At 73.9% G+C, this 111434-nt stretch carries 106 protein-coding genes, 1 tRNA gene and 2 pseudogenes (2 of these 109 running past the window's edge); 51 read left to right on the forward strand and 58 right to left on the reverse strand.

Annotated elements, in window-relative coordinates; translation table 11 throughout:
• The 3 genes in view from GA0070614_RS09865 to GA0070614_RS09875 are tightly spaced (at most 14 nt apart) and all read right to left on the reverse strand, a layout consistent with a single transcriptional unit that may run on beyond the window.
• A protein-coding gene (locus GA0070614_RS09865) for an FAD-dependent oxidoreductase (protein ID WP_088975674.1) crosses the window boundary here: on the reverse strand, nt 1-469 show its start. It extends 866 nt beyond the left edge of the window; the window shows 469 of its 1335 coding nt (coding positions 1-469); its start codon is at nt 467-469; the stop codon falls past the left edge of the window.
• A complete protein-coding gene (kynU, locus tag GA0070614_RS09870) occupies nt 466-1743 on the reverse strand; it encodes a kynureninase (RefSeq protein ID WP_088975675.1) in 1278 nt (425 codons plus the stop codon). Before kynU ends, GA0070614_RS09865 begins: the two co-directional genes overlap by 4 nt.
• A gap of 14 nt (nt 1744-1757) precedes the next feature.
• Nucleotides 1758-2660 carry a tryptophan 2,3-dioxygenase gene (locus GA0070614_RS09875; protein WP_088975676.1) on the reverse strand — a complete coding sequence of 301 codons (903 nt, stop codon included), beginning with the start codon at nt 2658-2660 and terminating at the stop codon, nt 1758-1760.
• Between the two features lie 146 nt (nt 2661-2806).
• Here GA0070614_RS09875 and GA0070614_RS09880 point away from each other — a divergent pair, with 146 nt between their 5' ends.
• From GA0070614_RS09880 to GA0070614_RS09890, 3 genes are all read left to right on the forward strand, one after another.
• Nucleotides 2807-3283 (forward strand): Lrp/AsnC family transcriptional regulator, encoded by a 477-nt coding sequence (locus tag GA0070614_RS09880; protein ID WP_088975677.1) that lies wholly within the window; start codon nt 2807-2809, stop codon nt 3281-3283.
• A gap of 214 nt (nt 3284-3497) precedes the next feature.
• On the forward strand, nt 3498-3974 hold the full coding sequence (locus GA0070614_RS09885) for a hypothetical protein (protein WP_088975678.1): 477 nt from the start codon (nt 3498-3500) through the stop codon (nt 3972-3974).
• Nucleotides 3975-3986: 12 nt separating this feature from the next.
• Entirely contained in the window at nt 3987-4802 is an 816-nt protein-coding gene (locus GA0070614_RS09890; RefSeq protein WP_088975679.1) for a class F sortase, read from the forward strand.
• A gap of 10 nt (nt 4803-4812) precedes the next feature.
• Here the strand turns inward: GA0070614_RS09890 and GA0070614_RS09895 are convergent, their stop codons facing one another.
• Nucleotides 4813-5358: an HNH endonuclease gene (locus tag GA0070614_RS09895; RefSeq protein WP_088979342.1), complete on the reverse strand. Its 546-nt coding sequence runs from the start codon at nt 5356-5358 to the stop codon at nt 4813-4815.
• 363 nt (nt 5359-5721) lie between these two features.
• Here GA0070614_RS09895 and GA0070614_RS09900 point away from each other — a divergent pair, with 363 nt between their 5' ends.
• The 3 genes from GA0070614_RS09900 to GA0070614_RS09910 all read left to right on the forward strand — a co-directional run bounded on the left by GA0070614_RS09900 (nt 5722) and on the right by GA0070614_RS09910 (nt 8907).
• Nucleotides 5722-6741, forward strand: coding sequence for a mechanosensitive ion channel family protein (locus GA0070614_RS09900; protein WP_408630765.1), 1020 nt, complete (start codon nt 5722-5724; stop codon nt 6739-6741).
• A gap of 279 nt (nt 6742-7020) precedes the next feature.
• Complete coding sequence (locus GA0070614_RS09905) at nt 7021-8421, forward strand: MFS transporter (RefSeq protein WP_088975680.1); 1401 nt, start codon at nt 7021-7023, stop codon at nt 8419-8421.
• A 63-nt stretch (nt 8422-8484) separates the two neighbouring features.
• The gene (locus tag GA0070614_RS09910; protein ID WP_408630743.1) at nt 8485-8907 is read left to right on the forward strand and encodes a globin; all 423 of its coding nucleotides are present in this window, start codon (nt 8485-8487) and stop codon (nt 8905-8907) included.
• Nucleotides 8908-8950: 43 nt separating this feature from the next.
• On the opposite strand, the gene GA0070614_RS09915 is transcribed toward GA0070614_RS09910, so the two are convergent.
• The 4 genes from GA0070614_RS09915 to ettA all read right to left on the reverse strand — a co-directional run bounded on the left by GA0070614_RS09915 (nt 8951) and on the right by ettA (nt 12492).
• Entirely contained in the window at nt 8951-9535 is a 585-nt protein-coding gene (locus GA0070614_RS09915) for a type III secretion system chaperone family protein (RefSeq protein WP_088975682.1), read from the reverse strand.
• 131 nt (nt 9536-9666) lie between these two features.
• Nucleotides 9667-10341 carry a hypothetical protein gene (locus tag GA0070614_RS09920; protein ID WP_088979343.1) on the reverse strand — a complete coding sequence of 225 codons (675 nt, stop codon included), beginning with the start codon at nt 10339-10341 and terminating at the stop codon, nt 9667-9669.
• 14 nt (nt 10342-10355) lie between these two features.
• Nucleotides 10356-10802, reverse strand: a complete 447-nt coding sequence (locus GA0070614_RS09925) for an acyl-CoA thioesterase (protein WP_088975683.1) — start codon at nt 10800-10802, stop codon at nt 10356-10358.
• A 13-nt stretch (nt 10803-10815) separates the two neighbouring features.
• Complete coding sequence (ettA, locus tag GA0070614_RS09930; RefSeq protein WP_088975684.1) at nt 10816-12492, reverse strand: energy-dependent translational throttle protein EttA; 1677 nt, start codon at nt 12490-12492, stop codon at nt 10816-10818.
• A gap of 318 nt (nt 12493-12810) precedes the next feature.
• Here ettA and GA0070614_RS09935 point away from each other — a divergent pair, with 318 nt between their 5' ends.
• Entirely contained in the window at nt 12811-14208 is a 1398-nt protein-coding gene (locus GA0070614_RS09935; protein WP_088975685.1) for an alpha,alpha-trehalose-phosphate synthase (UDP-forming), read from the forward strand.
• 41 nt (nt 14209-14249) lie between these two features.
• Nucleotides 14250-16811 carry a trehalose-phosphatase gene (otsB, locus tag GA0070614_RS09940; RefSeq protein ID WP_088979344.1) on the forward strand — a complete coding sequence of 854 codons (2562 nt, stop codon included), beginning with the start codon at nt 14250-14252 and terminating at the stop codon, nt 16809-16811.
• A gap of 140 nt (nt 16812-16951) precedes the next feature.
• Here otsB and cobA read toward each other — a convergent pair whose 3' ends face one another.
• From cobA to cobC, 3 genes are read right to left on the reverse strand one after another with little or no spacing between them, the layout of a single operon-like run.
• A complete protein-coding gene (cobA, locus tag GA0070614_RS09945; RefSeq protein ID WP_088975686.1) occupies nt 16952-18175 on the reverse strand; it encodes a uroporphyrinogen-III C-methyltransferase in 1224 nt (407 codons plus the stop codon).
• Complete coding sequence (gene cobT / locus GA0070614_RS09950) at nt 18172-19242, reverse strand: nicotinate-nucleotide--dimethylbenzimidazole phosphoribosyltransferase (RefSeq protein ID WP_088975687.1); 1071 nt, start codon at nt 19240-19242, stop codon at nt 18172-18174. Before cobT ends, cobA begins: the two co-directional genes overlap by 4 nt.
• Entirely contained in the window at nt 19242-20450 is a 1209-nt protein-coding gene (gene cobC / locus GA0070614_RS09955) for an Rv2231c family pyridoxal phosphate-dependent protein CobC (RefSeq protein WP_088975688.1), read from the reverse strand. The genes cobT and cobC overlap by 1 nt, the downstream gene beginning before the upstream one ends.
• A gap of 133 nt (nt 20451-20583) precedes the next feature.
• Here cobC and GA0070614_RS09960 point away from each other — a divergent pair, with 133 nt between their 5' ends.
• Nucleotides 20584-22716, forward strand: a complete 2133-nt coding sequence (locus tag GA0070614_RS09960; protein ID WP_088975689.1) for a transglycosylase domain-containing protein — start codon at nt 20584-20586, stop codon at nt 22714-22716.
• Nucleotides 22717-22795: 79 nt separating this feature from the next.
• On the opposite strand, the gene GA0070614_RS09965 is transcribed toward GA0070614_RS09960, so the two are convergent.
• Nucleotides 22796-23353, reverse strand: a complete 558-nt coding sequence (locus GA0070614_RS09965) for a GNAT family N-acetyltransferase (RefSeq protein ID WP_231933600.1) — start codon at nt 23351-23353, stop codon at nt 22796-22798.
• 8 nt (nt 23354-23361) lie between these two features.
• Nucleotides 23362-24738 carry a cobyrinate a,c-diamide synthase gene (locus GA0070614_RS09970; protein ID WP_088975691.1) on the reverse strand — a complete coding sequence of 459 codons (1377 nt, stop codon included), beginning with the start codon at nt 24736-24738 and terminating at the stop codon, nt 23362-23364.
• A gap of 166 nt (nt 24739-24904) precedes the next feature.
• On the opposite strand from GA0070614_RS09970, the gene GA0070614_RS09975 reads away from it, so the two are divergent.
• Nucleotides 24905-25729, forward strand: coding sequence for an SURF1 family cytochrome oxidase biogenesis protein (locus GA0070614_RS09975; protein ID WP_172892401.1), 825 nt, complete (start codon nt 24905-24907; stop codon nt 25727-25729).
• A 70-nt stretch (nt 25730-25799) separates the two neighbouring features.
• Here GA0070614_RS09975 and GA0070614_RS09980 read toward each other — a convergent pair whose 3' ends face one another.
• From GA0070614_RS09980 to GA0070614_RS09995, 4 genes and pseudogenes are all read right to left on the reverse strand, one after another.
• A complete protein-coding gene (locus GA0070614_RS09980; protein ID WP_172892402.1) occupies nt 25800-27392 on the reverse strand; it encodes an ATP-dependent DNA ligase in 1593 nt (530 codons plus the stop codon).
• Nucleotides 27393-27498: 106 nt separating this feature from the next.
• Complete coding sequence (locus GA0070614_RS09985) at nt 27499-27705, reverse strand: hypothetical protein (RefSeq protein ID WP_088975693.1); 207 nt, start codon at nt 27703-27705, stop codon at nt 27499-27501.
• Between the two features lie 146 nt (nt 27706-27851).
• Entirely contained in the window at nt 27852-29204 is a 1353-nt protein-coding gene (locus tag GA0070614_RS09990) for a dipeptidase (RefSeq protein WP_172892585.1), read from the reverse strand.
• A pseudogene (locus GA0070614_RS09995) lies at nt 29197-30042 on the reverse strand (uridine kinase family protein); the annotation flags it as partial. The gene GA0070614_RS09990 and the pseudogene GA0070614_RS09995, both read right to left, overlap by 8 nt.
• On the opposite strand from GA0070614_RS09995, the gene GA0070614_RS10000 reads away from it, so the two are divergent.
• Nucleotides 30010-30411, forward strand: a complete 402-nt coding sequence (locus GA0070614_RS10000; protein WP_088975695.1) for a rhodanese-like domain-containing protein — start codon at nt 30010-30012, stop codon at nt 30409-30411. The pseudogene GA0070614_RS09995 and the gene GA0070614_RS10000 sit on opposite strands and share 33 nt — an antisense overlap.
• A 23-nt stretch (nt 30412-30434) precedes the next feature.
• Here the strand turns inward: GA0070614_RS10000 and GA0070614_RS10005 are convergent, their stop codons facing one another.
• From GA0070614_RS10005 to ssb, 3 genes are all read right to left on the reverse strand, one after another.
• Nucleotides 30435-31979, reverse strand: a complete 1545-nt coding sequence (locus GA0070614_RS10005) for a cobyric acid synthase (RefSeq protein ID WP_088975696.1) — start codon at nt 31977-31979, stop codon at nt 30435-30437.
• Complete coding sequence (locus GA0070614_RS10010; RefSeq protein ID WP_088975697.1) at nt 31976-33010, reverse strand: cobalamin biosynthesis protein; 1035 nt, start codon at nt 33008-33010, stop codon at nt 31976-31978. The genes GA0070614_RS10005 and GA0070614_RS10010 overlap by 4 nt, the downstream gene beginning before the upstream one ends.
• 144 nt (nt 33011-33154) lie before the next feature.
• Nucleotides 33155-33988, reverse strand: a complete 834-nt coding sequence (gene ssb, locus GA0070614_RS10015) for a single-stranded DNA-binding protein (protein WP_088975698.1) — start codon at nt 33986-33988, stop codon at nt 33155-33157.
• A 392-nt stretch (nt 33989-34380) separates the two neighbouring features.
• On the opposite strand from ssb, the gene GA0070614_RS10020 reads away from it, so the two are divergent.
• Nucleotides 34381-34803 carry an HPF/RaiA family ribosome-associated protein gene (locus GA0070614_RS10020; RefSeq protein WP_088975699.1) on the forward strand — a complete coding sequence of 141 codons (423 nt, stop codon included), beginning with the start codon at nt 34381-34383 and terminating at the stop codon, nt 34801-34803.
• A 95-nt stretch (nt 34804-34898) separates the two neighbouring features.
• A complete protein-coding gene (locus tag GA0070614_RS10025; RefSeq protein ID WP_172892403.1) occupies nt 34899-35942 on the forward strand; it encodes an alpha/beta hydrolase in 1044 nt (347 codons plus the stop codon).
• 1 nt (nt 35943) lies between these two features.
• On the opposite strand, the gene GA0070614_RS10030 is transcribed toward GA0070614_RS10025, so the two are convergent.
• Nucleotides 35944-36609, reverse strand: a complete 666-nt coding sequence (locus GA0070614_RS10030; protein ID WP_088979348.1) for a hypothetical protein — start codon at nt 36607-36609, stop codon at nt 35944-35946.
• Nucleotides 36610-36796: 187 nt separating this feature from the next.
• Here GA0070614_RS10030 and GA0070614_RS10035 point away from each other — a divergent pair.
• The 3 genes from GA0070614_RS10035 (at nt 36797) to GA0070614_RS10045 (ending at nt 38386) form a co-directional block, all read left to right on the forward strand.
• A tRNA-Arg gene (locus GA0070614_RS10035) sits at nt 36797-36869 on the forward strand.
• A gap of 79 nt (nt 36870-36948) precedes the next feature.
• Complete coding sequence (locus GA0070614_RS10040) at nt 36949-37488, forward strand: DUF4240 domain-containing protein (RefSeq protein WP_231933601.1); 540 nt, start codon at nt 36949-36951, stop codon at nt 37486-37488.
• Nucleotides 37489-37543: 55 nt separating this feature from the next.
• A complete protein-coding gene (locus tag GA0070614_RS10045; RefSeq protein WP_088975701.1) occupies nt 37544-38386 on the forward strand; it encodes an alpha/beta fold hydrolase in 843 nt (280 codons plus the stop codon).
• A gap of 187 nt (nt 38387-38573) precedes the next feature.
• Here the strand turns inward: GA0070614_RS10045 and GA0070614_RS10050 are convergent, their stop codons facing one another.
• Nucleotides 38574-39101 carry a hypothetical protein gene (locus GA0070614_RS10050; protein ID WP_088975702.1) on the reverse strand — a complete coding sequence of 176 codons (528 nt, stop codon included), beginning with the start codon at nt 39099-39101 and terminating at the stop codon, nt 38574-38576.
• A gap of 285 nt (nt 39102-39386) precedes the next feature.
• Here GA0070614_RS10050 and GA0070614_RS10055 point away from each other — a divergent pair, with 285 nt between their 5' ends.
• The 4 genes from GA0070614_RS10055 (at nt 39387) to GA0070614_RS10070 (ending at nt 43203) form a co-directional block, all read left to right on the forward strand.
• Nucleotides 39387-40565: a sensor histidine kinase gene (locus GA0070614_RS10055; RefSeq protein WP_088975703.1), complete on the forward strand. Its 1179-nt coding sequence runs from the start codon at nt 39387-39389 to the stop codon at nt 40563-40565.
• Nucleotides 40555-41736, forward strand: a complete 1182-nt coding sequence (locus GA0070614_RS10060) for a hypothetical protein (protein WP_231933602.1) — start codon at nt 40555-40557, stop codon at nt 41734-41736. The genes GA0070614_RS10055 and GA0070614_RS10060 overlap by 11 nt, the downstream gene beginning before the upstream one ends.
• Nucleotides 41706-42422 (forward strand): response regulator transcription factor, encoded by a 717-nt coding sequence (locus GA0070614_RS10065; protein WP_088975704.1) that lies wholly within the window; start codon nt 41706-41708, stop codon nt 42420-42422. Before GA0070614_RS10060 ends, GA0070614_RS10065 begins: the two co-directional genes overlap by 31 nt.
• Nucleotides 42423-42495: 73 nt before the next feature.
• Nucleotides 42496-43203 carry a hypothetical protein gene (locus tag GA0070614_RS10070; protein ID WP_157744977.1) on the forward strand — a complete coding sequence of 236 codons (708 nt, stop codon included), beginning with the start codon at nt 42496-42498 and terminating at the stop codon, nt 43201-43203.
• Here GA0070614_RS10070 and GA0070614_RS10075 read toward each other — a convergent pair.
• The 3 genes from GA0070614_RS10075 to GA0070614_RS10085 all read right to left on the reverse strand — a co-directional run bounded on the left by GA0070614_RS10075 (nt 43158) and on the right by GA0070614_RS10085 (nt 45603).
• Nucleotides 43158-44105: a GlxA family transcriptional regulator gene (locus GA0070614_RS10075; protein ID WP_088975706.1), complete on the reverse strand. Its 948-nt coding sequence runs from the start codon at nt 44103-44105 to the stop codon at nt 43158-43160. The genes GA0070614_RS10070 and GA0070614_RS10075 overlap by 46 nt on opposite strands.
• Before the next feature lie 5 nt (nt 44106-44110).
• Nucleotides 44111-44719 carry an isochorismatase family protein gene (locus GA0070614_RS10080; protein ID WP_088975707.1) on the reverse strand — a complete coding sequence of 203 codons (609 nt, stop codon included), beginning with the start codon at nt 44717-44719 and terminating at the stop codon, nt 44111-44113.
• Between the two features lie 134 nt (nt 44720-44853).
• Entirely contained in the window at nt 44854-45603 is a 750-nt protein-coding gene (locus tag GA0070614_RS10085) for a lysophospholipid acyltransferase family protein (RefSeq protein WP_088975708.1), read from the reverse strand.
• A gap of 84 nt (nt 45604-45687) precedes the next feature.
• Between GA0070614_RS10085 and GA0070614_RS10090 the strand changes: the two genes are divergently transcribed.
• Nucleotides 45688-46062, forward strand: coding sequence for a VOC family protein (locus GA0070614_RS10090; RefSeq protein WP_088975709.1), 375 nt, complete (start codon nt 45688-45690; stop codon nt 46060-46062).
• 63 nt (nt 46063-46125) lie between these two features.
• Here the strand turns inward: GA0070614_RS10090 and GA0070614_RS10095 are convergent, their stop codons facing one another.
• Complete coding sequence (locus GA0070614_RS10095) at nt 46126-48186, reverse strand: amylo-alpha-1,6-glucosidase (protein ID WP_088975710.1); 2061 nt, start codon at nt 48184-48186, stop codon at nt 46126-46128.
• The gene (locus GA0070614_RS10100; protein WP_088975711.1) at nt 48186-48557 is read right to left on the reverse strand and encodes an SCP2 sterol-binding domain-containing protein; all 372 of its coding nucleotides are present in this window, start codon (nt 48555-48557) and stop codon (nt 48186-48188) included. Before GA0070614_RS10100 ends, GA0070614_RS10095 begins: the two co-directional genes overlap by 1 nt.
• 147 nt (nt 48558-48704) lie before the next feature.
• Here GA0070614_RS10100 and GA0070614_RS10105 point away from each other — a divergent pair, with 147 nt between their 5' ends.
• Complete coding sequence (locus tag GA0070614_RS10105; RefSeq protein ID WP_088975712.1) at nt 48705-49799, forward strand: DNA glycosylase AlkZ-like family protein; 1095 nt, start codon at nt 48705-48707, stop codon at nt 49797-49799.
• 60 nt (nt 49800-49859) lie between these two features.
• Here GA0070614_RS10105 and GA0070614_RS10110 read toward each other — a convergent pair whose 3' ends face one another.
• The 5 genes from GA0070614_RS10110 to GA0070614_RS10130 all read right to left on the reverse strand — a co-directional run bounded on the left by GA0070614_RS10110 (nt 49860) and on the right by GA0070614_RS10130 (nt 54955).
• Complete coding sequence (locus GA0070614_RS10110; protein WP_088975713.1) at nt 49860-50276, reverse strand: CBS domain-containing protein; 417 nt, start codon at nt 50274-50276, stop codon at nt 49860-49862.
• A gap of 62 nt (nt 50277-50338) precedes the next feature.
• Nucleotides 50339-50779: a PPOX class F420-dependent oxidoreductase gene (locus GA0070614_RS10115; RefSeq protein WP_088979349.1), complete on the reverse strand. Its 441-nt coding sequence runs from the start codon at nt 50777-50779 to the stop codon at nt 50339-50341.
• Nucleotides 50780-50909: 130 nt separating this feature from the next.
• A complete protein-coding gene (locus GA0070614_RS10120) occupies nt 50910-51935 on the reverse strand; it encodes an aspartate-semialdehyde dehydrogenase (RefSeq protein ID WP_088975714.1) in 1026 nt (341 codons plus the stop codon).
• Nucleotides 51936-52319: 384 nt separating this feature from the next.
• Nucleotides 52320-53663, reverse strand: a complete 1344-nt coding sequence (locus GA0070614_RS10125; RefSeq protein ID WP_088975715.1) for a M16 family metallopeptidase — start codon at nt 53661-53663, stop codon at nt 52320-52322.
• Nucleotides 53660-54955: a M16 family metallopeptidase gene (locus GA0070614_RS10130; protein WP_088975716.1), complete on the reverse strand. Its 1296-nt coding sequence runs from the start codon at nt 54953-54955 to the stop codon at nt 53660-53662. Before GA0070614_RS10130 ends, GA0070614_RS10125 begins: the two co-directional genes overlap by 4 nt.
• A 108-nt stretch (nt 54956-55063) precedes the next feature.
• Here GA0070614_RS10130 and GA0070614_RS10135 point away from each other — a divergent pair, with 108 nt between their 5' ends.
• A complete protein-coding gene (locus GA0070614_RS10135) occupies nt 55064-55768 on the forward strand; it encodes a phosphodiesterase (protein WP_088975717.1) in 705 nt (234 codons plus the stop codon).
• Here the strand turns inward: GA0070614_RS10135 and GA0070614_RS10140 are convergent.
• Together GA0070614_RS10140 and GA0070614_RS10145 are read right to left on the reverse strand one after the other, a co-directional pair.
• Nucleotides 55765-55980, reverse strand: coding sequence for a hypothetical protein (locus GA0070614_RS10140; RefSeq protein WP_088975718.1), 216 nt, complete (start codon nt 55978-55980; stop codon nt 55765-55767). The genes GA0070614_RS10135 and GA0070614_RS10140 overlap by 4 nt on opposite strands.
• 86 nt (nt 55981-56066) lie before the next feature.
• On the reverse strand, nt 56067-57221 hold the full coding sequence (locus GA0070614_RS10145) for an alkaline phosphatase PhoX (RefSeq protein WP_088975719.1): 1155 nt from the start codon (nt 57219-57221) through the stop codon (nt 56067-56069).
• Between the two features lie 302 nt (nt 57222-57523).
• Between GA0070614_RS10145 and GA0070614_RS10150 the strand changes: the two genes are divergently transcribed.
• From GA0070614_RS10150 to GA0070614_RS10160, 3 genes are all read left to right on the forward strand, one after another.
• Nucleotides 57524-58624 carry a 3-deoxy-7-phosphoheptulonate synthase gene (locus GA0070614_RS10150; protein ID WP_088975720.1) on the forward strand — a complete coding sequence of 367 codons (1101 nt, stop codon included), beginning with the start codon at nt 57524-57526 and terminating at the stop codon, nt 58622-58624.
• A gap of 186 nt (nt 58625-58810) precedes the next feature.
• Nucleotides 58811-59062: a hypothetical protein gene (locus tag GA0070614_RS10155; RefSeq protein WP_088975721.1), complete on the forward strand. Its 252-nt coding sequence runs from the start codon at nt 58811-58813 to the stop codon at nt 59060-59062.
• A 32-nt stretch (nt 59063-59094) separates the two neighbouring features.
• On the forward strand, nt 59095-59298 hold the full coding sequence (locus GA0070614_RS10160) for a hypothetical protein (protein WP_088975722.1): 204 nt from the start codon (nt 59095-59097) through the stop codon (nt 59296-59298).
• Nucleotides 59299-59359: 61 nt separating this feature from the next.
• On the opposite strand, the gene GA0070614_RS10165 is transcribed toward GA0070614_RS10160, so the two are convergent.
• The 3 genes from GA0070614_RS10165 to GA0070614_RS10175 are packed head-to-tail and all read right to left on the reverse strand — an operon-like array spanning nt 59360 to nt 60570.
• Nucleotides 59360-59902 carry a DUF1360 domain-containing protein gene (locus GA0070614_RS10165; RefSeq protein ID WP_088975723.1) on the reverse strand — a complete coding sequence of 181 codons (543 nt, stop codon included), beginning with the start codon at nt 59900-59902 and terminating at the stop codon, nt 59360-59362.
• 30 nt (nt 59903-59932) lie between these two features.
• A complete protein-coding gene (locus GA0070614_RS10170) occupies nt 59933-60259 on the reverse strand; it encodes an SRPBCC family protein (RefSeq protein WP_088975724.1) in 327 nt (108 codons plus the stop codon).
• Nucleotides 60259-60570 (reverse strand): DUF6158 family protein, encoded by a 312-nt coding sequence (locus tag GA0070614_RS10175; RefSeq protein WP_088975725.1) that lies wholly within the window; start codon nt 60568-60570, stop codon nt 60259-60261. The genes GA0070614_RS10170 and GA0070614_RS10175 overlap by 1 nt, the downstream gene beginning before the upstream one ends.
• Before the next feature lie 117 nt (nt 60571-60687).
• On the opposite strand from GA0070614_RS10175, the gene GA0070614_RS10180 reads away from it, so the two are divergent.
• On the forward strand, nt 60688-61116 hold the full coding sequence (locus tag GA0070614_RS10180) for a hypothetical protein (protein ID WP_197701434.1): 429 nt from the start codon (nt 60688-60690) through the stop codon (nt 61114-61116).
• Nucleotides 61117-61141: 25 nt separating this feature from the next.
• On the forward strand, nt 61142-61474 hold the full coding sequence (locus GA0070614_RS10185; protein WP_088975727.1) for a DUF3817 domain-containing protein: 333 nt from the start codon (nt 61142-61144) through the stop codon (nt 61472-61474).
• A gap of 7 nt (nt 61475-61481) precedes the next feature.
• Here the strand turns inward: GA0070614_RS10185 and GA0070614_RS10190 are convergent, their stop codons facing one another.
• A complete protein-coding gene (locus tag GA0070614_RS10190; RefSeq protein WP_088975728.1) occupies nt 61482-61994 on the reverse strand; it encodes a DUF6232 family protein in 513 nt (170 codons plus the stop codon).
• A gap of 496 nt (nt 61995-62490) precedes the next feature.
• On the opposite strand from GA0070614_RS10190, the gene GA0070614_RS10195 reads away from it, so the two are divergent.
• The gene (locus tag GA0070614_RS10195) at nt 62491-63468 is read left to right on the forward strand and encodes a C40 family peptidase (RefSeq protein ID WP_088975729.1); all 978 of its coding nucleotides are present in this window, start codon (nt 62491-62493) and stop codon (nt 63466-63468) included.
• A gap of 73 nt (nt 63469-63541) precedes the next feature.
• On the opposite strand, the gene GA0070614_RS10200 is transcribed toward GA0070614_RS10195, so the two are convergent.
• The 3 genes from GA0070614_RS10200 to GA0070614_RS10210 form a co-directional block, all read right to left on the reverse strand.
• A complete protein-coding gene (locus GA0070614_RS10200; RefSeq protein WP_172892404.1) occupies nt 63542-64531 on the reverse strand; it encodes a sigma-70 family RNA polymerase sigma factor in 990 nt (329 codons plus the stop codon).
• 435 nt (nt 64532-64966) lie between these two features.
• On the reverse strand, nt 64967-65914 hold the full coding sequence (gene murQ, locus GA0070614_RS10205) for an N-acetylmuramic acid 6-phosphate etherase (RefSeq protein ID WP_088975731.1): 948 nt from the start codon (nt 65912-65914) through the stop codon (nt 64967-64969).
• On the reverse strand, nt 65911-66825 hold the full coding sequence (locus tag GA0070614_RS10210; protein ID WP_088975732.1) for a MurR/RpiR family transcriptional regulator: 915 nt from the start codon (nt 66823-66825) through the stop codon (nt 65911-65913). Before GA0070614_RS10210 ends, murQ begins: the two co-directional genes overlap by 4 nt.
• 157 nt (nt 66826-66982) lie before the next feature.
• Here GA0070614_RS10210 and GA0070614_RS10215 point away from each other — a divergent pair, with 157 nt between their 5' ends.
• Complete coding sequence (locus GA0070614_RS10215) at nt 66983-67675, forward strand: SDR family NAD(P)-dependent oxidoreductase (RefSeq protein ID WP_088975733.1); 693 nt, start codon at nt 66983-66985, stop codon at nt 67673-67675.
• On the opposite strand, the gene GA0070614_RS10220 is transcribed toward GA0070614_RS10215, so the two are convergent.
• Nucleotides 67660-68421, reverse strand: a complete 762-nt coding sequence (locus tag GA0070614_RS10220) for a dTMP kinase (protein WP_088975734.1) — start codon at nt 68419-68421, stop codon at nt 67660-67662. The two genes, GA0070614_RS10215 and GA0070614_RS10220, sit on opposite strands and share 16 nt — an antisense overlap.
• Before the next feature lie 114 nt (nt 68422-68535).
• On the opposite strand from GA0070614_RS10220, the gene GA0070614_RS10225 reads away from it, so the two are divergent.
• The 5 genes and pseudogenes from GA0070614_RS10225 to GA0070614_RS10240 all read left to right on the forward strand — a co-directional run bounded on the left by GA0070614_RS10225 (nt 68536) and on the right by GA0070614_RS10240 (nt 71014).
• The gene (locus GA0070614_RS10225) at nt 68536-69192 is read left to right on the forward strand and encodes a nucleotidyltransferase (RefSeq protein ID WP_331715102.1); all 657 of its coding nucleotides are present in this window, start codon (nt 68536-68538) and stop codon (nt 69190-69192) included.
• A gap of 53 nt (nt 69193-69245) precedes the next feature.
• A complete protein-coding gene (locus GA0070614_RS10230) occupies nt 69246-69455 on the forward strand; it encodes a hypothetical protein (RefSeq protein ID WP_231933675.1) in 210 nt (69 codons plus the stop codon).
• A 13-nt stretch (nt 69456-69468) separates the two neighbouring features.
• Nucleotides 69469-70243, forward strand: a pseudogene (locus tag GA0070614_RS10235) (metallophosphoesterase family protein).
• The gene (locus tag GA0070614_RS30545; RefSeq protein WP_018786997.1) at nt 70234-70377 is read left to right on the forward strand and encodes a GPGG-motif small membrane protein; all 144 of its coding nucleotides are present in this window, start codon (nt 70234-70236) and stop codon (nt 70375-70377) included. Before GA0070614_RS10235 ends, GA0070614_RS30545 begins: the two are co-directional and overlap by 10 nt.
• Nucleotides 70378-70519: 142 nt before the next feature.
• Nucleotides 70520-71014, forward strand: coding sequence for a TspO/MBR family protein (locus GA0070614_RS10240; protein ID WP_088975738.1), 495 nt, complete (start codon nt 70520-70522; stop codon nt 71012-71014).
• A 48-nt stretch (nt 71015-71062) separates the two neighbouring features.
• Here the strand turns inward: GA0070614_RS10240 and GA0070614_RS10245 are convergent, their stop codons facing one another.
• Nucleotides 71063-71839 carry a M23 family metallopeptidase gene (locus GA0070614_RS10245; RefSeq protein ID WP_088975739.1) on the reverse strand — a complete coding sequence of 259 codons (777 nt, stop codon included), beginning with the start codon at nt 71837-71839 and terminating at the stop codon, nt 71063-71065.
• 279 nt (nt 71840-72118) lie between these two features.
• Here GA0070614_RS10245 and GA0070614_RS10250 point away from each other — a divergent pair, with 279 nt between their 5' ends.
• From GA0070614_RS10250 to GA0070614_RS10270, 5 genes are all read left to right on the forward strand, one after another.
• Complete coding sequence (locus tag GA0070614_RS10250) at nt 72119-73459, forward strand: ABC transporter substrate-binding protein (RefSeq protein WP_088975740.1); 1341 nt, start codon at nt 72119-72121, stop codon at nt 73457-73459.
• Between the two features lie 71 nt (nt 73460-73530).
• Nucleotides 73531-74580 (forward strand): carbohydrate ABC transporter permease, encoded by a 1050-nt coding sequence (locus GA0070614_RS10255; RefSeq protein WP_088975741.1) that lies wholly within the window; start codon nt 73531-73533, stop codon nt 74578-74580.
• Between the two features lies 1 nt (nt 74581).
• On the forward strand, nt 74582-75544 hold the full coding sequence (locus GA0070614_RS10260; RefSeq protein ID WP_088975742.1) for a carbohydrate ABC transporter permease: 963 nt from the start codon (nt 74582-74584) through the stop codon (nt 75542-75544).
• Between the two features lie 63 nt (nt 75545-75607).
• Nucleotides 75608-76681 carry a LacI family DNA-binding transcriptional regulator gene (locus GA0070614_RS10265; RefSeq protein ID WP_088979350.1) on the forward strand — a complete coding sequence of 358 codons (1074 nt, stop codon included), beginning with the start codon at nt 75608-75610 and terminating at the stop codon, nt 76679-76681.
• Nucleotides 76682-76716: 35 nt separating this feature from the next.
• On the forward strand, nt 76717-78387 hold the full coding sequence (locus GA0070614_RS10270; protein ID WP_088975743.1) for a glycoside hydrolase family 13 protein: 1671 nt from the start codon (nt 76717-76719) through the stop codon (nt 78385-78387).
• Between the two features lie 151 nt (nt 78388-78538).
• Here GA0070614_RS10270 and GA0070614_RS10275 read toward each other — a convergent pair whose 3' ends face one another.
• From GA0070614_RS10275 to xylA, 4 genes are all read right to left on the reverse strand, one after another.
• Nucleotides 78539-79951 carry an MFS transporter gene (locus tag GA0070614_RS10275; RefSeq protein ID WP_088979351.1) on the reverse strand — a complete coding sequence of 471 codons (1413 nt, stop codon included), beginning with the start codon at nt 79949-79951 and terminating at the stop codon, nt 78539-78541.
• A gap of 62 nt (nt 79952-80013) precedes the next feature.
• A complete protein-coding gene (locus tag GA0070614_RS10280) occupies nt 80014-81123 on the reverse strand; it encodes a DUF5925 domain-containing protein (protein ID WP_088975744.1) in 1110 nt (369 codons plus the stop codon).
• Between the two features lie 102 nt (nt 81124-81225).
• Nucleotides 81226-82734 carry a xylulokinase gene (gene xylB, locus GA0070614_RS10285; protein WP_088975745.1) on the reverse strand — a complete coding sequence of 503 codons (1509 nt, stop codon included), beginning with the start codon at nt 82732-82734 and terminating at the stop codon, nt 81226-81228.
• An 11-nt stretch (nt 82735-82745) separates the two neighbouring features.
• Entirely contained in the window at nt 82746-83933 is a 1188-nt protein-coding gene (xylA, locus tag GA0070614_RS10290; RefSeq protein WP_088975746.1) for a xylose isomerase, read from the reverse strand.
• A gap of 49 nt (nt 83934-83982) precedes the next feature.
• Between xylA and GA0070614_RS10295 the strand changes: the two genes are divergently transcribed.
• The 3 genes from GA0070614_RS10295 (at nt 83983) to GA0070614_RS10305 (ending at nt 88065) form a co-directional block, all read left to right on the forward strand.
• Entirely contained in the window at nt 83983-85239 is a 1257-nt protein-coding gene (locus tag GA0070614_RS10295; protein ID WP_088975747.1) for an ROK family protein, read from the forward strand.
• Between the two features lie 184 nt (nt 85240-85423).
• Entirely contained in the window at nt 85424-87046 is a 1623-nt protein-coding gene (locus GA0070614_RS10300; RefSeq protein ID WP_231933603.1) for a PP2C family protein-serine/threonine phosphatase, read from the forward strand.
• The gene (locus tag GA0070614_RS10305; protein WP_231933604.1) at nt 87043-88065 is read left to right on the forward strand and encodes a cobalamin B12-binding domain-containing protein; all 1023 of its coding nucleotides are present in this window, start codon (nt 87043-87045) and stop codon (nt 88063-88065) included. Before GA0070614_RS10300 ends, GA0070614_RS10305 begins: the two co-directional genes overlap by 4 nt.
• Before the next feature lie 7 nt (nt 88066-88072).
• On the opposite strand, the gene GA0070614_RS10310 is transcribed toward GA0070614_RS10305, so the two are convergent.
• Nucleotides 88073-88576: a MarR family winged helix-turn-helix transcriptional regulator gene (locus GA0070614_RS10310; protein WP_088975749.1), complete on the reverse strand. Its 504-nt coding sequence runs from the start codon at nt 88574-88576 to the stop codon at nt 88073-88075.
• Between the two features lie 97 nt (nt 88577-88673).
• On the opposite strand from GA0070614_RS10310, the gene GA0070614_RS10315 reads away from it, so the two are divergent.
• Nucleotides 88674-89804, forward strand: a complete 1131-nt coding sequence (locus GA0070614_RS10315) for a PP2C family protein-serine/threonine phosphatase (protein WP_088975750.1) — start codon at nt 88674-88676, stop codon at nt 89802-89804.
• Nucleotides 89805-89818: 14 nt separating this feature from the next.
• On the opposite strand, the gene GA0070614_RS10320 is transcribed toward GA0070614_RS10315, so the two are convergent.
• From GA0070614_RS10320 to GA0070614_RS31645, 8 genes are all read right to left on the reverse strand, one after another.
• A complete protein-coding gene (locus GA0070614_RS10320) occupies nt 89819-91303 on the reverse strand; it encodes a sugar transferase (RefSeq protein WP_331715103.1) in 1485 nt (494 codons plus the stop codon).
• A 203-nt stretch (nt 91304-91506) separates the two neighbouring features.
• Nucleotides 91507-93246, reverse strand: a complete 1740-nt coding sequence (locus tag GA0070614_RS10325) for a substrate-binding domain-containing protein (RefSeq protein ID WP_088975752.1) — start codon at nt 93244-93246, stop codon at nt 91507-91509.
• Between the two features lie 164 nt (nt 93247-93410).
• On the reverse strand, nt 93411-94442 hold the full coding sequence (locus tag GA0070614_RS10330; protein WP_088975753.1) for a lactonase family protein: 1032 nt from the start codon (nt 94440-94442) through the stop codon (nt 93411-93413).
• Between the two features lie 183 nt (nt 94443-94625).
• Entirely contained in the window at nt 94626-95228 is a 603-nt protein-coding gene (locus GA0070614_RS10335; RefSeq protein WP_088975754.1) for a GTP-binding protein, read from the reverse strand.
• Nucleotides 95209-95595, reverse strand: a complete 387-nt coding sequence (locus tag GA0070614_RS10340; protein ID WP_088975755.1) for a DUF742 domain-containing protein — start codon at nt 95593-95595, stop codon at nt 95209-95211. Before GA0070614_RS10340 ends, GA0070614_RS10335 begins: the two co-directional genes overlap by 20 nt.
• Nucleotides 95585-96007 (reverse strand): roadblock/LC7 domain-containing protein, encoded by a 423-nt coding sequence (locus GA0070614_RS10345; RefSeq protein WP_088975756.1) that lies wholly within the window; start codon nt 96005-96007, stop codon nt 95585-95587. The genes GA0070614_RS10340 and GA0070614_RS10345 overlap by 11 nt, the downstream gene beginning before the upstream one ends.
• The gene (locus GA0070614_RS10350) at nt 96007-98352 is read right to left on the reverse strand and encodes a sensor histidine kinase (protein WP_088975757.1); all 2346 of its coding nucleotides are present in this window, start codon (nt 98350-98352) and stop codon (nt 96007-96009) included. Before GA0070614_RS10350 ends, GA0070614_RS10345 begins: the two co-directional genes overlap by 1 nt.
• Before the next feature lie 117 nt (nt 98353-98469).
• Nucleotides 98470-98886, reverse strand: a complete 417-nt coding sequence (locus GA0070614_RS31645; protein WP_408630744.1) for a catalase — start codon at nt 98884-98886, stop codon at nt 98470-98472.
• Nucleotides 98887-99039: 153 nt separating this feature from the next.
• On the opposite strand from GA0070614_RS31645, the gene GA0070614_RS10355 reads away from it, so the two are divergent.
• From GA0070614_RS10355 to GA0070614_RS10375, 5 genes are all read left to right on the forward strand, one after another.
• A complete protein-coding gene (locus GA0070614_RS10355) occupies nt 99040-99633 on the forward strand; it encodes a hypothetical protein (protein ID WP_088975758.1) in 594 nt (197 codons plus the stop codon).
• 11 nt (nt 99634-99644) lie between these two features.
• Nucleotides 99645-100589: a hypothetical protein gene (locus GA0070614_RS10360; protein WP_088975759.1), complete on the forward strand. Its 945-nt coding sequence runs from the start codon at nt 99645-99647 to the stop codon at nt 100587-100589.
• 127 nt (nt 100590-100716) lie between these two features.
• Complete coding sequence (locus GA0070614_RS10365) at nt 100717-102375, forward strand: sodium:solute symporter family protein (protein ID WP_088975760.1); 1659 nt, start codon at nt 100717-100719, stop codon at nt 102373-102375.
• A gap of 32 nt (nt 102376-102407) precedes the next feature.
• Nucleotides 102408-102716: a hypothetical protein gene (locus tag GA0070614_RS10370; RefSeq protein WP_088975761.1), complete on the forward strand. Its 309-nt coding sequence runs from the start codon at nt 102408-102410 to the stop codon at nt 102714-102716.
• A gap of 67 nt (nt 102717-102783) precedes the next feature.
• A complete protein-coding gene (locus GA0070614_RS10375) occupies nt 102784-103164 on the forward strand; it encodes a hypothetical protein (protein ID WP_088975762.1) in 381 nt (126 codons plus the stop codon).
• A gap of 132 nt (nt 103165-103296) precedes the next feature.
• Here the strand turns inward: GA0070614_RS10375 and GA0070614_RS10380 are convergent, their stop codons facing one another.
• Nucleotides 103297-105099 carry a glycoside hydrolase family 6 protein gene (locus GA0070614_RS10380; protein WP_088975763.1) on the reverse strand — a complete coding sequence of 601 codons (1803 nt, stop codon included), beginning with the start codon at nt 105097-105099 and terminating at the stop codon, nt 103297-103299.
• A 557-nt stretch (nt 105100-105656) separates the two neighbouring features.
• Here GA0070614_RS10380 and GA0070614_RS10385 point away from each other — a divergent pair.
• Together GA0070614_RS10385 and GA0070614_RS10390 are read left to right on the forward strand one after the other, a co-directional pair.
• Nucleotides 105657-106931: a hypothetical protein gene (locus tag GA0070614_RS10385; RefSeq protein ID WP_088979353.1), complete on the forward strand. Its 1275-nt coding sequence runs from the start codon at nt 105657-105659 to the stop codon at nt 106929-106931.
• Complete coding sequence (locus tag GA0070614_RS10390) at nt 106918-107610, forward strand: class F sortase (protein WP_088975764.1); 693 nt, start codon at nt 106918-106920, stop codon at nt 107608-107610. Before GA0070614_RS10385 ends, GA0070614_RS10390 begins: the two co-directional genes overlap by 14 nt.
• Before the next feature lie 63 nt (nt 107611-107673).
• On the opposite strand, the gene GA0070614_RS10395 is transcribed toward GA0070614_RS10390, so the two are convergent.
• On the reverse strand, nt 107674-111434 hold the 3' portion of the coding sequence (locus tag GA0070614_RS10395; protein WP_088975765.1) for an NAD-glutamate dehydrogenase. It continues 1288 nt past the right edge of the window; 3761 of the gene's 5049 nt are visible here — the last part of the coding sequence; its start codon lies beyond the right edge, outside the window — the gene reads right to left on this strand; its stop codon occupies nt 107674-107676.

The raw sequence follows: 111434 nt of genomic DNA on the forward strand, positions 1-111434 counted from the left end.
ACGCGGTGGTGGTGACCTTGCCCTGCGGGGTCTCGAAGGTCATCTCGCCGCCGGCCGGGTCGAGCCCGACCAGCCGGTGGTCGAAGGCGATCCGCACCCCCGGCAGCGCGTCGGCGGCGGTGAGCAGGGCGTTGTTCAGCGCGCCCCGGCTGATCGAGTTGATCGCCCGGTCCCCGGCGACGCTGTACGGCTGGAACTGCGGCTCCCCGGCGACCGGGTGGATCATCCGGCCGCGCATCGGCAGCGCGTCCGCCATCACCTGATCGGCCAGCCCGATGCGGCGCAGCGCGTCGAGGCCCCGCTCGGAGAGCGCCAGGTTGATCGAGCGGCCCCGCTCGACCTGCCCGGTACGCGGATCCGGCCGTCGCTCGTAGAGCGCCACCGGGTAGCCGCGCCGGGCCAGGAAGCAGGCCAGCAGGCAGCCGGCCAGCCCGGCCCCGACCACCGCGATCTCGTCCCGTTCGCTCATCGGTCCTGCTCCACCGTCGTGGCCAGCGCGTCGGCGACCCGCCAGCAGTCGTGGTACGTCGAGTACAGCGGCACCGGGGCGAACCGGACGACGTCCGGCTCCCGGGCGTCGGCGATCACCCCGTGCTCGTGGCGCAGCCGCTTGGTCAGCTCGGCGGCGCTGCCCGCGCCGATCCGCACCGAGAGTTGGCAGCCACGCCTGGCCGGGTCGCGCGGGGTGACCACGGTCAACGGCCGATCGACGGTGACCTCGTCGAGCAGCCGCTCCAGGAAGCCGGTGAGCCGGACGCTGCGCTCGCGCAGCGCCGGCATGCCGACGGAGTCGAACAGCTCCAGCGAGGTGCGTACCGGACCCATCGCGAAGATCGGCGGGTTGGAGATCTGCCACGCCTCGACCGTCGCCGGTGGCCGGGAGACCGGGGTCATCTCGAAGCGGGTGGTCGCCTCGGTGCTCCACCAGCCCTCGAACCGGGGCAGGTCCGGGTTGCCGAGGTGGCGCTGGTGGACGAAGACGCCGGCCAGCGCGCCCGGCCCCGAGTTGAGGTACTTGTACGAGCACCAGGCGGCGAAGTCGACGTCCCAGTCGTGCAGCGCCAGTGGGACGTTGCCGACGGCGTGCGCCAGGTCCCAGCCGACCACCGCGCCGGCCGCCCGGCCGGCGGCGGTGATGGCCGCGATGTCCATCAGCTCGCCGGTGAGGTAGTTGACCCCGCCGAGCAGCACCAGCGCGATCGTGTCGCCCTCGGCGGCGAGGAAGTCGGTGACGTCCTCGGTGCGCAGGGTCTCCTCACCGGGGCGCGGCTTCAGTCGGATGACGGTGGTGTCGGGGTCGAGGCCGTGGAACCGGGCCTGGCTGCGCACCGCGTAGGAGTCCGAGGGGAAGGCGGCGTCCTCGACGACGATCCTGCTCCGCCGTCCCGCCGGCCGGTAGAAGCTCACCATCAGCAGGTGCAGGTTGACCGTGAGGGAGTTCATCACCACGGTCTCCTCCGGCAACGCGCCGACCAGCCGCGCGGCGGGCCCGGTCAACAGCTCGTGGTACGGCAGCCACGGCCGCTCGGCCTCCAGGTGCCCCTCGACGCCGAGCCGGCTCCACGCCTCCAGGTCGGCGAGGAGTTCCGCGCGGGTGGCCCGGGGCTGCAGGCCGAGCGAGTTGCCGGCCAGGTAGGCGGCCTCCGGGTAGCGGCCCCCGTCGGCGGGCGGCACGTGGAAGAGGTGGCGGTGGCCGGGGTCGGCCTTGTCGAGGCGGTGGGCCTCCTGCTCCGGGATGCGCATCTCCGTCCTCCGGGTCACATCGCGGTCCGGGCCGACCACAGCTCCGGGAAGACCACCCGGGCCATGCTCCGTTGCAGCCAGGCCAGGCCGGCGGAGCCGCCGCTGCCGACCTTGGCGCCCATGGTGCGCTGGACGGCCTTGACGTGGTTCCACCGCCAGTCGCCGAACTGCTCGGCCACCTCGGCGAGCGCCTCACCGAGCAGGCGCAGGTGGTTGTCCGGGCCGCCGTCGTCGTAGATCGCCACCCAGGCCGCCTCGACCGCCGGGTGCGGCTGGTGCTCGGCGGCGACGTCCCGGTCGAGCAGGTCGGCGGGGAGGTCGTGGCCGTGCCGGGCGAGCAGGGCGAGCACGTCGTCCCAGAGGCTCGGGGCGGCGAGGGTGGCGCGCAGCTCGTCGTACACCTGCGGCTGGCGGCGGAACGGGCGGATCAGGGCCGGGTCGCGCAGGCCGAGCAGGAACTCCAGGTGCCGGTACATCGCGGACTGGAAACCGGAGCCCTCGCCGAGCAGGTTGCGGAACCGGTTGAAGTCGGCCGGGGTCATCCAGCGCAGCCCCCGCCAGGCGGCGTTGAGCCCTTCGAGGTGCAGCGCGGCCCGGCGCAGCGGGGCCAGGGCGTCCCAGATCCGGTCGGCGCGCAGGTCCCGCTGGGCCTGGCGCAGCTCGTGGCAGGTCAGTCCGAAGTAGAGCTCCATGATCTGGCTGACCATGAGGAAGGACATCTCGCCGGGGTCGTCGCTGAGCGGCTGCTGCAACCGGTGCAGGGTGCTGGCGTGCACGTACGCGTCGTACGGCACCCGGTCGGCGAACTCGAGCGTGGGCTCGCCGCCGTTGCGGGCCGCCCGGGCGGCCCGTTGCTGGGGGGTGGCCGGGCGCACCGCCGCGGTCAGGGTGGGCGCCCGCAGGTCCGTCTGCTCCACCTTCTCGTCTCCTCCCTCAGCCGGATACGACATGATCCCGCGGTCGGATCGGCGGATGGAATGCCGATTCGACGGTCGTCACGGGTGATCACCTTCGGTCCGCAAGGCGCTGGGCGGGTATCGCTTACGGAAGGTAAAGTCTCGGCGTGGACGACATGGACTGGGCTCTGCTGCGGGAACTCCAGGCCGACGCGCGCCTGTCGTACAGCGAGTTGTCCCGGCGGGTGCACCTGTCCCCGCCGGCGGTGGCCGAGCGGGTCCGCCGGTTGGAGGAGGCCGGGGTGATCACCGGCTACCACGCCCACGTCGACCTGACCCGGGCCGGCCGCAGCGTGCTCGCGCTGATCCGGATGTCCTGCTACGGGCCGCGCTGCATCCTGCACGACCCGGAGGTGGCCGGCTGGCCGGAGATCCGGGAGATCCACCGGATCACCGGCGACGCGTGCAGCATGCTCAAGGTCGCCGCCGGGTCGATGGAGGGGTTCGAGGCGGTCATCGACCGACTCGCCCCGTACGGCCAGCCGTCGAGCACCATGGTGCTCTCCACCCCGCTGGACTGGCACCCGGTCGGCCCGCTGCCGCCGCACGCGGACCCGCCGTCCCCGCCCGCCCGACGGCGCTGAGCCCGGCCCCCCGGCTCGACCGACGGCGCTGCGATCACGCAGAGCGACGACACCCCGCATGTCACCGTCAGTCACGCCATCCTCTGGTTTGGCACCGGGCCAGCGGGAATGCAGGCCCGAACACCCGTCGCAGGATTCCGGCGATCGTGCCGGGAAGGGGAGAATCATGCGGGGGCTCATCGGGCACCGTCGTGCCTTTTCCGCCGTACTGGCGATGTTCACACTGGTCGCGGCCTTCGTGCTGGGGACAGCCACACCGGCCCGGGCGGGGGAGAACACCTTCGTCGAGGTCACCCCGAACACCGCGCAGGCCGGGACCCGGGTGAACATCCGGGCCAGTTGCGACACCGCCAACAACCAACAGGCCAGCGTGCAGTCCGACGCCTTCGGGCGGGTCGTCGTCCGGCCGGACAACGGCTTCCTGACCGGGGCGGTCACCATCCCGGGCGGCAAGGAGCCGGGCGACTACCCGGTCAACCTGCGCTGTCCCGACGGCAACACCGCCCAGACCACGCTGACCGTGCTGAACATGGCCCAGCCGAGCAAGGGTCCGGCGACCGGTGGCGGCGGCACCGCCGGTGACCGGGGAGCCGGATCGCTGCTGCTCGTCGGCGGCCTGGCCGTGGTCGCCGTGGTGGCCGGCCTCGGAGTGTTCGGCGGGAGCCGTCGTCGGGCCGGGACCCGGTCCTGACCCCACGCCGCCATGGCCCGCGCACGCTCGCGTACGCCACGGTCGGGTCGGATCCGGGCCGCCGCCCGGCTCGCGGTCCGCGCGGCCGGCCGCCTCCGCCGGGTGGCCGGCCAGGCCGTCTCCGCCAGCGTGACCACCGCCGACCCGGTCGCCCACGCCGCTCCGGTACGACCGGCGCCCCGTGGCCCGGCCCGGGCGGGCCGCTACCGGAGCCGGAGTCCGGGGCTGCCGGTCATGGTGGTCGCCGGCCTGATGGCGCTGATCGTCGCCATGCTCGGCGTGGAACAGGTCACCGGCCTCAGCGTGCTGCCGGACCGGTTCATCGCCGGCCTGCGTCCACCGCCGAAGAAGTTCCCGGTGCTGCCCGGCAGCCCGCCGACCGGGATCGCGATCGACCGGATCGACCTGCGGGCGTCGGTGCACCACGTCGGCATCGCCCCGGACGGCAGCATCGGGGTGCCGGACGCCGCCCGCGCCCACGAGGCGGCCTGGTACGACCAGGGCCCGACCCCCGGCCAGTACGGCCCGGCGGTGATCGTCGGGCACGTCGACACCACCACCGGACCGGCCGTCTTCCACGGCCTGCCGGAGCTGCGCGACGGCGACGAGGTCGAGGTGACCCGCGAGGACGGGAAGGTGGCCGTCTTCGAGGTCGACCAAGTGCAGCGGCACGGCAAGGAGAAGCTGCCGGTGACCGAGATCTACGGCGACTTCAGCCGTCCCAACCTGCGCCTGATCACCTGCGGTGGCCGCTGGGTCGGCGGCGACACCGGCTACGCCGACAACGTGGTGGTGTACGCCTCACTGGTCCGGGCCCGCGAGGGCTGAGCGCAGCGGCTCAGGCGGCCTCGGCCTCCCGCAGCGGCTCGCGCAGGTCGAGCCAGTCGGCCCAGCGCGGGTCGGGGGCTCGGTGCCCGAGCACCCGCCAGGCCGTCCCCTTCGGGGCGGCGGGGTGGTTGTGCAGCCGCCAGCCCAGCTCGGCCGGGGTCTTGTCGCCCTTGGTGTGGTTGCACCGGGCACACGCGGCGACCACGTTCTCCCAGGCGTGTCGGCCGCCCCGGCTGCGCGGGAAGACGTGGTCGATGGTCTCCGCCGGCCCCCGGCAGTAGGCGCACCGCCAGCCGTCGCGGGCGAACACGGCCCGCCGGGAGAGCCCGACGTGGGTCCGGTACGGCACCCGGACGAAGCGGGTCAGCCGCACCACGGAGGGGACGGGGAGGGCGTTGCGGGCACTGTGCAGCACACCGTCGCCGTCGGCGACACACACCGCCTTGGCGGAGAGCACGAGGATGGCGGCGCGACGCACCGACACGACACACAGCGGCTCGTAGGTGGCGTTGAGAACCAGCGCGCCGGAGCCCACCGTGGGTCGTATGTCAGGCATCGTGCTCACCCTCCCGGTCCAGCCGCTCCCACCGCGGGCCGCGCCGGCCGTGCCCCGGGCAAGGGGGTGACCACGACCGACGCCGGCGGGATCACCGACGTCCGTTGCGCCAATCGTCCCTGATAAGACCCCGGATTGCACGTACTAATCCGGGGTACCCCGGCAAGCTTCTGCCCCTCGTGTGAAGATGACCGGTTCGGCGCCGGGTGATCATGGCGTCCGGCGAGGCCCGGCGGTCGGTGGGTCGGCGGCCGACGGCCGGGACGGTTGCGGTACGAAGACAGGGTGAGCGCCACCGATCTGACGATCCTCGCCGAGCCGATCATCGACCCGTCGCCGTCGCAGGACTGCCTCAACGACACCCTGTGCAAGGGCGTGCTGGAGGTGACCGGCTCCACCTGGTTCGCCGAGGGCAGCTACTGGATCCTGCTCAAGCCGCTGCGGGTGGTCCTGATCCTGCTGCTCGCGTTCGTCGCCCGCTGGGCGCTGCACCGGACGATCAACCGGCTGGTCCGCACCACCAGCGAGGGCGCGGTGCCGACGATGCTGCGGCCGCTGCGCGAGCGGATCCCGTCCGCGGCGGTCGACCCGGAGGAGTTCGTCCCGGAGCGCCGCCGGCAGCGGGCCGAGGCGATCGGCTCGGTGCTGCGCAGCATGGTCACCGCGTTCGTCTTCGGCATCGCGCTGCTGATGGTCCTCAAGGAGTTCAGCTTCGACCTGGCTCCGCTGCTGGCCAGCGCCGGCATCGCCGGCGTCGCGCTCGGCTTCGGCGCGCAGAGCCTGGTCAAGGACCTGATCGCCGGCCTGTTCATGCTCATCGAGGACCAGTACGGGGTGGGCGACACGGTGGACCTGGGCGAGGCGACCGGCGTGGTGGAGTCGGTGGGCCTGCGGGTCACCACGGTCCGGGACGCGCGCGGGGTGCTCTGGTACATCCGCAACGGCGAGATCATCCGGGTCGGCAACAAGAGCCAGGGCTGGGCCCTGGTGGTGGTGGACCTGCCGATCGGGTTCGCCAGCACCGAGGAGGCCACCGCCGTGCTGCGTACCGCCGCGGCCTCGGTGGCGATGGACCCGGAGTTGGCCCCGGAGATCGTCGAGGAGCCGGAGGTGCTCGGCGTCGAGCAGATGACGGTGGACGGGGCGGTGATCCGGACGGTGGTCAAGACGACCGCCGACGGCCAGTTCTCGGTCGGCCGGGAGCTGCGCCGCCGGCTGGCCGAGGCGCTGGAGAACTCGGGCATCACCGCGAAGATCGCCGCTGCCCGGCTCTACCCGGGGCTGCCGCAGGTGATGCCGGGCGGCGCCGCCCCCACCGTCGCTCCGGGCGGCGCGCCCGGCGCCGGCGGCCCACCTCCCACGGGCCAGGGCGGGGCGACCTGACCGTGGGTGAGCGGTCGGCCCCGACCGCCGTACCGGCACCGTGACCTGGTCGGCTGCGGCGACCGAAATCCGGGGCTTCCCGACCGCGCGAGCCCTCGGGTATCGTCCGTTCGTTCAGTCGGAGATGCGACGATCCATCCGTTCACCCTAGCCAGTTCTCAGACGATCGGGCAGAATCCGGTGCACGCGCTCCCCGGAGCGTGATCATGTCCTCGCTGATCCGTAGATCTGACGACAGGGCCCCGGCAAGGCCGTCACGAGTGGCCGTCGGCGGGCTCGATGGAGGCGACGGTGTCCGACGAGCGACCCTCTCCGGACGGGCCGGCAACCTTCCGTGAGGTGTTCGGCCAGCCCGAGTACCGGGCGGTCCTCACCGCGAGCCTCCTCTCCTGGGTCGGCGACTACGTGGCCAAGGCCGCGGTCACCGTCCTCGTCTACCGGGAGAGCGAGTCGATCGCGCTCTCCGCCGCCGCGTTCGCGGTCAGCTACCTGCCCTGGCTGGTCGGTGGGCCGCTGCTCGCCGCCCTCGCCGAGCGGTACCCGTACCGGCGGGTGATGGTGGTCTGCGACCTGGTCCGGATGGCGCTGATGACGCTGATCGCCGTGCCGGGCATGCCGGTCTGGGCGATCCTGGCCCTGCTCTTCGCCACCACGCTGGCCAACCCGCCGAGCCAGGCCGCCCGGTCGGCGCTCATGCCGGCCATCCTCAGCGGCGACCGGCTGGTCGTCGGGCTGTCGCTGAACGCCAGCTTCGGCCAGGCCGCCCAGGTGGTCGGCTATCTGCTCGGCGCGGCCGTGGCCGCCTGGAACACCACCGCCGCGTTGCTGATCAACGCGGCGACGTTCGCCGTGTCGGCCGCACTGCTGCGCTGGGGCGTCCGCGAGCGGGCATCGGCGATGACCGCCGCGCACCGCACCCATCTGCTCCGGGAGACCGGCGAGGGATTCCGGATCGTGTTCGGCAACCCCGTCCTGCGGGCGATCGCCGTGCTGGTCTTCAGCGCCATGCTCTTCTCCATCGTCCCCGAGGGGCTCGCCGCGGCCTGGGCCGGCGAGCGCGCCGACGCCGGGATGGACACCGGCATGGCGCAGGCCGTGATCATGGCGGCCAACCCGGTCGGCTTCATCCTCGGTGGACTCCTGGTCGGCCGGGCCGTCGCGCCGGCCCGCCGGCTCACCCTGATGCGCCCGCTGGCGGTGGCCGCGCCGCTGGCGCTGGTGCCGGCGCTGCTCGACCCGCCGCCGCTGGTGGTGGCCCTGCTCGCGGCGACCTGCGGCTTCGCCGTCGCCGGCCTGCTGCCGACCGCCAACGGCCTCTTCGTCCGCGCCCTGCCGAACGGCTTCCGGGCCCGCGCCTTCGGCGTGATGGCCACCGGCATGCAGGTCATCCAGGGGGCGGCGGTGCTGATCACCGGGCTCATCGCCGACCACTTCCCGATCTCGACGGTGGTCGGCCTGTGGAGCGCCGGCGGCGTGCTGCTCATGCTGTTCACCGCGCTGCGCTGGCCGGACCGGCGGACCGTCGAGGCGGCCGTCGAGGCGGCCGACCGGGCCAACTCCGAGGACCCGCCGGCCGGTGGCCGAGCACACTCCCCCGCCGCCCCACGCTGCCGCGACGGGCAGCCGGCCGTGGAGGGCCGCACCGGCGAGCGGGGCCACCGCAGCCACGCTGTGACGTGATCGGCAGCCGCCCCGGCCGGTACGCGGCGACCGGCGGCCCGGGGCACCTGGCAGGATGGAACGGTGAATCCCGCAGGTGAATCCGACCGCACCGAGCCGTCGATGACCCTCTTCGAGGCGGTCGGCGGCGAGCCCACCTTCCGCAAGCTGGTCGACGAGTTCTACGCCGGCGTCGCCACCGACCCGCTGCTGCGGCCGATGTACCCGGAGGAGGACCTCGGGCCGGCCGCCGACCGCCTGACGCTCTTCCTGATGCAGTACTGGGGTGGGCCGCACACCTACTCGGCCCAGCGCGGGCACCCGAGGCTGCGGATGCGGCACGCGTCGTTCCGGATCGGCGCCGCCGAGCGGGACGCCTGGCTGCACCACATGCGGCGGGCCGTCGACCGGTTGGACCTGCCGCCGGAGATCGCCGGTGCGCTCTGGGACTACCTGGAGCGCGCGGCCTACTTCATGGTGAACGTCATGGAGGACCCGGCCGGGTAGGCGTCACCCCGGCGGGTGGCCCGCACCGGCCCCCGGGGGCGGCTCAGAGCAGCGCGCCCTCGTCGTGCAGCCAGTCGACGAAGGTGGTCGCCACGGCCGCGCCGCAGTCGAGCATCTCGACCAGGAGCGCGTCGTGGGTGCCGGCGCCGAGCGGCACCTGGAGTTCGGCGTAGATGGGCAACTGACCGCGCTCGGTCGGGTCGCCGATGTACGCCTTGCAGAACCGGCGGGTGTGGTTCCACTCGTTGACCACCCGGTAGGCCCGGTCCGCCCAGTCCGGCGGGACCGTCGCGTGCGGACGCGCCCGCATCACCAGGATCTCGTCCTCGGGACCCTCCAGAGTGACCAGCACCGCGTGCCGCTCCCACATGGCCAACAGGTTCCCGTCACCGTCGGCCAGGTAGCGCACGTCGAGCAGGTCGAGGGCGTCGCAGACCCGACGCAGGGTGACCGGGGCCACCGTGACCGGCATGTCGGCGGTCACCGACCGGTCGGTGGCCTTGCACTCGTCTCCCGGCTGCCGGGGGGACGGTGGTCCGACCCGGACGGTGCTGTCCACTGTGGTCCCGCTTCGAGTTTCCGGGTCGCCGCCACTGGCAGGACCAGGGCGCCATGACCACCACGGCATCGCTCGCGCACCTCACTCCCCAGCGGATCCGGACGCCTACGGTGCGTTGGATCCGAGGATGGACGGTACCCGGACAGCCGGGCGGAAGCACCCCCCCAACGCCAGCCCCAGCCCAGAAGAATGAGCGCGGGTCATCCTTTCGGATGATCTCGGACGGGTCGAACGGCAAGATCGGAAACCTTCCGCAACCACGCCGCTCCGTACGGTCCGACCAGGCCGACCCATCGACCGACCACCCGGACCTGTACCTCGCCGGGGGCGTCGACCACCGGCCCGAGGAAGCCCATCCGGACCAGACCCTGGACCAGCCGCTGGCTCACCTCCACCGGCTCCGTCGGCGCGTCGTCCGGGGTCACCGTCACCGCGACGTGGTCGAGCAGCGCGTCGCGCAGCATCCGCTGCCCGACCGCGCGCCCGCCCACCCCGTGGGTGGCCGCGCTGCGCAGGGTGCCCGCCGCCGCCTCGGCGATCCGGCGCAGCTCACCGGCGGGCAGCAGCTCCACCTGCCGGCTGGCCGCCGGCGGCAGGGGCCAGCGCCACCGCTCGTCCCGGCGGGTCGGCAGCCCGCCGTCGGCGGACTCCAGCCGGGCCAGCAGGTCCGCGGCGGCGACCGTCACGTCGCCCGGCGCCCGGCCGGCCACCGTACGGGTCACCAGCACGTCCCAGGGCAGCCGGGCCCACAGGGCGGTACGCCCGGCCCCGTCGACCGGCCGGAGCCGGACCACGGTGGCCGGGTCGAAGCGGACCAGCCGGGCCAGGAAGGCCCCCGCGTCGGCGACGCCGTCCAGCCCGTGCCCCGGCGTCACGGCCGGCGCCCCGCTCACGCCGCCCCGCCGGAGGGGGCGTACGACAGCAGGAAGGTCCGCTCGTCGTCGGTGATCCGCCGGGGCCGCTTGGCGGTCAGGTCGAACGGCACCAGCACCGACCGGGCGGTGCTGGCGAGCACGTCACCGTCGTACAGCTCGTAGGCCACGGTGAACCGGGAGGCCCGGATCTCCTCCACCCACAGCTCGATGCGGACGCTCGGGGCCGCCTCCGCGGTGGCCCGGCCCAGCGCGTAGTCCACCGGGCGCAGGTAGTCGACCTCGTGCCGGCGGATGACCACTCCGTCGGAGAACGAGTCGACGCCCCACGCCCGGCCGCCGGCGAACATCATCGCGACCCGGGCCTCCTCGTAGAGGGTGAGGAAGCGGGCGTTGTTGACGTGGCCGTACGCGTCCAGGTCGGACCACCGCAGCGTGCAGTGGTAGACAAACCGGTCAGCCACAGCTCAGCACCGGTCAGTCACGGGTGAGCTTGCGGTAGGTCACCCGGTGCGGGCGGGCCGCCTCGGCGCCGAGCCGGTCGATCTTGTTCTTCTCGTACGCCTCGAAGTTGCCCTCGAACCAGAACCACTTGGCCGAGTTCTCGTCGTCGCCCTCCCAGGCCAGGATGTGCGTGGCGACCCGGTCCAGGAACATCCGGTCGTGGGAGATGACCACGGCGCAGCCGGGGAACTCCAGCAGCGCGTTCTCCAGGCTGGAGAGGGTCTCCACGTCCAGGTCGTTGGTCGGCTCGTCGAGCAGGATCACGTTGCCGCCGATCTTCAGGGTCAGCGCCAGGTTGAGCCGGTTGCGCTCGCCGCCGGAGAGCACCTTGGTCGGCTTCTGCTGGTCCGGCCCCTTGAAGCCGAAGGCGGCGATGTACGCCCGCGACGGCATCTCGACCTTGCCGACCATGAGATGGTCCAGCCCGTCGGAGACGACCTCCCAGACGGTCTTGTCCCCGTCGAGGCCCTGCCGGTTCTGGTCGACGTACGACAGCGAGACGGTGGGACCGACCTTGACCTCGCCACCGGTCGGCTGCTCCAGCCCGACGATGGTCTTGAACAGGGTGGTCTTGCCGACGCCGTTCGGGCCGATGATGCCGACGATGCCGTTGCGCGGCAGCGAGAAGGACAGGTCGTCGATCAGCAGGCGGTCGCCGAAGCCCTTGCTGAGGTGGTGCGCCTCGATGACCGTGCTGCCCAGGCGCGGGCCCGGCGGGATCTGGATCTCCTCGAAGTCCAGCTTGCGGGTCTTCTCCGCCTCGGCGGCCATCTCGTCGTACCGGTCGAGGCGGGCCTTGGACTTGGTCTGCCGCGCCTTGGCGTTGGAGCGCACCCACTCCAGTTCCTCGGAGAGGCGCTTCTTCATCTTGGCGTCGCGGCGACCCTCGACGGCCAGCCGGGCGGCCTTCTTCTCCAGGTAGGTGGAGTAGTTGCCCTCGTACGGGTAGGCGCGGCCCCGGTCCAGCTCCAGGATCCAGTTGGCCACGTTGTCGAGGAAGTACCGGTCGTGGGTGATGGCGACGACGGTGCCGGCGTACTTGGCCAGGTGCTGCTCCAGCCACTGCACGCTCTCCGCGTCCAGGTGGTTGGTGGGCTCGTCGAGCAGCAGCAGGTCGGGGGCTTCCAGCAGCAGCTTGCACAGCGCCACCCGGCGTCGCTCACCACCGGAGAGCTGGGTCACGTCGGCGTCCGGCGGCGGGCAGCGCAGCGCGTCCATGGCCAGTTCGAGCTTGGAGTCGATGTCCCAGGCGTCGGCGTGGTCCAGCTCCTCCTGGAGCCGGCCCATCTCCTCCATCAGCTCGTCGGAGTAGTCGGTCGCCATCTGCTCGGCGATCTTGTTGAACCGCTCCAGCTTGGCCTTGGTCTCGGCGACCGCCTCCTCGACGTTGCCGAGGACGGTCTTGGCGTCGTTGAGCGGGGGCTCCTGGGCGAGCATGCCGACGGTGAAGCCGGGCATGAGCCGGGCCTCGCCGTTGCTCGGCCGGTCCCACCCTGCCATGATCTTGAGGAGGCTGGACTTACCGGCGCCGTTCGGACCGACCACACCGATCTTGGCCCCCGGCAGGAAGTTCAGCGTCACGTTGTCGAGCACGACCTTGTCGCCGTGCGCCTTGCGCGCCTTTTCCAGGACGTAGATGAACTGGGCCACGGTGCGGGCTACCTCCGTCGGTTGCGATCGCGAGCTTGCGGGCGCGGGCGCGGGCGGTGACTCCGCCCGCCGCCGCCGGCCCGGGGCCGGCCGCGCGCACGCCGTCGTCAATCCTGACAGGTACGCTCCGCTGCGCCCACATCACCCCGCCCGGCGTCGCGTCACGTGCCACCGCCGCCCGCGGGTGTCGTCAAGATCACGAACCGGGTTGAGCGGTCGTGGGACGGGTAGGTGACTCCGGCACGGGGCACCAGACGCCGCAGCTACGCTCAGTACGCTCATCGCGGTGGACCCGTCAGCACCCGGAGGTGGCCGATCGTGACCGTCCGTAGCTCCTTTGTCGTAGTGGCGAACCGACTGCCGGTCGACGAGGTGAGCACACCTGAGGGACGGCAGTGGCGACGCAGCCCGGGCGGGCTGGTCACCGCGCTGCATCCCGTCCTCGCCGAGCACCGGGGCACCTGGGTGGGCTGGGCCGGCGGCACGGGCGCCGCCCCGGAGCCGTTCGACCTGGAGGGCATCCGCCTGCACCCGGTGCCGCTGAGCGCCGAGGAGCTGGAGCGCTACTACGAGGGCCAGTCCAACGCCACCATCTGGCCGCTCTACCACGACGCGGTCGAGACGCCCGCCTACAAGCGCCGCTGGCGCGAGGCGTACCGGCTGGTCAACGCCCGGTTCGCGGAGGCCGCGGCGGAGGTCGCGGCCGAGGGCGCGACGGTCTGGGTGCAGGACTACCAGCTCCAGCTGGTCCCGGCGATGCTGCGCGAGCTGCGTCCCGACCTGAAGATCGGCTTCTTCCTGCACATCCCGTTCCCGCCGATCGAGCTGTTCATGCAGATGCCGTTCCGCACCGAGATCCTGCGCGGCCTGCTCGGCGCGGACCTGGTCGGCTTCCAGCAGCGGCTGGCGGCGCAGAACTTCGTCCGGCTGGCCCGGCACCTGCTCGGCCTGCGCTACGAGGGGCAGATGATCCAGGTGGACGGCCGGCAGGTGAAGGCCGGCGCGTTCCCGATCTCGATCGACACCCGGGAGATGGAGCGGCTGGCCGAGGACGCGGCGATCCAGGCCCGGGCGAAGCAGATCCGCGAGGAGCTGGGCAACCCGAAGACGATCATCCTGGGCGTCGACCGGCTGGACTACACCAAGGGCATCGAGCTCCGGCTCAAGGCCTTCCGCGAACTTCTCGCTGACGGAAAGTTGACAGTTCCGGATGCGGTTATGGTGCAGGTCGCCACCCCCAGCCGTGAGCGCGTGGAGCACTACCAGGCACTTCGCGTCAAGGTGGAACGCGAGGTTGGTCGGATTAACGGCGAATTCGGACGGGTCGGCGTGCCGGCGGTGCATTATCTGCATCAGTCGTACAGTCGCTCCGAACTGGCCGCGATGTACGTCGCGGCCGACGTGATGATGGTGACCCCGCTGCGAGACGGAATGAATCTGGTGGCCAAGGAGTACGTGGCATCGCGCGCCGACCAGGGCGGCGCGCTCGTGCTCAGTGAGTTCGCCGGCGCCGCCACCGAGCTGCGTCAGGCGTTCCTGTGCAACCCGCACGACCCGGACGCCGTCAAGGACGCTCTCCTGCGGGCGGTACACGTGGAGAAGCCGGAGGCCCGTCGACGCATGCGGATCATGCAACGTCATCTGCGCACCCACGACGTGGGGCACTGGGCGAAATCGTTCCTCACCGAGCTCGGGACCGGGGTGGAGGCCGCGTGAACGCCCCCACCACCGACATCGTGACCCCGCCCGCGGGGACGATGGACCCCGAGCTGCGCGCGGCCATCGGGCGGATCGCCCGGGTGCCGCAGCTCCTGGTCGCCTGCGACTACGACGGCACGCTCGCCCCGATCGTCGAGGACCCGAGCAAGGCCGTGCCGCTGCCGGAGTCGGTGGCCGCGGTCCGCGCGCTGGCCGCGCTGCCGCAGACCACCGTCGCGGTGGTCTCCGGTCGCGCGCTGCGCGACCTGGCGGCGCTGTCCCGGCTGCCCAGCGAGGTCCACCTGGTCGGCAGCCACGGCTCCGAGTTCGACATCGGGTTCGTGGAGCGACTCTCCCCCGAGCTGGTCGCCGTGCGCACCCGGCTGCGCGACGCGCTGCGCGAGATCGCCACCGCCCACCCGGGCGTACGGCTGGAGCGCAAGCCGGCCAGCGTCGCGGTGCACACCCGCGGGGTCGACCCGCAGGTCGCCGCCGCCGCCATCGAGGCGGTCCGCAGTGGCCCCGCCACCTGGGAGGACGTCACCGTCACCCAGGGCAAGGAGGTCATCGAACTGTCGGTGGTCGCCACCCACAAGGGCACCGCCGTCGACCAGCTGCGCACCCAGCTCTCGGCCAGCGCGGTGCTCTTCATCGGCGACGACGTCACCGACGAGAACGCCTTCGGCAACCTGCACGGCCCGGACGTCGGCATCAAGATCGGCCCCGGCGACACCCAGGCCCACTACCGGGTCGCCGAGCCGATCGAGGCCGCCCGCGCGCTCGGGCTGCTGCTGGAGACCCGCCGGCACTGGCTCTTCGGCGAGCGGGCCGTCCCGATCGAGCGGCACTCGATGCTGGCCAACGGCCGGACCGTCGCGCTGCTCACCCCCGAGGCCAAGGTCAGCTGGCTCTGCCACCCCAAGCCCGACTCGGCGGCGATCTTCGCCGACCTGGTCGGCGGCAGCCCGGCCGGCCACTTCACCGTCGGCCCGGAGCGCGGCGGCATCCCGCTGGGGCAGCGCTACCGCAACGGCACGATGACCGTGGAGACCCGCTGGTCCGGCCTGACCGTCACCGACTGGCTCGACCTGCCCGCCCGGGAGACCACCCCGGACGGCCCGGCGATCATCACCGGCGACTCGACCCTGGTACGGGTGCTCACCGGCTCCGGCAAGGCCCGGATCGAGTTCGCCCCGCGGCCCGAGTTCGGCCAGGTCGCCACGCAGCTCCAGCCGATGGACGACGGCCTGCTGGTGCTCGGCTCCAACGAGCCGGCCGCGCTCTACGCCCCCGGCGTGGAGTGGGAGATCAGCAACGACGGCGGCTACGAGACCGCCAAGGCGGTGGTGGACCTGCGCGCGGCCGGCGGGCAGGTCGTGCTGGAGCTGCGCTTCGGCACGCACAGCCTGGAGCACCACACCGACTCGATCCACGACCGGCAGGCCGCCGCCGAGCAGCCCTGGAAGGACTGGGTGGCCTCGCTGCGGCTGCCGACCACCGCCCGGGACCTGGTCGCCCGCAGCGCGCTCACGCTGCGCGGGCTCTGTCACGAGGCGACCGGCTCGATCCTGGCGGCGGCGACCACCTCGCTGCCGGAGGAGCTGGGCGGCGTCCGGAACTGGGACTACCGGTACTGCTGGCTGCGCGACGCGGCGATGACCGCGCGGGCGCTGGTCGACCTCGGCTCGATCGAAGAGGCCGAGGCGCTGCTGCGCTGGGTGGACGGCTGCATCGAGCGCACCGGCGGGCACCCGGAACGGCTGCACCCGCTCTACACCGTGGACGGCTACGAGCTGGGCGCCGAGGCGGTCATCGACACCCTGCCCGGGTACGCCGGCTCCCGGCCGGTCCGGGTCGGCAACCTCGCCAACCACCAGCTCCAGCTCGACGTCTTCGGCCCGATCGCCGACCTGATCGCCGCCGTGGCCGACGCCCGGGGCTCGGTCCGCGAGGACGAGTGGCGGGTGCTGGAGAACATGGTCGAGGCGGTGCGCCGCCGCTGGCACGAGCCCGACCACGGCATCTGGGAGGCCCGCCTGCCTCCCCGGCACCACATCTTCTCCAAGGTGATGTGCTGGATGACCGTGGACCGGGCGCTGCACGTGATGCGTCAGCACGGCGGCGAGGACCGGCCCGAGTGGGTCGAGCTGCGCGACCGGATCGGCGCGAACGTGCTGGAGAACGGCTGGCACGAGGAGGTCGAGGCGTACAGCGTCGCGTACGGCGACGAGGACATGGACGCCTCCTCGCTCTGGATCGGCCTGTCCGGGCTGCTCCCGGGCGACGACCCGCGCTTCCTCTCCACGGTGCTGCGGATCGAGGCGGACCTGCGCAGCGGCCCGGTCGTCTACCGGTACCACTGGGACGACGGCCTGCCCGGCCGGGAGGGCGGCTTCCACATCTGCACGGCGTGGCTGATCGAGGCGTACCTGCGCACCGGTCGCCGCACCGACGCCGAGGAGCTGTTCGCCCAGATGGTCGACACCGCCGGCCCCACCGGCCTGCTCCCCGAGCAGTACGACCCGCTCGCCGAGCGCGGGCTGGGCAACCACCCGCAGGCGTACAGCCACCTCGGCCTGATCCGCTGCGCCCTGCTCCTGGACAACATGCTCAAGCAGTGAGCCGACCGACGACGGCGGCCCCGGACCTCCCGGTCCGGGGCCGCCGTCGCACCCGGGTAGATCCACTCCGTTTGCGGCGTGTCGCGGTGACCTGACGCGCGGAGACCGCGGCCCGCCGCAAACGGCGGAGGGTGGACGGGTCAGGTGTCGAGCGCCCCCACGACGGAGCCGATCACCACGATGGCGGGTGGACGCAGACCGGCGGCGGCCACGTCCGCCGCCACCGTGCCGAGCGTCGAGCGCAGGGTCCGCTGGGCGCCGGTGGTGCCCTCCTGGATCACCGCGACCGGGGTGGCCGGGTCCTTGCCGTGCCCGGTCAGGGTGTCGGCGATGGCGGCGAGGTTCTTCAGCCCCATCAGCACCACCAGGGTGCCGCGCAGGCCGGCGAGGGCCGGCCACCGCACCAGCGAGGCCGGCGAGTCCGGCGCGACGTGCCCGGAGACGACGGTGAACTCGTGCGCCACCGCGCGGTGGGTGACCGGGACACCGGCCACCGCCGGCACGGCGATCGCGCTGGTCACCCCCGGGACGACGGTCACCGGCACCCCCGCCTCGGCGCAGGCGAGCAGTTCCTCGCCGCCGCGGCCGAAGACGTACGGGTCGCCGCCCTTGAGGCGTACCACGAAGTTGCCGGCCAGCGCCCGCTCGACCAGGATCCGGTTGATCTCCTCCTGGGCCCGGGACGGCCCGTACGGGATCTTGGAGGCGTCGACCAGCTCCACGTCGGGGCGCAGCTCGTCCAGGAGCAGCCCGGGGACGAGGCGGTCGGCGACCACCACGTCCGCCTCGGTGAGCAACCGCCAGCCCTTGACGGTGATCAGCTCCGGGTCGCCCGGGCCGGCACCGACCAGCGCCACCCGACCGGGGGCGGCCCCGGTGGGCGCCTGCGGGGCCGTCGCGGCGAGACCGGTGCGGACGTTGAGCAGGTCGCGTACCGCGTCGCGCACGCTCATCGCCCGGCGCGGGTCCCCGCCGCCGAGCACCGCGACGGTGACCGGGCCGTGCCGGGTGACCGCCGGGGTCCAGGCGGTGGCGGCGGCGCGGTCGTCGGCCCGGACGCAGAAGATCTTCCGCTCGGCGGCGGCGGCGCTGACCGACGCGGCGGCGAGCGGGTCGTCGACGGCTACCTGCACCAGCCAGGCCCCGTCGAGGTCGTCCGGGACGAACCGGCGCCGCGCCCAGTGCACCCGCCCGGCGTCGACGTGCCCGTGCAGGGCGGGGGTCAGCTCCGGGGCGACGAGGAAGACGTCCGCGCCCGCGTCGAGCAGCGCCGGCACCCGGCGGGTGGCGACCGCTCCCCCGCCCACCACGACCACCCGCCGGCCGGCCAACCGCAGGCCGAGGGGGTAGGGATTGACCGTCACTTCTCCGAGACCCCCGCCGAGTCGAAGGTGGCGACCTCGTGCAGCACCCGCACCGCGCCGGTGACCACCGGCAGCGCCAGCAGCGCCCCGGTCCCCTCGCCCAGGCGCAGCCCGAGGTCGATCAGCGGGTCCAGCCCGAGGTGCCGCAGCGCGACGGTGGCGCCCGGCTCGGCCGAGCGGTGCCCGGCGACCATCGCGCCGACCGCGTCCGGCGCCAGGGCCGCCGCGACGAGCGCGGCGCTCGCCGCGATCACCCCGTCCAGCAGCACCGGCACGCGGCGCGCGGCGGCGCCGAGGACCAGGCCGGCCAGCGCCGCGTGCTCCAGGCCGCCGACGGCGGCCAGCACGCCCAGCGGGTCGGCCGGGTCGGGCTCGTGGCGGCGCAGCGCGGCCCGCACCACGCCGACCTTGCGCCGGTACGTCTCGTCGTCCACCCCGGTGCCGCGTCCGGTCGCCTCGGCCGGGTCGACCCCGGTGAGGGCGGCGATCAACGCGGCCGACGGGGTGGTGTTGGCGATGCCCATGTCGCCGGTGAGCAGGATCCCCGCCCCGGCGTCGACCAGCTCACCGGCGATGCGGATGCCGGTCTCGACCGCCGCGCGGGCCTCGTCGCGGGTGAGGGCGGCGGTGACGGTCATGTCCCGGGTGCCCCGGCGGACGTTGGCCTCGACCAGCCGGGGACCGTCCCGCTCGGCGTCGGGGTCGACCGGGAGCGCGGTGGCGACGCCGACGTCGACCACGGTGACCGACGCGCCGGCCTGCCGGGCGAACGCGTTGACCACCGCGCCACCGGCCAGGAAGTTGCCGATCATCTGGGCGGTGACCTCCTGCGGCCAGGGGGTCACCCCCTGGGCGTGCACGCCGTGGTCCCCGGCGAAGATCGCCACCGCGGCCGGCTCGGGCAGCGGCGGCGGGCAGGTCCCGGCCAGCCCGGCCAGGCGTACGGAGAGCTCCTCCAGGGCGCCGAGGGAGCCGGCGGGCTTGGTCAGCCGCCCCTGGAGGTCCCGGGCGGCGGCCATCGCCGGTTCGTCGGGCGGTCGGATCGCCGCGATGGTGGTCTCCAGCATCATGCCTCCAGGATCTCGGCCAGTACCTCGGTGAACGCGTCGGAGGTGGCCGGGTCGCGCACGGCCACCCGCAGCCAGTCCGGGCCCAGGCCGGGGAAGGTGTCCCCGCGCCGGACCGCCCAGCCGCGCTCGCGCAGCGTCTCGCGCACCCGGTCCGCGCCGGCCAGGTGGATCAGAACGAAGGCGCTGGCCGGGCGGCCCGCCACGCGTACCCCGGGCAGGGCCGACAGGCGGGCGACCAGGTGGTCGCGGTCGGCGGCGAGCCGGGCGGCGATCGCGCGCTCGGCGGCGACGGCGGCCGGCGCGGCGATGGCCGTGGCGGCGGCGAGCGCCGGAGTGGAGACCGCCCAGAGCGGCTGGCCGGCGGCGAACCGCGCCAGCAGGGCGGGCTCACCGAGCAGGTAGCCGATCCGCAGGCCGGCCAGGCCCCAGGTCTTGGTGAGGCTGCGGACCACGACCAGGCCGGGCAGGTCGCGCCGGCCGGCGAGGGACTCCGGCTCGCCCTCGACGCCCGGGGCGAGCGTGGTGTCGGCGAACGCCTCGTCCACCACGAGCACCCGGCCGGGCCGGGCCAGCGCGGCCAGGTCGGCGGCGGGGTGCAGCACCGAGGTGGGGTTGGTCGGGTTGCCGATCATGACGAGGTCGGCGTCGTCGGGCACCCGCGCGGGGTCGAGGCGGAAGCCGTCGGCCGGGTCGAGCAGCACCCGCTCGACGGAGTGCCCGGCGGCCCGCAGCGCGGCCTCCGGCTCGGTGAACTGCGGGTGCACCACCACCGGGCGGCGTACCCCGGCCAGGGCGCGGGCGATCAGCACGAAGCCCTCGGCGGCGCCGGCGGTGAGCAGCACCTCCTCCGGGGGGCGGCCGTGCCGGGCCGCCACGGCCGCCCGGGCGGGGCGCGGGTCCGGGTACGCGGTCAGGTCGGCCAGCGAGGCGGTGAGCGGGTCGGCCAGCCAGTCCGGCATCTCGTCGCGGCGGACGTTGACGGCCAGGTCGACCAGGCCGGGGGTCGCCTCGGCGTCCCCGTGGTGGCCGAGGTCCGGTTCGTCCCCGGGCGTCCGGTCCGGCCCGACAGCGGCCGGTGCGGCGGACGGCTCGTCCGGCCCGACGGCGGCCCGTGCGGCGGACGGCTCGTCCGGCCCGACGGTGGCCGGGCCGGGGGCCGGCGCTCCTCCGGCGGCCGGCGCCGCCCCGATCAGTTGCCCACGCATGTCCGCGATCCTGCCGGGAAGCCGCCGTACGGGACAGCGGATCCCGGCGTGGGACGCGTCACCACCGCCGAACCCTCCGGCCCGTTTATGAATTCTTCTCATTTCCGAATCGGAAATGTCATAACTTGACCCCGTGAGCAACCGACCCCTTGCTGCCGCTGGTCGTTCCGTTCCGCTCCTGCGTGCCGGCCTGATCGCCGGCCTCGTCGTGGCCGCCCTCGCCTACCCGCTGGCCGCCGTCACCGGCATCGGCGCGAAGGCCACCGCGCACGCCATGGAACAGAAGACGGACATCCTGCGCACCGCGATGCCGGCCGAGACGTCGTACCTCTACGCCCCCGACGGCAAGACGATCCTGACCATGTTCTACGAGGAGTACCGGCAGTACACGAAGCTGTCGGACATGTCGCCGCACATCCAGCAGGCGATCGTCGCCGCCGAGGACAACCGCTTCTACCAGCACCACGGCGTCGACCCGAAGGGCGTCGCCCGCGCCTTCGTGGCCAACGCCCGCTCCAGCGGCGTCTCCCAGGGCGCCTCCACGCTGACCATGCAGTACGTGCGGATGGCGCTGCGCGACAGCGCCAAAACCCCGAAGGAGGTCCAGGAGGCCACCCAGCAGACCAGCCTGCGCAAGGTCAAGGAGATGCGGATGGCACTGGACATCGAGAAGGAGCTCACCAAGGAACAGATCATGGAGCGCTACCTCAACTCGGCGTACTTCGGGCACCGGGCGTACGGCATCTACGCCGCCGCGCAGATCTTCTTCTCCAAGACCCCGGCCACCCTCACCCCGGTCGAGGCGGCCACCCTCGCCGGCCTGGTCAAGTCCCCCTCCGCGTACGACCCGATCAGCTCCGACCAGAAGGAGGCCACCGGACGGCGCAACTACGTGCTCGACCGGATGGCCCAGCTCGGCTACCTGTCCCCGGACGCCGCCGCGGCGGCCCGCGCCGAACCGATCCGTACCCGGGTGACCACCCCGGCCAACGACTGCGCCTCGATCGACAAGCGCTACCAGAGCTGGGGCTTCGCCTGCGACTACGTGAAGAACTGGTGGAGCGCGCAACCCGCCTTCGGCGAGAACCGGCTGGAGCGGATGGACAAGCTGCGCCGGGGCGGCTACCGCATCGTGCTCAGCCTCGACCCGAAGGTCCAGGCGGCGGCCGAGAAGAACGTCGGCGCCAAGGAGAACACCGGCAGCCCCTTCGCCAACGGCATCGTGGTCGCCGAACCGGGCACCGGCCGGGTCAAGGCGATGGCCGTCAACCGCAACTACTCGCTGGACCTCAGCGAGAACGGGCCCAGCTCCAACCCGGAGGCCAGCCCCAACATCAAGGCCAACTACCCGAACACGGTGGCGCCCCTGCTCGGCGGCGGCAGCCTCCCCGGCTACCAGGCCGGATCCACGTTCAAGATGTTCCCGATGCTGGCCGCGCTCGACGCCGGGATGCCGCTGTCCACCGCGTTCGACTCGCCCCACCGGTACACCTCGCAGGTGTACGACGGCTGGTCGCCGTCCAACGCCAGCGGGGCGATGAGCGGACGGCAGACCATGTGGTCCGGCTTCGGCAAGTCGGTGAACACCTACTTCGTCTGGCTGGAGGAGCAGGTCGGCGCGGACCGGGCGGTGCACATGGCCGAGCAGCTCGGGCTGCGCTGGCGTACCGACGTGGACCGGGAGCACGCCTCCCCGGCCAAGGCCAAGAAGTGGGGCGCGTTCACCCTGGGCGTCTCCGACGCCACCCCACTGGAGATGGCCAACGCCTACGCCGCGGTCGCCGCCGACGGGCGCTACTGCGAGGCCATCCCGGTCAACTCGATCACCAACCGGGACGGCACGCCGGCCACGTACCGGACCGCGAGCGGCATCGAGCGGGAGGTGGCCAAGCCCCGCTGCCGGCAGGTGGTCAGCGCCGACGCGGCCCGCGCCGCCACCGACGCCGCCCGCTGCCCCACCGGCGACACCCCGGCCAAGGGCAGCTGCGGCGGCTGGTCGACGGCGGACAGCGTCCGGGGCACGGTGGGCCGTCCGGTGGCCGGCAAGACCGGCACCACGGACAGCACCCGGTCGGCCTGGTTCGTCGGCTACACCCCGGAACTCGCGGCGGCCAGCTTCATCTCCGACCCGGACAACCCGTTCAACGCGGTCGGCGACGGGCAGTCCCAGATCCCCATCCAGGCGGTGGCCAACACGCTCAAGGAGGCGTTGAAGGGCAAGCCCGTCCGCCAGTTCACCCCGCCGTCGGACGCGATCGTCGGCTGACCGCCGGCCCGCGCCCGGGTGGTCACGGACTCTGCGTCAGGAACGGTGCGGTTCCTGACGCAGAACCCTGTCCGGTCGATCAGCGGAGATCGGCGGTGACCAGGGACCACATCTCCAGGTCGACCCGGGCGCCCCGGACGAAGCCGGCGTTGCGCAGCAGGCCCTCGTAGCTGAAGCCGGCCTTCTCGGCCACCCGGCGCGACGCGGTGTTCCCCGGCGCGACCCGCAGCTCCACCCGCTGGAAGCCGTGCTCCAGGATCAGCGCGATGGCCAGCGCGTCCACCGCCTCGGCGGCCAGGCCGTAGCCGCGCGCGTGCGGGGCGATCGCGTACGACACCTCGGTGAGCCGGGCGCCCCAGTCGGTACGCCGGGTCCAGAGACAGCCGACCACCCGGTCGTCCTCCCGGCGCAGCACCGCGTAGTGGTCGCCGTCACCGCTGTCCCGACGCTGCCGGGCCAGGTCGGTGCACCAGGCCAGCCCCTCGATCTGCCCGGCCGACTCGGCCAGCGGCAGCCAGCGCTGGGTCTGCCGGTCGGCGAAGACCTCGTCCACCGCCTTCGCGTCCGCGGCCCGCAGCGGGCGCACCTCCGTACGCGGGGTGGAGACCGTCAGCTCCGGGAAGCGGCGGACCGCCACCTGCCCGATCACACCGGCGCCCCGACGCCCTCGGCCACCCCGGCGGCGGCCACCAGCCGGGTCGCGATCGCCGGATCCGCCGCCCAGTGCAGGCCGAGCTGCGACGCGTGCACGCCCCGCCAGACGAAACCCTCGGGGCTGCCGCCCTCCCAGCTCCACGCCGGGTGCTCGCCCGCCCGGGGACTGAGCACCGCGGCGTGCTGCTTGTAGCCGACCACGCTCGCCCCGGCATCGGCGACCACGCTGGCCGTCCGGGCCGTCGCCTCCCGGTAGCCGACGACCATGCCGTCCCGGCTCGTCCCGACCGCGTCCAGCACCCCGCACATCGGCGCGCCGTCCAGCTCACGGGCCAGCCAGAGCAGCCCGGCCCCCTCGGCGAGCAGCGGACGGCCGGTGCGGGCCAGCTCGGCCACCGCGATGCAGAGCCGGCGGTTGGCGGAGAGTTCCCGGGCGTACGACTCGGGCAGGCCGGCGCCGACGACCAGCGCGCGGGTGCCGGCGGGCAGGGCCTCGTCGCGCAGCGGGTCGACGGCGACCACCTCGGCCCCGGCGGCGTGCAGCAGCTCGGCCGTCTCGGCGTAGCTGTAGCTGCCGCCCGGCCCACCGGCCAGCGCCACCAGCGGTGGCCGCGCACCCCCCGGCTCCGCCGGCGCGACGGCCGGCGACCAGGGCTGCACCGGCAGGGCCGGGGCGGAACGGGCCAGCGCGAGCAGCCGGTCCAGCTCGACCGTGCCGGCCACCGCCTCACCGAGCCGGCGCACCGCCCGGGTCGCCTCCGCGTCGCCGCGCAGGACCGGCAGCACCCCGTGCCGCCGCGCGGGCAGCACCGGGGGCAGCTCGTGGCGGCGCAGGACCCCGTAGACGGGGACGTCGATGTCGTCGAGCGCCTCGCGCAGCATCGTCTCGTGCCGGGGGGAGGCGACCTGGGTGAGGATCACGCCGCCGAGCCAGAGCTGCTCGTCGTACGACCGGAAGCCGTGCACCAGGGCGGCCACCGACTGCCCCATCGCGGTCACGTCCACCACCAGCACCACCGGGCTGCGCAGCGCGGTGGCGACGGCGGCCGTCGACTCCGCCTCGGGACGGCCGGAGACCGAGTCGTAGAGACCCATGGTGCCCTGGACCACCGCCAGCCCGGCGCCCGCGGCGCCGTGCGCGAAGAGCGGACCGATCCGGTCGGCCCCGACCAGCCGGGCGTCCAGGTTCCGCCCCGGCCGGCCGGCCGCCAGGCCGAGGTACGCGGCGTCCACGAGGTCCGGCCCGACCTTGAAGCCGGCGACCTGGACGCCACGGTCGGCGAGAGCGGCGAGCAGGCCGATGGCCAGGGCGTTCGTGCCGTGTCCGGAGGACGGCGCGCTGAGCACGAGGCGCGGCACCGCGGTCATCATCGACTCCTCGCAGGAGGCAGGGGGTGGCGCACGGACGGCCGGGAGGAACTCGGACGGCGATCCGCTCGCGTGACCATACCCGTCCGGACCGACGCGTGGCGGCATCCGGGCGGCCCGGGTACGGGCCGTCGCGGTCAGTGGCCCCGGTCATACGGGTAGCCTCGTGCCTGTGTACCGGTTCCTGCTGACCCCCCGCTGGCTGGGCATCCTCGCGCTGACCCTGGTCGCCGCCGCGGTGATGGTCCTGCTCGGCAACTGGCAGCTGGCCCGTTACGAGGAGCGCACCGCGGTCAACGAGCGCATCGACGCGGGCAGTGGGGGAACCCCGGCGCCGCTGCGTGACCGGGTGCCGGCGCCCACCGGCGGCGCGGGCACGGCCGGGCCCGCCCCGGCCGAGGAGGCCGAGTGGAGCCGGGTCACCGCCACCGGCCGGTACGACCCGTCGAACGTGATCCTGGTCCGGGGCCGGACGGTCGACCGCACGGTCGGCTTCGAGGTGCTCGCCCCGCTGGTGCTCGCCGACGGCAGCGCCCTGCTGGTGGACCGGGGCTGGATCCCGCCCGCCCCGGGCGGCGGCGCGCTGACCGTGCCAGAGGTGCCCGCCCTGCCCACCGGTGAGGTGACGGTCGTCGGCCGGGTGCACCCCACGGAGACCGGCGGCAGCGGCGTGGGCCGCCGCGACGGCCGGCTGGAGACCCGCCGGGTCACCCTCGACAAGCTGGCCCGCGAGCTGCCGTACCCGGTACACGGGGCGTACCTGCTGCTCGACGAGCAGACGCCGGCGAACGACCCGGCCTTCCGGGCGGTGCCGATCGGGCACGCCAACAACTGGCAGAACCTCGGCTACGTCGTCCAGTGGTGGATCTTCGCGGCGATGACGCTGGTCGGCTACGGCTGGGTGGCGCGCCGGGAGGCCCGTCGGGCGGCCGGGTTGGACAAGCCCAGGCCGCCGGTCGACCGGGCCGCCGAACCGGTCACCCCCGCCTGACGTAACACCCCGCCCGGGTGGCGGGCCGGCGTCGCGCCGGCCCGGTCGCGGCGGATGGTCCGGCTCGCCCTCAGCCGCCAACCCGACCGGCGTGGATCGCCCGGACCATGTCGATGGTGTCCGCCTCGGCGGCGGTCTTGTCCTCCCGGTAGCGCACCACCCGGGCGAAGCGCAGCGCCATCCCGCCCGGGTACCGGGAGCTGGTCTGCACCCCGTCGAAGGCGATCTCGACGACCTGCTCGGGACGGACCCGCACCACCCAGTCGCCGCGCTCCACGGCGAGGCCGAGGAATCGTTCGGTCTGCCACCGCAGCAGCTCGTCGGTGAGCCCCTTGAACGTCTTGCCGAGCATGACGAAGTCCCCCGTACGGGGATCACGCGCGCCGAGGTGGAGGTTGGACAGCCAGCCCTGCCGGCGGCCGCTGCCCCACTCGACCGCCAGCACCACCAGGTCGAGGGTGTGCCGGGGCTTGACCTTGACCCAGGCCGCGCCGCGCCGGCCGGCGTCGTAGGGCGCCTCCGGCGCCTTCACCACGACCCCCTCCTGACCGGCGTCGAGCGCCGCGGCGAAGGCCGCGCCCGCCTGCTCGGCGTCGTCGACCTCGACCCGCCCGACCAGCAGGGACTCGTCGACCGCGCCGGCCAGGGCGGCCCACCGCTCCCGGCCGGGCCGGTCGATCAGGTCCTCGCCGTCGAGGTGCAGCAGGTCGAAGAAGTACGGCGTCAGCACCGTCTCGCCGGTGGTCTCGGCGGCGGCGAGCACCGCCGGGGCGACCGGGCTGGCGCCGCTGGTGCTGGGCGTGGCCCGGCGGGCGGCCCGGCTGGAGGTCTGCTGGAACGGCAGCGGCCGGCCGGTCGCGTCCAGCCCGATCGCCTCACCGTCGAGCACGAGTTCACGGGCCGGCAGCGCGCGGACGGCGGCGACCACCTCCGGCACCCGGGTGGTGATCTCGTCCAGGCTGCGGGTGTACACCGCGATGTCGTCGCCCGAGCGGTGCACCTGGATGCGGATGCCGTCCAGCTTGACGTCCACCACCGCCGGGACGCCGGTGGCGTCGAGCGCCGCGTCGACCGTGGGGGCGCTCTGCGCCAGCATCGGGGCGAGCGGACGGCCCACCCGCAGCCCGAACCCGGCCAGCGCGGCGGCGCCCCCGCCGAGTGCGGCCGTCGCGACGGCGCGCAGGTCACCGGCGAGCAGCAGGGCCCGGCGTACGGCGGCGACCGGCACCTCCGCGGCCCGGGCGATCGCCTCGGCGAGCAGCCCGGCCTGCGCCCCCTGGCGCAGCTCACCGCTGAACAGCCCGACCAGCAGCCGCTGCTCGTCGGCGGTGGCGGCGGTGAAGAGCGCGCCGAGCAGCTCCCGACGCCGGGCCTGCGATCCCGGCCCGCGCACCGCCGCGATCCGGTCGATCGCCGCGTCGACCTCGCCGACGGTCAGGGTCGGCTCGGCGGCCGGGGGCGGCAGGTCGCGCAGGCTGGCCCAGCCGACCCCGGTCTGCCGTTGGCGCAGCTCACCGGCGAGGTAGCCGGAGCCGGCCGGCACCTCGGCCGGGTCGAGCGAGCGCAGGGCCGCGGCGAGCAGCTCCACCTTGGCCCGCCGGCCGCTGGTGGCGCCGACGGCTGCGGAGGTGGCTGCCAGGTCGAGGAACCGCACGGACCTCATCCTGCCAGCCACCCCCGACACCACCCGGGTATTGCCGTACCCGGGCCATCCGGCGGGCCGTGCCCGGGGACGCGGCCCGGCCCCGGTTCGACCGATCAGGGCGGGGTCAGGCGGAGACAGGTTCCTCGATCCGCAGGCCGCGGGCGCGGACCTCGTCGGCGACCCGGGAGAGCACGCCGTCGAGGGCGACCAGCGCCGCGGAGAGCTCGCCGAGCTGTTCCTTGAGCGTGTCCTCGGGCCACGCGGAGACGTCGACGTCCCCCAGAGCACTCACGGCGGCTTCGAGCCGCGCCATCACGTCGTTCGTACGCATGTTCGAGAGGCTATAACAGCCGCGCGCCCGACACACCGCAAACTCCGACATCGACCCCGAAGTTACGGTTCCGCGACCTTTCCTCCCCCCGAACGGGTTCGGCCGCCCCGCAGTCGGGACGGCCGAACCTCGCGGGCGGTGACGGACTAGCCGGCCCGGTGTCCCGCCTCGGCGACCCGCGCCAGCAGCAACGCCTCGGCCAGGCACACCCGGGCGAACTCGCCGAGGTGCAGGCTCTCGTTCGGGCCGTGCGCCCGGGCGTGCGGGTCCTCCACGCCGGTGACCAGGATCGCCGCCTGCGGGAACATCTCCTGGAAGGTGGCGATGAACGGAATCGAGCCGCCCACGCCGATGTCCACCGGGTCGGTGCCGTCCCAGGCGGTACGGAAGGCCGAGCGGGCGGCGTCGAACATCGGCCCGGTCGCGTCGATGACGCACGGGTTCCCGTCGTGCTCGAAACTCACCGTGACCCGGGCACCCCACGGGGCGTGCTTCTCCAGGTGCGCGCGGAGCGCGTCGTACGCCCGCTCGGGGTCGTCGCCCGGCGCCAGCCGTACGCTCAGCTTCGCCTTGGCCGACGGGACCAGCGCGTTGGGCGCCTCGCCGGTGGCCGGGGCGTCGACGCCGAGCACCGCCAGGGCCGGCTTGGTCCAGAGCCGGTCGGTGATCCGTCCGGTGCCGATGAGCGACGCCCCCTCGACCAGTCCGGCCTCGGCGCGGAACCGGTCCTCCGGGTAGTCGACGGTGGCGCCCTCCCGGCCGATCAGCCCCTCGACGGCGACGTCACCGGCGTCGTCGTGCAGCGTCGACAGCAGCCGGACCAGGGCGGTCAGCGCGTCCGGCACCGCGCCGCCGAACATCCCGCTGTGCACGGCGTGGTCCAGGGTGCGGACCTCGACGAAGCAGTTGACGATGCCGCGCAGCGAGGTGGTCAGCGCGGGCACGCCGACGTCCCAGTTGGTGGAGTCGGCGATCACGATGACGTCGGAGGCGATCTCCTCGCGGTGCTCGGCGAGCAACCGCTCCAGGGAGTCGGAGCCGTACTCCTCCTCGCCCTCGATGAACAGGACCACACCGACCGGGAGTTGGTCGCCGAAGGCGCGCAGCGCGGCCACGTGCGCCATGATGCCGGCCTTGTCGTCGGCGGCGCCCCGGCCGTAGAGCCGGCCGTCGCGCTCCACCGGCTCGAACGGGTCGGACTCCCACAGCGACAGGTCCCCGACCGGCTGCACGTCGTGGTGCGCGTACATCAGGACGGTCGGCGCGCCGGGCGGGGCCGGCTTCGTCCCGATCACGGCGGGCTGGCCGCCGGAGCGCACGATCCTCGTGTCCAGGCCGCACCCGCGCAGCAGCTCGGCGACCGCCTCGGCGGACCGCTCCACGTGCGAGTGGTCGAAGCCCTCGAAGGCGATGCCGGGGATGCGGACGAGGCGTTCCAGGTCGGCGCGGACTCCGGGCAGCTCCCGCTCGACGGCGGCCCGGATCTCGGACTCGGACATGATCGGAGTGGTCATGACCGGCATCGTATGCCGGCCTTACCGGGTCGTACCGTCCGAGCCCGCGTCCGGGCCGGTCAACCGCACGTAGTAGCGGCGGTCGTCGTGCGGCAGCGAGGGCGCGCCGTCGACCACCAGGTCGACGTGCGCGGCGGTGGCGTCGGCGGCGAAGTGCGCGCGCTCGCCGGCGTGCCAGCGGCGCAGCTCGGGCAGGATCTCGGCCCCGTCCCGGGCCACCGCGCGGGTCGACCGCAGGCCGGCGGGCGCGGTGACGAAGACGGCGAGGCTCAGCTCCGGCCGGATCGCCGCCCGCGCCGCGCTCACCCCCTCCACCAGCAGCACCGGCGCGACCGGCACCGGCACCGCCCGGGGCAGGAAGGCCCGCCGCACCCAGCTGTACCGGTGGTACGCGCCGGGCCGGCCGGCCCGCAGCGGCGCCAGCACGCCGTCGACCAGCCGGGGCCAGAAGGTGAGCTGGTCGTCCCAGCCGTCGAGCAGGTCGTCGGTGTGCACCACCGGTGGGCGCGCGCCGCCCGGCAGGTCGGCGAGGGCGTCCGCGAGGCGCGCGGCGAAGACGCTCTTGCCCGCGCCGCTCGGCCCGTCGACGGCCACCAGTCGGGTACGCCCGAGCCGCGCCGGCCGGGCCAGCACCCGCCGCGCCAGCGTCGCGTACGCCTCGACCACCGCCACCGTCACGGACGTGACGCTAGTGGGTGTCCCCCGTGAGTTGGGTTCCGCCGCTGGTGGCGACGTTCGCCGGTGGGCCGGTGCCGGCGACCGGCATGATCTGGACGTGCTCAATGACGTGATGAGTCCGGGCGTGGACGCCCTGCTGGAACAGGCTCGTGCCGGGCTGCGCCGGCTGAGCCCGCTGGAGACCGTCGAGGCGGTACGGGCGGGCGCGTTGCTGGTCGACACCCGCACCGAGGCACAGCGCCGCGAGCAGGGCGAACTGCCCGGCGCGATCGTCATCGAGCGGACCGTGCTGGAGTGGCGGCTCGACCCGGCCAGCGAGTGGCGCATCCCCGAGGCGACCGGCTACGACCGGGAGATCGTCGTGGTGTGCCGACACGGGTACAGCTCCAGCCTGGCCGCCGCGAGCCTGCAGGCGCTGGGGTTGCGCAACGCTACGGACATGATCGGTGGGGTGGAGGGCTGGCGGGAGGCGGGACTGCCGCTCAACGACGGCCCCGCCGACGTCCGCCCCTGACCGACGGGCGGCCAGCGGCCGGCTCAGGCGGCCGGTGGGGCGCCGGGTGGGATGAACGGCAGGTCGGCCGGCGGCCCCGACTCGATCAGCCGCCACAGGGCGTCGGTGTCCAGGTGCTCCTCGACCAGGTCGCCGAGCAGGTCCAATGAGCGTTCCCGGGCGGCGGCGAAGGCGGTGTCCGGGGCGACCCGGAACCCGTGCCGCCCCGCCGTGCGGGCCACCTCGGTGAGGAAGTGCCGGCGGAACTCGTCGGACTCGAACGCCCCGTGCCAGTGGGTGCCGTACACGGCGCCGAGCCGGGCGCCCTCGCCGCCGCCGTCGGCGTACCTGAGCAGCGGGGTCAGGGTCGGGTCGGCGGCGGAGACGTGCCCGTGGTGGATCTCGTAGCCGCGGACCGGGACGACGTCGGCGGCGGTGCCGACGGCCTGCCGGACGGTCTTGCGCGGGTCGAAGGTGATCTCCACGGGGAGCAGGCCGAGGCCGGGGACGCTGCCCCGGCGGCTCTCCACCGGGTCGTGGATGGCCCGGGCGAGCATCTGGAAGCCGCCGCAGATGCCGAGCAGCGGCCTACCGGCCGCCGCGTGCGCGGTGACGGCGTCGGCCAGCCCGGTCTCCCGCAGCCAGGCCAGGTCGGCGACGGTGGACTTGGATCCGGGCAGGACGACCAGGTCGGCGGCGGCCAGTTCGGCGGGCTCGACGGTCAGCCGGACCCGGACGCCGGGCTCGGTGGCGAGCGCCTCGACGTCGGTGGCGTTGCTGATCCGGGGCAGCCGGACGACGGCGACGTCCAGCCAGTCGGTGCCGTGCGGGGCGGCGGGCCGGCCGAGCACCCGCCCGTACGCCAGCGAGTCCTCGGCGTCGAGCCAGAGGTCGAGGTGCCAGGGCAGCACCCCGTACGTGGGCCGCCCGGTCACCCGGTGCAGCATGTCCAGCCCCGGCTGGAGCAGACCGAGGTCGCCCCGGAACTTGTTGATCACGAAGCCGGCGATCAGCGCCTGGTCGGCCGGGTCGAGCAGGGCCACCGTGCCGAACATCGAGGCGAACACCCCGCCCCGGTCGATGTCGCCGACCACGATCGTGGGCAGGCCGGCGTGCCGGGCCAACCCCATGTTGACGTAGTCACCGGCGCGCAGGTTGATCTCGGCCGGGCTGCCCGCGCCCTCGCAGATCACCACGTCGTACGCGGCGCGCAGGTCGGCCAGCGCCGCGTACGCGGTCTCGGCGAGTCGGGGGCGCAGTTGGCGGAAGTTGCCGGCGGTGACGGTGTCGACGGCCTCGCCGAGGAGCACCACCTGGCTGGCCAGGTCGCTGCCCGGCTTGAGCAGCACCGGGTTGAACCGCAGGTCCGGGGTGAGGCCGCAGGCCGCCGCCTGCATCGCCTGGGCCCGGCCGATCTCGCCGCCCCGACCGTCCGGGCCGACCACCACGGCGGAGTTGTTCGACATGTTCTGCGCCTTGAACGGCGCGACCTTGACCCCGCGCCGGTACAGCCAGCGACAGATGCCGGCGGTGAGCACGCTCTTGCCGGCGTCGGAGGTGGTGCCCGCGACCAGCAGACCGCCGCTCACCGGCCCCTCCCCCGCCGCGCACCGACGGCCGTGGCGACGGTGGCGGCCAGGGCGGCCGATCCGCGCCGGCCCACGGCGCCCACCAGCCTGCCCCCGGTGAGCGGCCAGGCCGCCGCGATGCCGAGCGCGGCGAGGCCGACCGCGCCGGAGATCCGGGCGGCCCGCTTGAGGTGCCGCGCCTCGGGGCGGGGCCCGTCGCCGAGGTACGGGCGCACCTCGGAGCGGCCGAAGTAGACGTTGCGTCCGCCGAGCCGGACGCCGAGGGCGCCGGCCATGGCCGCCTCGCACTGACCGGCGTTCGGGCTGGGGTGGTCGTCGCGGTCCCGTCGCCAGACACGCCAGGCCCGGCCCCGGTCGCCGTGGGCCACCGGGGCGACGGCGATGGTGAGCAGGCCGGTCAGTCGGGCGGGCGCCAGGTTGAGCAGGTCGTCGAGGCGGGCCGACGGGGTGCCGAAGCGGGCGTACCGGGGGGACCGGTGGCCGACCATGGCGTCGAGGGTGTTGGCCGCCCGGTAGCCGAGCAGGCCGGGCAGGCCGGCGACCGCTCCCCAGAGCAGGGGCGCGACCACGGCGTCGGAGGTGTTCTCGGCGACCGACTCGACGGTGGCCCGGGCCAGTTCGGGCTCGTCGAGGGCGGACGGGTCCCGGCCGCAGAGGTTGCCCAGCCGGCCGCGGGCCGCGGGCAGGTCGCCGCCGCGCAGGGCGGCCCCCATCAGCTCGGCCTCGCGGCGCAGGGTGCGCCCGCCGAGCACCGTCCAGGTGCCGGCCGCGACCAGCAGGGCGCGGGCCAGCGGACGGCGTCGGGTGGCCACGGTGGCCGCCGCGCCGAGCAGGACCGGGGCGCCCACCGCGAGTGCGGTGAAGACCGCCCCGGCGGCACGGTCGGGGCGATGGATGCGCCGCTCCAGCGCACCGGCGGCCCGGCCGAACCCGGCCACCGGGTGCCAGCGGGCGGGGTCGCCGAGCAGGCTGTCCAGGGCGTACCCCGCCAGCAGTCCGGTCGCGTTCGCCACGGCGGTCGCCTGACGCACCTGTCACCACCTCCGGCCGGCCAGCCTAGCCGTACGCGGGGTGGCCACGTCGCCGTCGCCACCCCGCCCTCCGTCCCGCGTCGTCCGACCCGGATCGCCCGTGCCACGACCGCGCACGTCACCCGGGCTCGGGTCCACCGGCTCTCAGGCCGGCACCGGCACCCGGCCCCGGGTGCGCCGTCCACGGCCGGACCGGGCGACGGCGGCCTGTGCCGGCGCCGGGTCGAGGTCGCCCGGCTCCCCCGCGTCGGTGTCGTCGTCGCGCCGGTCATCCGGCGCCGGGTCGAGGTCGTCGTCGTGGGCCCGGCCGTCCTCGTCGTCGTCGAACGGGTCGGCCGAGCCCACCAGCCCGTCGCCGGCCGGGCCGCCGACGTCACCGGACAGGTCGTCGCCGGACAGGTCGTCGCCGGACAGGTCGTCGCCGGGCGAGCCGGGACCGTCGGGCAGCCCGTGGCCGGCGTGCGGCACGGCGAACCCGGCGAACGCGAAGTCCTCGTCGAACGGCCGGTCCTCCGGCGAGGCGGGGGCCTGCTCGTGCGGCACCGGCTCCGTCGGCTCGCCGTGCACCCGGACGGCCGCCTCGGCGTCCTCCACGGCGCTGGTGGTCAGCGTGGGGCGGTTGCGCAGGAAGCGGGCCCGGCCCCGGGACAGGTCGTGCCCGACCGCGACCGCCTCCAGCTCGTAGAGGGTGCGGTGGTTGCCCGCGTCGTCGGTCCAGTCGCGGGTGTAGAGGCGGCCGGCCACCACCACCGGGTCGCCGACCATCACCGAGGCGGCCACCCCCTCGGCCAGCTTGCGCCAGCAGTTGACCCGGACGCGGAGGCTGTTGCCGTCCACCCACCGGCCGCTGTCCCGGTCGAGCCGGCGGGCGGTCGAGGCGACCTTGAAGTTGGCGACCAGGGTGTTGCTCTGCGTGGTGCGACGCCACTCCGGAGCGGTCAGCACATTACCGACAATGGTCACGTACGTATCGAACATCGTCCCCTCCCAGGGGTTGAGGGCCTGCCGTGGTGAGTCGACTCGCCGCCGAGCCTGGCCGGTACGGAGGTCCGGGCGCAGCACCATCCGGCCGCCCTGTGGACGACCGGGCCGCCTGTGGACAAGGACCTGATCAAGGTCCCGGTCTGCTAGGGCCGACCGACCCTGGGTGGCGGGCGCAGGGGGCGACCAAGATCGAGGTGCGGGATCACCGGGAGTGAGGAGGATCCCGGCTGGGTATGGAATTGATCAACCAGAGACGGCCACCACCACGGCCACCACGGCACGTCGACCGAGCGCCGCACGGCTCGCGGTCAGATGAGAAAGGTCAGCGAGATGATTCTCAGCCCGCGTACGACCGGCTCCGTCCGTACCGAGCGGGAGGTGCGGCGATGAGCGCGGTGACCAACCCGGCGACCGTCGCCGAGTGCCTGCGCGTCGGCGCCGGCTTCTCCCAGGGCGACCGGAACTGGATCGTGGAGCAGTTCGCGACCCTGGACGCGCGGCTGGCCGCGTTCCACGCCGACGCCACCGAGCTGGAGGTGTCGGTCAAGGACCGCGAGGCGCGGGGGCAGAAGGTCACGCTGGAGTGCTGGATCGCCGGCCGGCAGAAGATCGTGACCACCTCCAGCGAGGAGGACCTGCGCGCGGCGCTCAACGACGCCCGGGACGACCTGCGTCGGCGGCTCAACGACGCCAAGACGAAGCAGGAGCCCCGGCACAACAAGCACATCCGGGAGATCGGCCAGCCCGGTCCGGGTCAGGTGGCCGACACCGACGCCGACCTCGACCGGGTCGACGCCGAGACGGCCTGAGTGACACGCGATTCGTCCCCGTTCGTCCGGTGCGGGCGGACGGGGACGGACCCGGGGGCTACCGCCCGGTAGCTTCCGGGCGTACCGTCGCCCTCGTGGAACCGGACGTGCTGGGGCCGCCGTACGAGCGGCAGACGATCGACCTGGGCACCGACGACGAGGGCGCGGTGGTCGCCACCCTGGTGCGGCGGCGTGCCGAGCGCCCCACCCGGCGGGCCGTGCTCTACGTGCACGGCTACGTCGACTACTTCTTCCAGACCCACCTGGCCGACTTCTTCGCCGAGCGCGGGTGGGACTTCTACGCCCTCGACCTGCGCAAGTACGGCCGCAGCCTGCTGGCGCACCAGACCCCGAACTTCTGCCGGGACCTGAGCGACTACTTCCCGGAACTGGACGCCGCCGCGAAGATCATCCGCGAGGACGACGGCCACGACACCGTGCTCGCCATGGGGCACTCCACCGGCGGCCTGATCATCTCGCTCTGGGCGCACGCCCGACGCGACGCCGGCCTGGTCGACGGGCTCTTCCTGAACAGCCCCTTCTTCGACATCAACGCCCCCTGGGTCATCCGTCGACCCCTCGCGGCCGCCGTCGCCCGCCTGGGCCGTCGCGCGCCGCACCGCGTCCTCCCCTTCGGCCTCAACACCGTGTACGGCGAGAGCCTGCACGCCGAGCATCGCGGCAGCTGGACGTACGACCTGAGCTGGAAGCCGCTGGCCGGGTTCCCCGTCCGGGCCGGCTGGCTGCGCGCGATCCGCGCCGCCCAGCGGCAGCTGCACGCCGGGCTGGACATCCCCGTACCGGTGCTGCTGGCCTGCTCGACCCGCAGCTTCAAGGGCACGAAGTGGCACGACTCGGCGGCCCTCGCCGACGCCGTGCTCGACGTCGAGCACATGGTCCGCTGGGCGCCCCGGCTCGGCCGGCACGTCACCCTGGCCCGCTTCGACGGCGGCATGCACGACCTGACACTCTCCGGCCCCGCCGTACGCCAGCAGGTCTTCGCCGAGGTCGGGCGGTGGGCCGAGGCCTTCCTCGGCGCGGGCCCGACGGACGCCGGCCCGACCGCGCCCGCGACGGTGCCCGGCAGCCGACCCCCGGCCGACGCGGACGAGCCCGCCCGGGCCACGCACGGCGGCTGAGTCAGCCCGTGACGACCCGGTCGAGGGCGGCCACCGGGTGGCCGCCCTCGCCGGGCAGCACCACGCCCAGGCAGCGCAGCCCGACCTCGCCCGCCGCGTCGGCCCCGACGCCGAAGACCGGCGCGCCGACGTAGCCGGCCGGCAGCTCGCCGGTGAGCCGCAGCCCGTCACCCGCGCGGACCGCCCGCTCGACCGCCACTTCCAGCGGCCGGGACCCGTCGTCGCGGACACCGAGCGCGAGGACGATCGCCGAGACCGGCTCCGCGCCGATCCGGGTCACGTCGTCCGCGCGGGCCGCGATCGCGTCCGGCACCGACTGGGTACGCCAGCGCCAGCCCTCCCGCGCCGCCCGGTCGTGCAGCCCGCTGGTGGGCAGCACCGCCACCCCGCCCTCCGGCCGGCGCGACCACCACGCGCCGGGCAGGGCCAGCACATCGGCGGCCACCCCCGCCGGCTCGGTGACGCTCGGCCGCAACCCGATCTCCGCGACCTCGGCGTACGTCAGCACGTCCGCCGCCGTGAGCAGGTACTCCCCGGTCGGATGGTCGAAGAGGAACGCCGTGCCGGCCGGGCCGTCACCGGCCGGACGGATCGGCAGGATCGCCCGCCCGAGCAACTGGCACAGCTCGTAGGCGACCTCGTTCTCGGCATCCGGTTCCAGCAGCACGGCACCGAGGGTACGGGGCGGGCGGGACCCGGCTGCGGCTGACGGGCCCTCGTCACCGAGCTGCAGCGGAACCCTGGTGACCACGGCGGCGGTGGCGTGCGACGCTGATCACCGTGCCGGGACGGCCACCCGTTCCCCCGCCGGGCGGGGGTGCGGCGGTACCCTCTTGGCGCGAGTTGCATGTTGCGCGCCCGTAGCTCAGCGGATAGAGCAGGGGACTTCTAATCCCAAGGCCGCAGGTTCGAATCCTGCCGGGCGCACCCTCCCCACCGAGGACCGGACGACGCCCACCACGCAGCCGTCCCGATCGTGTCGGTCCGGCTCGCTACCCTCCGCCGCGTGACCGAGACTGCTGACCTGGCGCGAGTGCCGACGACCGAGGACGAGGCCCGGTTCTGGGCCCTGGTGGAGGCGGCCTGGGCGTCGCTCGGGCCGGAGCCGGCGGCACTGCGCCGGGCCGTGACCGCCCGGGACCCGGAGGCCGACGACGTCGACCCGTACGCCCTGGACGCCTGGCTGGACCCGTTCCTCGCTCGGCTCCGCGCCCTCTGCGCCGACCTGTCCAGTCGCGAGCTGACCGACCTCGACCGGGTGGTGGAGCGCAAGCTGTACGACATCGACCGGCAGGACGTCCACGACGTGACCGACGGCTCCGACGACGGGTTCCTCTACTGCCGGGGGTGGATCGTCGCCCTCGGCCGCGAGTTCTACGAGGCGGTGCGCGCCGACCCGGCGATGGCCGTGCTGGACGCCGACTGCGAGCGGATGTGCTACTTCTTCGCGCACCTGCACGCCGAGCGCTTCGGCGACTGGCCCGACACGGGCTCGGGCATCTCCCGGGAGTCGGTCAGCAACCCGGCGGGCTGGCCGGAGGAGTGACGGGCCGCGACCGGTCGGGTCCCGGCTGTCGGTGCCGCGCCCTAGGCTCGGCCGCATGGTGACGCAGACCGACCTCGCCCTGCCCGGCGGGGACACCCTGCACGTCTACGACACCGGCGACGACTCCGGCGACCGGCTCGCAATCTTCTGGCACCACGGCACGCCGAACGTCGGCGCCCCACCGGCGCCGCTCTTCGCCGCCGCCGACCGGCTGGGCCTGCGCTGGGTGTCGTACGACCGGCCCGGCTACGGCGGGTCGACCCGCCGCCCGGGGCGGGACGTGGCCTCGGCGGCGGGGTTCACCGCCCGGGTCGCCGACGCGCTGGGCATCGCACGGTTCGCCGCCATGGGCCACTCCGGCGGCGCGCCGCACGCCCTGGCCTGCGCGGCGCTGCTGCCGGACCGGGTGCTCGCGGTGGTGAGCGGGGCGGGCCTGGCGCCGTACGACGCCGAGGGGTTGGACTGGTTCGCCGGCATGATCCCCTCCGGGGTGGCGTCGCTGCGGGCGGCCACCGAGGGGCGCGCGGCCAAGGAGCGGTACGAGACCTCCGGCGTCGAGTACGACCCGGAGTTCACTCCGACAGACCTGGCCGCGCTGCGGGGCCCGTGGTCCTGGTTGGAGAGTGTGGTCGGCCCGGCCGTGCAGGGTGGCCCGGGTGGGCTGGTCGACGACGACATCGCCTACGTGACGCCGTGGGGCTTCGACCCGGCCCAGGTCACCGCCCCGGTGCTGCTGCTGCACGGGGAGCGGGACCGGCTGGTGCCGGCGGCCCACAGTGTCTGGCTGGCCCGCCGGTGCCCCTCCGCCGAGCTGCGGCTGGGCCCGCAGGACGGGCACATCTCGGTGCTGAACGACAGCGAGGCCGCCCTGGAGTGGCTCCGCCACCGCGCCGGCTGAGAGGTCAGCGGGGCGGCGGCCGCGGGACCGGCCGCCGCCCCGGCGTGCCCGTAGGGGCACAGGGTCGGCACGCGTCGCTCGGTCGGCCCGGGGGGTGGGTGCCGACCGGTGCGACGCGGCCTGGCCGACGCCGGGGCGGGGCGAGGGGGGGGAGTGTGGGGAGGTGCCCCGCCCTCGGCGTCGGAGTTCAGGTGGTGGGTGGTGTGCTCGGCCGGTGGCCGCCACCCGGGTGCTCGGTACGGGGGCTCTCCGGGGCGCCGGGCCGGACGTCCGGCTTGCCGGCCGGCCGGCTCGGGGTGACCGAGGAGCGCGTCGAGGGACGACCGGAGGGCTTGCCCTTCTCGGCGGCGAGCAGGCTGTCGCAGTACGCGGCGACCTTCTCCCGGTCACCGGCGGTGGTGACCAGCACGGTGAAGGCGGGGTTCTCCAGTGCCTTGCCGGGGTTGTCGGCGGCCTTGGCGACGTACGCCCGGCAGAGGCCGACCAGCGACGGCGAGGGGGTGCCCTTCGCGCCGGTCGAGCCGGTTGTCGTCCCCTTGTCGGCGGGGGCGCCGGTGGCGTGCGCGGACGGCTTCGCGCCGGCCTCGGTGAGCGGGTGGGGCAGGGCGCCGTTCGCGGCGGCGACCGCGACCCCGCCGGTGGCGGTCACGGCGAGCACCGTGGCACCGGCCTTCAGGGTGAGCAGCTTCGCCAGGGCGGTCTCGAGCATGGACATCTCCGGTTCTGGGGGCGACGGAGTGGCGGCGGGATCCGGGGCGCCTTCCGGATCAACACCTTCCGTGCCCCTCAGCGCCGGCAGCGGCCCCGGTGTCACATGGCGGGGGTCGGCACGGTGGACCTGGTCGGCGGCGGGGGTGGGGCACGGGGCGCGCGGGCACAGCCGTGGGCGACGTGACGCGTACCGTCGGTCACGACAGCGCTCTCCTCGTGGTATTCTCCTGCGTCGATCCACTGTCGCGCGGGCCTGGACGGGCCGCTGCCCGAAGGACGCCTCCCCCCGATGTCGGCCGTACCCGCTCCGACCTCGCCGCCGTCGCTGCCGGATCGGCCGGCCGAGGGCGCGTTCCACCTCATCTTCACCACCCTGCCGGCGCTGCTGCGGCTCACCTGCGGACTGGCCGGTGCGGTGGCCGCCCTGGTGGTGCGTACCCCGCCGGTGCGCACCGGGCTGCTGGTCACGGTCGTCGCGCTGCTCACCGCCTGGTCGGTGCTCTACGCGGTCCGGGCGTTCCGGGTCGGGATCGGCGCCGGGCTGGTCGCCGGGGACCTCGCGCTCACCGTGGCCGCCTGCCTGCTCATGCCCGTCCTGGTCGCGCCGGAGGTGCTGCCCGGTGAGGGGAGCTGGATCGCGGTGCTGGCCAGCACCACGGTGATCAACACCCAGGCCACCGCCCCGGCGCGCTGGTCGGTCCCGGCCGGCCTGCTCGTCACCGCCGGGTACGCCACCGGGTCGTGGGCGGCGGGCGATCCGACGGAGGCGGGTGCGCACGCGGCGACCCTGCTGGGGCAGACCGGCCTGGCGGCGCTGATGACCTGGGTGATGCGGCGGTGGATCGGGCGGGCGGACCACGCCTTCGCCGACTACCAGCGGCTGCGCCGCGAGGCGCTGGTCGCCCGGGCCGCCCGGGAGGCGGAGCGGCGGCAGAACCGGGACCTGCACGACACCGTGCTGTCCACGTTGACCATGGTGGGTCTGGGCGCGGTGCCGGACGACTCCCCCGCGTTGCGGCGCCGGGCCGCGGCGGACCTGCGTACCCTCGTCGGGCTCGTCGGCGACGACGGCACGTCGCCCACCGGCCCGGTCTCGCTCGACGCGTGGCTGCGGGCGGTCGTCGAGGCCCGGACGGAGCTGTCACCCCAGGTCGAGCTGGCCCCGTGCGTCGCGCCGGCCGAGGTGGCGCGGGCGCTGGCCGACGCCACCGCCGCCGCGCTGGCGAACGTCGTCCGGCACGCCCCCGACGCGGCCGTCACCGTCCGTTTGTCCCGGACCGGGGAGACCGTGCTGGTCGAGGTGGTCGACGACGGTCCCGGCTTCGACCCGGCCACCGTCCCCACCCACCGGTACGGGCTGCGCGAGTCGATCCGGGCCCGGACGGCCGAGGTCGGCGGGCGGGCAGAGGTGACCTCCGCCCCTGGTCGGGGTACCCGCATCCGGATGGAATGGCCGTATGTCCGCTGACCTCGACACCGCCGCCGCGGCGGTCGTACCCCCGCGCGGGGCGGCGCGGGCGCGGCCGGACGGCGGTCCGGTGGTGGACGTCGGTCGGGCCTCCGACCAGGGCGCCCGGATCGCGGCGGTGGCGATCGCCGGGGTCTGGCACGTGGCGATCGGGTTGCCGGCGCTGCTCGGCGCCCGCGCCGACCTGGCCGCCCCGGCGGTGGTGGCCGGCGGCTGGCTGGTCACCGCGGCGGTCGGCGGGTACGCCGGAGCCCGCCTGCTGCGCGGCGCCCGCCCTCCGGCGCTGCCCCTGGTCGTGCTGCTGCTGGTGGTGGATGCGGCGGTCTTCGCGGCGGCCGGGCCACAGCAGCTGTTCACCGCGGCCAACTGGGTGTGGGGCACGCTCGGGTGGTTCTTCGTGGTGGTGGCATGGGGACGCCGGATCCGGTGGCTGCTCGTCCCGCTCGCCGGCCACTCGCTGATCGCGTTGGCGGCGCTGCTCGGCCACGGCGCGACCGCACCCGCCGACCTGACCCGGTACGCCATGTACGTCTACGGCACGTCGTCGCTGCCGGTGGCGGTCTTCGCCGGCGCGGCGGTGATCGCCACGCTGGCCCGTGGCCGGGCCGACGCGGCGGCGGCCGCCCTCGCGGTGGCGGCGGAGCGGGAGGCGGCCGAGCGGGCCCGGCAGGAGCGGCGGGCGCGGCTCGCGCTGGCCGGCGGCGCCGCCGGGACGGTCCTGGCGGAGCTGGCCGACGGGCGCGCCGACCCGGCCGACCCGCTGGTGCAGCGCCGCTGCGTGCTGGCGGCGGCCCGGCTGCGGCGGCTGATCGCCGAGTCCGACGACGTGCCGGACCCGCTGCTGCACGAGCTGCGCGCCGCCGTCGACCTGGCCGAGCGCAACGGCCTGCCGATCGAGATGGTCGCCGTCGGCACGCCCCCACCGCTGCCGGTGGAGGTGCGCCGCCGGCTGGTGGACCCGCCCACCGCCGCGCTGGCGGAGGCGTCGGGGTGGGCCCGGTTGACCGTGGTCGCCGGCCCGGACGAGGTGGCGGTCAGCCTGGTCACGCCGGAGGTGGCCGGCCCGGGGGCGGTCGGGGCGCCGGTCGCCGCCGACGACGGCCAGGTGGAGCACACGGACGAGCGGGACGGGGAGATCAGGTGGACGCAGACCCGGTGGCGCAGGACGTGAACGGCCCACGGCCGGTCGGGGTGGCCATCGTGGACGACCACCCGGTGGTCGTCGACGGGGTACGCGCCTGGCTGGCCACCGAGCCGAGGCTGCGGGTGCTGGCCACCGGGGACGACCCGGACGAGGTGCTGCGGTCCGCGCCGGAGGCCGACGTGGTCCTGCTGGACCTGCGCCTGCACGGGCGGATGGTGCTGGACAAGCTGGCCGAGCTGAGCGCCGCCGGGCACCGGGTGGTGGTCTACTCCGAACACACCGACCCGGCGACGATGCTGGCCGCGCTGGACGCCGGGGCGACGGCGTTCCTGGCCAAGCACGAGGGGCGGGAGCACTGCGTGGCGACGGTGCTGGCTGCCGCCAGCGACCGCCCGTACGTGCCGCCGACGCTGGCCGGGGCGATGGTCGGTGACCCGCGTCCGGACCGGCCGGCACTGTCCGACAAGGAGCGTGAGGCGCTGCTGCTGTGGTTCCAGTCAATGTCGAAGGCGTCGGTGGCCCGCCGGATGCGGATCAGCGAGCACACCGTCAAGCAGTACGTCGACCGGGCGCGGATCAAGTACACCCGGGCGGGGCGACCGGCGGCCACCAAGGCGGCGTTACTGGCCCGGGCGATCGAGGACGGGCTCGTCCGACCGGAGGAGATCGGTATCTACCGGTCGCAGGCGTCGGCCGACCGGCCGACCCCCTAACGGGTGTCATGACAGCGCGGGTCGGTTCGACCAGGCTCGTCAGGCACGGACCAACCGCCCGGAGGTGATGCCGATGCGCGAGGACGCGGCCCCGTTCTTCATCGCGCCGCACCGGTTCGACGCGCCGGACGACGAGTGCCGGCCGATGCTGGACCGCGACGACGAACTGGTCCCGGAGCCGGGTGAGCAGGTGCTCCGCCGGGTCCGGGCGGCGGTGGCGGGCTGCCTGCTCAGTCCCACCGGCACCCGACGGCAGTGGGTGCTGCCGGCGCCGGCCACCGTCACGGTCACCGACCGGCGGTTGGCCTACGTCTGCGCCGGCGCGGAGCTGTCCGTGGTGCCCGGGCGGGACGGGGGCGGCGGCACCCGGCACCGGCGCGGGCTCTGGCCGTCCCGCCTGGTCAGTGGGCAGATCCGCTGGCAGTGGCCGTCCCGGTTGGAGCTGCCGGTGCCGGGCCGGTCCGACCCGGAGGTGCTGGTGGTCTGCGACTCGCTACGGACCATCCAGCAGCCGGCGCTGGCCCTCGCCGGCCCGTCCCCCACGGTGGTGGAGCTGGCCCGGCTGGTCCGCCGGGCGGTGGCCCGGTTCCGGATCACCCGCCCGGAGCTGGTGGACCTCTCCCCGCCCGAGCGCGACGAACTGGTCCGCCGGGCCGGGCCGGTGCCGTTGGCCGGGCAGTCCCGGATCGCGCTGCCCGGCTCGCTGCCGGTGGAGTTCCTCTCCCGCGACGACTACTACCGGACGCCGGCCCCGCCGACGTGGGACGCGGTCGGCGGGTGACCCCGGGCGCGGAGCCGGCGCAGCATCCGCGCGTCGGTGAAGCCGACCGCCCGGGCGGCGGACTCGACGGTCGCGCCGTGCCCGATCAGGTGCTCGGCCCGTTCGAGGCGGAGCAGTTGCTGGTAGCCGAGCGGGGTGAGCCCGGTGGCCTGGCGGAACAGCCGGGTGAGGGTGCGTTCGGCGACCCCGCAGGCGGCGGCCAGGTCGGCCAGGGGCAGCGGTTCGGAGAACCGGCTGTCGATCAGGTCCTGCACCCGGTGGGCCGCGTCGGACAGGTGCGACCGGTACCGCATCATCGCGCTGGCCTGCTGTTCGTGGCCGTTGCGCCGGGCGTAGACGACGAGGGTGCGGGCGATCCGGGCGGCCGCCGCCGGGCCGTGCCGGGTGGCCACCAGGTGCAGCGCCACGTCGATGCCGCTGGCGATGCCGGCGGAGGTGACCACCCGGTCGTCCACCACGTAGAGCACGTCGCGGACCACCCGGGCGGCCGGGAAGACCCGGGCCAGCCGGTCCTGGACGTCGTGGTGGGTGGTGCAGCGCCGGCCGGCGAGCAGACCGGCCCGGCCGAGCGCGAACGCGCCGGCACAGATGCTGGCCACGGTGCCGCCGCGACCGTGGTGCTCGGCCAGGCGCCGCAGGTCGTCCCGGCCGACCGGCCCCGCCGGGCCGTGCGCGCCGACCCGCCAGCCGGGTACGACCACCAGGTCGTCGGCGGCCAGCTCCGGCCATTCGGTGACGGCCCCCAGCGGTACGCCCTGCACGGTCGGCACCGTCTCCCGCTCGGCGACGTAGTGCAGCCGGTAGTCGTACCCGAGGTCGGCGGCGGCGGAGAAGACCTGGGCCGGGCCGGCGAGGTCCAGCAGGTGCAACTGCGGCACCAGCAGGAAGACGACCCGGGCCACGGCCGTCAGGCTCCCGCGCCGGCTGGCACCAGGCCGGTGACCTCGTCGACGGTCCGCACGGTGGCGAACCGGCCGGCGAGCGCGTACTCGGTGCGGGCGATCATCTCCTCGTTGGACAGGGTGCGCGGGTCGGCGAGGATCTCCGCCAGGCTCGCGTCGGCGGGGAGGTCCCGGTGCGGGGTCGGGAAGGTCATCGTCGCGTCGGTCACGAAGGTCATCCGGTAGCCGAGGTCGCAGCCGACCCGGGTGGTCGTCTCGACGCACTGCTCGGTCCGGATGCCGCAGACGGTCAGGTCACGTACGCCCGCCGTGGTGAGGATCTGCTGGAGGTTGGTGGTGGTGAAGGCGTTGTGCGCGGTCTTCACCAGGGTCGGCTCGTCGGGCCGGGCGGCCAGCCCGTCGATCAGCCGCACGTGCCCGGACGCCGGGTCGAAGACCGTCCCGCTGCCGGGTTCGGCGTGCAGGACCCAGACCACCAGGTCGCCACGGCGGCGGGCGGCGTCGACCAGCCGGCCGACCTGGCCGACGATGTCGGGGTTCGAGCCGTGGGCCCAGATCGGGCGCTGACGGAAGGACTCCTGGACGTCGATGACGACGAGTGCTGCTCTGCTCATGGAAGAGATCCTGGCCGGGGGGACGCCGAGGCGGCAGGCACCATCATGCCCGGCTGCGGAACGATCCGGCCACCGTCGTGGCCCGGTCGGCCCCGGGCCACCGCCCGAGGCCGTTCCGACGGCCGTGGGGTGGGTCAGGAGGTGGCGGTGCGGCGACCCCGCCGGTCCAGCTCGACGGCCTCGGCGGGGGTCGGCGCGGTGCCGCCCAGGTGCGCCGGCTGCCACCAGGCGTCCTCCGGGCCGGCGGGCTTCTCCGGGTACTCCTGCTGGGCGCGGTCCACCAGGGCGGTGAGCCGGGTCTTCAGCTCGGCCGTCATGGCGTTGGCGTCCGGGTAGTCGGCCGGGTTCATCGGCTCGCCGACCAGGATGGTGATCGGGGTGTGCCGGCGGGTGAGGTCCTTCGGCCGGCCCTTGGTCCACATCCGCTGGGTGCCCCAGAGGGCCACCGGCAGCAGCGGCACCTCGGCCGCCTGCGCCATCCGGGCGGCGCCGCTCTTGAGCTCCTTGACGGTGAACGACCGGCTGATCGTCGCCTCGGGGAAGACTCCCACCACCTCGCCGCGCCGCAGCGCGTCCACCGCCGTGTTGTACGACCCGGCGCCCGCCGCCCGGTTCACCGGGATGTGCTTCATGCCGCGCATCAGCGGACCGGAGATCCTGTGCGCGAACACCTCGTGCTTGGCCATGAAGCGGACCAGCCGGCGGGACTCGTGCGCGCCGAACCCGCAGAAGATGAAGTCCAGGTAGCTGACGTGGTTGCTGGCCAGCACCGCCCCGCCGGTGCGGGGAACGTGGTGGCTGCCCTCGACGGTCAGTCGCAGGTCGAGGACCCGGAACATGGTCTTGGCGGCGGTGATCACGGGGGGGTACACGAGTTCCGGCATCCCGTAACTTTACCCCGCGTAGGTTACGGTCCCGTAGGGGCCGAACGCCCCCGGTGGGCGGGGCGGGACGGATACCGTCGGCCCATGCCGGAGCTGCACGCCATCGTGATCCACTGCCGCGACCCGTACCTGCTGGCGCCGTTCTGGAGTCTGGTCACCGGCCTGCCGGTGACGCCGGAGGACGAGGCCAAGCTGGCCGAGAAGTCGCTCACCCCGGGCGAGGCGGTCCTGCTGCGCGACCCGCACCACCGGCACCGGCCCCAGGTCTGGATCTCGCCGGTGCAGGACGGAGCCGAGCTGCCCCGGCCCGGCCGGATCCACCTGGACCTGGTCGGCGACGCCGAGGAACGCGCCGCCGTGCTGGAGGCCGGCGCCACCGTGGTACGCGAACTGCCGCGCTGGACCGTCTTCGCCGACCCGGAGGGCAACGAGTTCTGCCTGCTCCCCCACCGGTCCTGAGCCGGTCCGCCCCGGCCCCGCGACCGGCGCCGCCCGGTAACCGGCGGAGGAGCAGCCCCGCGGTCAGTCGGCGAGTTTGTGCAGGTCGAGCCGGCCCCGGGCGAAGGCGTCCACCCGGCCCCAGCGGCCCGGGATGTCGAGCACCTCGATGCGACCCATGCCCACCGGCAGCACCGGCTCCACGGCCAGGTGCCCCTCGTGCGGCTCCAGCCCCAGCATCGTCCGCAGCAGCAGCAACGGGGTGCCGGTGGACCAGGCCTGCGGGCTGCACGCGGTCGGGTACTCCACCGGGAACTTGGTCTGCTCCCGGGGGTAGCCGCCGAACGCCTCCGGCAGCCGCCCGTCGAAGTACCGGGCCGCGTCGAGGATGCCGCTGGCGATGGTGGCGGCCTCCTCGGTGAAGCCGTACCGGCGCAGACCCCAGGCGATGAAGGAGTTGTCGAACGGCCAGATCGTGCCGTTGTGGTAACCGATCGGGTTGTACCGGACCTCCCCCTCGGCGAGGGTGCGTACGCCCCAGCCGGTGAAGAGCCGTGGCCCGACCAGGTGGTGGGCGATCTTCTCGGCCCGGTCGTGGTCGACGATGCCGCTCCACAGCAGGTGCCCGATGTTGGAGCTGAGGGTGCCGCACTGCCGGCCCTCGGGATCCAGGGCCAGCGCGTAGTACTCCCCGTCCTCGACCCACCAGTCCCGGTTGAAGCGCTCCTTGAGCTGCGCGGCCTCCCGCTCCAACTGGTCGGCGTACGCCGGGTCGCCCCAGAACTCCCGCGCCATCCGGGCGGCACGCACCTTCGCGTCGTACGCGTACCCCTGCACCTCGCAGGTGGCGCGGGGGAACGGTGGCAGCGTCCCGTCCCGGTACGAGATCGAGTCCCAGGAGTCCTTCCAGCACTGGTTCTCCAGGCCGGTGTCGGTGTTGCGCCGCTCGTACCAGATGTAGCCGTTGCCGACCAGGTCGGCGTAGTCGTCGATCCACTTCAGCGCGGCCCGGCACTCCTGCTCCAGTTCCCGGACCAGGGCGACGTCCCCGCTCCACTTCTCGTACTCGTCGAGCAGGATCACGAAGAGCGGGGTGGCGTCCACCGAGCCGTAGTACGGCGAGTGCGGCTGCTCCTCGAAGGCGGCCGTCTCGCCGTAGCGCATCTCGTGCAGGATCCGGCCCGGGTCCTCGTCCCGGAAGTCGTCGAACCGGGTGCCCTGCAACGACGCCAGGATGCGCAGCGTGGTCTTGGACATCTCCGGCGCGAAGGGCAGCACCTGGAGGCAGGTCAGGATGCTGTCCCGCCCGAACATCGTCATGAACCAGGGCAGGCCGGCCGCGGGCAGCGTCTGGCCGCCGAGCGACAGCGGCGAGAAGCGCAGCGCGGCGAGGTCCACCAGGCTGCGCCGGTAGGTGGCCGCCAGGTCCTCGTGCTCGCTGTTCACCTTGGGCGCCTTGGCGATCCACTCCTCCAGGTCGTGCTGGAGGGCGAGCCGTTCGGTGCCGTGCACCCGCAGCCCGATCCGCAGGTCGCGTCCGCCCGGGCCGATCGCGTGGGTCTGCACGTCGATCCGGGTCTCCCACTGCTCGTTCGGCTCCAGGTGCACGCTGTACGAGAAGCCGTTGCGGTCGTACCGGGCCGACTCGGACGACGAGATGACCGTCTCCCGGATGAAGCTTCCCCGCCGGTAGCCCAGCCGCAGCCGGTCCGGCTCCACCTCGGCGTAGATCTCGCCCTTCTTGTTCAGGATCTCGTCCTTGACCTGGAACAGGTCGGCGAAGTCCGAGCCGGCGTCCATCCGGATCTCCAGGTCCACCGGCCGCTCGTCGTGGTTGAGGATGGTGACCTGTTCCCGGAAGCTCGCGCCGACCGTCCGCTCCCGGATGATCGACAACTTGGCGTCGACGTAGTGGGTGGCCATCCCGGGCACGAGGAAGAACCGGGCCTCGTAGTACTGGAGGTCGTCGTACGAGAGGGCGTTGAGGCGCTCGCCGTTGACGGTCAGCACCCAGCGGGACAGGAACCGGGTGTCGATGGAGAACAGGCCGGTCGGCTCGCTGGGGGTGGCCTCGATGTCGCCGGTGTCCTCCGAGACGACGAAGGTGTTGCCGTCCAGGATCCGGATCGTGTTGCTCTGCCCCATCAGTGCACCTCCGCGTGGAAGAGCCGTCGTGGTCCCTTGGAGTCCGGCGGCCCGGGGAAGATCCGTTCGATCTGGACCACCAACCGGGCGTCACCGGTCACCGTCATGTCGCCGCGCAGCACCGCCGCGAGCCCGTGCTCCCGGCCGGCGGCCATCTCCTCGAAGAGCGCCGGGCTGATCCCGATCACGGTGTCCGCCTCGCGGTCCTGCTGGCTGACCCGGACCCGGCCCCGGTCGATCTCGACCAGCCAGTGGGTGGTCTGCGCCCCCTCGTGCAGGTCGAACCGGAGTGTCCCGGAGGTCTTGGCCAGCACGGGCTCGTACCCTCGCCGGTCGAGGTCCTCGAAGAACCTCGTGGTCGCGTCCACCATCAGGTCCTCTCCCCGTCGTCGCACTCCCTGGTGACGTACCTCGGCCGGGTCCCCGTCCGGCGGCCGGTCAACCTCGCCCGGATCGGGTGAGTCGTCGCGCGACACGTCGTACCGGCGCAGTACGGTGCCGGACGGAAGGGGGCGCGGATGGCGGCGGAGGTGGACCGGCGGCGGGTGCTCGCCCACCGCGCGGTCCGGCAGCAGCTCGACCGGCCCGGGTCACGCCCGGCCGACCTGGCCGTGCTGGATCTCGGCGTGCAGGACACCCCGTACGGCTCGGCGCGGCAGGCGCTGGCCGCCCGGGGCGCGGACGGCCTCGACGACGACCGGCTGGAGCTGGTCTGGTCGGTGCGCGGCGCACCGCACCTGCACCGCCGGGCCGAGCTGCCGGCGCTGGCCGCCGCGCTCTGGCCGTTGAGCGACGCCGACGCGACCCGGCGGATCGCCGGCCAGATCCGTGCGGGCGCCGAGCGGGGACGGGCGGCGTTCCGGGCCACCGCCGAGGCGTTCCGGGAGGTGGTCACCGCCCCGACCGACAAGGGCGAGGCCAGCCGCGCGGTGACCGCGCGGATCCCGCCCGAGCTGAGCTACGAGTGCGGCCCGTGCGGGGCGCGGCACGTCTCCGGCGCGCTCTTCCAGCAGGCCGGCCTCGCCGGTGGCGTACGGCTGGTGGTCTCCGGCCGGGCGGCCCGGCTGGCGCCGCTGGCCGTCCGGCCGACACCGCCCGAGCAGGCGTCGGGCACCACCGCCCTCGTCCTGGCCTACCTGCGGCTGCTCGGCCCGGCCACCCCCGCCGACGTGGCCGGCTTCCTGGGCACGACCGCGACCGAACTGCGCGCCGTGTGGCCCGAGGGCCTGGCCGAGGTACGCGTGGACGGCCGCCGCGCGTGGCTGCCGGCGGAGCACCTCGACGCGCTGCGGGGCGCGGAGCCGGTCGAGGGGGTCCGGCTGCTGCCGCCCGGTGACCCGTTCCTCCAGGCCCGGGATCGTGACCTGCTGGTCCCCGACCGGGCCCGGCAGCGGGAGCTGTGGCGAGTGCTCGGCAACCCGGGCGCGCTGCTGGTCGACGGCGACGTCGCCGGCACCTGGCGGGTCCGGCAGGTCGGCGGCCGACTGGAGCTGACCGTCCGCCCGTTCACCGCGCCGCCGAAGCGGGTCGGCCGGTCGATCGAGGCCGAGGCCGAACGGGTACGGGACGCCCGGGGCGCCTCCGACGTGGCGGTCCGGATCGACCCGGCCTGACCGTGCCGCGACGCCGGCCCTCGGGCAGAGGACCGGCGTCGCGTCGCCCGCGGCGGACGATCAGTTGTTCGGCTCGTCGGCGGAGATGTCCGCCAGCACCGACTGCGGCTCCCGCTCGACCGCCAGGTCCCCCATCGAGACCAGGCCGACGAGCTTGCCGTCGTCGATCACCGGCAACCGCCGGACGGCGTACGTCCGCATCAGGTCGGCGGCGGCCACCGCGTCGTCGTACTGGCTGACGGTCACCAGGTCCCGGCTGGTGATCTGCTTGAGCCGGGTGGTGTCCGGGTTCATGCTCTCGGCCACCCCACGGACCGTGATATCCCGGTCCGTGACGATGCCGATCACGTCGTCACCTGCCGTCACCACCACGTCGCCGATGGCCCTGTCGCGCATCTCCTGCGCCGCCGCGGTGAGCGTGTCGTCGCCGTCCATCGTCACCAACCGGGTCGTCATGAACTCTCCGACCGTTGTCATGGTGCTCCCCTCTCGGTGTCGGCACGGCCGTCTACCCGGCGCCCCGGAGCAGGTAACGCCGGTCAGCCGCGCGGCGGCATCCCGTAGAGGCGCTCGACGTGCAGCCGGAGCACGAGCCGCCGCTCGGCGACCATGGCGGCCCGGTAGTCGTCCCAGTCGGGGTGTTCGCCCTGCACCGCCCGGTAGAGCCCGATGAGTTCCTCGACGGTCGGGTCGTCGGGTCGCTGCGCCACCGGGGTCAGCTCGGCGCGCGCCTCCGCCACCGCGTACGCCCAGCCGTCCTCGCTGCCGACGTGGAAGCTGGCGCGGGGGTCGCGGCGCAGGTTGGCGGTCTTGGCCCGGCCGTCGGTCACCGAGACGCGGATCAGCCCGGGGTCGGGGTCGAAGGAGTAGACCACGGTGGACAGCTGCGGCCGCCCGTCGCGCTTGACGGTGGCGAGCACGCCGAGCCATCGGCCGGCGATGAGCGCGGTCAGGGCCTGCTGGGTCTTCTCGTCCGCCATGGCGTCCTCCCGGGTCGACGTCGCTGCGGACTCCATCCCACCGCACCGGCGCTCGCCGCGCGACCGGTCCACCGACGCCGACGGCCCGGGCGGCCCGCAGGTGCGGGCGGCCCGGGCCGGGCGGCGTGGTTCAGCGCAGTTCGGCGGCGACCAGCTCGGCGAGCTGCACCGCGTTGAGCGCGGCGCCCTTGCGCAGGTTGTCGTTGGAGCAGAACAGCGCCAGGCCGTGCTCGACGGTCTCGTCCGCGCGGATCCGCCCGACGTAGGTCGGGTCCGCACCGGCGGCCTCCAGCGGGGTGGGGACGTCCGACAGGGCGACGCCCGGGGCGCCGTCGAGCAGCTCACGGGCCCGCTGCGGGGTGATCGCCCGGGCGAAGCGGGCGTTGATCTGGAGCGAGTGGCCGGTGAAGACGGGCACCCGTACGCAGGTGCCGGAGACCTTCAGCTCCGGGATCTCCAGGATCTTGCGGCTCTCGTTGCGCAGCTTCTGCTCCTCGTCGGTCTCGAAGGAGCCGTCGTCGACGATCGAGCCGGCCAGCGGGAGCACGTTGAAGGCGATCGGCCGGGCGAAGGAGCGCGGCGTCGGGAACTCCACGGCGGAGCCGTCGAAGGCGAGCCCGGAGGCGTTCTCGGCGACCTTGCGCACCTGCTCGTCCAGCTCGGCGACGCCGGCCAGTCCCGCCCCGGAGACCGCCTGGTACGTGGAGACGACCAGGCTGACCAACCCGGCCTCCTCGTGCAGCGGGCGCAGCACCGGCATCGCGGCCATGGTGGTGCAGTTCGGATTGGCGATGATGCCCTTGGGGCGGTCGGCCAGCGCGTGCGGGTTGACCTCGGCGACGACCAGCGGCACCTCGGGGTCCGTCCGGTAGGCCGACGAGTTGTCGATGACCACGGCGCCGGTGGCGGCCACCCGGGGGGCGAGCTCCTTCGAGGTGCCCTTGCCCGCCGAGAAGAGCACGATGTCCAGCCCGGCGTAGTCGGCGGTCGCCGCGTCCTCGACGGTCACCTCGCCGTCCCGCCAGGGCAGGGTCCGCCCGGCCGAGCGCGCCGAGGCGAACAACCGCACCTGCTCCGCCGGGAAGTCCCGCGCCGCCAGCACCTGCCGCATCACGCCACCGACCTGGCCGGTGGCCCCCACAATGCCGATCCTCATGCCCGCGAGGCTACCCAGCCCGGCGGCCCAGACGGGAACGCTTTCCCACCGCCCGGGCGGTCGCGCCGTCCCACGGAGCCGGCCGTCAGCTGCAACGACTCCGCCCCGCAGCCCGCCATCCCGGAAGATCCGGCTCCGCCGGCGCCCGCGACCGCAGCTTTGCTACCGCCCCTACGGACTCCCGACCCCACCCCCACGCGACCAGAATCACACCCCCACCCCCACCTGCCTGTCCCGCCTCTCCCCGCTCCCGCGGAGATCTTGGTACGAAGTGACCCCTGGAAGGGCCGATTCGTACCAAGATCCCGGCGGGACCGGCGCGGACCGGCCAGCGGACCGGCCCGGACCGGAGCGGGCCGGAACCGGCATGGAGCGGGTCGCAGCTCAGACGTGGTCGGTGACCTCGCCGAGGCCGGCGGCCACCAGGTCGTCCCGGATCAGCGCCGAGTCGCCCTCGACGACGAGGGTGAGCGCCTCCGGACGCAGGTGCGTGGCCGCCGCCGCGGAGACCTGCGCCACGTCTGCGGCAAGCAGCGACTCGCGCAGCCGGGCGTGGTAGTCGTCCGGCAGGTCGTGCACCACCAGCGTGGTCAGTGCGGAGGCGATCGCCCGAGGGCTCTGCAACTCGACCGAGAGCTGCCCGGCCCGCCAGGAGCGGGCCACCGCCAGCTCGTCCTCGGTCACCCCGGTCACCTGGGTACGGGTGATCTCCCCGACCGCCTCGACCAGGGCCGGCGCGGTCACCGCGGTCTGTACGCCGGAGGCGACCGCGAACCGGCCGAACCGGCGGGACGAGGCGAAGTCGCCCCGGATGCCGTACGTGTAGCCGCGCACCTCGCGGATCAGGTGGTTGAGCCGGGAGGTGAACGCCCCGCCGAGCACCGTGCCGGCCAGCGTCATCGGCACGTGGTCGGGGTGGGCGCGGTGCGGCGACGGGTGCCCGAGGCGCAGCGTCGACTGCACCGAGCCGGGCCGGTCCACCAGGATGATCCGGCGTTCCGCGCGGGCCGGCACCTCGATCGGCCCGCCCCGGTCGACGGGGCCGCCGCCGGTGCCGGCGAACGCCGCCGCGCCCAGCGCGTCCAGGTCGAGACGGTCCAGGTCACCGGCGACGACCAGGGTGCCGGGGCGGATGAACCACTCCGAGTGGAAGACGGTGACGTCCTCGGCGTCGAGCGCGGCCACCGACTCCGGGTCGCCGTACATCGGGCGGCCCCAGCGGTTGTCGGCGCCGAACAGGTCGGCGCGGAGCACGGCGTCGGCGCGCGGACCGGGGTTGGCCCAGTCCATCCGCAGCGCGGTGGCCTCGTCGTCGCGGACCCGGCGTACGTCGTCCGGGTCGAGCCGGGGGGTGCGGACCGCCTCGGCGAGCAGTTCGACGGCGGCGCTCAGCCGGTCGACCGGCACCTGGACGCTGACCTGGAAGGAGTCCCAGTCCAGCCCGGTGACCAGTTCGGTGCCGAGCCCCTCGACGGCGAGCGCGAGCGCGGTGGCGTCCCGTTGGGCGGTGCCCTCCTCCAGGGCCTTGGCGAGCACCCCGGCGAGCCCCTCCTTGCCGACCGGTTCGCGGCCGGCGCCCGCGTCGAGCAGCAGCACCGCGACGGCGAGGTTCTGCCCGGGCAGGTGGGCGGCGACGACGCGGCCACCGGCGACGTCGCGCCGGACGACCGTCGGGAACCGGTACGGGCGGGCGGCCCCGGCACCGGGACGGGCGGCGATCAACGTCATGCGGTCTTCTCCTCCGGCACGTAGGTCAGGGTCACCCGGTCCGTCGCGCCGAGCACCTCGGCGGCCAGTTCGGCGATCTGTTCGGCGGTCACCGCGAGCCAGGCGGGCAGCCGTTCGGCCGCCTTCGCCGGGTCGCCGAACTGGGTGGCGTACCGGCCGAGGGTGTCCGCCCGGCCGTCCACCGTGGACATCTGCCGCCACCAGGCGGTGCTCAGCAGCGCCTTGGCCCGGTCCAGCTCGGCGTGGGTGACCGGCACGGTGGCCAGCTCGTCGACGACCTCGGCGACCCCGGCGGCCAGCCGCTCGGCGCTCACCCCGGGGCGGGCGGTGGCGGTGACGATGAGCGGCGCGGGGGCGTGCGCCAGGTCCACCCCGTACGCGCCCACGCTGTCCGGCTGGGCGATCCGCTCCCCGTCGGCGAGGCGCTGGTAGAGCCGGCTGCCCCGGCCGCTGCCGAGCACGGCGGCGAGCACGGTCGCCACGTCGTTGCCGGGGGTGCCGAACGGGTGGGTGCGGTGCGCGACGTAGACCCGAGGGGCGGGCACGTCGGCGGTGACGGTCTCGACGGCGGCCCGCCCGGTGACCGGGACGGTCCGGCCGTCCGGCGCGGCGGGGATGTCCGCGCGGGCCGGGATCGCGCCGAAGTACTTGTCGGCCAGCGCGAAGACCTCGGCGGCGGAGGTGTCCCCGACGACGGTGAGCACCGCGTTGTTCGGCGCGTAGTAGGTGCTGTGGAACGCCTGGAAGGTGGCCAGGTCGGCGGCGTTCAGGTCGGCCATCGAGCCGATCGTCGCGTGGTGGTACGGGTGCCCCGGCGGGTAGAGCAGCGGCAGCAGCCGCAACCACGCGTCGCCGTACGGGACGTTCTCGTAGCGCTGGCGGCGTTCGTTCTTGACCACGTCACGCTGGTTGTCCAGGGTCTCCTGGGTCAGCGCCGGGACGAGGCCGCCCATCCGGTCGGCCTCCAGCCAGAGCGCCAGCTCCAGGTGCTCGGCCGGGACGGTCTCGAAGTAGTTGGTCCGGTCCGGGTTGGTGGTGGCGTTGAGCGAGCCGCCGGAGCCCTGGATCAGCTTCATGTGCTCGGTCTTGGCGACGTTGACCGAGCCCTCGAACATCAGGTGCTCGAAGAGGTGGGCGAAGCCGGTCTGCCCGTCCGGCTCGTGCCGGGAGCCCACGTCGTACCAGAGGTTGACCGCCACCGCCGGCGCGGTGCGGTCCTCGCTCACCACCACGCGCAGGCCGTTGTCCAGTCGGGTCGTCTCGATGGGCCAGGGGTAACCGCTGTCGGGCATGACCCGACGCTATCCGATCTCCGGGGCGGAAAGGTGACGTGTGGCCGCGCGACGAGCCGAAGCGGCGCGGCGGGCATCGAGTGGGCGGCGGCGGGTACCGGAGGTGCCATGCCCTCCCGTCTCGCCACCGCCGTCACCGCCGGGGCCGCCGCGCTCACCCGGCTGCGCGGCGGAGGCCGCCGCCTGCTGCATCCGGCCGGCCGCGCGTTCGCCGCCGAGGTGACGATCTGGGGTACGCCGGGTCCGCCGACCGGCGTGCCGCTGCTGGACGCGCCGGGGCGGTACCGGGCCACGGCGCGGCTGTCCAAGGGGGTGCCCACCCCGGGTAGCTGGCCGGACGTGCTGGGGCTGGCGGTGCGGCTGCACCGGGCCGAGGGAGGCCCGGTCGACCTGCTGGTCAGCTCCGCCGGCGCGGCCCCGGTGCTGCGTCACCTGCCGCTGCCCCGGCGGCGCTTCACCGGGACGTACAGCTCGATCATGTCGTACCGGGCGGGCGCGCGGCGGCTCTGGCTGGCGGCGCTGGCCGACCCGGACTCGGTCGAGCTGGGCCGCAGCCTGGGCGAGGTGGCGGCGGCGGCCCGGTCGGCGGACGCGCCGCGCCTGGTGCTCGCGGTCGCGTCCGCCGTCGGTCCGTGGCGGCCGTTCGGTCAGGTGGCCCTGGGCGAGAAGCTCGACGCCCGGACGGACGCCGCACTGGCCTTCGACCCGGTCGGCAACCTGCCGCCCGACCTGCGCCTGGCGGGCCCGCTCGCCTGGCTGCGCGAGCGGACCTACGCCGGTTCCCGCCGGGTGCGGGGCGCGTCGACGTCCTAGTCGGGGGGCTCGATCGGGGTCACGGTCTGGTCGGAGGTGCGGTGTTCCAACACGGTGTCCGGGGCGGCGTTGCGGTCCTCCTCACGGATGTCCGACTCGGTGAGGATCGCGTCGGCCTGGGCCTGCGGGTCGTCGCTGCCGACCGCCGCCTCCTCGGGCAGCAGGTGGGCACGGGACTCCACCCGCTCCTGGTCGCTCTGCTCGTGGGTCATGCCGGTGGTGTTACCCCGCCCGCCCCGCCCGCACTCCGCAGGCTCCCGGCCGCCGGTCAGCTCCGGCAGCGACCATGCGAGCCCGGTCAGCGGAACGGGCCGCGCACCTCGTAGGTGATCCCGCCGGACGACGAGCCGGAGGTGCCGCGCTGTGACGAGAAGTAGAAGCGGCTGCCGTCCGGGGAGAACGCCGGGCCGCAGATCTCGGACGACGACTGGCCGTTGATCCGCAGGAACGGCGTCACCACCCCCTCCGGGGTGATCATGTTGATCTCCATGTTGCCGCCGTCCTCGGCGACGTACAGGTCACCCCGGGTCGAGCCGGTGATGTTGTCCACGCCGGTGAGCGGGGCGGTGCCGCCGGTGACCAGCGAGTCGTCGTACGCCAGGTCGATGCGCTGGGCGACCGCGTCGTACGCCCACACCCGGTTGTCGCCCTTGGTGGTGAACCAGCAGGTGCCGTCGGCGTACCAGCAGCCCTCGCCGCCGTTGAACCGCTTCGCCCCGGAGACCTGCTGGCGGGTCGACGTCGGGTAGCCGTCCGGGTCGGGGACCCGCGCCCAGCTGACCGGGCCGCTGGTCGCGGTGCCGGCGACCAGCACCTCCAGGGTGCCGCTGGACAGGTCGCCCCAGACCGTCGGCCGGAACCGGTAGAAGCAGCCATTGCTCTCGTCCTCGGTCAGGTAGATCACCTTGCGGTCCGGGTCGGCCGCCGCCGCCTCGTGGTTGAAGCGCCCCATCGCCGCGCGCCGCACCGCGGCGGTGCCGCCCTGCGGGTACGTCTCGTAGACGTAGCCCCGGCTGACCTCCTCGCAGGAGAGCCAGGTCCCCCACGGGGTCGCGCCGCCGGCACAGTTGCGGTTGGTGTTCGACAGGATCCGGTACGCCGAGGCGATCGTCCCGTCGGCGCGGAAGCGCACCGCCGAGGCCCCGCCGGTGGTGGAGATCTCCGAGTTGGAGACGTAGATCCAGCCGGTGCCGGCGGTGAAGCAGGCGCCCCCGTCGGGCGCGTCGTGCCAGGCGTACGAGGTGCCGGGCACGACCTGCCGGGAGCGGGCGATCACCCGGCTGGCGAAGCCGGCGGGCAGCTGGATCCCGTTGGCGTCGGCCGCGCCGAGCGGCCCGTACGGGCCGACGCCGGGCTGGGCCGGGGCGGCCGACGCGGCGCCGGACCAGAGGCTGCCGGCGAAGGCGGCGGCGCCACCGGCGACGGTGGCGCGCAGGACGGTACGACGGTCCATCGAGACCTCCCGGATTGCTGTAGGTGTCGAGGACGTTACCGCTGGTGGCATCGACGTGGGTAAACTTCAGGCGAGGGTTTCCGGACGACCCGGTGAGCCCTCCCCGACCGGTCGGGTACGCTGGTCGACGTGACGCGCTCGTATCGATGGTTTAGGCAGCCGGCTCCGACGCCGGTGACCTCACCATGAGCTGACGTCACCTGAGTTCGAGCCGGCCGGGCAGGAGCTGAAGTTCCTGCCCTTTTGCGTACGAGCAGCCGGCTCGACCCGGGTACCGGCCCCGGGGCACGGTCGGCGGAAGGATGCCCACCGTGACGACCCCGGACACCGAGACCGGCGCGGTCATCGACCAGCGGATCGACCGCGTCGTGCCGTTGACCACCCCCGCCCTGCTCCTGCACGAACTGCCCCTGGACGCCCCGCTCACCTCGGCCGTGCTGGCCGGGCGACGCGCGGTCGGCCGGGTGCTGGACCATGCCGACGACCGCCTGCTGGTGGTGGTCGGCCCCTGCTCGGTGCACGACCCGGCCGCCGCCCTGGACTACGCCCACCGGCTGCGGGAGGCCGCCGACCGGCACGCCGAGGACCTGCTGGTGGTGATGCGGGTCTACTTCGAGAAGCCGCGCTCGACGGTGGGCTGGAAGGGCCTGATCAACGACCCGGCGCTGGACGGCTCCGGCGACGTCAACCGGGGGCTGCGCACCGCCCGCGCGCTCCTGCTCGACGTGCTGCGCCTCGGCCTGCCGGTCGGCTGCGAGTTCCTCGACCCGATCACCCCGCAGTACATCGCCGACACGGTGGCCTGGGGCGCGATCGGCGCCCGGACGGTGGAGAGCCAGGTGCACCGCCAGCTCGCCTCCGGCCTGTCGATGCCGATCGGCATGAAGAACCGCCCGGACGGGAGCATCTCGACGGCGGTGGACGCGATCCGGGCGGCCGGCGTGCCGCACGTCTTCCCCGGCATCGACGTCTCCGGCACCCCGGCGATCATGCACACCCGGGGCAACGCCGACGGTCACCTGGTGCTGCGCGGCGGCGGCGGCCGGCCCAACTACGACGCCGAGTCGGTGGCCGGCGCGCTGGACCTGCTGCGCAAGGCCGGACTGCCGGAGCGGGTGGTGCTGGACGCCAGCCACGCCAACAGCGGCAAGGACCACCGCAACCAGCCGAAGGTGGCCGCCGACGTGGCGGAACAGCTCGCCGCCGGCCAGCGCGGCATCGTCGGCATCATGCTGGAGAGCTTCCTGCTCGACGGCCGGCAGGACCTGGACCCGACCCGCGAGCTGACCTACGGCCGCTCGGTCACCGACGCCTGCATCGGCTGGGACACCACCGCCGACGTCCTCGACCACCTGGCCTCCGCCGTCCGCGCCCGCCGCGCCACCCTCCCCACCCCCGCCTGACCCTCCCCTCCCCCTCCCCCGACCGCCCCACCCGGACCCCCACCCCGTGGATCAAGAGGTTTTGGTTCCCCACACCGGCGTGTCATGACCAAAACCTCTTGATCAACGGGGCGGGGCCGGGGTCGGGCGGCGGGGCGGGGACCGGGGGTGGGTTTGGGGGGTTTGGTGGCGGGTAGGTGTGCCGGCGTGACCGACGACGTTCCCGTGACCGACGCGCCCACCACCGACGCGGCCGTCGACGAGCCGGACATCCGGCGCCTCGACGACCTGCTGGAGGACCTGTACCACGGCCAGGAGCGGATCAGCCAGGCGGACATCTACCGCCGGGCCGTCGCGGCGGAACTGCCCGCGCAGCTGCTCACCCGGATCGCCGCCCTGCCCCAGGGCGAGTACGCGGTGGACGAGGTGGCGGACCTGCTCGGCGGCTCGGTCACCTGACCCCCGGCAGTCCCCGGCGAGAGGAGACCGCAATGTCCCACCACGAGGAGCGCCACGAGAAGGTGCCGGCGCTCGGCCAACCGCCGGAGGGCACGGACACCCTCCCCGAGCCGGACTTCGCCAACGAGCACGACCGCACCGCGGTCGACCGGGACATCATCACCGGCGAGGACGAACGGGAGCCGGAGACGTCGCGCGGCTGGGCCGGCGAGAACGGCGGCAGCACGCCGACCTGACGAACAGCCACGGAGCGAGGGGGCCGGCAGCGCTGCCGGCCCCCTCGCTCGCGCGTACGGGTCAGTCCTCGTCGTGGTGTCCGCCCTCGGCGGCCTGCTGGGCGACCGCGTACCCCATCTGGAGGAAGTCCGACGCGGCCACCGCGGTCAGCGCGGTGGCGACCAGGCGGGTGAGCCGGGGCGCCAGCACCAGACCGGCGGTCATGCCGGTGGCGACCCAGACCGCGAGGCAGAACGGGCAGCTCAGCAGCTCCCCGATGGCGTGCCGGGTCGGGCTGCCGGAGTCGCGGACCTGCTCCATCACCTCGCCGCTGCCGATCGGGTGGTCGTAGCGGGTGAACGGCGCCCGCAGCGGGCTGGTCACCGCGTCCTTGGCGAGCAGCCGGCTCAGCTTGTGCGTGGCGATGCCGAGCAGCACCACGTCGGCGGTGGCGGGCCGCTCCGGCACCGGCCGCCCGGTGACCTTCACCAGCCCGGCCAGGGACGCGGCGACGGTGGCGTAGGTGCCCATCGCCTTGAGGTAGCCGTCCAGCGGCCGGTACTCGTCCGGCGCGTACGCGCGGCGCAGCCGCGCCACCCTCTGCTTCAAGCCAGTCCCGGTCAAGCCGGCCTCCTCGTGCTGGTCAGGGTCCGCTCATCCGGCGGTCAGGTTGTCGGCCACCTCACGGGCGAGGTTGGCCAGGGTCTCGTCGGCCAGGCCGTCGGCCCCGTCCCCGGACAGGTCGAGCCGGACCCGGGATCCGCCGGCGTCGGCGGGCTCCACCTGGATCTCGGCCGACCAGCCGGGGGCGGAGCCGCTGCTCCACCGGGCCCGGAGCTGCTCGGCGCTGGTCTGCGGGCGTTCCCCGCCGTCGACCCGCAGCGGCTCCGGCAACCAGGCCGACACCCGGTCGGGGTCGGTCGCCGTGCTGAAGACCACCTCGGGTGGGGCGGACATGCCCCGCTCGGCGCGCGCGTCCATCAGGCGTCCCGCAACCGACTCGGGTCGATCTCGCGCCCCGGGTGCCGGGCCAGGTACTCGGTCTCCAACTCGGCGGTGCGGCGCAGGTGGTTGGCGAGGGCGGAGTCCGAGGCGTGCCGCAGGGTGTCCAGCCGGGTGCGGTGCAGGCTCTGCAGCTCCCGGATCAGGTCCTCGTCACCCAGCTCCGCCGGGTCCACCCCGAGCAGCTCGCCGTCGAGGTCGCCGGACGCGCCGGAGGCGGCGTGGTCGCCGTCCCACTCGGTCACCCGCTGCTCCGGGCTGGCTCCGGTCTGGCGTACTGATTCGGTCATGTCGCCCCCCTGGGCTCGTTTGGGCTGGCGACTAGACGGATGCCCACACCGGGTGTCACCAAACCCACCTACGACACCGTGTCGGAGACGGCGGGTCGCCCCGGTACGCTCGACGCCATGAAACGGCTCTGGACACCGGCGTGGATCGTCCGCCACGTGGCCATGGTCGTGCTGGTCGTCGGGTTCCTGGCGCTGGGCTGGTGGCAGATCAGCCGCGCCGCCTCGGGAAACACGCTCAGCTGGGCTTACGCGGTGGAGTGGCCGATCTTCGCCGGCTTCGTGGTCTTCGTCTGGTGGCGCGAGGTCCGGCACACGCTGCGCGGCCGGCCCGCCGCCGCGCCGGAGGCGGCCACCGCGCCGACCGAGCCGGTCACGCCCGGTGACGCCGCGTCCGGTCCCACCCCGGCGGTACGCCGCCCGGTGCGGGTGACCCGGGTGCCGGCGACGAGCGGCGGGCCGGAGGACGCCGACCTGGCCGAGTACAACCGCTACCTGACATGGTTGAACGCCAACCCGGGCGCGAAGCCCGGCGACTATCCCGGCTGAGGCCGGTGCGGAAGGACGGACGACGGTGGGCGGAGCCCTTACCCGGTACCGCGTGATCGCCTGGATCGTGGGCGTGGCGCTGGTCGTGCTGGTGCTGATCGGCATGCCGCTGAAGTACGCGGCCGACGAGCCGATCGTGGTGGAGGTCGTCGGCACCGCGCACGGCTGGCTCTACATGCTCTACCTGGCCGCCACCTTCGACCTGGGCCGCCGGGTGCACTGGCCGTTGAAGCGGATGCTGCTGGTGATGCTCGCCGGCACGGTCCCGTTCGTGTCCTTCGTCGCCGAGCGCAAGGTCACCCGGGAGTTGGCGGCCCGGCTCGGCGAGCAGGCCCCGGAGCCGGTCGCCGCCGGCTGAGCCCCGCTCAGCGCTCCGGCCGCCAGTAGCCCGCGTCGGGCGCCTGCTCGGCGTCGACGTAGCGGTGTCCCTCGCGGGCCTTCCGCAGCGCCGCGACGACCTGGTCGAACTGCCCCGCGTCGTCGCTGCTGAACAGCAGCGCCTCGACACCCTGGCAGTGCCCCCACAGCTCGTACGCGGGCGGCCGCCAGCGGTCCCCGGCGAGCACCAGCAGCACCGGCAGCATCCAGACCAGCCCCAGGGTCAGGTACGCCCCGGCGGTGAGCCGCTGCAACCCGCCGGTGAAGCCGAGCAGGACGCCCACCGTGGTGATCAGGGCGGTGGTGACCGCGACGACCCGCACGGCGAGGCGGTCGTGCGGGCCCCGGCAGGTGCGCAGGTGGGTGAGGTCGGCGACCGCGTAGGTGTTCCGGCCGACGGTGAACCGCTCGGTGGTCACCACGATGCCGGGGCGGGCGTAGAGGAGTGTGGTCCGCCGCGACGATCGGGGCGGGCGGGTGGCGGATCGGTGTGCCTGCACGGCGTCCTCCCACGGGCCGGCGGCGCCGGTGCTCCCATCGCCACGCGCCTGCGTACGACGGGATTCCCGGCCTCGAGGCTCCATTCTGTTGCCGGTCGGCAAGGGGCGCGCGGCGAAATCGGCACCGGTGGTCCGGTCCACGGCTGTCGCGACGCCGGGATCTGCCGGCCATTTCGGTTTTGTCGGGCAGTCGACGCCGCGACGAGGCACGTCATCCGCCCGGAAGGACGAATCGGTCGGCAAGCCGCAGAAGCATCCGGAAGTTACGAAACGGCAGACCCGGCGGTCACAACGGCGTCACGAGAGGTCACCACGCACAGCGTCTTTTCCTGCCTCTTTGCCAACTTTCGCCCCTGCTTCACCTGCGGGTGACATCCGTCCCGGGTTAGGTTGGGCGGGTCGGCCCGGTCGGCCGCCATCCGTCCGGATGGCCCCGGGCCGGTGTCGCCGCAGGCGTGGCACCCCGCGGCGACCGGTGGAGAGGAGCATTCCGCTCTTGTCGTCCTTACGGATGCTGGTGCGAACGCTCACGGTCGCCGGCCTCACGGCCGCGCTGATCGCCCCGTCGGCGGTGGCTCGGGCCGAGCCGTCCGTCGCCGAGCTGACCGCACGGATCGAGAAGTCCTCGACCGAGCTGGAGCGGGTCGTCGAGTCGTACAACAAGCTCAACGAGGAGATCAAGGCCAACAAGGCGGCCGCGGCCCGGCTGCACGCCCGGATCGGCCCGCTGGAGGCCCAGACCGCGCAGAGCCGCGCCGACGTCGGCGAGCTGGCCGCGACCGCGTACAAGACCGGCGGGCTGCGCACCGCCCAGGCGCTGCTCGAACCGGGCGGCTCCGGCTCCCTGATGGACCGGCTGAGCACGCTGGACCACCTCACCCGGCAGCGCCAGGAGCGGATCGCCGGGTTCACCGACAGCCAGCGCCGGCTGCTCGACCAGAAGGCCCGGCTGGACGCGACGCTGGCCCGGGAGGCCGCACAGGCGAAGGCCATGTCGGGCACCAGGCGGACCATCGAACGGGACCTGGCCAAGCTCTACGAGTTGCGCCGGCAGGCGTACGGCCGGGCCACCGAGGCGCCCGCCCCACGACCGGCCTCGTCGAGCCGGGACGACGCGCCCGCCGTCTCCGGCAAGGCCGGCATCGCGGTGCGCTACGCGTACGGGGCGGTCGGCAAGCCGTACGTCTGGGGCGGCGACGGCCCCGACGGGTACGACTGCTCGGGCCTGACCTCCGCCGCCTGGCGGGCGGCCGGCAAGTCCCTGCCGCACAACACCCGGATGCAGTGGGGTGTGGTGGCGCACATCAGCCGCAGCGAACTACGACCGGGCGACCTGGTCTTCTACAGCGGCCTCGGGCACATGGGCATGTACGTCGGCGGCGGGCAGATCATCGACGCGCCCAGCGCCGGCCGCAACGTGCTGAAACGGGACATGGACATCATGCCCATCCAGGGCTACGGCCGCGTCCGGTAGCACCGACCGCAGACGGCGAACGGCCGGCGTCCCCCTATCGGACGCCGGCCGTTCGCCGTCAATTGTTACCAGGTCAGGCGGCCTGAAGCCCCTCCGCCCGAGCCAGCTCACGGAGCCGGCCGAGGGCCTGGATCTCCAGCTGGCGGATCCGCTCGCGAGAGAGCGAGAAGCGCGACGCGACCTCGGTCAGCGAGTGCTCCCGCCCGTCCTCCAGTCCGTACCGGGCCCGCATGATGCCGGCGGACCGGTCGTCGAGGTGGTTGAGCAGACCCTCGATGCGCTGCCGCTCCAGGCCGGTGAGCACGATCTCCTCCGGCGACGGGGCGTCGCTGTCGGCGACCAGGTCACCGAGGTTGGTGTCGCCGTCGTCGCCCACCGGGGTGTCCAGCGACACGGTGTCCTGCGACCAGCGGACCAGCTCGTTGACCCGCTCGACGGTGACGCCGAGGGCCGCCGCGATCTGCTCCGGCTCCGGGTCGCTGCCCAGCTCACGGGTGAGCTGCCGGGCCACGTTGCGCATCCGGTTGACGTCCTCCACCAGGTGCACGGGCAGTCGGACGGTGCGCTCCTGCTGCGCGATCGCCCGGCTGATCGCCTGACGGATCCACCAGGTGGCGTAGGTGGAGAACTTGTAGCCGCGCTCGTAGTCGAACTTCTCGACCGCCCGGACCAGGCCGGTGTTGCCCTCCTGGATCAGGTCCAGCATGGGCATCCCGGAGCGCACGTAGCGGCGGGCGATGGAGACGACCAGCCGCAGGTTGGCCCGGATGAACAGGTCCTTGGCCCGCTCGCCCTCGACGACGAGGCGCTCCAGGTCCTCCCGGTCGACGCCGGCGGGGACGCGGTCCTCACCGAGCAGGTGCTCGGCGTAGAGGCCGGCCTCGATGGCCTTGGAGAGATCGACCTCCTTGGCGGCGTCCAGCAGCGGCGTCCGGGAGATCTCGTGAAGGTAGACGCCGACCAGGTCGCGCTCCTCGGCGACCTCGTCGGTCCGCATGCCGATGTTCTTGTCCACGTTGCCCACGGTCCCCTCGCTCGCGCCGGTTGCCCGGTTCCTTGCCATCCCCACGTCCATCAGCCCTCCCCCGTAACCTCCGCTGTGCCCGTCGGTGCTGACACCTACACAACAGATGAGACGTGTCGGGGATTCCATGTCGTGAGTCGAAAGTGTCACGAATGCCTGAGTATCAGCTGAAAGCTCGGTCCACGTTTGCTGTCAGCACCCATTCGGGCTCACTGGCCACGCATCTCGAACGGGCCGGCGGATCAGGGAAGATGGCCCTGCGCCAGCACACATCGCACCATTGCGACGCCTGATGACGCAGCGACCCTGGTCACCGCCGGGCTGCGATCCTGGTCACTGCCAGATACGCGTCGGTGGACCGGCCGGTTCATTCACGGAAGTAGGATTACCCCACGCCCTGGACAACAATCCGTCCGCCGTCGGACGTCCCGTCCACGACGTGTTCCGCGTCTCACCCTCGGGTGACGGGGCGGCTCAGGAGGCGAGCAGGGCCAGCGCGCCGCGCACCTGGTGCGCGCACCGGGCCAGCGCGGCCCGCGCGGCGGGCACCTCCGCGCCGGAGACGAGCGAGACCAGGGCGGTCTTGAGGTCGCCGTCGGCCTCGTGCAGCGCGCGACGGGAGATCTCCTCGGAGCAGCCGGTGGCCTCCATCAGGATCGAGATCATCCGGCCCCGGAGCTTGGCGTTGGTGGCGACCATGTCGATCATGAGGTTGGAGTAGACCCGGCCGAGTCGCACCATCACGGCCGTGGAGAAGGTGTTCAGCACCAGCTTCTGCGCGGTGCCCGCCTTCATCCGGGTCGAGCCGGTGACCACCTCCGGTCCGGTGTCCACCCCGATGAACACGTCGACCACGCCGGCGGCCGACGCCTCCGGGTTCGCGCAGAGCAGCACGGTCGAGGCGCCCTGCGCCCGGGCTGCGGCGAGCGCCCCGAGCACGTACGGGGTGCGTCCGCTGGCCGCCAGGCCGACCACCAGGTCACCGGCGCGGACGCAGTCGGCCGCCTCGGCGGCACCGCCCCGGTCGTCGTCCTCGGCGTCCTCGACGGCGCGCCACATGGCGTCCGGGCCGCCGGCCAGGTGGGCGCAGAACCAGTCACGCGGGGAGTTGAACGTCGGGGCCAGCTCGGCGGCGTCGAGCACTCCCAGCCGGCCGGACGTGCCGGCGCCGAAGTAGTGCACCCGGTGCCCGCCGCGCAGCGCGGCCACCGCGAGGTCGACCGTCGCGGCGATCTCGTCGAGCACCGCCGCGACCGCGTCCGGCACCCGGCGGTCGGCCTCGTTGATGACGGTGAGCACGTCCCGGGTCGACATCAGGTCGAGGTCGAGGCTGTGCGGGTTGCGCCGCTCGGTGGGGGCGCCGACGCGTACCACCGGTCGGACCACCGCGGCCTCGTCGGGCTCCACCCGACCGGCCGTCATGCCCGCCTCCGCCCGGCACCGACCCGATGCGACTGGACCGCGTCGGCGGTCGCCTCCAGGGCCTTGCGGGCCCGTGCCCGGTTCCGGGCGGCCACCCCGACGAAGAGGACGTCGACGACGGTCAGCTGGGCGAGGCGGCTGGCCGTCGCGCCCGAACGGTAGGTCGTCTCGCGGGCCGCGGTGGTGAGCACGAAGTCGGCCACCTCGGTGATCGGCGAGCGGGGGAAGTTGGTCAGCGCCACCGTGGAGGCGCCCCGGGCCCGGGCCTGTTCGAGCACCTCGATGACGTCGGAGGTGGTGCCGGTGTGCGAGATGCCGACCGCGACGTCGCCCTTGCCGAGCAGGGCGGCGGAGGTCAGCGCGGTGTGCACGTCCGGGAAGTAGAAGGCGGTGCGGCCGATGCGGTGCAGCTTCTGCTGGAAGTCGGAGGCGACGAAGCCGCTGGCCCCGGCGCCGTAGACGTCGATGCGGCCGGCGGCGGCGATGGCGTCCACCACCCGCTCGCAGACCGCCGGGTCGAGCTGCTCGGCGGTCTCCTCGACGGCCCGCGCGTCGTTGAACGCGATGGTGGCGATGATCTGCGCCAGGTCGGCCCCGGGCGGGATGTCGCCGCCGACCACCCGGGCGTCCGGCGGCTCGACCCGGCGGGCGGCCTCCGCGGCGAGCCGGATCCGCAACTGCGGGTAGCCGTCCATGCCCACCGACCGGCAGAACCGGATGACGGTGGCCTCGGATGTCTCGGCGGCGGTGGCGAGATCGGTGATCGTCCGCCGCGCGGCGTCGGCCGGGTCGGAGACGACCAGCCGGGCCACCCGCTGCTCGGCGGGGGACAGCGAGGGGAGCAGGCCACTGATGTGGACGATCAGGCCACCGGGCTCGTGACTCGCAGAAATCTTCGGACTCTTCGCCACGGATGAAACTTACTTTCATGAGTCGCGACCGTCAACCATCACCACGCGTATCCGACAGAAGTATCCCCCTCCGGTGCCGGGACCCGGCACCGGCCGTCGCCGCAGCATGACGCGCCTCGTCCGCGGGCCGCGCATCGACCGGGATACGGTGTGCCCCATGGCGGATCGCAGTGTGCTGGTCACCGGGGGAACGGGCGGACTCGGCGGGGCGGTGACCGCCGCCTTCGGCCAGGCGGGTTGGCGGGTGGTCGTACCGCAGCGGGAGAGCGGGCCCCCGGCGGGGCCGGCGGGCAACGGCGTGGTCCGGCCCACCGCGGACCTGCTCGACCCGGTGGCGGTGGCCCGGGCCGTCGAGGTGGCCGCCGGCGACCCGGCCGCGCCGCTGCGCGCGGTGGTCAACCTGGTCGGCGGGTACGCCAGCGGCGGCCGGGTGCACGAGACCCCGGTCGAGGAGTTCGAGCGGATGCTGGCGATCAACCTGCGCCCGACCTACCTGGTCACCCAGGCGGCCCTGCCGCACCTGATGGCGGCCGGCGGTGGGGCGGTCGTCTGCGTCTCGGCCCGCGCCGCGCTCGCCCCCTTCCCCGGCGCGGCCGGGTACGCCACCGCCAAGGCGGCGGTGCTCGCCTTCGCCAACGCGGTCGCGGTCGAGTACAAGGGCTCCGGGGTGCGCTGCAACACGGTGCTGCCGAGCGTGATCGACACCCCCGCCAACCGGGCCGCCCAGCCGGGGGCCGACCACCGTCGCTGGGTCGGCCCGGCGGAGATCGCCCCGGTGATCCGCTTCCTCGCCTCCGACGAGTCCGCCCCGACCAGCGGCGCGGCCGTCCCGGTCTACGGGCGGGCCTGAGCCACCACCGGTTCCCGGGGCGGTTCGACGGCCGGCGGCGCCGGCCGCTCCGGCGGTTCGACGACCGGCGACGGCGCCCGCTCCGGCGGTGTCGGGGGCGGCGTGACGACGCCGGACGGCAGCCACTCGGAGAGGTGGGCCAGGATCCGCCGGGACACCTCGTCCGGCGGCCCCGAGGCGTCCACCACCACGAAGGTGGGGTACTCGGGCAGCGTCCGGTAGGCCGTGTCGGCGGCGGCCAGCCACTCCATCGTCTCGTGGTCGGTGCCCCGCCGTTCGATCCGCCGGTACGCCTCCGTCGGGTCGACGGTGAGCAGCAGGGTGACCTGCGGGCGGGGGAAGACCCGGTAGCCGACCCGGGCCAGCCGCTCCCAGCGCTGCCCACCGTGTGCCCGGATGCTGGCGTACTGGCAGGCGGCGTAGCGGTCCATCACCGCCACCCGCCCGGTGAGCAGGCAGCTCAGCAGGGCGGCGGCGATGGCCAGCCAGCGCAGCAGGGACTCCACGGCGAGCACGCCGTTGCGCCCGATCAGGCGCTGCGCGTCGGGGCGGCCCAGCCGGTGGGCGAGCCGGCCCAGCCAGCGCCGGCCGCCGGCGTTGCGGTGATAGGTGGCCGGTCGACCGGCCTGGGTGAGGGCGTCGGCGAGCCGGTGCGCCTGGGTGGTCTTGCCCGAGCCGTCGATGCCGATCAGGGCGACCCGGCGTAGTCGGGCCGCGCCGCCGGTCGTCCGCAGTGATCTGGCCACCCTGCACAGACTATCCGACCCACGCTCATCTCCCGGAAACTCGTCCCGGTTCGTCCCTCGCCGTCCACCCCTCGACCCACCGGATGTGTGGGCGGGCGGCCTGCCGGGTACGCGATGTCATTTCCGACCGCCTGTCCACCTTCACACGACCGACGGGAGCACCAGATGGCCGAGCGCGGGGACGAGAGCCTGTTGCACACCCTCAAGCGGGTCGCCGCCGTGCTCAAGCAGAACGAGATCCCCTTCGCGCTGGGCGGCAGCTTCGCCGTGTACGCGCACGGCGGGCACTCCAGCGAGCACGACGTCGACTTCCTGATCCGGGAGGAGGACGTCGAGCGGTCCCTGGAGGCGCTCACCGCCGAGGGCTTCACCGCCGAACGGCCGCCGGAGGACTGGCTCGTCAAGGTCTACGACGAGGGGCGGATGGTCGACCTGATCCACCGGCCGATCGAGACCCCGGTGACCGGGGAGACCTTCGCCGACACGGTGGTCCGGCCGGTCGACGCCATCCACATGCCGGTGCTCTCGGCCACCCAGCTGATGGTGCACAAGCTGCTCAGCTTCTCCCAGCACTACTGCGACTTCGCCCGGGGCCTGCCGCTGGCCCGCTCGCTGCGGGAACAGATCGACTGGGAACGGGTACGGAAGGAGACGCAGCACTCGCCGTACGCCGAGGCGTTCCTGGTGCTGCTGGACCGGCTGGACGTGGTCCCGTACGCCGGCACCCCGGTGCCGTACGCCCGTACGCCCGAAGGGAAGGAGACATCGTGACCGAGCATGGCGCCGGCCCGCCGGACGAGTACGTCGAGGCGGAGATCCACCGGATGCTCGCCGAGGACCCGGACGTCGCCGAGCAGGGGATCACCGTGGTGCGTCGCGAGCGCGGACTGGTCCTCTACGGCGAGGTGGAGAGCCCGCACCGGCGGGAGGAGATCCTGCGCCGGGTGTCCGAGCGCTTCCCCGACGTGCCGGTCACCAGCGACATCGGGGTGATCCGCACGCAGGCGCCGACCCAGGCGGAGGAACTGCCGTGAGGAGGACCCGACGATGATCCGGATCGCCGCCGTCGGCGACGTGCATCTGGACGAGGACGTGGTCGGCCGCTTCCGGCCGGCCCTGGAGGAACTGCCCGGCTCCGCCGACGTGCTGCTGCTCGCCGGTGACCTGACCCGGCACGGCACCGAGTCCGAGGCCCGCTGCGTGGCCCAGGAGTTCGGCGGGCTCGGGGTTCCGGTGGTCACCGTGCTCGGCAACCACGACCACCAGTGCGACCAGGTGCCGCAGGTGGTGAAGGTGCTGGAGGACGCCGGCATCACGGTGCTGGAGGGCACCGGCGTCGTGCTGGAGACCCCGGGTGGTCGGCTCGGCGTGGCGGGGGTGAAGGGCTTCGGCGGTGGTTTCGCCGGGCGGTGCGCCAGCGACTTCGGCGAGCCGGAGATGAAGGCGTTCGTCCGGACGACCAACGAGAGCGCCGACGCGCTCGGCCGGGCGCTGCGCGAGCTGGACTGCGACCTGCTGGTCGCGCTCACCCACTACTCCCCCGTGCCCGACACCCTCGCCGGCGAGCCGCTGGAGATCTACCCGTTCCTCGGGTCGTACCAGTTGGGTCAGGCGATCGACTCGGCGCCGACCGCGCTGGCCCTGCACGGGCACGCGCACCACGGCACCGAGCGGGGCACCACACCCGGCGGAGTACGCGTGCGCAACGTCGCCCACCCGGTCATCAAGCAGGCGTACAGCGTCTTCCACCTCGGAGATCATCTGGTCGGCTGACCAGGTTTCCTGGCCGCCGACGACGGGTATTCAGCAGCCATGGAGCTGATTCTCTGGATTCTCGCAGTGGTACTCGTGGTCGCCGGCATCCTCGCGCTGTTCCGCCGGCAGATCCTGTGGGGCATCGTCCTCATCGTGGTCGGCCTGCTGGTCGGCCCGGGTGGCGTCAGCATCTTCAGTTGACGCCGGTTCACACCACCGGACCCGCCGGGGTCGTCGATTCCACCTCTCCGTCCTCCCAGACCTGGAGATCCGGAACCGACGGCCCCGGCGCTGTGCTGTCCGGGGTGGTTTGTCGGGCCGCTCCGGCGGAAACATCTCGACCATGGAGATAACTCGGAGCACCACGCGCACTCACGGCGCGCGCACCTGGTGGGCGCTGCTCGGCTTCGGCGCGGCCGTGACGGTCGCCGCCGCGATCGGCGGCCTGGGGGTGCAGGGCACCACCGACGAGTACGCCGCCCTGCGGCAGCCGGACTGGGCGCCGCCCTCCTGGCTGTTCGGCCCGGTCTGGACCGTCCTGTACGCGCTGATCGCGCTCGCCGGCTGGCTGGTCTGGCGGAAGGTCGGCTTCGGCCCGGCGCTCTGGGCCTGGATCGCGCAGCTGGTGCTGAACGCGATCTGGACCCCGCTCTTCTTCGGCGCCGGACAGTACGGCCTGGCGTTCGCCGAGATCGTGCTGATGTGGCTGGCCATCGCCGTGACGGTGGCGCTCTTCTGGCGGATCTCCCGCCCGGCGGCGGCGCTGATGCTGCCCTACTGGGCCTGGGTGACCTTCGCCGCCGCGCTCAACTTCTCCATCTGGCAGCTCAACACCTGACCGCGCGGCGTCGGCGGTGTGGGCCGGAACCCACACCGCCGACGGGCGTCAGCAGCGCGGCACGTTCGGGATGAAGCCGTCGTACCCGGTGTGCACGTAGGCGTCGGCGATGTAGCGCCCACTGCCGATCCGGTCCCAGATGTTGCTGGTGCCGTAGGTGCCGGTGACGGTGGTGCCGGTGGTCTGGCAGTAGATGGTCACCCGGGTGCCGTCGGCCACCGTGCCGACCGCGTCGTAGCCGGTGCCGGGGCCGGAGCGGACGGTGAGGTTGGCGCCCGCGGTGTTGACCGTGCCGGAACCCGTCGATCCGGAGCAACCGTTGTCGCTGGTGTACGTCTTCGAGCCCCAGTAGAGCGCGAGCGCGCCGTTGAACCGGATCTGGATGTCGTTGCCGTTGAGCCGCTGCTCGTAGTGCAGGTGCGGGCCGGTCGAGCCGCCGGTGCTGCCGACCCAGCCGATCACCTTGCCGTAGCCGACGGTCTGGCCGACCGAGACGTTGAAGCCGTTGAGGTGGGCGTAGTAGGTGGTGTAGCCGCCGCCGTGGTTGATCCGGACGTACTTGCCGTAGCTGGTGCCGCCGAGGTCGGTCACCCGGTCGACGGTCCCGGGCGCGCTGGCCACCACCGGGTCGCCGAGGTCGTCGGTGCGGTTGAAGTCGATCGAGTACGGCGGGCTGTGGTTGGTCCGGGTCTGCCCGGTCCAGGACTGGTTACAGGGGAAGGGGACCTTGAAGGTCGGGGCCGCCATCGCCGGGCTCGCCGGCACCACCAGGGCACCCACCGAGAGCAGCGCGGCCGCCGCCAGGCTCCACCACCGTCTGCGCATCGCACACCACCTCACCGTGTAGAGATTCTTCGATGCCTGAGATGAGAGTGACAGAAACCTCCATCGATGGGAAGAGATGCCCACCCCGAAACCAGCCCCAACCTGCGCCGATCCGTCCGTGGGAGCGAGCCCACGGCTGGTGAGCAGGTTTCGGCATTGTTACCGGGCCGTGTCCGAACAGGGGTGGACCAATCGAGATGCAAGCGCTTACATGTGGGGACGACCATCGGACCGGCGCGGGTTCGATCCCTCCACGCGCCGGCAAGGAAGGAGAACGGCATGGCGTTTGCCAGATCACGCCAGGCTCTCGCGATCGCCGGCGTGCTGGGGCTGGCGCTCGGCGCCACCGCCTGCGGCACCGGCAACGACAAGAAGAGCAGCAACGCGGGCTCCGCGGAGTGCGCCGCATACGAGAAGTACGGCGACAACGACGGCAAGAAGGTCAGCATCTACTCGTCCATCCGGGACATCGAGGCCGACCGCCTCGAGCAGTCCTGGAAGCAGTTCGAGGACTGCACCGGCATCGAGATCGACCACGAGGGCTCCGGCGAGTTCGAGGCCCAGCTCGGTGTCCGCGTCGACGGCGGCAACGCCCCCGACCTGGCCTTCATCCCGCAGCCCGGTCTGCTGAAGCGGTTCGTCGACTCCGGCAAGCTCAAGCCGGTCGGCGCCCAGACCAAGGCCGAGGCCGAGGCCAACTACTCCCCCGACTGGCTGAAGTACAGCACCGTCAACGGCCAGCTCTACGGTGCCCCGCTGGGCTCGAACGTCAAGTCCTTCGTGTGGTACTCGCCGAAGACCTTCAAGGAGAAGGGCTGGACCGTCCCGACCACGTGGGACGAGCTGGTCAAGCTCAGCGACACCATCGCGGCCAGCGGCACCAAGCCGTGGTGCGCGGGCATCGAGTCCGGTGACGCCACCGGCTGGCCGGCCACCGACTGGATCGAGGACGTGCTGCTGCGCACCGGCGGTCCCGAGGTCTACGACCAGTGGACCACCCACGGCATCCCGTTCAACGACCCGAAGGTCGCCGACGCCCTCGACCGCGCCGGCACCATCCTCAAGAACGAGAAGTACGTCAACGGCGGCTTCGGCGGCGTGAAGAGCATCGCCACCACCTCCTTCCAGGAGGCCGGCGTGCCGATCACCACCGGCAAGTGCGCCCTGCACCGCCAGGCGTCCTTCTACGCCAACCAGTGGCCGCAGGGCACCAAGGTGGCCGAGGACGGCGACGTCTTCGCGTTCTACTTCCCGGCGATCGACCCGGCCAAGGGCAAGCCGGTGCTGGGCGGCGGCGAGTTCGTCGCGGCCTTCGCCGACCGTCCCGAGGTCCAGGCGGTGCAGACCTACCTGGCCTCCGGCGAGTACGCCAACTCCCGCGCCAAGATCGGTGACTGGGTGTCGGCGAACAAGAAGCTCGACATCGCCAACGTGCCGAACCCGGTGGACAAGCTCTCCGTCGGCATCCTCCAGGACCCGAAGACGGTCTTCCGCTTCGACGGCTCGGACCTGATGCCGGCCGCGGTCGGCGCGGGCACCTTCTGGAAGGGCATGGTCGACTGGGTGAACGGCAAGGACACCAAGACCGTGCTCGACGGTATCGAGGGCAGCTGGAAGTGATCTGAGCCGGTGGCCCGGCCCCCGCGGGGGCCGGGCCACCGGTCCACGACCGAACCCTTGAAGGAGGGTCGATGGAGTTCGACTGGCTGGAGGAACAGCCCAAGTTCTTCATGCTCGGCTACGGGCTGCTCGCCTTCGTCGTGGTGGTGGGCGGTCTGCTCCTGCTCCTCGACGTGGTGCCGTCCTGGTTCGCCCGCCGTCGCGAGGCGCAACTGGTCGCCGCCTCGGCGAGCGGCGCGGCGCTGCCCCGCCGGCCGAAGCAGCGGGAGGGGCTCTTCGCCCTGTTCTTCCTGCTGCCGACGCTGCTGCTGCTCGGCGTCGGCCTGGTGGTGCCGGCCATCCGCACCACGCTGCTCTCCTTCATGGACGCCGGCAGCAACGACTGGGTGGGGCTGCGCAACTACGGGTGGATGTTCTCCGAGGACTCGATCGTCCGAGTCCTGATCAACACGCTGATCTGGGTGCTGCTGGTCCCGCTGGTGGCCACCTCGTTCGGCCTGCTCTACGCCGTGATGGTGGACAAGGCCCGGTTCGAGGCGATCGCCAAGTCGCTGATCTTCCTGCCGATGGCGATCTCGTTCGTCGGCGCGAGCATCATCTGGAAGTTCGTCTACGCGTACCGCGGTGACGGGCAGGAGCAGATCGGTCTGCTCAACCAGATCGTGGTCAGCCTCGGCGGCGAGCCGAAGCAGTGGCTGCTGGAGTCGCCGCTGAACACGTTCCTGCTCATCGTGATCATGGTGTGGATCCAGGCCGGTTTCGCGATGGTGGTGCTCTCCGCCGCCATCAAGGCGATCCCCGCCGACATCGTGGAGGCCGCCCGCCTCGACGGGGTCAGCCCCTGGCAGATGTTCTGGCAGATCACCATGCCGAGCATCCGGCCGGCGCTGATCGTCGTGGTGGTGACGCTGTCGATCGCCACCCTCAAGGTCTTCGACATCGTCCGCACCGCGACCAACGGCAACTACGACACCAGCGTGATCGCCAACGAGATGTACAACCAGGCGTTCCGGTACGGCCAGAACGGGCAGGGCTCCGCCCTTGCGGTCTTCCTGTTCATCCTGGTCATCCCGATCGTGATCTACCAGATCCGCAACCTGCGTCAGCAGCGGGAGGGCTGAGATGACCACCGCCACGCCCACCGTCGGAGCCGGCACCCAGGCCGTGGGTAAGACCACGACCGCGGGCCGCGTCCGCAAGCGGCTGAACACCCGTGCCGCCACCCTGATCTCGATCGTCATCGCGCTGTTCTGGACGATCCCGACCTTCGGCCTGTTCGTCTCGTCCTTCCGGCCGGAGGACCAGATCAAGAGCAGCGGCTGGTGGACGTTCTTCACCGACCCCCAGTTCACCCTGGAGAACTACCAGGAAGTGCTCTTCGGCAGCAGTTCGTCGTCGGGGCAGCTCGCCAGCTACTTCATCAACTCGTTGGCGATCACCATCCCGTCGGTGCTCTTCCCGCTCGCCTTCGCCTCGCTGGCCGCGTACGCGCTGGCCTGGATCAACTTCCGGGGGCGGGACTGGCTCTACATCGCGATCTTCGCGATGCAGATCGTGCCGTTGCAGATGGCCCTGGTGCCGCTGCTGAAGTTCTTCTCCACCGGCGTCACGGTCGCGGGCGTCACCCTGATGCCGGCCTGGGACCTGGTGGACGAGCAGAAGTTCGCCCAGGTGTGGTTCGCGCACACCTGCTTCGCCCTGCCCTTCGCGGTGTTCCTGCTGCACAACTTCATCTCGCAGCTGCCCAAGGACCTGATGGAGGCGGCCCGGGTCGACGGGGCCACCCACCCCAAGATCTTCCGCACCATCGTCCTGCCGCTGATCACCCCGGCCCTGGCGGCCTTCGGCATCTTCCAGTTCCTCTGGGTCTGGAACGACCTGCTGGTCGCGCTGATCTTCGCCGGGGGCGGCAACGAGACCGCCCCGCTCACCGTCCGGCTGGCCGAGATGGCCGGCACCCGGGGCAACGAGTGGCAGCGCCTCACCGCCGGTGCGTTCGTCTCGATCGTCGTACCGCTGATCGTGTTCCTGTCCCTGCAGCGCTACTTCGTGCGGGGTCTGCTCGCCGGCAGCGTCAAGGGCTGACGCCGGTCCGCCGCCGCCCGCCTGCCGGGCGGCGGCGGCGCCGTCGTGGAGCGGGGGAACATCGTGACCAGGATTGATGACGTCGCCCGGCTCGCCGGGGTCTCGACCGCCACCGTCTCCCGCGCGCTGCGCGGGCTGCCGACGGTGTCGGCCGCGACGCGCCGGCGGGTGCTCGCCGCCGCCGAGCAACTGGAGTACGCGGTCTCGCCGAGCGCCTCCCGGCTGGCCGGCGGCCGGACCGGGACGGTGGCCGTGGTGGTCCCCCGGATCACCCGGTGGTTCTTCGGCACCGTCGTCGAGGCGGTCGAGGACCACCTCCACCAGGCCGGGTACGACCTGCTGCTGTACAACCTCGGCGGGCGCGAACAGATCCGGCAGCGGGTGCTGCGCACCGCCAACCTGCACAAGCGGGTGGACGCGATCATGCTGGTCGCCACCCCGCTGCGCCCGGCCGACCTGACCGCGCTGGCCCGGCTGGAGCTGCCCGGCATCACCATCAGCTCCGGCAGCCACGTGCCGGGCTGGCCCTGCGTGCGCATCGACGACGTGGCCGCCGCCCGGACGGCCACCCGGCACCTGCTCGACCTCGGCCACCGCCGGATCGCGCACATCTCCGGCGACCCGGACGACGAGCTGGCCTTCACCACCCACCTGGACCGCCGCCGCGGCTACCGGGAGGCACTGCGCGCGGCCGGCATCGACCCCGACCCGAGCCTGGACGTGGAGTCGCAGTTCACCATCGACGGGGGCACCCGGGCCACCGCCGAACTGCTCGCCCGGGGCGAGCCGCCGACGGCGATCTTCGCGGCCTGCGACGAGATGGCGATGGGGGCGATCAGCGCGCTGCGCGACGCCGGGCTGCGGGTGCCGCAGGACGTCAGCGTGATCGGCGTCGACAACCACGACCTGGCCGGGGTGCTGGGGCTGAGCACCATCGCCCAGCCCGCCGCCGAGCAGGGGCGGCTCGCCGTCCGGCTGCTCCTCGACCCGCTGCGCACCCGGACCGCCGACCCGTACGCCACCCGGGTTCCGGAGCAGCGCGTCACCGACGACCCGGGCGACCCGCCGGGTCAACCGGTGATCCTGCCCACTCGGCTGGTGGTGCGTGAATCGACCGCGCCACCGCGGGCAAACTGAACGGATTCGACACCCGCACGACCCAGGGAGAAGCTCTGAACACCGACGCGACGCAGCAGGAACAGCCCGGTGGCCCGGCCGGCGGGTGGTGGACCGAGGCCGTCATCTACCAGATCTACCCGCGCTCCTTCGCCGATTCCGACGGCGACGGCATGGGCGACCTGCCGGGCATCACGGCCCGCCTCGGCCACCTCGCCGAGCTGGGCGTCGACGCGGTCTGGCTGTCCCCGTTCTACCCGTCGCCGCAGGCCGACGCCGGGTACGACGTGGCCGACTACCGGGACGTCGACCCGCTCTTCGGCAAGCTCTCGGACGCCGACGCGCTGATCGCCGAGGCCCGCGCCAAGGGGCTGCGGGTCATCGTCGACCTGGTGCCGAACCACACCTCCTCCGCGCACCGCTGGTTCCGGACCGCGCTGGTCGCCGGCCCGGGCAGCCCGGAGCGCGCCCGGTACGTCTTCCGCGACGGCCTGGGCCCGGACGGCGACCAGCCGCCAAACGACTGGCAGAGCGTCTTCGGCGGCCCCGCCTGGACCCGGGTGACCGAGCCGGACGGCCGGCCCGGCCAGTGGTACCTGCACCTCTTCGACCCCGGGCAGCCCGACCTCAACTGGGACAACCCGGAGGTCCGCGAGGAGTTCCTCGACGTGCTGCGCTTCTGGCTGGACCGGGGCGTGGACGGCTTCCGGGTGGACGTCGCGCACGGCCTCGTCAAGCAGGCCGACCTGGCGAACTGGCAGGAGCCGCAGGAGATCCTCTCCGGCAACGACGTGGACAAGCCCCGGCCCCCGATGTGGGACCAGGACGGCGTGCACGAGATCTACCGGGAGTGGCGCCGACTGCTCGACACGTACCCCGGGGAGCGGATCCTGGTGGCCGAGGCGTGGGTGGAGCCGGCCGAGCGGCTGGCCCGCTACGTGCGCCCCGACGAGATGCACCAGGCGTTCAACTTCGAGTACCTGCTCGCCGCGTGGAGCGCGCCGGCCCAGTACGCGGTCGTCACCCGGTCCCTGGAGGCCACCGACGCGGTGGGCGCGCCGACGACGTGGGTGCTGTCGAACCACGACGTGGTCCGGCACGCGTCCCGGCTGGGCCTCACCGCCGACGGCGGCCGGCTCAACGGCGTCGGGATCGGCGACCCGCAGCCGGACGCCGCGCTGGGGCTGCGCCGGGCCCGGGCGGCCAGCCTGCTCATGCTGGCCCTGCCCGGCTCCGCCTACCTCTACCAGGGCGAGGAGTTGGGCCTGCCCGAGCACACCACGCTGCCGGACGAGGCCCGGCAGGACCCGACCTGGGAGCGCAGCGGGCACACCCAGCGCGGCCGGGACGGCTGCCGGGTGCCGATCCCGTGGGAGGCCGACGCCCCGTCGTACGGCTTCGGGCCGACCGACGCGAGCTGGCTGCCGCAGCCGCCGTCCTGGGCCGAGTACGCCCTGGACCGGCAGCGCGACGTGCCCGGCTCGACGTACGAGATGTACCGCACCGCGCTGCGGCTGCGCCGCGAGCACGGGCTCGCCCGAGGGCCGCTGGCGTGGCTCTCCACCGGCGACGAGGTGCTGGCCTTCCGCAACGGCGGGCTGACCGTGCTGACCAACTTCGGCGCGGCGGCCGTCCCGGTCCCGGCCGGTGAGCTGCTGTGCAGCAGCGCTCCGCTCGACGAGGACGGCCGGGTCCCGACCGACGTCACGGTCTGGGTCCGCGGCTGACGCCGTTCGGTCCCGCCGACTCCCGGCGCCGGTCCGGGAGCCGGCGGGACCGTTCCGTCCGCGCGGCGCGGCGCCCACGCCCGTCGCCGCCGTGCGCGGCCCCGACGAGCCGCGACGCGGCGCCCACCCGCGCCGGCCGACGGAGCGCTGCTCAGAGCCGGTCGGCGCGAGCGTGCAGCAGCTCGTGCACGGAGTCGATGTCACCGGGCGAGGTACGCGAGGCGAGCCAGTACATGACCCCGGTGGGGATGAAGAAGAGCTGGAAGACGGCCAGCCCGACGGCGTAGTTCAGCGGCGGCGGGAACGCCGCGCGCAGGCCGTGGAAGGCCACCCCGACCAGGCCGTTGCCCGCCGCCCGTCCCACCCCGTTGACCAGGTTGCCCAGGCTGTAGACGGTGCCCCGGTGCTCGGGCGGGTTGACGTCGGCGATCAGGGCGAACCAGTTCGGCGAGTTGGCCGAGGTCAGGGCCAGCGCGACGACGGCGGTGAGCAGGCTCAGCCCGACCGTCGGCTCGGTGACCACGCTGGCCAGCACCGCCCGGACCACCGCCGCGCCGCTCGCGCCGTCGGGCACCACGATGCGCACCGGGACCAGGAACAGCACCAGGTAGAACGGCACGGCCGCGAGGATGCCCAGCGCCGCGACCAGGGCCCGCCCTCTCGGCGTACGCCGTTGCAGCGCGTCGCCGGCCAGCCCGCCCACGATGGAGAGCACCCCGCCGAGCTGGAACAGGGTGGCGAAGACACTGCCCACCATCACCGCGGTGGCCGGCGAGTAGCCCTGGTCCTCGGCCCGTTCGGAGAAGAGCACCGGCAGCCAGACCAGCGAGCCGAACGCGGCCTGCGCGGTCAGCCCCTGCAGGATCAGCCAACGGTTGGTCCGGCGGGCCAGGATGCGGGGCAGGTCGGCGCGGGTGATCCGGTAGTCGTACTCGTGGCCGGCGTCGATCGCGCCGGCCAGCTCGGGCTCGCTCTGCCCGCGCCGGATGTCGTACGTGAAGAGGTAGGCGGCGGTGGCGGCCAGCCCGACCACGGTGAGCGCCAGGAACGGACGCCGCCAGTCGGTGCTGCCGAGCAGGCCGCCGGTGAGCGTCCCGGCCAGTGTGCCGACGCCCTGCGACAGGCCCCAGAAGCTCATCACCAGGCCCCGGCGGCGCGGTGAGATCAGGTCGGTGACCACGGAGAAGCCGACCGAGCCGACCGCGCCCAGCCCGATCGCGGCGACGAGCTGGGCGGCCAGGAAGGTCGGGTAGTCCTGGGCCAGCGCGCTGCCGCCGGTGCCGGCGGCCCAGATCAGCGTGCCGACCATGAGCAGCGGTTTGCGGTTCGTCCGGTCGCCCACGTACGCCCAGGCCACCGCGGCCACCGCGCTGACCAGGAAGCTGACCGCGGTGACCAGGCCGAGCAGCCGCTGCGGCACGTCGAGCGCCCCGGAGATCGGCCCGTACAGCGGGGGCACCAGGCCGATCGCCACGTTGTCCAGCGAGGCGAGCACCACGAACACCACGACGCTGTAGAGGCGGTGCGCCGCGTTCCCCCGCCGGGCGTTCCTGGTGCCAGCCATGACCGGCAGCAAATCAGGTGCGGATCACGTTCCGGTGACCGGCCCCACCCGGACCGGCCGGCTCAGAGGTACCCGCCGATCTCCACCGGCACGACGGTGGTCGGGACCGCCCCGGACCGCAGCGCGTACAGCTCGGCGAGGGTCGCCCCCTGCGGCGGCACCCCGGCCGAGGTGCCGAGCCACCCGGTCGCCTCCGCGTACGACAGCGGCCCCACCTCGACCCGGGCCAGGCACCGGCCGGGACGGACCACCGCCGGGTGCAGCCGGGACAGGTCCTCGTTCGTGGTGATCGCCACCAGCACGTCCCGGCCCTGCCCGAGCAGCCCGTCGGTGAGGTTGAGCAGCCGGGACAGCGCCTGCCCGGCCGCCTGCTTGGCCTCGCCCCGGATCAGCTCGTCGCAGTCCTCCAGGATCAGCAGCCGCCACTTGCGGGTGGTGCCGCTGTCCCCGTCGTCCTCCTCGCCGACCGCCACCTCCGACAGGTAGGCGGTGTCCCCGAAGAGCACGTCCGGGTCGAGGACGCAGTCGACCTGGCACCAGTCACGCCAGTGCCGGGTCAGCGCCCGCAGCGCGGTGGTCTTGCCGGTGCCGGGCGCGCCGTGCAGCAGGATCAGCCGACCGGCGACGGTCTGCGGGGTGACCGCCATCAGCGCGTCCAGGGCCGCGCCGGCCGACGCGCTGTAGTTGGGCCGGATGGTGGCCCACTCCGGGGCGACGATGGACCGCAGATCACGCTGCGCGCCCCGGCGCGGGTTCTGGTGCCAGAAGCCGATCCGGGCGGTGTCCGGGGCCTCCGGCTCGGCGGCCCCGTCGACGATCCGGTCCAGGGCGGACTGGCCCACCTCGTCGTCGACCGCCGTCACGGTCACCTCGGCGCCGCGCCCCTTCCAGGTCACCACGCGCGCGGTCCAGCCGTCGCCGGCGAGCAGCCGGGAGCGCTGCCGGTTCTCGATGGCGGTCCGCAGCAGCCGCCCGTCGGGGACCGTCAGCGACGCCTCGGGGCGGACCCGGGAGAGCCGCACGGTGCGCGACCACGGGTGGCGGCCGGTGACGAAGTCGGCCAGCATCAGGGCGTCCACCACGTCGCACGGGGTGTCCGCGTCGTCGTACTGCAGGGTCGCGGGCAGGTCGACGCCGGTCGGCGCGCCGGACGGTTCGGGGGTGCTGCGCATCGCCCGATCATCGCCACCCGGGGCCGCCGCGTACAGCGCATTAGGGCGTGGCGTCGAAGTCCCGGCCGAGCCGAGGCGACGTCCGGGACTTCGACACCCGTCCTACGGCGTGGCGTCGCTCCGGTCGACGGTGAGGTCCCGGGCGGCGGCGTACCGCCGGCGGACGGCGGGGACCGGCTCGGCGGCGTACTCCTGCGTGCCGGTGACCGGCCAGGCGGGCGGCGTCGCGCCGCCCAGGGCGACCCAGGCGGCCTGGCGGGCGGCGCCGTCGGCGACGTACTCCCCCGGCGGCGGCACGAGCACCGGCCGGCCGAAGACCTGCGGGGCGATCCGGCGGACCGCGGCCGCGCGGGCGCCACCGCCGACCAGGACGATCCGGTCGGCCCGCGCCCCCTGCGCGGTGAGCGCGTCCAGGCCGTCGGCGAGCGCGCAGAGCATCCCCTCGACGGCGGCCCGGGCCAGGTGCGCCGGGGTCGCGGTGTGCAGGGTGAGCCCGTGCAGCGCCCCGGTGGACAGTGGCCGGACCGGGGTCCGCTCCCCCTCCAGGTAGGGCACCAGCACCAGCCCGTCGGCCCCGGGCGGGGCGGCCAGCGCCAGGTCGGACAGCTCGTCGAGGCCGACCCCGAGCATCGCCGCCGCGGCGTCGAGCACCCGGGCCGCGTTGAGCGTGCAGACCAGCGGCAGGAACCGGCCGGTGGCGTCGGCGAACCCGGCGACCGCGCCGCCCGGGTCCGCGGCCGGGGCGTCGGAGACCGCGAAGACCGTGCCGGAGGTGCCGATGGAGACGACCACGTCCCCCGGGCCGGCCCCGACGCCGAGCGCGGCGGCGGCGTTGTCGCCGGTGCCGGGGCCGAGCAGCACGGTCCCGCCGGCCGGTGCCGGCGTCGCTCCGCCGCCGGTCGCCGTGCCGGTCGAAGCCGCCGGTGAGCCGCCCGGACCGGCCAGGACGGACCGGTCCAGGGTGCCGGCGGCGTCGGCCGGGCCGAGCACCGTCGGCACCCGCAGTCGCCGACCGAACGCCTGCTCCAGCAGGTCGAAGCGGTACGCGCCGGTGCGCGGCGACCAGTAGCCGGTGCCGCTGGCGTCGCCCCGGTCGGTGCGCAGCGCGTCCAGGCCGGGCGCGCCGGCCAGCCGCCAGGTGAGCCAGTCGTGCGGCAGGCACACCGCCGCGACCCGGGCGGCCCGGTCCGGCTCGTGCCGGGCCAGCCAGCGCAGCTTGGTGGCGGTGAAGCTGGCCACCGGCACGCTGCCGGTCGCCTCCGCCCACGAGCGACGGCCCGCCTCGCCGCCACCGGCCTCGGCGATCAGGTCGGCGGCGGCGTCGGCGGAGCGGGTGTCGTTCCAGAGCAGGGCGGGTCGGACCACCCGGCCGGCGTCGTCCAGGCAGACCATGCCGTGCTGCTGGCCGGCGACCGAGACGGCCGCGACGTCGGTCAGCCCACCGGCGGCGTCGATCGCCGCGCGCAGCGCGTCCCACCAGGCCTCGGGGTCGACCTCGGTGCCGTCCGGGTGCGGCGCGCGGCCCTGCCGGACCAGCGCGCCGGTCTCCGCGTCCCGGACGACGACCTTGCAGGACTGGGTGGACGAGTCGACCCCGGCGACGAGCGGCATGGCGGCCCTCCTCAGCGCGCGCCGAGCAGGTGCTCGACGGCGAGCTGGTTGAGCCGGACGAAGCCGAAGCCCTTCGCCCCGGCCGCATCGACATCGAACTCCTCGAAGGCGGAGGAGTCGGCGAGCAGGTCGGCGTAGGTCTCGCCGGGGTTCAGCGTCGGGGTGGACAGCTCGGCGACCCGGCTGGCGGCGAGCGCCTCGGCCACCTCCGGGTCGGCCCGGAACGCCGCGGCCCGCTCCTTGAGCAGCAGGTACGTGCGCATGTTCGCCTCGGCCGAGGCCCACACCCCGGTGAAGTCCTCGGTACGGGACGGCTTGTAGTCGAAGTGCCGGGGCCCGTCGTACGCGGGGGCGCCCCCGGGACCGCCGTGCTCCAGCAGGTCCACCAGGGCGAACGCGTTGAGCAGGTCGCCGTGGCCGAAGACGAGGTCCTGGTCGTACTTGATGCCCCGCTGGCCGTTGAGGTCGATGTGGAACAGCTTGCCCTGCCAGAGCGCCTGGGCGATGCCGTGCGCGAAGTTCAGCCCGGCCATCTGCTCGTGGCCGACCTCCGGGTTGAGGCCGACCAGTTCCGGGTGGGCGAGGGTGGAGATGAAGCCCAGCGCGTGACCGATGGTGGGCAGCAGGATGTCGCCACGCGGCTCGTTCGGCTTGGGCTCCAGGGCGAAGCGCAGGTCGTAGCCGGAGTCGACGACGTACTGGCAGAGCAGGTCGACCGCCTCGCGGTAGCGGTCCAGCGCCGCGCGGACGTCCTTGGCCAGGTCGTACTCGGCGCCCTCCCGGCCGCCCCACATCACGAAGGTGCGGGCGCCCAGTTCGGCGGCGAGGTCGACGTTGCGCAGCACCTTGCGCAGCGCGTACCGGCGGACGTCGCGGTCGTTGCTGGTGAAGCCGCCGTCCTTGAAGACGGGGTGCTGGAAGAGGTTGGTGGTGACCATCGGGACGACCAGGCCGGTCTCGTCGAGGGCCTTGCGGAACCGGGCCAGGTGGGCGTCGCGGGTGGCGGCGTCCGCGCCGAAGGGCACCACGTCGTCGTCGTGGAAGGTGATGCCGTACGCGCCCAGCTCGGCGAGGCGGTGCACGGCCTCGACCGGGTCCAGCTCCCCCCGGGTGGCGTCGCCGAACGGGTCACGGGCCGGCCAGCCCACCGTCCAGAGCCCGAAGGAGAACTTGTCGGCGGGGGTGGGACGGGGTGCCATGGCAGACCTCCGGTGGTGTCGTCCGCTATTTGTTCAGTGGTTGAATTAAATGACCCCGGTGTGGCAGTGTCAAGCGGTGACCAGCGCCAGCACCGCCGGCGCGGTCCGCCAGGGCAGCCTGCGCGAGCTCAACCTCGCCGTGGTGCTCGGCCGGATCGCCGCCGCCGACCGACCGCCCTCCCGGGCCGCGATCGCCGCCGACACCGGCCTGACCCGGGCCACCGTCTCCGCCGTCGTCGACGACCTGATCGCCGGCCGGCTGGTGGTCGAGGCCGCACCGGAGCCACGCGCCGGGGCCGGCCGGCCCGCCCGTGGGCTGCGGCTCGCCGCCGACGGACCCGCCGGGCTCGGCCTGGAGGTCAACGTCGACTACCTCGCCGCCTGCGTGGTCGACCTGACCGGTCAGGTCCGCCACCACGAGGTGCACCGCGCCGACCTGCGGCCCCTCTCCCCCGCCGACGCCCTCGCCCGCCTGGTCGAGCTGGCCGGGCGGGCCCGGGCCACCGCCGACCGGCACGGGTTGACCCTGGCCGGCGCGACGCTGGCGGTGCCCGGCCTGGTCGACGCCCACGGGCTGGTCCGGCTCGCGCCCAACCTCGGCTGGCGCGAGGTGGACGTGCCCGCCCTGCTCGCCGGGCACCCCCCGCTGACCGGGACGGTCGCCGGCCCGGCGCTGACCGTCGACAACGAGGCCAACCTGGCCGCCCTCGGCGAACTGCACGCCACCCCCGGCACGGCGAGCTTCCTGCACGTCTCCGGCGAGATCGGCATCGGCGCCGGGATCGTGCTCGACGGCGCGCTGTTCCGGGGCGTACGGGGCTGGAGCGGGGAACTGGGCCACGTGCCGGTCGACCCGACCGGACCGCGCTGCCGGTGCGGCGCCCGGGGCTGCCTGGAGACGTACGCCGGACAGGAGGCCGTCCTCGCCGCGGCCGGACTCTCCGGCGCGGACCTCCCGGCGGACACCGCCGCCCGGCGGCTGGCCGACCTCGCCGGGGCGGGCGACCCGGCGACCCTCGACGCGCTGCGGGCCGCCGGCACCGCCCTCGGAGTGGCGGTCTCCGGCGTGGTGAACCTGCTCGACCTGGACACCGTGGTCCTCGGCGGCGGATACGCGACACTCGCCCCCTGGCTCCGCCCGCCGGTCGCCGCCGAACTGGCCGACCGGGTGCTCACCGCCGCCTGGTCCCCGGTCACCGTCCGGGCGGCGGCCCTCGGACCGGAGTCCGCCGTCGTCGGCGGCGCCGGCGCGGTGCTCCGCCGGATCATCACCCGACCGTCCGATTGGCTCGGCCGCCGGGAGTGACCCGGGCTTCCTGGATGGGCGATCGCGCCTCCGCCTCGGTACCCTTTCCGTCAGGCAACGAACCCCCATCCGAGGAGTGCACGACCAGCATGCGCAGAGGTCGACCGGCCGAAGCGCCCGGCGCCCGGCGGTGACGACGACCCGCCGGGGCGGACACGCCGGGCCGGTCAGCGGCGGTGGGCAGGTGTCCCGGCCGGGACCCCGGCCGTCGCCGGAGGCGCCGCTGCCCGCCGACCCCCGGCTCGCCCGCGAACTGCTGGACGGGCTGGCCGAGGCCGTGGTCACCACCGACCACGCCGGAGTGGTCACCCTGGTCAACGCGATGGCCGGCGACCTGCTCCCCGAACTGACGCCCGGCACCGACCTCGCGGGCTGCGCCGTGCCGGCGCTGGCCGCCGCGGTGGCGCAGGAGAGCCGGACCTTCGACACCGAACACCGGGGCCGCCGGCTGCGTGGCGTCTGCCGTCGGCTCGCCGCCGGCCGGTGCGCCTGGTACGTCCGGGACGTCACCGAGGAGCAGGCGCGCACCGACGCGCTGCTCGCCGAGCGGTCCCGCACCGCCTTCCTCGCCCAGGCCGGCAGCCGCCTCGGCCTCTCCCTGCACCGCGACCAGACCCTGCGCGCGGCCACCACCCTGCCGGTGCCGTACCTGGCCGACGCCGCGCTGGTCGTGCACCACCCACCCCCGCCCGCCGAGAACCTGCCGCACTGGATCCGGTACGCCGAGGGCGATCCCGCCCCGGTGACCGGGACCGCCCCCTGGACGTTCACCGGCTCGGTCCCCGGCCTCGCGGACGCCCTGCACGGCGACGCCACCGACCCCAGCCCGTGGCTCGACGCCGAACTGGCCGACCTGGCCGACGTGCTGCCGGCCGACTTCGGCCGCCCCGGCACCGTGCTGATCAGCCCGATGCTCGCCGCCGGCGGCCCCGCCGGGGCCCTGATCCTGATCCGCCGGGCCGGGCGCCCCGGGTTCGACCGGCGCGACATCGAACTGGCCCGCGAGTTCGCCGCCCGGGCCGGCGCCGCGATCGCCACCGCCGAGCTCTACGGCGAGCAGGCCCACCTGGCGCGGGTGCTGCAGAACAGCCTCCTGCCGCCGACACTGCCGCCGCTGCCCGGTCTCACCCTGGCCGGCGGCTACCGGGCCGCCGGGGACAGCCTGCGCATCGGCGGCGACTTCTACGAGGTGTTCCCCACCGCCTCCGGCGGGATGTTCGCCCTCGGCGACGTCTGCGGCAAGGGCGTCGGGGCGGCCGTGCTCACCGGGCGGGTCCGCCAGTCCCTGCAGACCCTCCGACTGGTCGAGCAGCGCCCGCTGGAACTGATGGGGCTGCTCAACCGGGCCCTGTTCGACGTACCGGACGCCAGCGGCCGCGCCCAGTTCACCACCCTGCTGCTCGGCACCGTCGACCCCGAGCCCGACGGCGGGGCCAGGGCCCGGATCGCCGGCGGCGGGCACCCGTCCCCGCTGGTCGTCCGCGCCGACGGCAGCGTCACCCGGGTGCCGGTGGGCGGGATGCCGATCGGCGCGTTCGCCGGCGCGACGTTCCGCCAGGAGGAGGTCCGGCTGGCCCCGGGTGAGCTGCTGCTGGCGTACACCGACGGGGTGACCGAGGCGCGCGGAGGTCCGACCGCGATGGAGATGTTCGGTGAGCGGCGACTGCTCCAGGCGCTCGCTTCGGCGGCCGGGCTGCCACCGGCCGCGCTGGTCGAGCGGCTGCTCCAACTGGTCGACGAATGGCTGGACGGGCAGGCCCACGACGACATCGCCATGCTCGCCGTACGCGCCTCGAGCCCCGGGTGAGCGGGGACGAACCGCGCGCCCCGGCGGTGACGCCGGCCGACGTCGCGGCGTACCTCGACTGCCTGGACCGGGCCGACCCGGTGGCCGCCGCCCGGGTCGCGACCGACCTGCTGGCCGCCGGGGCCTCGGTCGCCGACGTGCTGGTGGACCTCGTCGCCGCCGCCCAGCGCGAGGTCGGCCTGCGCTGGCTGACCGGGCGGTGGAGCGTCGCCCAGGAGCACGCCGCGACCCACGTCAGCGAACAGGTGGTGGACGCGGTCGCCGCCCGGACCGGCCGGCGCGCGCCGCGCGGGCACGTGGTGACGGCCTGCGTCGAGGGCGAGTGGCACGCGCTGGCCGCCCGGATCGTCGCCGAGGTGGTCCGGGACGCGGGCTGGCGGGTCACCTTCCTCGGCGCCAGCGTGCCGTCCCGGCACCTGGTCTCGTACCTGCACCAGAGCGGACCGGACGCGGTGCTGCTGAGCTGTGTGCAGCCCAGCCGGCTGATCCGGGCCGCCCGGATGGTGGAGGCGTGCCGGGCGGCCGGGGTGCCGGTGGTCGCCGGCGGGCCGGGCTTCGGCACGGACGGCCGCTGGGCGGCCCCGATCGGCGCGGCGGCCTGGGGCGCCACCGCCCGGGACGCGGCCCGGCTGCTGGACGGGCCGCTGCACGCGGCGGCGCACACCGGACCGCCGCCGCCCGCCGGCGCCGACGAGTACGTGGCGGTGCTGCACCGCCGGCGCGACATCGTCCGGCTCGCCGTCGCCGAGGCGGACCTGCCCGACGAGCGCGCCGAGGACTTCGGCGCCGCCGTCGCGCACCTGGTGGACTCGCTGGCCGCGGCGATCCGGGTCGGCGACCCGCAGCTGCTGGTGGACTTCGCCGGCTGGCAGGGCGGGGTGCTCGCCGCCCGGGGCGGACGCCGGCCGCTGCTGGACGTCGTGCTGGACAGCTGCGCCCGGGTGCTGGCCGAGCACCCGCACTCCGGCGACTACCTGCGCCGGGCCCGGGCCGCCCTGACGGACCCGGCCGACCGGTGACCCGCGCTCAGGCCGAGCGGGCGACCGGGTCGTCGACGGCCCCGCGGGCCGACGGTGGCGCGAGCACCGGCCGCTCGGCCGCCCGCGCCGCCGTGCTCTCTCGCTCCCGGGCCACCCGGTCGAACTCCCGGATGCCGCGCAGCAGCGCGTCACGCCCCTCGCCGCTCATGCCGGCGAGCACGTCGGCCAACCGCCGGCGGCGGTCCTGGCGCAGCTCGGTGAGGAGCCGGCGGGCCTCCGGGGTCAGGTGCAGGGCGATCTCCCGGCGGTCGAGGCGGCCCGGCTCCCGCTCCAGCATCCCGGCGGCGACCAGCCGGTCGCAGAGCCGGCTGGCCGACGAGAGCAGCATGTCCAGCAGCGCCGCGAGCCGGCGGAGGTTGATCCCGTCGTGCCGCTCCACCACCATGACGGCGCGGAGCTGAGGACCGGAGAGACGGCTCGTCGTACGCTCGCGCGCCGCCTCCCACACGGACAGGAGGGCACCGGCCGCGGCGTCCAACTCGGCGGCCATACTCACGTCTGGTCCGCGAGGACCGTTTTCTTCGGCCATGGTGGGCACGAGACTACCCCGGGGACCCGGTGCTCGGCCCCTGTCAAGAGGAGTGACAATGAGCGGACCGGCGGACCGGGTCCGGCGGGTGTTGATCGAGGCGCCGGCCGATCTCCTGCTCGACCGGCTGGGCGACGAGCTGGCCCGCGACTTCGGCATCACCGAGATCGAGCTGTACCAGGTCGACTACCGGCTCTCCGCGCTGCTGCCGCTGGGCGACGGGGAGCCCCTCACCGGGCCCGGCCACCCGGCGTGGCGCTGCTTCGACCACCAGGAGCCGATCGTCGCGGGCGGCGCCGGCTGGTTCCCGGTGGGGATGCGCGGCGAGCGGCGCGGGGTGCTCCGGCTCACCCCGGCGCCGACGGAATCGGACGCCGTCGACCAGCTCGCCGCCGCCGCCACCGCGCTCGGGCACGAACTGGCCGCCGTCTCCGCGGGCACCGACGTGTACCGGGCCGCCCGCCGGACCCGCCGGCTCACCCTGGCCGCGGAGATGCAGTGGGAGCTGCTGCCCGGGCGGAGCCGGGTCCGCCCCTCGTTCAGCCTGGCCGGGCAGCTGGAACCGGCGTACGCGGTGCGCGGCGACAGCTTCGACTGGTCCGACGACGGGCACCGGCTCTGGCTCTCCACCATCAACGGCACCGGCGAGGGGGTGGCCGCCTCGATGCTCACCGCGCTGGCCACCCACGCGCTGCGCAACGCCCGGCGGGGCGGGTTGGCCCTGGCCGACCAGGCCGCCCTCGCCGACCAGGCGATCTACGCCCTGCACGGGGGCGAGCAGCACCTCTCCGCCCTGCTGATGGAGCTGGACCTGGCCTCCGGCCGGCTGACCGTGGTCGACGCCGGCTCGCCCCGGCTGCTGCGGCTGCGCGACGGCGAGGTCGACGAGCAGATGTTGGAGAAGCAGTTCCCGCTCGGCATGTTCGAGGGGACGGACTACCAGGAGCAGCACTTCGAGCTGGCCCGCGGCGACCGGCTCTTCGTGGTCAGCGACGGGGTGATCGACGCGACCGGCGGCGACGTCCGGTACGGGGAGACCGCGCTGGACCGCTTCCTGCGCCGGACCGGCCCGATGGCGCCGCTGGACGCCGTACGGTCGCTGATCGGCGACCTGCGCGCCTTCGTGGCCGGCGACCTGATCGACGACGCGGTGGTGGTCTGCCTGGACTGGACCGGGCCGCAGCCCTGACGCCCGCGTCGCGCTCAGTACGCCCCGCGCCCCCGGACCACCGCGCCGAAGGTCTTCCACAGGATGGTCAGGTCGGCGGCGAGTGACCAGTTCTCGACGTAGTACAGGTCGAGCCGGATGCCGTCCTCCCAGCTCAGGTCGGAGCGGCCGCTGACCTGCCAGAGCCCGGTCATGCCGGGCTTGACCAGCAGCCGGCGGGCCACGTCGCCGTCGTAGCGGGCCACCTCGGACGGCAGCGGCGGCCGGGGGCCGACCAGGCTCATCTGGCCGAGCAGCACGTTGACCAGCTGGGGCAGCTCGTCCAGCGAGTACTTGCGCAGCAGCCGGCCCACCCGGGTCACCCGGGGGTCCGCGCGCATCTTGAACATCAGCCCGTCGGTTTCGTTGCGGGCGGCCAGCTCGGCGCGGAGCGCGTCGGCGTTGACCACCATGGTGCGGAACTTCAGCACGCCGAACTCACGGCCGCCCTGCCCGACCCGGGTCTGCCGGAACAGCACCGGCCCCCGGCTGTCCAGCCGGATGGCCAGCGCGAGCACCGCCAGCACCGGCAGGGCCAGCAGCAGCGCCAGCGCGGCGGCCGTCCGGTCGACCAGCTCCTTGACCAGCTTGCGCGCGCCCCGGAACTCCGGGGCCTCGACGTGGATCAGCGGCAGGCCGGCGACCGGGCGGGTGTGGATGCGCGGACCGGCGACGTCGGTCAGCGCCGGGGCCACCACCAGGTCGATCCCGGTGCCCTCCAACTGCCAGCCCAGCCGGCGCAGCCGGGCGGCGGTCAGCTCGCCGGAGGCGGTGACCGCGACGGTGTCCGCGCCGATGGCGCTCGCCGCCTCCGGCACGCCGCGCAGCGAGCCGACCACCGGCACGTCGCTGAGCCGCTGCGGCACCGGGGCGAGCAACGCGTCCGGGATGCAGGCGCCGACCACCTGGTAGCCGGCGTACGGCTCGCGGCGCAGGGTGTGCACGAGTTCCAGCACGTGGGCGGTGTCGCCGACCACCAGCACCCGGCGGGACCAGCCGTCGCCCCGGTATCGGGCGAGGTGCAGCCGCTTGCGGGCGGCGAACCGGGTCACCACCAACGCCAGCGTGCCGAAGGCGAAGGAGATGCCGAGGAATCCCCGGGAGACGCCGACGTCGGCGATGTAGCCGGCGATCGCGATGCCCCCGGCCAGACGCAGGCTGGCGGTGCCGACCCGCCGGTACTCGTCGGCGCCGTAGCCGAGCACCCGGTCGTCGTAGCAGCGCAGGGCCTTGAGGGAGACCAGCCAGGTGAGGACCAGCCCGGGGGCCACCAGCACGTACGGGATCTCCGAGCCGATCGGTGTGTGGTCACCGAACCGGGCGGCGTACCCGGCGAGCACGGCGACGCACAGGACGGCGGTGTCGAGCACCACCAGGAGCCGCACGTACGCCCGCTGGTCGGCGCGGGCGACCGGCCCGGTCGGGCGGCCGCTCGCCGCCGGCGGGACCCGGACCGGCGTGGACAGCGTCGCCGAGCTCACCCAGCCTCCCCACATCGCGCGTGTCGGCCCCGACCGGCCACCGTCCCCGGGTGGGGAAGCGACGCCGGAGCCACCCGACATCCTGCCTGACAATGATGGTCACCGATTGCTTCGGACGTATTACCGTCAGTTTTCCGGGCCCGGAATGCGAACCGCCGCACCGGATTCACCGGTGCGGCGGCCCGCGGTCACTGTGTCGCGGCTCAGCGCGGCGCGTTCGGGCGCAGCGCGATCGCCTTCAGGAAGATGTCACCGATCTTGGTCGGGTCCTCGGTGACGAAGGTGCCGCCCCCGGTGACGTCGGTGATCGACTGCAGCTCGGCCTTGGAGACGTCGTTGCCGATACCGATGATGACGACCTGCACCGGACGCTCCGGGTCGGCCAGCGTCTTCAGCTCGGCGAGCAGCTTGTTCTGGGAGATGCCGTCGTCGTCCTCGTTCTTGCCGTCGGTGAAGAGCACGATCGAGTTGACCCGGCCCGGCTCCCAGTTCTCCTGCACCGTCTTGTACGCCTCCAGCATGGTGTCGTACAGGCCGGTGTTGCCGTTCGACGGGCGGATCCCGGCGAGACCCTGCTCCAGCTTGCCCCGGTTGGTGGAGAGGGGGTTGATCGGCACGAGCTGCCGCCAGTCCCGCGACCCCTCCAGCTTGGTGGAGAAGGTCCACAGGCCGATCGACCAGGAGTCGTCGAAGAGGTTCAGGCCCCGGCTCGCCGCCGCCACGGTCACCTGCTCACGGCTGGCGTTGTTGGCGGAGGGGACCTCGGTCTTCATGGAGCCCGACACGTCGATGACGCAGAGCATCCGGCCGGACTGGGTCGCGATGGACCAGCCGGAGACCGCACGGTCTATGGCGACGGGGTCCAGGCCACCCGCCGCGCCCACACCGGCCGGCGGGACGGCCGCCTGGCCACCGGCCGGGCTCGGCGCACCCTGCAGCGCCTTGAAACCGTCACCCCAGTTGCCGTCCGGGGCCCGCAGCGACCGGGCGGCCAGCCGGTTCTTGAAGCCCTGCGTGGTCAGCAGCTCGTAGAGCACCTTCGCCGCGGACGCCTTGGCCGGCTCGATGCCGGGCAGCACCGCGTACGGGTAGTCCAGCGGCATCGGCGACGGCTCCAGGTAGAGCGCGGCCAGCGGGATCGGCGGCTTGGTGTTGTTGTACGCCATGACGTCTTCCTCGGACAGCGCGGCGGCGCCGAGCGCGGAGGCGATGGACGTCGGGTCGTTGGAGCGCGGGAAGCGGGCGAGCAGGTCCTGCCGCAACGCGGACCGGCCGGTGGCCAGGGCCCGCAGCGCGCCGGTGGTGGCCTTCTGCGTGTCGCCGCCGGAGGCGCTCGCGGCGGCGGTCAGGGAGAGCAGGCCGGAGAGGCCGGCCGCGTCCTGCGTCGGCTCGACGATCCCGGCGCGCAGCGGCTTGTCGCTGCTGACCGCGCGGAGCAGGTCGGTCCAGCTGAGCTTCTTGTCCGGCCAGCCCAACCGGGAGGCGACCGGCTCCGGCATGGCGACCACGACCGGGCTGCGGGCGATCGACGCGCCGTTGCCCGGGGCGAACGCCGTCGCACCGTTGTTCTTCAGCCGCAGCAGCCAGGTGGAGGAGTCCGGGACCCACACGTCCGGGGTGACCACGGTGCCGCTGGCCTGGCCCACGCCGGCGAGGACGGCGCCGTGCTTGCTGGCGACGGCGGCGGCCACGTCGACCGGCTCGGAGGCGGTCACGTTCACCGCGATGCAGGTGCCACCCACGGCCGCGCCGTCGGCGACCCACTGCGCGGCGGCGTCCTGTACCGCGGGGGCGAGCTCGGGCGCCGCGGCGACGGCCAGTTGGATCTCACCCGAGCAGGACGGGCCGGCCAACTGCTGGTAACCGAACCAGGATCCCGCGACCACGACGGCGAGCGCGGTCGCCGCTGCGGCGGCTCCTGCTCCACGGATACTTGAACGCATGCGATGGCGGCCAGACACGCTGACCATCTTGCGTAGCTCGTTCGGTTACCGCCACAACCGTTCGGACGAAAGTTACGCAGGAGAAACAGTTGATCGCACTTTTACCACACTGAGTAATCAGTCAATCTCGACCTGTTGCGCGGAACGACCCTGACCGCCCCGCCTCAGGGCAGGACGCAGGTGGGGCTCGGCACCTCGACCGGCTCGCCGACCGGCTCCGGCACCCCCGAGCCGGGGTCGATCCGGAACACCCGGACCATGTCGGCCCGTTCGTCCGCGACGTAGAGGTGCTGCCCGACCGGCACGAAGTGCCGCGGCCACTCGCCGCCCGTCTCCACCTCGGCCACCAGCCGGGGCAGCTCGGCGTCGAGCGCGAAGACCGCGACCGTGCCCACTCCCCGGTTGCCGACGTAGAGGAACCGGCCGTCGGGCCCGACGGTGATCTCGGACGGCTGGACGTGACCGGCCCGCCCGCTGGCGTCGACCCGGCCGCGCTGGTGCAGCGCCCCCTCCGCGGTCAGCTCGTAGGCCGTGACGGTGGCGTCCAGTTCGCCGGCCACCCAGCAGCGCCGCCCGTCCGGGTGCCGGGCCAGGTGACGCGGGCCGGTGCCGGCGGCGGTACGCACCCGCGGCGCCCGGGGCACCAGCCGGCCCGACCCGGCGTCCAGGTCGTAGCGGTAGATGGAGTCGGTGCCGAGGTCGACGGCGAGCAACGGGCCGCCCCCGGGGTCCGGGGAGACCATGTGGCAGTGCGCCGTCTCCTGGCGCTCGGGGTCCGGACCGTGGCCCTCGTGCACGACGAGGTCGCTGCGCTCGCCGGGCACGCCGCGCCCGTCGAGCGGGAGGACCGCCACGCTGCCGCCGCCGTAGTTGGCCACGAAGAGGTGCCCGCCGTCGGGCGCGACCGCCAGGTGGCAGGGCTCCGCGCCGCCGCTGGACCGGACGGCGAGCGGGGTGAGTTCGCCCCGCTCCCCCACCTCGAACGCGCTGACCTGCCCCTCGGCCAGCTCGTTGACCGCGTAGAGCACCGGCAGGGCGGGGTGCCGGACGAGGAAGGACGGCGAGTCGGTGACCGCGACCGTGCCGAGCGGGGTCAGCGCGCCCGAGACCGGGTCCCGGTGGGCGGCGACGATGCCGTCACCCCGCCCGCCACTGGCCGCCGTGTATCCCCCCACGTGGACGATCTCGCTCGTCACCGGTCCACCCTCCGCCGATCCTGTCGTCGATCCCACCAGAGCCTTCCCGGTGGGCCCGGGCGTTAGCCCTGTTCTCGCCGGATTTTCTGGCCCACCCCGGCGGGCGCGGCCGGGTCGACCCGGCGACGCCGAGGAGCGTGACCGGGTCGACCCGGGCCCGGCGACGGGTCGGGGCCGGCCGGGTCAGGCCACCGGGACCGGTTCGCCCCGCTGCCGGGCGACGTGCTCGACCAGCGAGATCAGCACCAGCTTGGCGGACTGGCGGTCCCGGGCGTCGCAGAGCACCATCGGGACCTCCGGGTCGAGGTCCAGCGCCTGGCGCACCGCCTCGATGCCGAACCGGCGGGACCCGTCGAAGCAGTTCACCCCGACCACGAACGGGATGCCCCGCTGCTCGAAGTAGTCGATCGACGGGAAGCAGTCGGCGAGGCGGCGGGTGTCGGCGAGCACCACCGCGCCGAGCGCGCCGAAGGCCAGCTCGTCCCAGAGGAACCAGAAGCGGTCCTGCCCGGGCGTGCCGAACAGGTAGACCTGGAGGTCCTCGTTGATGGTGATCCGACCGAAGTCCATCGCCACCGTGGTGGTCGTCTTCGCCTCCACCCCGGAGACGTCGTCGGTGCCGATGCCGACGCTGGTCAACACCTCCTCGGTCTGCAGCGGGCGGACCTCACTCAGGGCGCTGACCAGCGTCGTCTTGCCCGCGCCGAAGCCACCGGCGATGAGGATCTTGAGAGCCAGCGGCAACCGGGGTCCGGAGGAGCCCCGGTCAGAGCGCACGTAGTCCACTGACCACCGCCTTGAGGATGTCGTTGTCGGGAATTCCGGCGGTCGGCGGCTCGTGCACCGAGACCAACCCCCGGGCGAGGAGGTCGCCGAGGAGGACCCGTACCACGCCCACGGCGAGGTCCAGGTCGGCGGCGAGGTCGGCCACCGCGACCGGGCGGCGGGCCAGCTCGACCAGGCGTCGGTGCTCCGGCTGGAGCCCGGCCCGGCCGGACGGGTCCACACCCGGGCCGGCCAACACGAACGCGACCAGGTCGAAACCGTCGACGGCCGGGCGCACCCGGCCGCCGGTGAGGGTGTACGGGCGGACCACCGGGCCGGCCGCGCCGTCCAGCCACTCGTGCTGGGGGCCCGGCGGCTCAGCCCGCATCGGCGGCTCCCACCGTCACGCGGGCGGGTGCGGTCAGGTTCTCACCCACCCGGATCACCAGCATCGCCATCTCGTACGCCACGAAGCCGATGTCCGCGTCGGCCTCGCAGACCACGGCCAGGCAGGCCCCCTGCCCGGCGGCGGTGACGAAGAGGTACGCGGACTCCATCTCCACCACGGTCTGCCGGACCCCGCCACCGGCGAGGTGCCGGCTGGCGCCCTTGGCCAGGCTGGAGAAGCCGGACGCCAGGGCGGAGAGGTGCTCGGCGGCGGACCGGTCCAGGTCGGCGGACGCGCCCAGCAGCAGCCCGTCGGCGGAGAGGACCACCGCCTCCCGGGCGGCGGGCACCCGCTCCACCAGTTCGTCGAGCAACCAGCCGAGATCGGCGCTCTGCCTCGTCGTGTGCACCACTAGGCGTCCCTCTCAGTCGCGGTCGGGGATTCGGGGGTCGTCGCCGGCTCGCGTGGCGACGGGGACGACTCGGGGTGGTCGATCCGCTGGTCGGTGCGGCCCGCCACCGGCCCCCCGGGCCGGCCCGGGGGCAGTGGGTGGAGGGTGGCGCCTTCGCGCCGGCCCCGGGCGGTGCCCGCCTGGAGCGCGGACATCTGCCGGCGTACCTCCTCCGGCGAGCGCGGGGCGGGCGCCTCCGCGGCCTGCGGCCGGGACCGGGCCGGCCCCCGGCGACGGACCCGGCGGGGCAGGCCGTCACCGTCCGGGGCGGCCTCCACCGACGAGGTGCGCGCCGGCGCGAACGGCAGCACGGTCTGCTCGGGGCGCTCCCGGGTGATCCGGCCGGACCGGCCGCGGGGCAGGGCGTCCAGCCGGGTGACCGAGGCGGCCGGGTGCCGCGCCGGGACCGGCGGCGCCGGCGGCTCGTCGGTGACCAGATCCACCGGTACGAGCACCACGGCGGTCGTGCCGCCCGGCACCCGGGGGCGCAGGGTGACCATGACGCCGTGCCGGGCGGCGAGGCGGGCCACCACGAACAGGCCCAGCCGGGCGCTGTCGGCCGGGTCGAACTCCGGCGGGTCGGCGAGGCGGCGGTTGGCCTCCTCCACGGCGCGCGGGGACATGCCCAGGCCGTGGTCGGTGATCTCGAGGACGTACCCCTTGGGGACCTGCTGCCCGCAGACCTCGACCCGGGTCTCCGGCGGGGAGAAGACGGTGGCGTTCTCGATCAGCTCGGCGAGCAGGTGGATGACGTCGGCGACGGCCCGGCCCACCACCCCGGCGGGCTGCACGTCCCCGATGTCCACCCGGTCGTACGCCTCGACCTCGGAGACCGCGCCGCGGACCACGTCCAGCACGGCGACCGGCTGCCGCCAGCCCCGCCCGGGCGCCGCCCCGGCGAGGATGACCAGGTCCTCGGCGTGCCGGCGGAGCCGGGTGGCCAGGTGGTCGACCCGGAACAGGTCGGCCAGCTCGTCCGGGTCCTCGGCGCGGCGCTCCATCCGGTCGAGCAGGGCGAGCTGGCGGTGCACCAGGCCCTGGCTGCGGCGGGCGAGGTTGAGGAAGACCTCGTTGAGGCCGCGGCGGAGGGTGACCTCGTCGACGGCGGCGCGGACGGCGGTGCGCCGGACCTCGTTGAAGGCGCGGCCGACCTCGCCGATCTCGTCGGCGCCGTACTCCAGCGGTGGCGCCTCCCGGGCCACGTCGACCTGTTCGCCCCGGCGCAGCCGGGCCACCACGTCCGGCAGCCGCTGCTCGGCCATCTCCAGCGCGGCGGTCCGCACGCCGGTCAGCCGGCGTACCAAAGTTCGCCCGACCCGGACCGCGACCAGGACCGACACGACGACCGCCGCCAGGCCGAGCAGGGCGGCGACGCCGAGCCGGACCAGGATGCCGACCGCCACCGGGACGGAGCGTTCGGCCAGCACGTCGGCCTGGGCCAGCTCGAAGTCGAGCAGCTGCCGCTGGACGGTCTCGTGACTGGTCGCCCAGGCGCGGGGGTCCACCGGCGGGCGACCGGACGGGTCGGCGCGCAGCAGCGCCTCCTGCATGGCGCGCAGCCGGACGATGTCGTCCCCGGCCACCAGTCGCTGGTAGGCCTCCCGGCCCCCGGGCGGCAGGTCCGCGACGGCGGTCTCGACCAGCAGCCGCTCGTTGCCGATGGCCTGTGCCAGCCGCAGGTGCTCCCCCTCGGCGAACCGCCCACCGGCGAGCGCACCGGCCACGAGCGCGTCGGTCTGGCCGAGCAGCTCGCGGGAGCGGCCGAGCGAGGTGAGCGCCAGCGCGTGCCGGTTGAGCTCCGCATCGGGTCCAGCGGCGGCCATCGCGGAGAAGGACTGGAAGACCGAGCCGACGAGGCCCGTGTAGAGGCCGCTCGCGGCGGCCCGGTCGACCAGCCCGCGGTCGATCAGGGAGCGCCCGGCCGAGAGGGTGTCGAGGGCGGCGCCCAGCTTGTCCAGGCGGTCGTCGAGCAGGTCGCCGGCGGCGTCACGCAGCCGCTCCCCGCCGATCCGCCGGCGCAGCTCGGTCACCGCGGAGTCGGTGCGCTGCCGCTGCGCGGCCAGGGCCGGCCGTACGTCCCCGCCGGCCAGCGCCACCACCGACAGCCGGCGCTCGCGTTGCAGCTGGTCGACGACCACGCCGCCGGGGCGGCCGAGTTCGTCGAGGTAGGTGCGCGCGACGAGCAGGTCCAGCGCGGGGCCGAGGGTGAGCGTGGTGGTGAAGATCCAGAGCGCCAGCAGGGCAGCGACCGGGGTCACGACCAGGGCGGTCAGCTTGGCGCGGATCGACCAGTCGCGGGTGTCCATGAGTCCTCGCCCGAAGGGTGGCAGCGGTGGCGCCGGCACCGGCCGGGCAGCGCCCGGCCACGTGCCGGGCACCGGCACGGGCGCCTTGGGCAGGATACGTAATGGCGGCCCCGAGCACTACCGTCCGTCCCCCACCGGACTCCGTTGTGGACTCCGGGGTACGACGAAGTGACCTGTCCCGCGTCGCACGGGCGGCACTCCGGGTAGGACTCGCCGGCCTCGCGCAGTCCGGCCACCGAGGACGGCTCGAAGGTGATCTGCGGGTTCGCGGCCCGGGTTGTCCACCCCGTACGACCTGGCGCCGCCGGTCCGGTCGGTGCCGACCACCGCGTCCGGGCGCGGGGCGTGGAGCGGCAGTTGCAGGTGGTCCGGGCCGACCCGGTGGCGCCGGGTGTCCGAGTAGGAGAACGTCCGCCCGACCGGCGATGCCGACCGGCAGGTAGGGGAAGTCCTTTCCCGGGGCGGTGGCCGAGGGGTCGGACCACGGCCCTGGTTCGGACCGCCGGCCATCCGTATCACCCCACCTGAGGCCATTCATCTGGAATGAGTCGAGTTTCGGCGGTGGCCCGCCGTGTGGGTGTCGCCCTGTCGGCATCCGGTTCCGGACACGGATCCGGCAGGAAAGTCCGCGGGATCGGGATTGGCGATCACCGGACGGAGGGAATACCGGATGGCGAAGGAGGAGCCATGTCGCCCACGCAGGTAATCGTTGTGGTTCTCGTCGTGCTGGTGGTCGCGGCGCTGGTCGCCGTGGCCGTCGTGGCCGGCCGTCGCCGCGCGCTCAAGCGCCGCTTCGGCCCCGAGTACGACCGGGCCGTGGCGGAGAAGGACAGCCGCACCGCCGCCGAACGGGAGCTGCGCGACCGGGAACGCCGGCACGCGGAGCTCGAACTCACCCCGCTGACCCCGGAGGCCCGCGCCCGGTACGCCGCCGCGTGGGAGGAACTCCAGGTCCGCTTCGTCGACTCCCCCGCCGAGACGGTCGGTGACGCCGACGAACTGGTCAGCCGGCTCATCGCCGACCGGGGTTACCCCACCGGGGACTTCTCGGACCAGATCGCCCACCTCTCCGTCGAGCACGCCCGCACCCTGACCCACTACCGGGACGCGCACGAGATCCGGCTGCGCAACGAGCGGGGCGAGGCCAGCACCGAGGAGCTGCGCCAGGCCCTCGTGCACTACCGCGCCCTCTTCGCCGACCTGCTCGGCGAGGAGCCGGTCGGGCACCGGCCCCCGGAGCAGCGCCACCCGGACAGCCCGCACGACGTCACCACCCGCTGAGGAGAGCCGCCATGCGCAGGGAAGAGCAGCAGGCCAGCCAGGACCACCCGGAGGCGGTGCGTTCCGCGCCGGTGCCCGTGCCGCCGTCGGGCGGCGCACCCGCGAACGGGACGCCCCGGCACGAGCCGGACGGCCGGGCCGACGTCCCCGAGGACATCCTCGAGGACCGGGGCACCTTCGACGACCCGACGGTGGCCGGCGGGCGACCGGCCGACGACCTCGACGACACCCGCCCGTACGACGGGCGCGCGGGAGACCGCGACGGCGGGCCCGAGTTCCACGAGCCGGCCCCGCTGCCCACCGCCTTCGGCGCGGCCACCGTGGGCGACGCGGTCGCCGCGTCCGCGCTGGCCAGCGGGCGACCCGAGGACGAGCGGGACGCCCGACGGGAGGACACCGCGATGCCGGGCGACGGCGCGCCGGGGCGCACCGAGCCGTTCGACGACGAGCGGGCCGACCCGACGGCGGCCGACCGGATCCACGACCCGCACCGGTGGGACGCGACGCACGAGGGGGCCCCGGGGCCGGGACGCCGCGACGGCGACGCGCCGGCCGCCGGCGCCGCCGGGTACGGCAGCGCCGCGCCGACCATGGTCGACCCGGACACCGAGGCGAGTCGAGGCGCCGGCGTCGACACGGTCGCGGCGGCCGGCGCGACGAGCCCGGCCGGGGCCAACGTCCCCACCCACGCGGCGACGCTGTTCGACGCGGGGACGGCGCAGGGCTTCCGGGACCGCTGGCGCGACGTGCAGCTGCGCTTCGTCGACGACCCGCGTGCGGCCGCCGGTGAGGCCCAGTCGCTGGTCGAGGAGGCCATCCAGGCGCTCTCGGCCGCACTCTCGGCGCAGAAGCGGCAGCTCGGGGGCTGGCAGGACGCCGGGTCGGCCGACACCGAGCAGCTCCGGGTGGCGGTTCGGCAGTACCGGGACTTCCTGGATCGGGTCCTCGGCCGCTGACGATCCGCACACGTACGCCCCGGTCGGACGGCGATCGGGGCGTACGTGTGCGCACCGGACGGACGGACATGAAGCGCCGACTTCCGGGTAACAACGCGCCACGCGGGCGCGACGAGAGGTGACGGGGATGGACGGTGACGGCCTCCGGCTGAACATGAACCTGCTGGACTACGGGATCCTCGCGCTCTACTTCGTCACCGTGCTCGGGGTCGGCTTCGCCGCCCGCCGGGCCATCCGGACCAGCGTCGACTTCTTCCTGTCCGGGCGGTCCCTGCCGGCCTGGGTGACCGGCCTGGCGTTCGTCTCGGCGAACCTGGGCGCGCTGGAGATCATCGGGATGGCCGCCAACGGCGCCCAGTACGGCGCGATGACGGTGCACTACTACTGGATCGGCGCGGTCCCCGCGATGGTCTTCCTCGGCATCGTGATGATGCCCTTCTACTACGGGTCGCGGGTCCGCAGCGTCCCCGAGTACCTGCGGCTGCGCTTCAACCGCCCGACCCACCTGCTCAACGCGATCAGCTTCGCCCTGGCCCAGGTGCTGATCGCCGGCGTGAACCTGTACGCGCTGGCGCTGATCATGCAGGCGCTGCTCGGCTGGCCGCTCTGGCTGGCGATCGTGGTCGGCGCGCTGATCGTGCTGGCCTACATCACCGTCGGCGGGCTCTCCGGCGCGATCTACAACGAGGTGCTCCAGTTCTTCGTGATCATCGCCGGACTGGTGCCGATCACGGTGATCGGGCTGGTCAAGGTCGGCGGCTGGTCCGGCCTGATGGAGGCGGTCCGCGGCTCCGAGCTGGGTGAGGCGGGGCTGCACGCCTGGCAGGGCACCGGCAGCACCGACAACCCGCTCGGCGCGCACTGGCTCGGCATCGTCTTCGGGCTCGGCTTCGTGCTCTCCTTCGGCTACTGGACCACCAACTTCGCCGAGGTGCAGCGGGCCCTGTCGGCACGGAACATGAGCGCCGCCCGGCGTACCCCGATCATCGCGGCGTACCCGAAGCTGGTGATCCCGGTGGTCACCGTGGTCCCCGGCCTGATCGCCCTGGTGACGGTGAAGGGGCTGGGCGCCGAGTCCGGCGACCTGGTCTACAACAACGCGATCCCGCTGCTGATGCGCGACCTGCTCCCCAACGGGGTGCTCGGGGTGGCGGTGACCGGCCTGGTCGCCTCGTTCATGGCCGGCATGGCGGCCAACGTCAGCGGCTTCAACACCGTGTTCACGTACGACATCTGGCAGGCGTACGTGCGTCAGGACCGCTCCGACGAGTACTACATCCGGGTGGGTCGGCTCGCCACCGTCGGCGGGGTGCTGGTCGGCATCGGCACGGCGTTCATCGCCGCCGGGTTCAGCAACATCATGAACTACATCCAGGCGCTCTTCTCGCTGTTCAACGCCCCGCTCTTCGCGACCTTCATCATCGGGATGTTCTGGAAGCGGATGAGCCCGCTGGCCGGCTTCTGGTCGCTGCTGTCGGGCACGCTGGCGGCGCTGGCCACGTACCTGCTCTACAAGGCCGGGGTGGTCGCCTTCAACTCCGACCTGGAGGAGAGCTTCTGGGGCGCGGGCATCGCCTTCGTGACCGTCGCGGTCGTCGCCGTGGTGGTCACCCCGCTCACCCGGCCCAAGCGCGACGAGGAGCTGGCCGGCCTGGTCTACGGCATGGGTGGAGTGGACCTCAAGGCCGGCGTGCTGGCCGGGGACCGGGTCTGGTGGCGCTCCCCGGTGCTGCTCGGCGCGATCGCCCTGGTCCTGGCCGTGGTCCTCTACATCCCGGTCTTCTGAGCCGGTTCCGCTAGCCGAGGGAGGCTGACGCCATGGAGCACCAGCACAGCGAACGGGCGCACGACCCGCTGGTCGAGGAGACCGAACAGGAGCGGGCCCGGTCCGCCGCGGCCCGGCTCTTCGACATCCGCCGGGTGATCGGTGGGCTGTTCGTCGCGTACGGGCTGATCGTCGGGTTGGTCGGGCTCTTCGACGGGCAGTCGGAGATCGACAAGGCGCAGGGAGTCCGGATCAACCTCTGGGCCGGGCTGGTGATGCTGCTCTTCGGGCTGGTCATGCTCGCCTGGCAGTGGCTGCGCCCGGTCGAGCCGCCCACCGCCGAGGAGGCCCGGGAGGTCTGACCTCGACCGGCATGGGCCCGTCCCAGCGGGGTACGCGAGATCGGAGAGTCTGGGACAGGAGGGCACCATGACGGATCGTGACCCCAACCGCGGGCGGCCGCTGGAGGAGAGCCCGGAGGTGGCCGCCGCGGTGGACGACGAGACCACCGTGCCGCAGCTCGCCACGGGCGGCGGCACCGACCGGGACAACCCGTTCTCCGCCGAGCCGGGCGGGGGCCCGGACGAGACCGAGGACCTGCTGGGCGACCCGTACGCCGCGGGCACCGGCGCGACCGGCACCGGCACCGGCGCGGCCGGGGACAACATCCGTACCGGCGCGGAGCAGCCCTGGGAGCCGGAGGACCTGGTGATGGCCCGGGGGCAGGACGTCACCCCGGAGAACCTGGAGCGGGCCCGCCGCGACCTGGCCGAGCTGGGGCAGGCGGCCATCGAGAAGACCGTGCCCTGACCGGTCACCGGCCGTCCGCCCGACCCGGCGGGGGCCCCTGGCCCGACCGGTGAACCGGTCGGACCAGGGGCCCTGGGGAACCTGCCGCGACAGTGCCTCACTCCTGCCGCGGCGGGTTGGCCGTCCGCCTGGTCAGGAGAGCGGCGGGTAGGCGTTCTGCATCAGCTGGGCGAACTGCGCCGGGAACCAGGCGCCCGAGATCGGGGCGTCCGGCAGGGCGCCGCTCATGCTGTTGCCGTTGCGGGCGTTACCGGTGTAGGTCGGGTCGCACATCCGGTCGAAGCCCTTGCCCTCGTTGTTCGGGATCTCCTTGCTGGAGCCGTCCGACTCACCCGGGGGCTTGACCCAGACGTAGGCGTCGATGCCGGGCTCCGGCGCGGCCTTCGGCCGCTCACCCAGACCCGCACCGGCCTGGTTGCACCAGTTGCCGGCGTGGATCCGCCGGTCGATACGGCCACCGTCGACGTAGGCGTCGACGCTGGTCATCGGGCCGGGGCCGGTGGGCCGGGCGGTGCCGCCCCAACCGTTGCGGGAGGTGTCGATCAGCATGCCGATCTTCGGGTCGAAGCCCTTGGAGACCAGCTCGTTGCGGAACGCCTGGGCGAACGACAGCTCGTCGACGTAGAAGTTCCAGTCGACCCACTTCGACTGCCGCACCGTGGTGCCGTTCACCGAGTCGGTCACCTTGAAGTTCGTCTCCTTGAGAGCCGAGTAGTTCGCGGTGTTGACGATGAAGCCGTGCACGTTGTTCACCGTGCTGCCGGAGGCCACCGCGGCGTCCTTCAGGATCTGGGCGGTGGGGCTGAAGTTGCTGTCCCAGCCGATCCAGCCGTGGTGCGCGGCGTCGATGTAGTTGTAGACGTTGCCGATCGCGCCCAGCTTGTTCAGGGCGTAGCCGACACCGTTGACGTACGCGCCGTTGGCCTTGACCGTGTCGCACATCGCCGTGCCGCCCGGCTTGCCGGAGGTGTTGGTCACCAGGTTCGGCAGCGAGTCGATCTCGATGATGTTGATGATCCGCAGGTCCTTGTACTTCGCGTCGCCCTGGATCGCGGCGATCGGGTCGATGTACTCGGCCTTGTAGCGGGGCAGCTCGTCCGGGCCCAGCTCGCCGTTGGAGGCGAGCGCCGCGCAGTCGCGGCCGGGCAGGTTGTAGATGACGAACTGGATGTAGTTCGCCCCCTGCTCGAGCGCCTTGTTCAGGTGGTCACGCACGCCCATGGCGCCGTTGGAGCTGCTGTCCGGGGTGCCGTTGATGGCGGCGATCCGGTCGATCCACACGGCGGTCGGGTTGTTCGACACCCGGTTGCCGCCCGCGACGGACTCGGCCTTGGCCTTCCACTCCGGGTTCACGTACCCCTTGGCGTTCAGGTACGGGTTGTCCACCCGCTGTCCCGGCGGCGGCGTCGTCGGCGGGGGCGTGGTGGGCGGAGGCGTGGTGGGCGGAGGCGTGGTGGGCGGGGGCGTGGTGGGCGGCGGGGTCGACGGCGGCGGGGTGGTGGGGGTGCCGCCGTTGCAGACCACGCCGTTCAGGGTGAACGAGGTCGGCTTCGGGTTGCTGCCGCTCCACGCGCCGTTGAACCCGATGCTGGTGCTGGCGCCCGAGGCGAGCGATCCGTTGTACGACTCGTTCGTCGCGGTGACGTTCTGACCGCTCTGCGACCACTTCGCCGACCAGCCCTGCTGCACACGCTGGCTGCTGTTCGGGAAGGTGAAGCCGAGGTTCCACGAACTGACCGGGTCACCGAGGTTCTTGATGACGACGGTGGCGGTGAAGCCACCGGGCCAGTCGTTGGTGGTGTAGTCGACGCTGCACTGGGTCGCGGCCTGCGCCGCGGTGACCGGAATGGTCACCAGCCCGCCGGCCACCAGGGCGCTCGCACCGGCGAGTGCGACCGCCCGGCGCCTGCCGGACAGGTTTCTCCACAGATTCATGCCACTGAACTCCTTGGGCGAGACCGGATCCGTGTTACGGCCCGGCACGTGGCCCGGCGGCACGCCCTGTACAGGACGGCCCTCGGCGCCAACGGGATTTCGGGGGGGTGCGCCCGACCCGGACGGGCGTGGTGGTGGGGGTGACCGGTCCACCGGACCGGTCGGGTGGCCCACGTCGTCCGGCTCTCACCGGTTGCCCTCGACGCCTGCCGTCGCGGTTGTAGCTCCCCGTACCGCGTGCAGCGATTCTTGCATGGGAGCGCTTCCATGGCAATGCCTCGATACCCGGCCGAAGCGTTCCGACACGGGGCGGGCGTGGCGACAAGGCCGGGACATTCGCCCCCGGCGAGCGGCTACGCCCCGGGGGCCACCAGAGGGCGCGCCACCGCCGGAAGGCCCGGAACCCCGACACAAGCCGCCTAGCACCGCCAAAGCCCTGATCGTCCGCAAACTCTAAAACACGAATCTTTCCCCGGATAAGTCGCGAAACGGTCTAACGTCGGTCATAGCTCGACTGACGTCGGGCTCAGGACAACAGGGATGGAGTGACGCAGGTCATGGCTAACAAGATGCTCGGGAAGGTCGTCGCGGGTGCCGCGCTCGGCGGCGCGTCCCTCCTGGTGTTCACGCCGGGGATCGCGTTCGCGGACGGTGCCCAGCCCGGCGGGGACCGTGAGGGCAAGGTCATCGCCAAGCCGCACGCCGTCAAGCCCGGCGAGAAGGTCAAGCTCCTGGAGATCTGCCCGACGCCGCAGGAACACGCCTACGTCTGGTCGAAGGTCACCGGCAAGGTGAAGCTCAAGCCGGCCGGTGAGGGCCGCGGCGAGCACGACGGCAAGGACAAGGGCGGCTCCTGGGAAGGCGACAAGGGCGGCTCCTGGGAAGGCGACCAGGGCGGCTCGTGGGGCGGCGACAAGGGCGGCGACAAGGGTGACGACGGCAAGCAGCCGCAGCCGCCGGCCAACGGTGGCCAGCCCCCGGCCGGGGGCGCCCAGCCGCCGGCGGGCGGTTGGGGCGGCGGCTTCGCCGCGGACGTCGCGCCGGGGCGGGACGGCAAGGCCCACGAGGACGAGCGGGCCGGGGCGGGCCGCGAGCACGGCAAGCACCACTGGAAGGGCCACGAGTACGGCCAGGAGGCCGGCGCCGAGGGCGAGCGCTCGTGGAAGGGCGGCGACTCCGGCTCGTACGGCGGCGGGTCCGACTCGTACGGCAGCGGGTCCGGCTCGTACGGCGGCGGGTCCGACTCGTGGAAGGGCGGCGAGTCCGACTCGTACGGCAGCGAGCGCGGCTCGTACGGCAGCGGGTCCGACTCGTACGGCAGCGAGCGCGGCTCGTACGGCAGCGGGTCCGACTCGTACGGCAGCGAGCGCGGCTCGTACGGCAGCGGGTCCGACTCGTACGGCGGCGAGCGCGGCTCGTACGGCCAGGACGCCGAGGCCGGCGCCGACGCCTGGAAGGGCCACGGCGCCGAGTACGCCGAGGACGCCGCCGGGGCCGAGGCCGAGTACGGCTGGAAGGGCCACGGCAAGTACGGCGAGGACGAGGCGGCCGCCGGCGCGGAGCGCGGCTGGGAGCACAAGAAGGACTTCGTCTACTACGGCGAGGCCCAGGTCGCTCCGGACGCCGCCCCGGGCACGTACGAGCTCAAGGGCTCGTGCGGCGAGGGCAAGCTGGTGGTCCTCCCCCGCGGCCACGTGGACGGCGGTGACGGTGGCATGACCACCACCGGCACCGACCGCGAGCTGGCGCTGGGCGGGGCGGGCATGATCGGCGCGGCCGCCCTGGGTGGCATCGTGCTGATGCGCCGGCGGCGGGCCGATGGGCTCGTCTGACCAGACGGCGACACGGGCCGGCGGCCGTCACGGGAGACCGTGGCGCGCCGCCGGCGCGGCCGTCGTCGTCCTGCTGGCCGTCGCGGGCGCCGGCATGATCGGCGCGTCGCTGCGGACCGAGCCGCCACCCCGCCCACCGCAGCCGATCGCCCAGGCCGCCCCGGACGCCCGGACCGACCCGGACGCCGGCGGGATCGACGAGGCGGCGGTGCCCACCCCCCTGCCCCGCTCGGCCCCCGTCACCGTCTCGATCCCGCGCATCGGCGTCGACGCCGAGGTCATGTCGCTGGGCACCAACCCGGACGGCACCGTCCAGGTCCCCCCGCTGGACCAGGCCCAACGCGCCGGCTGGTACTCCCCCGGCGCCAGCCCGGGTGAGGCCGGCAACGCGGTGATCGTGGGGCACGTCGACTCGGCGAAGCTCGGCCCGGCCGTCTTCTTCCAGCTGGGCTCCCTGAGCCGGGGCGACACCATCACCGTCGCCCGGGACGACGGGACGACGGCCACCTTCACCGTCGCCGACGTGCGGTCGTACCCGAAGGCGGAGTTCCCCCACGAGCTGGTCTTCGGCCCGAACGAGCGGCCCGCTCTGCGGGTGGTGACCTGCGGCGGCGTGTTCGACCAGACGGCCGGCAGCTACACCGACAACGTCATCGTCTTCGCCACGATGACCTCCTGAGGTCCGGACGCGGACGCGCCTGCGGCGGGACCGTCGGGTCCCGCCGCAGGCGCGTCGGACGCGTCAGGCCGCGGCGGAGGTCCGCACCAGCGTGCGGATCTGGCGCAGCAGCACCGACAGGGCGGCCAGGTCGGCCCGCGACTCGTCGAACTCCCCCATCGCCCGGCGGGCCCGGTGGATGGAGGTGGCGTTCGACTGCTCCCACTCCTGCACCCGCTCCTGCGCGGAGAGGCTGTCCGCGGTGGAGTCGAGCACCTCGGCGGTGAGCGCGGCGAGCGCGGCGTACAGGTCGTAGCGCAGCGCCATCCGGGCCAGCGTCTGCCAGCGGTCCTCCCGCGGCAGCAGGGAGATCTTCGACAGCAGGGAGTCCACCCGGAACAGGTCGGACAGAACGAAGTAGACCGAGGCCACCTCGTCGACGTCGCGCCCGCTCGCCGCCGCCGTCTCCACCACGTCCAGCAGACCGAAGCTGTACATCAGCCGGGTGGCCTGCTCGGCCAGCCCACGCGGCAGCCCGCGCTCGGTCATGGTGTCGATGTGCGCGGCCAGCGACTCGCGCTCGCTGCCGTGGAAACGGGTCTCCAGGTCGGGCAGGAGCCGGGCCACCCCGGCGCGCAGCCGGGCGATCTCCGCCGGCACGTCGATCGGCGAGCGCCGGTTGGTGACCAGCCAGCGCACGGCCCGGTCGAGCAGCCGCCGGGTGTCCAGGTAGACGGTGGTCTGCAACTCGGGCGAGACCTTGTTGTCCAGCGCCTCGACCGCGTCCCACAGCTCGCGCAGGCCGAAGACCTCCCGCACCACCACGTACGCCCGGATCACGTCCGCCGCCGAGGCGGCGGTCTCCTCGACCACCCGGAAGACGAACGAGATGCCGCCCCGGTTGATCGCCTCGTTGACCAGCACCGTGGTCACGATGTCGCGGCGCAGCCGGTGCTGGGCCATCCGGTCGGCGAAGCGCTGGCGCATCGGCGTCGGGAAGTAGTTGACCAGGACCTCGGTCGTCCACTCCTCGTCCGCGAGCCCCTCCGCCAGGATCTCCCGCTCCAGGACGATCTTGACGTACGCGAGCAGCACCGCGAACTCCGGCGCGGTCAGCCCGGACTCGCTGCGCACCGCCAGTTCCTCGTCCGGCGGCAGCGCCTCCAGGGCCCGGTCGATCTGGCCCGCCCGCTCCAACTCGTTGATCATCCGGCGGTGCACCGGGAGCAGGCTGGCCGCCTGGGCCTGGGCGTTGTTGATCGCCCGCGCCTGGTCGTAGTTGTCCCGCAGCACCAGCTCGGCGACCTCGTCGGTCATCTGGGCGAGCAGCTCGTCGCGCTGGGCGACGTCCAGCGCCCCGTCGGCGACCGCGGTGTTGAGCAGGATCTTGATGTTCACCTCGTGGTCGGAGCAGTCCACCCCGGCCGCGTTGTCGATGAAGTCGGTGTAGATCCGGCCGCCGGTCAGGGCGTACTCGATCCGGCCGAGCTGGGTGCAGCCCAGGTTGCCGCCCTCGCCGACCACCCGGCACCGCAGGCTCTTGCCGTCCACCCGGATCGCGTCGTTGGACTTGTCGCCCACCTCCGCGTTGGTCTGGCTGCTGGCCTTCACGTACGTGCCGATGCCGCCGTTCCAGAACAGGTCGACCGGCGCGGTCAGGATCGCCTTCATCAGCTCCTGCGGGCTGAGTTGCGTGACCTCGTCGTCGAGGCCGAGCACCGCGCGGACCTGCGGCGAGACCGGCACCGACTTGGCGGTCCGCGGGTAGATGCCGCCACCTTCGCTGATCAGGCTCCGGTCGTAGTCCTCCCAGGACGACCGGGGCAGATCGAACAGGCGCTTGCGCTCGTCCCACGAGGTGGCCGCGTCCGGGTCCGGATCGAGGAAGATGTGCCGGTGGTCGAAGGCGGCCACCAGCCGGATGTGCTTCGACAGCAGCATCCCGTTGCCGAACACGTCGCCGGACATGTCGCCGACGCCGACCACGGTGAAGTCCTGGGTCTGGGTGTCGTGCCCCATCTCCCGGAAGTGCCGCTTGACCGACTCCCAGGCGCCCCGGGCGGTGATGCCCATCTTCTTGTGGTCGTAGCCGGCCGAGCCGCCGGAGGCGAACGCGTCGCCCAGCCAGAACTGGTGCGCGGTGGAGATCTCGTTGGCGATGTCGGAGAAGGTGGCCGTCCCCTTGTCCGCCGCGACCACCATGTACGGGTCGTCGCCGTCGTGCCGGACCACGTCCTCCGGCGGCACGATCTCACCGCTGACGATGTTGTCCGTGACGTCGAGCAGCGCGGAGATGAACTCCTTGTAGCAGGCCACCGCCTCGTCCCGGTCGCCCGGCTTCTGCTTGAGCACGAAGCCGCCCTTGGCGCCCACCGGCACGATCACGGCGTTCTTCACCATCTGCGCCTTGACCAGGCCGAGCACCTCGGTACGGAAGTCCTCCCGCCGGTCGGACCAGCGCAACCCGCCCCGGGCCACCGGCCCGAACCGCAGGTGCACGCCCTCGAACCGGGGCGAGTAGACGAAGATCTCGAACTTCGGTCGCGGGGCCGGCAGGTCCGGAATGGCCTGCGGGTCCAGCTTGAACGCCACGTACGACTTCGGCCGCCCACCGGCGCGCTTCTGGTAGAAGCTGGTCCGCAGGGTGGCCTGGATCAGCGTCAGGTACGACCGCAGGATCCGGTCCTGGTCGAGGCTGGCCACGTCGTCCAGCGCCTCGCCGATCGCGGTGACCAGCTCGCCGCTGCGCTGCCGGCGCTCCTGCGCGGTCAGCCCGCCCGGGGCGAACCGGCTCTCGAAGAGCTCCACCAGCAGCGCCGCGATCCGCGGGTACGCGATGAAGGTGTGCTCCATGTACTCCTGGGAGTACACCGCGCCGGCCTGCCGCAGGTACTTCGCGTACGCCCGCAGCACCACCACCTGCCGCCAGGTGAGGCCGCCGCGCAGCACCAGCTCGTTGAAGCCGTCCACCTCGGCCTCGCCCCGCCAGGCGGCGGCGAAGGCGTTCTCCACGTGCGGGCGCACCTCGGCCAGCTCCTGGTGCCCCTCGGGCAGCTGGAGGCCGAAGTCGTACAGGAAGACCCGGCCGTCGATCCGGTCCACCTCGTACGGGTGCTCGTCGACCACCCGCACGCCCAGCGAGTGCAGCACCGGCAGCACGGCGGAGAGCATCATCGGCTCGCCGTACCGGTAGACCTTGAACCGGACGTCCATCGTGTCGTCGACGGCGCCGTCGCCGCCCGCCCGTGGGGCGAGCTGCTTGCGGAACAGGTGCATCTCCAGCTGGCCGGGCTCCTCCAGCAGCTCCAGCTTGGCCAGGTCCTTCATCGCCTCGTACGGCGTGTGCCCGTCCTTGTAGCCCTCCGGGAAGGCGTCGGCGTACCGGGCGAACAGGTGCTTGGCCTGCTCGTCGCCGAGCTTGCGCTCCAGCACCAGCCGGTAGTCGTCGTCCCAGAGCCGGGTCGCGTCGGCCAGCTCCTCGGCGAGCAGGTCGGCGTCGATGTCCCCGGGCGGGTTGGTCGGGTCGGTCCGGACGATGAAGTGCACCCGGGCCAGCATCGACTCGGTGACCCGGGTGGTGTAGTCCACCCCGACACCGTTCAGCTCCCGCAGCAGGATGTCCTGCATGCGCAGCCGGTTCTGGGTGGTGAACCGGTCCCGGGGCAGGTAGATCAGGCAGGAGATGAACCGCCCGTACGCGTCCCGGCGCAGGAACACCCGCAGCTGGCGGCGACCCGCCATGCGCAGCACCCCGGTCACCGCGTGGTACAGGTCGTCGGTCTTGATCTGGAACAGCTCGTCGCGCGGGTAGGTCTCCAGGATCTGCAGCAGGTCCTTGCCGGAGT

Source organism: Micromonospora coxensis (assembly GCF_900090295.1).
In the GTDB taxonomy this organism is placed as follows: Bacteria; Actinomycetota; Actinomycetes; order Mycobacteriales; family Micromonosporaceae; genus Micromonospora; species Micromonospora coxensis.

Excerpts from the sequence above, each read along its gene's own strand:
- kynU (WP_088975675.1), bottom strand. The coding sequence starts at position 1,743 with ATGCGCATCCCGGAGCAGGAGGCCCACCGCCTCGACAAGGCCGACCCC.
- GA0070614_RS09885 (WP_088975678.1), top strand. The coding sequence starts at position 3,498 with ATGTTCACACTGGTCGCGGCCTTCGTGCTGGGGACAGCCACACCGGCC.
- GA0070614_RS09890 (WP_088975679.1), top strand. The coding sequence starts at position 3,987 with ATGGCCCGCGCACGCTCGCGTACGCCACGGTCGGGTCGGATCCGGGCC.
- GA0070614_RS09895 (WP_088979342.1), bottom strand. The coding sequence starts at position 5,358 with ATGCCTGACATACGACCCACGGTGGGCTCCGGCGCGCTGGTTCTCAAC.
- GA0070614_RS09905 (WP_088975680.1), top strand. The coding sequence starts at position 7,021 with ATGGAGGCGACGGTGTCCGACGAGCGACCCTCTCCGGACGGGCCGGCA.
- GA0070614_RS09915 (WP_088975682.1), bottom strand. The coding sequence starts at position 9,535 with ATGCCGTGGTGGTCATGGCGCCCTGGTCCTGCCAGTGGCGGCGACCCG.
- otsB (WP_088979344.1), top strand. The coding sequence starts at position 14,250 with ATGGACCCCGAGCTGCGCGCGGCCATCGGGCGGATCGCCCGGGTGCCG.
- cobT (WP_088975687.1), bottom strand. The coding sequence starts at position 19,242 with ATGCTGGAGACCACCATCGCGGCGATCCGACCGCCCGACGAACCGGCG.
- cobC (WP_088975688.1), bottom strand. The coding sequence starts at position 20,450 with ATGCGTGGGCAACTGATCGGGGCGGCGCCGGCCGCCGGAGGAGCGCCG.
- GA0070614_RS09970 (WP_088975691.1), bottom strand. The coding sequence starts at position 24,738 with ATGACCGCGGTGCCGCGCCTCGTGCTCAGCGCGCCGTCCTCCGGACAC.
- GA0070614_RS09980 (WP_172892402.1), bottom strand. The coding sequence starts at position 27,392 with ATGAGGTCCGTGCGGTTCCTCGACCTGGCAGCCACCTCCGCAGCCGTC.
- GA0070614_RS09985 (WP_088975693.1), bottom strand. The coding sequence starts at position 27,705 with ATGCGTACGAACGACGTGATGGCGCGGCTCGAAGCCGCCGTGAGTGCT.
- GA0070614_RS09990 (WP_172892585.1), bottom strand. The coding sequence starts at position 29,204 with ATGTCCGAGTCCGAGATCCGGGCCGCCGTCGAGCGGGAGCTGCCCGGA.
- GA0070614_RS10000 (WP_088975695.1), top strand. The coding sequence starts at position 30,010 with ATGAGTCCGGGCGTGGACGCCCTGCTGGAACAGGCTCGTGCCGGGCTG.
- ssb (WP_088975698.1), bottom strand. The coding sequence starts at position 33,988 with ATGTTCGATACGTACGTGACCATTGTCGGTAATGTGCTGACCGCTCCG.
- GA0070614_RS10020 (WP_088975699.1), top strand. The coding sequence starts at position 34,381 with ATGAGCGCGGTGACCAACCCGGCGACCGTCGCCGAGTGCCTGCGCGTC.
- GA0070614_RS10045 (WP_088975701.1), top strand. The coding sequence starts at position 37,544 with ATGGTGACGCAGACCGACCTCGCCCTGCCCGGCGGGGACACCCTGCAC.
- GA0070614_RS10050 (WP_088975702.1), bottom strand. The coding sequence starts at position 39,101 with ATGTCCATGCTCGAGACCGCCCTGGCGAAGCTGCTCACCCTGAAGGCC.
- GA0070614_RS10055 (WP_088975703.1), top strand. The coding sequence starts at position 39,387 with ATGTCGGCCGTACCCGCTCCGACCTCGCCGCCGTCGCTGCCGGATCGG.
- GA0070614_RS10060 (WP_231933602.1), top strand. The coding sequence starts at position 40,555 with ATGTCCGCTGACCTCGACACCGCCGCCGCGGCGGTCGTACCCCCGCGC.
- GA0070614_RS10070 (WP_157744977.1), top strand. The coding sequence starts at position 42,496 with ATGCGCGAGGACGCGGCCCCGTTCTTCATCGCGCCGCACCGGTTCGAC.
- GA0070614_RS10080 (WP_088975707.1), bottom strand. The coding sequence starts at position 44,719 with ATGAGCAGAGCAGCACTCGTCGTCATCGACGTCCAGGAGTCCTTCCGT.
- GA0070614_RS10085 (WP_088975708.1), bottom strand. The coding sequence starts at position 45,603 with ATGCCGGAACTCGTGTACCCCCCCGTGATCACCGCCGCCAAGACCATG.
- GA0070614_RS10090 (WP_088975709.1), top strand. The coding sequence starts at position 45,688 with ATGCCGGAGCTGCACGCCATCGTGATCCACTGCCGCGACCCGTACCTG.
- GA0070614_RS10095 (WP_088975710.1), bottom strand. The coding sequence starts at position 48,186 with ATGGGGCAGAGCAACACGATCCGGATCCTGGACGGCAACACCTTCGTC.
- GA0070614_RS10100 (WP_088975711.1), bottom strand. The coding sequence starts at position 48,557 with ATGGTGGACGCGACCACGAGGTTCTTCGAGGACCTCGACCGGCGAGGG.
- GA0070614_RS10105 (WP_088975712.1), top strand. The coding sequence starts at position 48,705 with ATGGCGGCGGAGGTGGACCGGCGGCGGGTGCTCGCCCACCGCGCGGTC.
- GA0070614_RS10110 (WP_088975713.1), bottom strand. The coding sequence starts at position 50,276 with ATGACAACGGTCGGAGAGTTCATGACGACCCGGTTGGTGACGATGGAC.
- GA0070614_RS10115 (WP_088979349.1), bottom strand. The coding sequence starts at position 50,779 with ATGGCGGACGAGAAGACCCAGCAGGCCCTGACCGCGCTCATCGCCGGC.
- GA0070614_RS10120 (WP_088975714.1), bottom strand. The coding sequence starts at position 51,935 with ATGAGGATCGGCATTGTGGGGGCCACCGGCCAGGTCGGTGGCGTGATG.
- GA0070614_RS10125 (WP_088975715.1), bottom strand. The coding sequence starts at position 53,663 with ATGACGTTGATCGCCGCCCGTCCCGGTGCCGGGGCCGCCCGCCCGTAC.
- GA0070614_RS10130 (WP_088975716.1), bottom strand. The coding sequence starts at position 54,955 with ATGCCCGACAGCGGTTACCCCTGGCCCATCGAGACGACCCGACTGGAC.
- GA0070614_RS10135 (WP_088975717.1), top strand. The coding sequence starts at position 55,064 with ATGCCCTCCCGTCTCGCCACCGCCGTCACCGCCGGGGCCGCCGCGCTC.
- GA0070614_RS10140 (WP_088975718.1), bottom strand. The coding sequence starts at position 55,980 with ATGACCCACGAGCAGAGCGACCAGGAGCGGGTGGAGTCCCGTGCCCAC.
- GA0070614_RS10145 (WP_088975719.1), bottom strand. The coding sequence starts at position 57,221 with ATGGACCGTCGTACCGTCCTGCGCGCCACCGTCGCCGGTGGCGCCGCC.
- GA0070614_RS10150 (WP_088975720.1), top strand. The coding sequence starts at position 57,524 with ATGCCCACCGTGACGACCCCGGACACCGAGACCGGCGCGGTCATCGAC.
- GA0070614_RS10160 (WP_088975722.1), top strand. The coding sequence starts at position 59,095 with ATGTCCCACCACGAGGAGCGCCACGAGAAGGTGCCGGCGCTCGGCCAA.
- GA0070614_RS10170 (WP_088975724.1), bottom strand. The coding sequence starts at position 60,259 with ATGGACGCGCGCGCCGAGCGGGGCATGTCCGCCCCACCCGAGGTGGTC.
- GA0070614_RS10175 (WP_088975725.1), bottom strand. The coding sequence starts at position 60,570 with ATGACCGAATCAGTACGCCAGACCGGAGCCAGCCCGGAGCAGCGGGTG.
- GA0070614_RS10180 (WP_197701434.1), top strand. The coding sequence starts at position 60,688 with ATGAAACGGCTCTGGACACCGGCGTGGATCGTCCGCCACGTGGCCATG.
- GA0070614_RS10200 (WP_172892404.1), bottom strand. The coding sequence starts at position 64,531 with ATGGCAAGGAACCGGGCAACCGGCGCGAGCGAGGGGACCGTGGGCAAC.
- murQ (WP_088975731.1), bottom strand. The coding sequence starts at position 65,914 with ATGACGGCCGGTCGGGTGGAGCCCGACGAGGCCGCGGTGGTCCGACCG.
- GA0070614_RS10215 (WP_088975733.1), top strand. The coding sequence starts at position 66,983 with ATGGCGGATCGCAGTGTGCTGGTCACCGGGGGAACGGGCGGACTCGGC.
- GA0070614_RS10225 (WP_331715102.1), top strand. The coding sequence starts at position 68,536 with ATGTCATTTCCGACCGCCTGTCCACCTTCACACGACCGACGGGAGCAC.
- GA0070614_RS10230 (WP_231933675.1), top strand. The coding sequence starts at position 69,246 with ATGCTCGCCGAGGACCCGGACGTCGCCGAGCAGGGGATCACCGTGGTG.
- GA0070614_RS30545 (WP_018786997.1), top strand. The coding sequence starts at position 70,234 with ATGGAGCTGATTCTCTGGATTCTCGCAGTGGTACTCGTGGTCGCCGGC.
- GA0070614_RS10240 (WP_088975738.1), top strand. The coding sequence starts at position 70,520 with ATGGAGATAACTCGGAGCACCACGCGCACTCACGGCGCGCGCACCTGG.
- GA0070614_RS10245 (WP_088975739.1), bottom strand. The coding sequence starts at position 71,839 with ATGCGCAGACGGTGGTGGAGCCTGGCGGCGGCCGCGCTGCTCTCGGTG.
- GA0070614_RS10250 (WP_088975740.1), top strand. The coding sequence starts at position 72,119 with ATGGCGTTTGCCAGATCACGCCAGGCTCTCGCGATCGCCGGCGTGCTG.
- GA0070614_RS10255 (WP_088975741.1), top strand. The coding sequence starts at position 73,531 with ATGGAGTTCGACTGGCTGGAGGAACAGCCCAAGTTCTTCATGCTCGGC.
- GA0070614_RS10260 (WP_088975742.1), top strand. The coding sequence starts at position 74,582 with ATGACCACCGCCACGCCCACCGTCGGAGCCGGCACCCAGGCCGTGGGT.
- GA0070614_RS10275 (WP_088979351.1), bottom strand. The coding sequence starts at position 79,951 with ATGGCTGGCACCAGGAACGCCCGGCGGGGGAACGCGGCGCACCGCCTC.
- GA0070614_RS10280 (WP_088975744.1), bottom strand. The coding sequence starts at position 81,123 with ATGCGCAGCACCCCCGAACCGTCCGGCGCGCCGACCGGCGTCGACCTG.
- xylB (WP_088975745.1), bottom strand. The coding sequence starts at position 82,734 with ATGCCGCTCGTCGCCGGGGTCGACTCGTCCACCCAGTCCTGCAAGGTC.
- xylA (WP_088975746.1), bottom strand. The coding sequence starts at position 83,933 with ATGGCACCCCGTCCCACCCCCGCCGACAAGTTCTCCTTCGGGCTCTGG.
- GA0070614_RS10295 (WP_088975747.1), top strand. The coding sequence starts at position 83,983 with ATGACCCCGGTGTGGCAGTGTCAAGCGGTGACCAGCGCCAGCACCGCC.
- GA0070614_RS10310 (WP_088975749.1), bottom strand. The coding sequence starts at position 88,576 with ATGGCCGCCGAGTTGGACGCCGCGGCCGGTGCCCTCCTGTCCGTGTGG.
- GA0070614_RS10315 (WP_088975750.1), top strand. The coding sequence starts at position 88,674 with ATGAGCGGACCGGCGGACCGGGTCCGGCGGGTGTTGATCGAGGCGCCG.
- GA0070614_RS10325 (WP_088975752.1), bottom strand. The coding sequence starts at position 93,246 with ATGCGTTCAAGTATCCGTGGAGCAGGAGCCGCCGCAGCGGCGACCGCG.
- GA0070614_RS10340 (WP_088975755.1), bottom strand. The coding sequence starts at position 95,595 with ATGCGGGCTGAGCCGCCGGGCCCCCAGCACGAGTGGCTGGACGGCGCG.
- GA0070614_RS10350 (WP_088975757.1), bottom strand. The coding sequence starts at position 98,352 with ATGGACACCCGCGACTGGTCGATCCGCGCCAAGCTGACCGCCCTGGTC.
- GA0070614_RS31645 (WP_408630744.1), bottom strand. The coding sequence starts at position 98,886 with ATGGCCTCAGGTGGGGTGATACGGATGGCCGGCGGTCCGAACCAGGGC.
- GA0070614_RS10355 (WP_088975758.1), top strand. The coding sequence starts at position 99,040 with ATGTCGCCCACGCAGGTAATCGTTGTGGTTCTCGTCGTGCTGGTGGTC.
- GA0070614_RS10360 (WP_088975759.1), top strand. The coding sequence starts at position 99,645 with ATGCGCAGGGAAGAGCAGCAGGCCAGCCAGGACCACCCGGAGGCGGTG.
- GA0070614_RS10365 (WP_088975760.1), top strand. The coding sequence starts at position 100,717 with ATGGACGGTGACGGCCTCCGGCTGAACATGAACCTGCTGGACTACGGG.
- GA0070614_RS10370 (WP_088975761.1), top strand. The coding sequence starts at position 102,408 with ATGGAGCACCAGCACAGCGAACGGGCGCACGACCCGCTGGTCGAGGAG.
- GA0070614_RS10375 (WP_088975762.1), top strand. The coding sequence starts at position 102,784 with ATGACGGATCGTGACCCCAACCGCGGGCGGCCGCTGGAGGAGAGCCCG.
- GA0070614_RS10380 (WP_088975763.1), bottom strand. The coding sequence starts at position 105,099 with ATGAATCTGTGGAGAAACCTGTCCGGCAGGCGCCGGGCGGTCGCACTC.
- GA0070614_RS10385 (WP_088979353.1), top strand. The coding sequence starts at position 105,657 with ATGGCTAACAAGATGCTCGGGAAGGTCGTCGCGGGTGCCGCGCTCGGC.
- GA0070614_RS10390 (WP_088975764.1), top strand. The coding sequence starts at position 106,918 with ATGGGCTCGTCTGACCAGACGGCGACACGGGCCGGCGGCCGTCACGGG.